This window comes from Amnibacterium soli (assembly GCF_039544415.1).
In the GTDB taxonomy this organism is placed as follows: domain Bacteria; phylum Actinomycetota; class Actinomycetes; order Actinomycetales; family Microbacteriaceae; genus Amnibacterium; species Amnibacterium soli.
Genome location: NZ_BAABLP010000009.1, coordinates 55,020 through 152,343, shown reverse-complemented (window position 1 = coordinate 152,343; position 97,324 = coordinate 55,020). Strand labels below are relative to the sequence as shown.

Genomic DNA, 97,324 nt, shown 5'->3' with positions numbered 1-97,324 from the left:
CGTCAACGGCGCCGTCAACTCCACCGCCTTCGGCAACACGGCGGCGAAGTCCTGATCAGCTGCTGCTGAAAGGGAAGGGCCCCGGTCGACGACCGGGGCCCTTCCTCGTTCCCGGGCGATGCGCCCGGCGCGCTCAGCGGTCCTCGTCGGAGCCGCGGGTCGTGCGATTGCGCGGCAGCGGCTCCGTGCGGTCGGACTCGAGCAGGGGCGCGAAGAGCCGGTCGATCGCCGAGTCCCGGTCGGTGCCCTGCTCGGGCGCGGCGGGCGCGGCGGGCGCGGTGGCCGGCTCGGCCGGCGTCGCAGCGGCAGGAGGCTGCGAGGCGGCCGCGGGACCGCGCAGCGCGGGCTTCGTCGTGCGCGGCGCCCTCGTGCGCGGCGTCGTGGCGCGCGGGGTGGTCCGAGCGGTCGCGCCCGAGGCCTTCGCGGGAGCCGCGGCCTTCGCAGGGGCGGGGGCCTTCGCCGGGATCACCTCGGTGACCGCCTCGGCGGGAGTCGACGCGGCCGCCGGTGCGGAGGTCGGCTCCACGGCCGCCGCGGGCTGCTTCGCGGGCTCGGTGATCGGCTGCACCGCGGTCGCTGCGGCGGGCTCGGCGACCGCCGCGGCGGCCGGCTCGGCAGGCTTCGCGGCCGCAGCCGGTCGACCGGGGCGCCGCGCCGAGAACGGGACCCTCTGCGCGGGCGCGGTCCCGCCGTCGGCGGGCTCACGCCCGGCGCGCTGCGGTCCGCGGAGGCGGGACCACGCCCGAGCGGTCGCCGCCCGGGGGTCGACGCCGTTGCGGCGCAGCAGGTGGTCGAGCACGAGCAGCGCCAGCAGGACCAGCAGGACGGTGGCCACGACGAGCGCGAGCAGGACGAGCCCGCTGAACGCCGCGAGGACGAGGCCGACGGCGGTGGAGAGGAGCGGGGTCACGACGATCCACTATGCCGCGCCCCGCTCCTCCCGTGTCGCCCGGCGGGCGACCGGTCCCTACTTGAGCAGGTGGAAGAACTGGATCTTCAGGGTGGAGCCCTTGATCCTCTGCTTCCCGTAGTACGCGGCGAGGCCCGTGGTGCCGCCGCCGAACTGCCGGTTCAGCGTGTGCGCGACGTAGTAGACGTCCTTCGTGCCGTTCGGCAGCACCACGACCTTGGACACGATCCCCGTGTGGTCCCACGAGGAGTACTTCTTGGCGTGCCCGGGCCAGCGGAACTGCACGACGTCGCCGACGGTCACCTGGCTGCGCTGCGAGTAGGTGAGGCGCGTCGCCAGGTCGGGGCGCTGCTTCAGCCAGGTGCTGAGAGCGGTCGAGGAGACCCAGCTGCCGCTCCAGCGACCGGCGCCGTAGTTGAACCACTGGCTCGACCGCGGCCAGCCGCGCGCGAGCAGCGTCTGGCTCGTGAAGTTCGCGCAGTCGCTGCCGCTGAGGTACCCGAAGGTCCGGTTGGAGTAGTTGTTCCAGTTCTGGAACGCGTAGGCCATCTGGCGGTCGAGCTTCGTGTCGACGATGTAGCGGTAGGTCAGCCCGGTCGGGCGCGGCATGGGGTCGGACTTCGCCGTGAGGGTCACGCTCGCGACCCGCCCCTGGTAGTCGGCGGAGTTCTGCAGCACGAACCGGGCGCGGGAGTCGGAGAGGACGACGAGGTCCGCGACCGGCGTGCCGGCGAACTGCACGCCGGCCAGGTTGGTGAACCGCGAACCGGTGATCGTCAGGGTGCGCGAGCCGGCGGACCGCCCCGAGCGCTTGCTGATCCGGGTCGCAGCGGGCAGCGGCACGGCCGGGGTCGCGGTGGGCGTCGGCGTCGCGGTCGGCGTCGTCGTGGGCGTGGTGCGCAGGGTCGGCGGTGCCACCGGCGGGGCGGTCACGACCGGCGCCGCGGGCGTGGCGGTCGGCGACGCCGGAACGGGCGCGGTCGGCGAGGCGACAGCGCGCGTCGGCGTGGCGGAGGGCGTCGGCGACGCGACGGCGCTACCGTTCGGAGCGGCGGCAGCGCTGCTCGTCATCGAAGGCGTCGGCGTCGGCGTGGGCGTGACGGCCCCCGCGGGCCCGGCCGCACCGAGTGCGGCGAGCGTCGTCACCACGGCCGCCGCGAGGGCGGCCGTGCAGGTCGAATAGCGTGCAGTCATCGGTGTGCGTCAGTCCCCAGTCGGCGTTTTCCGAGCAGATCGTTAAGGACCGACCCCTGTCCAGGGGAAACGCGGTCAGTAGGATCCGTCTCGACGTGCGCGATCGACGGTAACCGCCGGGCTTCGCCACCTCGTCCCCCAGTGCGGGGCGCGCCCGGTGAGGAGGGACGAATGGCTGATCCGCGCCGGAGTCCGCTCGCCCGCCACGGGCGCCTGGCCTCCCCGGGCCTCGCGATCGCGGTGGTGCGCGTCATCGCGATCGGCCTCTGCGTCGTCGTGGTGGCCGGGCTCAGCCTCGCCGCGATCGCCTTCAACCGGCTCGACGGGAACGTGCAGGCGCGCGCCACGGCGCTGCCCGGCGACCAGCCCACGGACATCCCCGAGATCGGCGCCTACTCGGGCACGGTCAACATGCTGCTCGTCGGCAGCGACACCCGGAACGGCCAGAAGGGGCACTACGGGGCGAACCCGGGCAGCACTCTGAACGACGTCAACATCCTGATCCACATCAGCGAGGACCACACCAAGGCGACGGTCATCAGCTTCCCGCGCGACATGTACGTGAGCCGGCCGAGCTGCGCGAACCCGGAGGACACGAAGCAGCAGCTGCCGGGTGCCACGGGCGTGAAGATCAACAGCGTCCTGGAGTACGGCGGCCTCGGCTGCGTGCGCGACACGGTCGCCGACCTCACCGGCATGAAGATCCCCTTCGCCGCGCTCATCACCTTCGACGGCGTCGTCGAGATGTCGAACGCGGTCGGCGGCGTGCCGGTCTGCGTGGCGAAGCGCATCGACGACGACTACACCGGGCTGCACCTCAGCGCGGGCGAGCACACCCTCGAGGGCGTCACCGCGCTGAAGTTCCTCCGCACCCGCCACGGGGTCGGCGACGGCAGCGACCTCACGCGCATCAGCTCGCAGCAGGTGTTCCTGTCGTCGCTGGTGCGCAAGATGAAGAGCTCGTCCACGCTGACGGACGTGACGAAGCTCTACGGGCTCGCCAGCGCCGCCACGGAGAGCATGAGCCTCTCCTCCGGGCTCGCGAACATCGACACCATGGTGTCGATCGGGCGCGGGGTCGCCTCCATCCCGCTCGCCCAGTTCGTGCTCGTGCAGTACCCGACGCAGCTCTACGCCGACGGCGTCGTGCCGAACGAGAAGCCGGCGGCGACGCTGATGGCCGCCGTGAAGGCGGACAAGACCCTGAAGCTCGCGAAGAAGCAGACGGGCGCCACCGACGGCGCCGGCTCCGTGACGAGGGGCGACGCCACCTCGAGCCCGTCGCCGAGCGGCACGAGCAGCCCGTCGCCGAGCGCCACCTCCTCCGGCGACGCCGTCGACCTGCCGAGCACGGTGGTCGGGCAGACGGTGGAGCAGGAGACCTGCTCGGTCGGCAACGACCTGGGGCGCCGGTGACGCTGGCCCTGCCCGGCGCGGTCGGCCGGCAGGAGGAGGGCGGCCTGCTGGCCGTCGCAGCCGACGTGCTGCTCGCGGTCGGCGACGTCGGCGTCGGCGCGCTCGTGCTGCTCGAGACGGTCGTGCCGCCCGTGCCGAGCGAGGTGATCCTGCCGTACGCGGGGTACCTGAGCCGCGAGGGGCGGCTCTCGCTCGGCGGGCTGATCCTGTGGAGCACCGTCGGCTCGACCGTCGGCGCGCTGCTGCTCTACTGGCTCGGCGCCGCGCTCGGGCTCGAGCGCGCCTCCCGGCTGCTGGCGAGGACGCGCCTGGTCGACGAGGACGACCTGGACCGCGGCTCGGCCTGGTTCCACCGGCACGGCGTCGTCGCGGTCGTGGTCGGGCGGCTGGTGCCCGGCGTCCGCAGCCTCATCTCGATCCCCGCGGGCGCGGACCGCATGCACCTCGGGCTCTTCGTGCTCTGCACCGCGATCGGCAGCGGCGTCTGGAACGCGGCCCTGATCGGGCTCGGCGCGGCGCTCGGCACGCAGCGGCACGTGATCGACCCGTACCTCGACGTGCTCGACGTCGTCGTGTACTCGGCGCTCGCGGTGGGCGTCGTCGTGCTCGTCGTCCGCCGGCTCCGTCGGCGCAGGGCCCGCACGGCCGCAGAGGGCGACTGAGGCGATCCCGTGCGGGTCGTGATCGCCCCGGACTCCTTCAAGGGCACGCTGTCGGCACCGGGGGCGGCGGCAGCGCTCTCGGCCGGCTGGCGCGCCGTGCGACCCGACGACGACGTGGTCGCGGTGCCGATGGCGGACGGGGGCGAGGGCACCCTGGAGGCGCTCGCGGCCGCGGTGTCCGCGTCGACCGCGGTCCCCGTCCGCGTCCCGGGTCCGGTCGGCGACCCGGTCGACGCGGTCCTCCTCCGGCTGCCCGACGGCCGCGCGGTGGTCGAGCTGGCCGCCACGAGCGGGATCACCCTGCTGCCCGCCCTGCAGCCGCGCACCGCGCACACGCGCGGTTTCGGCGCAGCGATCCGCCGGGCGCTCGACGACGGCGCCACCGGCCTGCTGCTCGCCATCGGCGGCAGCGCCTCCACCGACGGGGGCGTCGGCGTGCTGCGCGCCCTCGGTGCGCACTTCCTCGACGCGGAGGGGGCGGACGTGCCGGACGGGGCGGCCGGGCTGCTCCGGCTCGCGCAGGTCGACCTCGCCGGCCTGGTGCCGACGCCTCCGAGCGGCGTCCTGGTGCTCACCGACGTGGTGAACCCGCTGCTCGGTCCCGACGGGGCCGCCGCGGTCTACGGGCCGCAGAAGGGCGCGTCGACCGAGGACGTGCCCGTGCTCGAGGCGGGCCTCGCGCGGCTCGCCGCCCTCCTGCCGGCCGATCCCGCCGCGCCCGGTGCGGGCGCCGCGGGCGGCACCGGCTTCGGGCTGCTCGCGTGGGGCGCCGTGCTCGTGCCGGGCGCGCCCGCGGTCGCCGCCGCGGCCGGCCTGCCCGACGCGCTGGCCGGCGCCGACCTCGTCGTCACCGGTGAGGGCCGCTTCGACTGCCAGTCGCGCTCCGGCAAGGTGCCGGAGGCGGTGCGCGGGCTGGCCGAGGCGGCAGGCGTCGCCGCGGCGCTCGTCGCGGGCTCCATCGACGCGTCCCCGGACGGGTACCGGTACGCGGTCTCGCTCACCGAGCTCGTCGGCCGGGAGGCCTCCTTCGCCGATCCCGCCGCCGCGCTGCGCCGCGCGGGCGCCCACCTCGCGGCCGTGCTGCCCTGACCGCGATCTGCTCCGGATCCCTGCCGCTCCATCGCTCCTGCAGCGGCACGGAACCGGAGCACCATCCCGATCGGCCCCCGGTCACGACGGCACTGCGAGCCGTCAGCGGGTGGCGGCGATCGCCTCCGCCTGACGCCGTCCCTCGGCGCCGGAGGAGATGGCGGCGCGCAGGTGGCCCTGCTCGTAGCCGAACGCCTCGACGAGGTCGAGCGCGTGCGGCCGCATGCGGCGCACGAGCGAGTCGAGCAGCCGTGTCACGGCCTTCGCCCGCGAGACGCTGAGGCGGCGGCGCACGAGGTACCAGCCGAGCTCCCGCTCGATCGTCTGCAGCGCGAACACGTCGCGCACGAGGGCGAGCACCGCCTTCGTCGGGGCGTGCGTCTCGCGCTCCACCGCGCGGGTGAACGCCTTCCACTGCCGGAGGCGCGCCTCGGCGCGGGCCGCCTCGATCAGCGCGTGCTGGTGCTCGCCGAACCGCGCGGCGAGCTCCGCCGCGGAGGCGCCCGGCCTGCTGCGGAGCGCCGGGGCGATCTCGGCGACGGCGACCGCCACGCGCTCGGTGAGGATCGCCTCCTGCACCGCGGGGTCGCGGAGGGAGCGCGACGCACCGGCCGCGGTGCCGCCGTCGGCCACGCGCTGCGCGAGCGCGGTGAGCCCGGCGGACGCAGCGGCCGAGCCGACGAGCTGCCCCGCGACGATGCGCGCCGAGCCGGCCCGCCCCGCCGACTTCAGCCGCTTCCCGTACTGCGTGAGCAGGCGCTTGCCGACGAGCTGCAGCAGCACCGTGTTGTCGCCCTCGAAGGTCGCATAGACGTCGAGGTCGGCGTGCAGCTGGCCGAACCGGTTCTCCGCGAGGAAGCCGGCGCCGCCGCACGCCTCGCGGCACTCCTGGATCGTGTCGAGCGCGTGCCACGTCGACTCCGCCTTGTGCGCGGCCGCGAAGTTCTCGAGCTCCTGGCGCGACTCGTCCGTGTCGTGCTCGCCGGTGAAGACGCGGTGGAAGTCGAGCAGCAGCTCGTCCTGCGCGTAGGTCGCCGCGTAGACGCCGGCGAGCCGCGTGAGCAGGCGGCGCTGGTGGCGCGGGTAGTCGAGCAGCACCTCCTCCCGGCCGTCCGCGCCCGCGAACTGGCGGCGCTGCTCGGCGTAGGTGAGCGCGATCTGCAGCGCCACCTTCGCGCCCGTGTTCGCGGCGCCCGCGAGCGAGACGCGCCCCTGCACGAGCGTGCCGAGCATCGTGAAGAAGCGGCGGCCCTGGCTGGCGATGGGGGAGGAGTAGGTGCCGTCCGGCGCCACGTCGCCGTAGCGGTTCAGCAGGTTGGTGCGCGGCACCCGCACCGCGCTGAAGTGCAGGCGGCCGTTGTCCACGCCGTTCAGGCCGCTCTTCGGCCCGTCGTCCTCGCCGCCGACGCCGGGCAGGAACGCGCCCGCCTCGTCGCGGATCGGCACGAAGAAGGCGTGCACGCCCTGGCGCTCGCCCTGCGTGATCAGCTGCGCGAACACCACGGCGGCTCGGGCGTCGACGGCCGCGTTGCCGATGTAGTCCTTCCACGCGGCGCGGAAGGGGGTGTCGATCACGAACTCCTGTGCGGCCGGGTCGTAGGTCGCGGTGGTGGCGATGGAGGCGACGTCCGAGCCGTGCCCCGTCTCGGTCATCGCGAAGCCGCCGAACGTCTGCAGCTCGATCGCGTCCGCGAGGAAGTGATCGTGGTGGTACCGGGTGCCGAGGTGCAGGATCGCGGCCGCGAAGAGCCCCCACTGGACGCCCGCCTTGATCTGCAGCGACGGGTCGGCGGTCACGAGCTCCTCGAAGGCGACGAGGTTGCCGCCCGCGTCGCCGGTGCCGCCGAACGCCTCGGGGAACGGCAGGCGCACGGCGCCGCTGTCGAGCAGCACCTGCAGCTGCGCCGTCACGCGCGCCCGGTGGTCGGCGACCAGCAGGTCGTCGCGGCGGTGCAGAGCCGGGTCGAGCGTGCGGGCGCGCGCCGCGAGCCGGATGTCCCGCCAGCTGCCGAGCAGTCCCGTGCGGATCCGTTCGAAGTCCGGTCCGTCCGCGCCTCCGGTGGGCGTGCGCGCCTCCGTCGTCGTCGTGCCGGTCATCGAATCCACCGCCATGTCGGCCTCCTGTCCGTTCGGTCAGGGACGCTAACCGCTGATCGGCCGGGGCCTGGAATCCGCTGGCGGAAGCGTGCGCGCCTCCCGGCTCGGGGCCGGTCGCCGCTGTGGACGACCTACAACCAGGGTCCCTGCGCGCTGTGGGGTCCCGCGGATCCCGAGCCTCCGGAGACGGCAGCGCGGGCTCCGGCAGCACGCCGTCGCTCGCCGCAGTCCGCTCGCCGCGCACGCCGTGCCGGGGCCGACGCGCGCTGCCGGAACGGCCGGGCCGACGCCGCGGGCGCGGGCTAGTCGGCGACGACCCGCGTCACCAGCACGCCGTCACCGAGACGGCGGCGCATCACGTCGATCGCGTCCGGGTTCTCGTCGACCAGCACGAAGCGGCGCCCGAGGGCGCGGGCGGCCTCGCCGGTGGTGCCGCTGCCCGCGAAGGGGTCGAGCACCCAGTCGCCGGGCGCGCTGCTCGCAGCCACGATGCGCCGCAGCACGCCCAGCGGCTTCTGCGTGGCGTACCCCGCCTTCTCCCGGCCCGTGGGCGAGACGATCGTGTGCCACCAGACGTCGGTCGGCAGCTTGCCGAGCGCGGCCTTCTCCGCGGGCACGAGCCCCGGTGCCATGTAGGGCTCGCGGTCGACCTCGGCGGCGTCGAAGAGGTACCGCTCGGGGTCCTTCACGTACACGAGGATCGTGTCGTGCTTGGCCGGCCAGCGCCGGGTGGTGCGGGCGCCGTAGTCGTAGGCCCAGACGATCTCGTTCAGGAAGCACTCCCTGCCGAACAGCGCGTCGAGCAGCACCTTCGCGTAGTGCACCTCGCGCTGGTCGAGGTGCAGGTAGAGGGTGCCGTCCTCCGCGAGCAGCCGCCACGCCTCCTCCAGCCGCGGCTCGAGGAAGCCCCAGTAGTCGGTGAACGCGTCGTCGTAGCGGGTGACCGAGCTCTTCACGACCTCGTACGGGCGCCCGTGGAAGCCCATCCGGGTGCCGCCGATCGGGGCGTGCCGCGTGACTGTCGTGCTGCGGCGCTGCTCGCGCCCGGAGTTGAACGGCGGGTCGAGGTAGACGAGCCGGAACGCGCCGTCCGGCAGGCTCCGGAGGAAGGGCAGGTTGTCGCCGTGGGCGACGAGGTCGGGGCCGAACGGCGCCCAGGAGACGGAGGCGGCGTCGGGCACGTCCAGCGTCACGACCCCACGGTAGGCGGTGGCACCGACGACGAAGCGCCCGGCTCCAGGAGGAGCCGGGCGCTTCGCGAGGTCACCGGATCAGCGACGGCCTGCGGGGACGGAGCCGCTGTCGGCCGGCGCGACGGTGCCGACCTCGGCCGCGGCCGAGCCCTGCGCCACGTCGAGCTTCTGATCCGACGCCGCCCTGTCCGCCTGCTCCTGCAGGGCCGAGCGCTGACGCAGCGGCGGCACCTTGAAGAACAGCGAGATGACGAAGGCGATGAGCAGGACGATCAGGCCGACCCAGTAGATGTTGACCGCCGACACGTTGAACCCGTTCAGGAACGGCCGCGACAGCCGCGGGTCCGCGCCCTTCAGGAAGGACGTGTCGCTCGTCGAGCTGTTCGCGGACGAGGCGCTCGAGGACGAGCCCTTCTTGATCTGCGTGATGATCGACGGCACGACCTTGTCGACGACCGCGCGGCGCTGGGTCGCGTCGGCGTAGTCGACGGTCAGCTTGCCGTCCACCACGGTCGCGTCGGCCTTCGCCGCCGCCTGCTGCAGCGCGGTGGCCTCGGCCGTGCGCTTGGCGGCGGGCAGCGCGGCCGCCACCTGCTGGTCGATCACCGTCGGCGCTGCGGCGGCGGGCACGGCGCCCGCGGCCACCTGCTGGTCCACGGCGGCCGTGACCTGCTTCGTCACCGCGGTGGTGGCGGCGGCGTCGGCCGCCTTCTGCACCGTCGTCGTCGCGCTGTCGAGGCTGGTCTGCAGGTTCGACTTGATCGGGTCGACGATCGGGTTCCACAGCTGCTTCATGATCGCCCGGTTCTCGGGCGCCGTGGCCACGGCCGGGTTCAGGCCGGCGTCGAGCGCGGAGGTCAGCGTCGCCTTGTCCTGCGTCGCCGTCAGGATGTTGCCCGGCAGCGAGGAGAACAGCACCGACAGCAGGATCGCGGTGCCGAGCGTGCCGCCGATCTGGCGGAAGAACGTCGACGCGCTCGTCGCGACGCCCATGTCCCTCGGCTCGACCGAGTTCTGGCTGGCCATCGTCAGCGTCTGCATCAGCTGGCCGAGGCCCAGGCCGATCAGGAACATGCCGATCATGAGGTACCAGAGCGGCTTGTCGACCGTGATGGTCGTCATGAAGAGGAAGCCCGCGGAGGTGAACGCCGTGCCCGTGATCGGGAAGATCCGGTACTTGCCGGTGCGCGAGATGATCTGGCCGGAGCCGATGGAGGCGATCATCAGGCCGAGCACCATCGGCAGCGTGGCGAAGCCCGACTCCGTCGCGGACAGCCCGGTCACGACCTGCAGGTAGAGCGGCAGCGTGAGCAGCGCGCCGAACATGCCGAAGCCGACGAGCACGCCGAGGACGGTCGCGGTCGAGAAGACCCGCGAGCGGAACAGCTTGAGCGGGATGATCGCGTCGTCGCCCATCAGCGTCTCCGCGATGAGGAACCCGATCAGGCCGAGCGCGCCCACCACGTAGCAGGTGATGGAGCCCCAGGAGCTCCAGCCCCAGGTGCGGCCCTGCTCGGCGACGAGCAGCAGCGGCACCAGGGTCGCGACGACCGCGGTGGCGCCCCACCAGTCGATGCGCGGCGAGCGGTGCTCGCCGAACCGCGGCAGGTGCAGGAACGTCAGCACCATCACGAGCGCGATCGCGCCGATCGGCACGTTGATCAGGAAGACCCAGCGCCACCCGGTGATGAACAGGATCTGGCTGGCGCCCGAGAAGAGCCCGCCGACCAGCGGGCCGATCAGCGAGGAGACGCCGAAGACGGCCAGGAAGTAGCCCTGGTACTTCGCCCGCTGCCGCGGCGCGAGCATGTCGCCCATGATCGCGAGGGGGAGTGACATCAGACCGCCGGCGCCGATGCCCTGGATGGCCCGGAAGCCCGCGAGCATCAGCATGGAGGTGGAGAAGGACGCCGCGAGCGAACCGATCACGAAGATGCTGATCGCGAAGACGTAGAGCGGCCGCCGGCCGAAGATGTCGCTGAGCTTGCCGTAGATCGGCGTCGCGATCGTCGAGGTGATGAGGTACGCGGTGGTGACCCACGCCTGCTGGTCGAGGCCGTGCAGGTCGTCGCCGATGGTGCGGATCGCGGTGCCGACGACGGTCTGGTCGAGCGCCGACAGGAACATGCCGGCCATGAGGCCGTAGATCACCAGCAGGATCTGCCGGTGCGACATCACCGCGCCCGTTCCGGCGCTCTGATGCGTGTCAGTGGAGGTCAAGAAGGTCCTTCAGGAGGTGGACGCGCACCGACGGCTGCGACGACGGGCGCCACAGCCCGACATCGATGCTTGCAGTGAGTGCAAGATTACACCTCGTGCAACGCTGCGCGAGAAGGCTTCCTGAGAAATCCGCGCGCGTCCCTCCGCTCAGGACGAGGGCGTGCGCTCCCGCAGGCCGATGACCGCCAGCAGGCGCTCGTGCACCTCGTCCGGCGTGCCCGTGCCGTCGACGCGCAGCACGAGGTCGGCCGCGTCGTAGAGCGCCACCAGCGGCGCCGTCTCGCGGTGGTACAGGGCGAGGCGGTGGCGGATGACCTCGGGGGTGTCGTCGGATCGGCCCTGGTCGGCGGCGCGCTTGAGCAGCCGCTCCTCCAGCACCTCGTCGGGCGCGGCGAGCAGCACGACCGCGTCGAGGGAGGTGCCGGCCAGCGCGAGCAGGCGGTCCAGCTCGGCCACCTGGTCGGCCGTGCGCGGGTAGCCGTCCAGCAGGAAGCCGCGGGCGACGTCCGGCTCCGCCAGCCGCTCGGCCAGCATGGTGTTCGTGACGGAGTCGGGCACGTAGTCGCCGGACGCGATCAGCGCGCTGAGGCGGTTGCCCAGCTCGGTCTTGTCGCGGACGTGGGCCCGGAAGAGGTCGCCGGTCGAGATGGCCGGCACGCCGAGGGCTGCGGCGAGCCGCCCGCCCTGGGTGCCCTTGCCGACGCCGGGGGGACCGAAGAGGACGACTCGCTCCATGTCTCTGCTCCTTCGATGAGACGCGTGGGGACTGACGGAGGTCAACGCTCGGTGGGGCGGGAACTTCCCTCCAGCCGACGATCCGGGTGCACCGCGCTCGGTCGTGTGTACCAGACGATGCCGGTGCGACCAACAGACCGCCCTCCGGAGGAGGGGCCGCGGCGCCCTGTCGACGGGCGTCGACGGGGCGCCGCCGGCGCGATCCTCCCGAGGCGCCGAATGCCCCTTCCCGCGCCCGCCCGCTCGCATCGGGCCGGACCCGCCGCCTCCGCCGTCGATAGCCTTCGACGTCCACACGAGGAGGTCGGGATGGCTGCAGGCATGCGGGACGAGCCCCCGCGCGGCAGGACGCCGGTGCTGCCGCGGGCCACGATCGTGCTGCTCGGCGCAGCCGGGGTCGCGGTCACGGCGGCCGGTCTGCGCGCGGTCTCGGGGATCGTCGGACCGCTGCTGCTCGCACTCGTGCTCGTCATCACGGTCTCGCCGCTCGAGCGGGCGCTGCGCCGCCGGGTGCCCGCTTGGCTCTCGCTGACGGTGATGCTGGTCGTCGTCTACGGCGTGCTGCTCGTCTTCGCGGTGGCGCTCACGGTCTCCGCCGCGCGCCTCGCGGGCCTGCTGGTCGGCTACGGTCCCGAGTTCCAGCGCCTCGCGGCCGACGGCGCCGACTGGCTCACGGGCCTCGGCGTCACCCAGGACCAGATCGACTCCGTCACCGGGCAGCTCGACCTCGCCCGCCTCGCGGGGCTGGCGCGCAGCGTGCTGGACGGCGCAGGAGGCGCGCTGTCCGCGCTCGTCCTGCTCCTCTCCGTCCTGTTCTTCCTCGTCCTGGACGCCGCGGCCTTCCCGCGACTGCTGCGGGCGGCCGAGCCGCAGCGGCCCCACCTCGTGGAGGCGCTGCGCGACTTCGCGGAGAACACCCGGCGCTGGCTGCTCGTCTCCGCGGGGTTCGGGGTCGTGCTGGCCGTGCTCGACGCGGTCGTGCTGCTCGTGGTGGGCGTGCCCCTGCCCTGGCTGTGGGCGCTGCTCGCGTTCCTCGCGAACTTCATCCCGAGCATCGGCTTCGTCGTCGCGCTCGTGCCACCCGCGCTGCTGGCCCTGCTCACGGGCGGCCCCGTGCAGGCGCTCTGGGTCGTCGTGCTGTTCGCCCTCATCAGCACCGTCGTGCAGACCTTCATCGCGCCGCGGGTGGTCGGCGGCGCCGTCGGGCTCTCGGGCACGCTCACGTTCCTGTCCGTCCTGCTCTGGGGCGTGGTGCTGGGGCCGCTCGGCGCGCTGCTCGCCGTGCCGCTGAGCCTGCTGGCGAAGGCGCTGCTCGTCGACGCCGACCCGGGGCTGCACTGGCTGCGCCCCGTGCTGAGCGGCACGCCGCAGGAGGAGGACGAGTGAAGGCGTTCGTCATCACCGGGCCGCACCGGGCCGGGGTGGAGGAGGTGGCGCCTCCCGTCCCCGCCGCCGGGGAGGTCGTCGTCGACGTGCACCGCGCCGGCGTCTGCGGCACGGACGTCGAGTTCTTCACCGGCGAGATGCAGTACCTGCACGACGGGAACGCGACCTTCCCCGTCCGGATCGGGCACGAGTGGGCGGGCGCCGTGGCCTCGGTCGGCGAGGGCGTCGACCGCTCCTGGCTCGGGCGGCGGGTCACCGGCGACACGATGCTCGGGTGCGGCGTCTGCGACCGCTGCCGCGACGGGCGGCAGCACGTCTGCGCGCACCGCACGGAGCTCGGCATCCGCGGTGGCCGCCCCGGTGCGCTCGCGGAGCAGGTGGCGTTCCCGGCGCGCCTCCTCCACACCCTGCCCGACGAGGTCGACGACGTGCTCGGTGCGCTCGTGGAGCCCGGCGGCAACGCGCTCCGCGCGGTCCGCGGCGCCGCCCTGCGGCCCGGGGACGCGGTGCTGGTGCTCGGTCCGGGCACGATCGGGGTGCTCGTGGCGATGTTCGCGCGCGCGGCCGGCGCCCGGGTGCACCTGATGGGCCGGGACGACCGGCCCGCCGCGTTCGCCCGCACGCTCGGCTTCGAAGGCGTGTGGACGGAGGAGCAGCTGCCCGACCTGCCGTGGGACGCCGTGATCGACGCCTCGAACGCCGCGACCCTGCCGGCGAAGGCGGTCGAGCTCGTGGAGCCGGGCAAGCGCGTGGTGCTCATCGGCCTGGCGGGCAGCCCGAGCCTCGTCGACACCCGCCTGCTCGCGCTCAAGGACGTGACGGCGGTCGGCGTCCTCAGCGCCTCCGGCGGACTCGAGGGCGCGATCGCGGCATACGCCTCCGGCGAGGTGGATCCGCGGCCGCTCCTCGCGGCCACCATCGGCCTCGAGGGGCTCGCGGCCGTGCTCGACGGGGACCGACCGGACGACGCCGGACCCGGTCCGAAGGTCCAGGTCGACCTGCGGCGCGGATCGCAGGGCTGAGACGGGAGGAGCCCCGGGCCGAAGGATTCCTTCGACCCGGGGCTCCCCGTGTCCGCGCGCCCGGAGGGACTCGAACCCCCAACCTTCTGATCCGTAGTCAGATGCTCTATCCGTTGAGCTACGGGCGCATGCCGCAGAAGCGACCGGTCGATGTTAGCAGGGCTCGGAGGCGCCTCGATCCGCCTCGGCCCTCAGCGGCGCCGGTGCGACCACTCGAGCAGGTCGTCGACGGGCCATGTCGTGACGATCCGCTCGACCGGGACGCCCGCCGCGGCGGCCCGCTCGGCGCCGAGGCCGAGGAAGTCGAGGTGACCCGGCGCGTGCGCGTCCGTGTCGATGCTGAACAGGCAGCCGGCGGCGATCGCCTCCGCCAGCAGGTCCTCGGGCGGGTCCTGGCGCTCGGGCCGCGAGTTGATCTCGATCGCGACGCCCGCCTCCGCCGCTGCGGCGAACACCCGCGCCGAGTCGAAGTCCGACTGCGGCCGGGTGCCGCGGCGGCCCTCGACGAGCCGACCGGTGATGTGGCCGATGACGGAGGTGTGCGGGTCGGCGATCGCCCCGAGCAGTCGGGCGGTGATCTCGGACCGGTCCGCGCGGAGGCGGGAGTGCAGGCTGGCGACGACGACGTCGAGCCGGTCGAGCAGCGCGGGCTCCTGGTCGAGCGTGCCGTCCTCGAGCACGTCGACCTCGATGCCGGGCAGCAGCCGCAGGCCGGGCTCGTCGATGCCCGCCACGACGTCGAGCTGCTCCGCGAGGCGCTCCGGCGTCAGCCCGTTCGCGACCTTCAGGTTGGGCGAGTGGTCCGTCAGCGCGATGTACTCGCGCCCGAGCAGCCGGGCGGCCTCGACCATCGCCTCGATGGGGGTGGTGCCGTCCGACCACTCGCTGTGCGTGTGCAGGTCGCCGCGCAGCGCCCCGAGCAGCGCGCGACCCTCGGCGGAGGACGGCGTGTCCGCCTCGTCGCGGAGGCGCTGCAGGTAGTCGGGCACGGCGCCCGCCAGCGCCTGCGTGACGACCTCGAGGCTGCGCCCGCCGATGCCCTTCGTGCGGGCGAGGCGCCCGTCCGCGGCCCGCGCCCGGAGGTCGTCCGCGGCGACGTCGGCGATGGCGGCTGCCGCTCTGCGGAAGGCCTGGATGCGGAAGGGCTCGGCGCGATCCCGCTCGAGACGGAACGCGATCTCGGCCAGCGCGTCGTGCGGACTCATCCGTCGAGTGTGGCGCGCGCCTCCTGGAGAGGCGGCGGTCGACGTCGTCGACGCCCCGCGCCGGATCGAGGACCAGCGGCACGAGCGGACTGATGATCCACGGAAGCACGCGGATCGGACCTCGGAGGAGGAACTGCGGAGACGGTGGGATTTGAACCCACGGAGCCCTGAACGGGCTCTCCACCTTAGCAGGGTGGTGCACTCGACCGGACTATGCGACGTCTCCCGGCGCCAGCAGCATAGCCGGAGAACGCGGCTCCGGGCCGCCGCCCAACGGGGTACGCGCACGGCGCAAACGGGGGACGCCGCGTTGCAGGGGTTTCCAGGGCACCGTTACATTGAGCGCGCCGGCCACACCCGCTCCCCCCGGGCCGGCGAGCACGCCTCGCTCGTGCACCTCGACTCCGGACGTCGTCCCCGCGCCGTCCGGCTCCGAAGTCTCATCATCCGACCGTTCGGGCCGTCGCTGGTGAGACGAGGAGGGCCGCCGGACTGCAAATGGGTATGCAGCGCCGGCGGTCCTCCGCCTTGCTCATGGCCTTCGATCCGCGGGCGGATCGAAGGCGGTACTGCTTCGCAGGGCCCTGCACGGGACCTGCGCTACGCAGCCGTTGGTGGGGCAGGTCGAGCGGGGAGCGCTTCCCACCCGCTCGCATCGCGGTCGATGCGGCGAGGCGCGGTTCGCATGCGTACCGCGCGACGCCACGGGTACCGCGTGACGCGGGTGGGACTCCGGGTCAGTCGGTGTCGCCGACGGCCAGGCCGCCCGCGACCGGGTCGCGGTCCTCGACGCGGTCGAGCTCCGACCGCTCCGGGTGCACGACCTCGCCGCGGTCCGCCGCGGCGAGCGACTTCCGGACCGTGCTCAGGACCACAGCGGCGACGGCGACCGTGACCGCCGCGATCAGGAACGGCAGGTGCGCCTGCGGGTCCCACGCCTCGACGATCAGGCCTGCGACGAACGGGGCGAGACCGCCGCCGATGAAGCGCACGAAGCCGTAGGTGGCGGAGGCGACGGGGCGCTCGACCGGCGCGATGCTCATGACCGCGGTGGTGACGAGGGTGTTGTTGATGCCGATGAACGCGCCCGCGACGATCACGCCGGCGATCACCGCGGCCGGCGTCGTCGAGAAGATGCCGATCAGTGCGAGGTCGACCGCCATCAGGGCGAAGTTCACGTACAGGGTCTTCGCGGTGCCGAAGCGGCGCTGGAGGCGCGGCGCGATCGCGACCGAGAAGACGGCGACCAGCACGCCCCAGGCGGCGAAGACCCCGCCGAGCTGGATCGGGTTCTCGATGCCCATGAGGAACGGGGAGTAGCCGAGCAGCGTGAAGAAGCTCCAGTTGTAGAGCAGCCCGACGACGCTCGTGGTGGCCAGCGCGCGGTGCTTCAGCGCGGCGAGCGGCTCCGAGAGGCGCTGCTTGCGCGCGGGCGCGGGCGTCTTCGGCAGCAGGAACAGGGTGGCCAGCAGCGCGATCGCCATCAGGACGCTCACGCCGAAGAACGGGCCGCGCCAGCTGATGCTGCCGAGCACGCCGCCGACCACGGGGCCGAGCGCGATGCCGACGCCGAGCGCGGCCTCGTAGAGGATGATCGCGCCCGCGAACCCGCCCGAGGCGGACGCCACGATCGTGGCCAGGCTCGTCGCGATGAAGAGCGCGTTGCCGAGGCCCCAACCGGCGCGGAAGCCGACGATGCCGCCGATGGAGTCGGACATCCCCGCGAGGGCGGCGAACACCACGATGATGACGAGGCCGCAGATCAGGGTGCGCTTGGCGCCGAGGCGGCTGGAGACCCAACCGGTCACGAGCATCGCGATCGCGGTGATCACGAGGTAGCTCGTGAACAGCAGCTCGACCTGGGTCGGCGTCGCGTGGAGCTGCCCGGCGAGGCTCTTGAGGATCGGGTCGACCAGGCCGATGCCCATGAAGGACACGACGCACGCGAATGCGACGGCCCAGACGGCTCGGGGTTGGCGGAACGGGGAGGTGGTCGGTGCGTCGTGCACGGCGTCCTTCAGGGGTTCGGCCGCGCGACCGGCGCGGCGGGCAGGTGACGGAGCGCGGGCAGCGCGGCGCGCAGCGCGGCCTGGTCGGCCGCGTCGAGCAGCGCGAGCCGGTCCGCGATGCGCCGGGAGCGCTCGTCGCGGTGCTGCCGCAGGCGCTGCCGCCCGGCGTCCGTGATCGACACCAGGCTCGCGCGCCCGTCCGACGGGTCGGCGGCGCGGCCCACCCAGCCCTGGTCGGCGAGTCGGTTCACCAGCGCGGTCGCGGCGGGCTGCGTCACGCCCTCGAGGGTCGCCAGGTCGGTCACGCGCAGCGCACCGCCGGCGTCGAGGCGGTCGAGCAGGCTCAGTCCGGTCGCCGACACCTCGGAGGTCGACCGCGATCGGCGCAGCCAGGCGGTGATCTCCTCGAAGGCGCGACCGAGGTCGGCCAGGTCGGCTGAGGGGGCGTCCGTCACCCCAGAAGCATAGCGCGCTTATATAAGCGCGCTATGCAACCGGGTGTCCGTCAGGCGGCCGGCTCGGGGTGCGCGGAGAACTCGCTCCACGCGCGGGCGTACACGGACTGCTGCGCGGGCAGCGCGGTCTCGAAGTAGCCGTCGTAGATCGCCTTGCCGCCGGACTCCGGGAAGTCCGTGAGGGAGGCGACCTCCTTGGCGAACTCGGCGACCTCGTCGCCGCGGTCGCGCTGCTGGGCGAGCCATTCGGGGAAGGTGAGCGTCGTAGCCATGCCGTCAGTGTCGTGGACCCGGTTTGCGCGCGGGCTGTGCGGTGCCGATGATCGGGGGCATGCCGTTGACGGGTGAGTACGCGCCGAGCACGTCCCAGTGGGCCCGCGAGCAGGCGGAGCGCTACGAGGCGACCGGCGGCGCGGAGGCGAACACGCTGCGCGGCGTGCCGATCATCGTGCTCACCTCGGTGGGCGCGAGGAGCGGGAAGCTGCGCAAGACCGCGCTGATGCGCGTCGAGCACGAGGGCCGCTACGCCGTGGTCGCGTCGAAGGGCGGGGCACCGGAGCACCCCGTCTGGTACTTCAACCTCGTCGGGCACCCGCACGTCGAGCTGCAGGACGGCGCCGACCGCCGCGACTACGACGCGCGCGTGCTCGAGGGCGCGGAGCGCGCCGAGTGGTGGGAGCGGGCGGTCGCGGTGTGGCCCGACTACGCGGGCTACCAGACGAAGACGGACCGGGAGATCCCCGTGTTCGTGCTCGAGCCGCGCTGACCCTCCCCGCCGACGTCGAGCGAGCCCGCATTACCGTGCGGGCATGCGACGCGGGCCGACGGTGAGCGCGAGCCGCGGCCCCGCCTCCGAGCGCCCGCGCCGCGTGCTGCTCGTGGTCGGCCGGCTCGATCCCGAGCGCGACGGCGTCGGCGACTACGTCGTGCGGCTCGCGGCGGCGCTGCGAGCGCGCGGCGCGGCGACGGCGATCCTGCACGTCGGTGCGCCCGCCGAGGTGCTCGGCGCCCGCTCCGTCGGCGCCTCCTGGGGGCCCGTCGCGCTCCTCCGCGCCGCGCGCGCGGCCCGTGCGGCGGACGTCGTGCACGTGCAGTTCGCGCCGTCGATGTACCGCTACCGGATCGGGATCGGCCTGCTGCCGCTGGTACTGCGCCGCCCCCTCGTGACGACGCTGCACGAGTACGGCTGGTGGCGCTTCGAGCGGCTGCTGCCCGAAGCGCTGTGGGGACGTCTCGAGGCGCGGCGGCTCGCGGATCGGGAGAGCGCGCTGCTCGTGCCGCGCAGCCGGCGCGTGATCGCGACGAACGCCGCGCACGCCGGCACGGTGCGCCGTCGCGTGCCGGACCTCGTCGTGGACGTCGTGCCCATCGGTGCGAACGTGACCGTGGCGCCGGGTGTCGACCGGGAGCGCGCCCGCCGGGACGTCCGCGCCGAGCTCGGGATCGGTGCCGACGCCCTGCTGCTCGCCTTCTTCGGCTTCGTCCATCCGGTGAAGGGCGTCCGGTACCTCGCGGAGGCGGTCGCGGCGCTGGCGGCGGAGGGGCGCGACGTGCACGCGGTCGTCGTGGGCGGGTTCGAGTCGCTGGCGCTGCCCGGCCGCGAGGCCGAGGACTTCGAGCGGGACCTCCGTGCCGACGTGACGGCGGCGGGCGCGACGGCCCGGCTGCACATCACCGGCTTCCGTGGTCCGCAGGAGGTCTCTCGGCTGCTCGCCGCGGCCGACGTCGGCGTGCTGCCCTTCACGCACGGCGTGACGGCGAAGAGCGGCTCGCTGCTCACCCTGCTCGCGCACCGGCTGCCGACGGTGGTCACGGCGGGCGACGAGCCGGAGCCCGAGCTCGTCGACGGCCGCCGCGTCGCGATCGTGCCCGAGGTGCGGAGCGGTCCCGCGCTCGCCGACGGGCTGCGCCGGGTGCTCGACGACGCAGGGCTCGCGCGGCGGCTGGCGGACGAGGGCGCGCAGTGGGCCGCGACGCGCGACTGGGGCGCGATCGCCGACCGGCACCTCGCCGTCTACGGGGACGCCCGCTGATGCGCGTCGTCGTCGTGGACACGATGGGCGGTCTCGGCGACCTCCTGCTCGCCCTCCCGATCGTGGAGGCGGTGTGCCGCACGCATCCGGAGGTGGAGGTCACGGTCGTCACGACGGCGCCCTGGCACGTGCTGCTCGAGCGCGATCGCCGGATCCACGAGGTCGTGCCGGTGCCCGGTCGCGACGGCGACGCGGTGATGGCCGCCGCGCGGCCCGTGCTCGAGCGGCTGCGCCCGGAGCTCGCGATCACCACGAACCGGCAGCACGGCCTGCCCGAGCTGCTCGAGCGCACGGCCGGCCGCGCCGTCACGAACCTGTGGCGGAACCCGCCGGCCGACGAGCGCGTCGACCTGCGCATGCTGCGGCTGCTCGCCGAGGACGGCGTCATCGATCCCGCGCTCGCCGGGCTGCCTCCCCGCATCGTGCTGGGGGAGGACGAGCGGGACGAGGGCCGCCGCGTCCTCGCCCCGCTCGCGCCGTCGCGCCCGGCGCTGCTGTTCCCCGACTCCGGCATGGCCGTGAAGCACTGGCCGCTCGCGGCGTGGGCGGAGACGGTGCGGGACCTGCTCGCGCGGGGCTGGTCCCCGGTCGTCGTCTCCCAGGTCGAGGAGCAGTGCGCGGTGCTGGGCGCTGCCGGCGCCGCGGTGGCGCCGCCGCTGCCCCTCCGCGCCCTCGCGGGGCTCGCCGCCGCGGCGGCGGAGCAGGGCGGTCGCGCGGTCGGCGGGGACACGGGGCCGGTCCGGCTCGCCTCGGCGACCGGCCTGCCCGTGGTCGGGCTGTTCGGGCCGACGGTCGCCGGCCGGTACGGCTACCGCGGGGCGGGCGCGGTCAACCTGCAGGGCTTCCCGGAGTGCCCGGTCCGCACGCCCACCGCCATCACGGACCAGGAGTGCTGGTGGACCGCCCGCTGCCCGTTCACCCCGGACCACGCGCCCCGCTGCATGGCGGACATCGCACCGGCCGCGGTCCTCGCCGCGCTCGGCGCCTGAGCACCGGGCGCGGCGACGGTCACCTGGCGGCGATCGAGCAGGTGCGCTGCGCCGCGGTCTGCCCGCGCAGCCCCGAGATCACGTCGGAATCCTCTGCGGACGCCGACTTCGAGGGCGACGGCGACTTCGTCGAGGCGGTCTCGCCGTCGCTGCCGCTCGAGGACTTCTTGTCCTTCGCGAGCTTGGTGCTGAGGCCGAGCGCGTCCTTGCCGAGCCCGACCGCCTTGTCCTGCTGCACGCGCTGCATGAGCGTCGACGCGAGCTCGGCGGACGGCACGACCTTGTTCGGGTTCAGCGGGTCCTCGGCGGTGGGGTACTGCACGAACACCATGCGGTCGAGGTCGATCGACTTCAGCGCGAGGGCCATCTGCACGATGGTGTCGACGCTCGCGAGCGACTCCGACAGCTTCACGTTGTCCGCGGTCGCGTTGGCCAGGCCGTAGAGCTTCGTCGGGTTCGAGAAGGTGCTCGCCGAGGTCATGGTGCGCAGCAGCGACGACATGTAGGCCTGCTGCGAGGCGATGCGCGACAGGTCGCTGCCGTCGCCGACGCCGTGGCGGCTGCGGAGGTAGGCGAGGGCGGTGCGGCCCTTGACGACCGAGACGCCCTTCTTCAGCTTGAGGCCCGAGTCCGGGTCGTCGATGGCCTTCGTGACGCAGACCGGGACGCCGCCGACCGCGTCCGCCATCTTGACGGTGCCCTCGAAGGAGAACAGCGCCGCGTAGGGGATGTTCAACCCGGTGAGCGACTCGACGGTGCCGACGACGCAGCTGAGGCCGCCGCGGGCGTAGGCCGTGTTCAGCGGCTGCGCGGACATCGCGGGGAAGACCTGCCCGGTCTTCGTGTCCGTGCACTGCGGGTGCGGGATGACCAGGTCGCGGGGGAGGCTGACGACGGTGCCGCGCTTATGGTCCGCGGAGACGTGGACCAGGATGTTGACGTCGTTCAGCGTGCCGTCCCGGGCCGCGCCCCACGACTTCTGGCCGGGCGCGTTGTCCGCGCCGACGAGCAGCACGTTGAACGCGCCGTTCAGCGCCTCGATGTTCGGCACCGGCTCGGTGCCGAGGGAGATCGCGCCGCCGCGGACCTTCTCGCTGAGGTGCCACGCGCCGTAGGCGGCGACCGACACGGAGCTGACGGCGAGGACCGTGAGCATCACGAGCACGGTCCGGCCGAGACCGCCCCAGATCGTCCGGGGGCGTCCGACGGCGTGCCGGGCGGCTGCTCGGGTGTCGTCGTGCAACAGGGCGTCCCCTCTCCGGGAGCGGTGGTCCGTGCCCGGTGCGGAATCGCGACCGGATCGGGGGAACCCTAGGCACCCGTTCGCGTGCCACCGAGGAGGCGCACCGGCGAGCCACCGCGCTCGCAGACTCGCTGCACGCTAGCGCGCAGGCGCCTGCACGCCCTTCAGCCCCGCATGCGCTGGTAGGCGTCGAGCGCCTCCTGGCGCGACGCCTTCAGGTCGACGATCGGCGCCGGATAGGCGGGCGCGTCCGCGTCCAGCGTGCTGGGAACGGTCCAGGGCTCGTGGCGCCCCTTCGCGTCGAGGTGGCGCAGCTCGGGCACCCAGGTCGCGATGTACTCGCCCTTCGGGTCGAACTTCTGCCCCTGCAGCACCGGGTTGAAGACGCGGAAGAAGGGCGCGGCGTCGGCGCCGGAACCGGCGACCCACTGCCACTGCGCGGCGTTGTTCGCGGGGTCGGCGTCGACGAGCGTGTCCCAGAACCACCGCTCGCCCACCCGCCAGTCGTACCGGAGGTTCTTGATGAGGAAGGAGGCGGTCACCATGCGCACGCGGTTGTGCATCCAGCCCGTGTGCCACAGCTGCCGCATGCCCGCGTCGACGAGCGGGACGCCCGTGCGGCCCTGCTGCCAGGCCGCGAGCACCTCGTCGTCCACGTCCGCCCAGGGGAAGGCGTCGAAGCCGCGGTGCACGTTCACCGTGTCGAGGTCCGGGTGGGCGTCGAGCAGGTCGTAGTCGAACTCGCGCCAGCCCAGCTCCGTCAGGAACTTCGTGCGCACCTCCGCCGGCACGTCCGCCTGCTGCACGCGGTGCCACAGCTGGTAGGGGCTGATCTCGCCGAACTTCAGGGAGGGGGAGAGCCGGGAGGTCACCTCGGCGGCCGGCAGGTCGCGGCCGTCGGCGTAGTGCGCGAGCCGGTGGGCGAGGAACTCCTCGAGCCGGTGGTGGGCGCCCTTCTCGCCGGGCGTCCACGTCTCCCCGAGGCCGGCCGACCAGTCGGGCTCCGTCGGCAGCAGCCCGAGGTCCGCGAGCTCCTCCGTCTCGATCGGCCCCGGCCAGCCGCGCAGCGCGGCGGGCGCCGGCAGCGGCTCCCGCGGGGCGCCCTTCGCCGTCAGCGCGCGGAAGAAGGGGGAGAAGACGGAGAAGCGCTCGCCGTCGCCGTTCAGCACCTCGCCCGGCTCGTGCAGCAGAGCGGCGGTGTGCAGCGACACCTCGGCCCCGGCCTGCTCCGCAGCGCGCACCGCGCGGTCGTCCTGCTCGCGCTCGCCGCGGTTGTAGCGCCGGCTCATGGTCAGCAGCCCCGCCCCGGACCGGCGGACGACGTCCGCCACCTCCTCCGCCGCGTCCCCGTGCCGCAGCAGCAGGCTCGCGCCCCGCTTGACGAGGGAGGCGTGGAGGGCGGCGAGGCTGTGGTGCAGCCACCAGCGGCTCGCGCCGCCGAGGGGGCGCCCGGTGTCGCCGGAGTCGTCGAGGACGTAGACGGCGATCACAGGGCGGCCGCTGTCCGCGGCCTCGCGCAGCGCCGGGTTGTCCGACACCCGCAGGTCGTCGCGGAACCAGACGACGGCGGGGGCGTCCTGCTCAGCCATGCGGGGACGCTATCGACGGTCGCTGCGAGGGCTGCTCAGGACGAGGGGGCGCCGCGCTCGCGGCGTCCCGGCGAGTGCTGCGGAGCATGTCCGGGGACGGGAAAGGGCCGGTCGCAGAGGCGGCGACCGGCCCTCATCCCTTGCACCAAGAGTGTCCTGCAATCACACACGCCGTCCGCCACAGCAAACGTTCGACGCGGGAAGAACGTATAACGGTGAGGTAACGGTCCGCTACGGGGGACGGCGTGTCGAAACCTGCAGTTCGCTGAGAGAACCGCGAGATGCGGTCCGAGCATCGTCGGGGTCGCGGCGCCGAGCGATCCCGACGGCGCTCCGCTCTCCCGGTCGCGGACCCGGACGGCGGTTCAGCCCGCCGGTGGCGAGTCGAGCCGCCCTCGGCGAGCGGGCGCAGCCGCGCCGCAGCAGCGGCGGCCGACTCCTTCGCGAGTCGAGCCGCCCTCGGCGAGCGAGCGCAGACGCGCCGCAGCAGCGGCGGCGCGGCGATGAACTCAGAAGCGGTCGGGGCTGGGGCCCTCGCCGTAGCGGATGACGACGTCGGCGTGCCGGTCGAAGCGGTAGCCGCCGCCGCGCACGGTGCGCACGACCTCGCCGTAGTCGCCGAGCTTGGCGCGCAGGCGGCGCACGTGCACGTCGATCGTGCGCTCGTTCGGCACCTCGTGGTCGGCGTCGGACCAGAGGGCCTCGATGATCTCGGCGCGGGTGACGGTGCGCCCCTCGCGGAGCACGAGGAACTGCAGCAGCTCGAACTCGCGGTAGGTGAGGGCGGCGGTCTCGCCGTCGATCCGCAGCTTCTTGCGGCCGAGGTCGAGCGTGAGGCCGGTGCGTCGGCGGGGCGCGGCGGTCGGCTGCGCGGCGGCCGGCGTGCGGTCGGCGAGGGCGCGGCGGACGATGTCGACGTCGCGGCCGCCGAGGCCGGCGGGCGCGAGGGCGACGGCGGCATAGGTCTCGGCCGTCGGCACGAGGTCGCCGGCCAGGGTGCGCAGCGCCTCGACGAGGGCCGGCAGGTCGATGCCCGCGGCGCGGGCCTTCTCCTCGTCGACGCCGACGTACAGGGCGAAGCCGCGGACCTCGCTGCCGTCGGGGACGACGCGGAGGGGCGGGCGGTCGGCGGTGCGGTCGGCGGTGGTGGGGAGCGTGGAGACGGTCGCGAGCGACATGGAGGGGTCCTTGGGATGTGCGGCCCCGGGATGCGACACGGGGCGAGGAGCGTGAACTGCGGGAGGAGCGCGCAGTGAGGCGCGCGGGGCCCGGAGCCCTGGTGAGGGCGCTTCGGGCGGACGTCTACCGGAGGTTCAGCGACACATTCGGCGGCTGGAGGCGCCGCACAGCATCATCGACTGCGGAGCCTGACGGGCCGGAACGGCGGTCGTGCAGCGCGAAGCGGATGACATGGCAGGCATTGTGTCCGGCTCCGCTGGACGTGTCAACCGGACTCGTCCGCGGTCAGCGCGTCGCCGAGCCGCAGCTCCTCGCCGGCACGCCGCTGGGGACCCGGCTCCGCACGGCGCGTCGCCCGCGTCCTGCGGATGCGCGGAGGAGGTGCGGATCCGCGGGACGTCAGTCGGCGACGGTGCCGTAGAGGCGGTCGCCGGCGTCGCCGAGGCCCGGGACGATGTACCCCTTCTCGTCGAGCCGCTCGTCGAGCGCGCCGAGCACGATCGTGACGTCGCGGCCCTCCGTCGCCCGCTCGACGGCGGCCAGCCCCTCGGGAGCGGCGATGAGGCAGATGGCGGTCACGTCGCGCGCGCCGCGGTCGAAGAGGTACTCGATCGCGGCGAGCAGGCTGCCGCCGGTCGCGAGCATGGGATCGAGCACGAAGCACTGCCGCTCGGCGAGGTCGGCGGGCAGGCGCTCCGCGTAGACGGTCGGCTCGAGGGTCTCCTCGTTCCGGACCATCCCGAGGAAGCCGACCTCGGCGGTCGGCACGAGCTTGACCATGCCCTCGAGCATCCCGAGCCCGGCGCGCAGGATCGGCACGACGAGCGGCAGCGGCGTCGCGAGCGCGAGGCCCTCGGTCGACTCGACCGGCGTCTCGACCTGCACGGTCGTCGTGCGCACGGTGCGGGTCGCCTCGTAGGCGAGCAGCGTCACCAGCTCCTCCGCCAGCGCGCGGAAGGTGGGGGAGGGGGTGGTGCGATCCCGCAGCACGGTCAGCTTGTGCGTGACGAGAGGATGGTCGGCCACGTGCACGCGCATGCGGCAAGGGTATCCAGGGGAGAGGGGCGGCGGGATGGACGCGGATCGCGCAGCGATGGGGGAGGCCCTCGCGGAGGCCGCCCTCGCGCCCGTCGCAGGCGACGTGCCGGTGGGTGCGGTGGTGCTCGACCCCGAGGGCCGCGTGGTCGGGCGCGGTCACAACCTGCGGGAGGCGGAGGGGGACCCGCTCGCGCACGCCGAGGTCGTGGCCCTGCGCGACGCCGCTGCGGCGCTCGGGGGCTGGCGGCTGGAGGGCTGCACCCTCGTCGTCACGCTCGAGCCCTGCACGATGTGCGCGGGCGCGGTGCTGTCCTCGCGGATCGGCCGGCTCGTCTTCGGCGCCTGGGACGAGAAGGCCGGCGCGGTCGGCTCGGTGCTCGACGTGATCCGCGACCGGCGGCCGGCGACGGGGGTCGAGGTCGTCGCAGGCGTGCGCGCGGAGGAGAGCGTCGCGCTGCTGCGTGACTTCTTCGCGGACCGGCGGCCGTCGCGGCCCCCGGAGGTCACTCCATCGCGCGGATGACGATCGCCTCGGTCGGCGTGGCCTGATCCGCGGCGACGGACGGCTCGACGTGCACGGCGGTGCCCTGCGGCACGAGTCGCGCGACGGTCAGCTGCACGTGGGCGATGACGGTGACGACGTCGGTGACCGGCAGCAGGGGCGGCAGGCCGACCCGCACGACCACCACGGCCCGCTCGGTCCCGTCCTCGTGCGCCAGCCGCACCAGCGGCACGCTGCGCACGTTCACGACCCGGCCGACCGCGTCCGCGATCCGCTGCTGCGCCTCCGACCCGCCCATGGTCCGCACCTCCCGAGTGGGGGACGAGTGTAGGCGTCCGACGTCCGCGTCGCCGGGGTCCGTCGCATGCGCCGAGAGGCATGGTGCTGCGCGTCGGGAGCGCATACGCTCGAACCCGTGGCGGACCTCTTCGACGTCATCGCCGATCCCACCAGGCGCGAGCTGCTGCGCGCGCTGCTCGCCCGGACCGAGGCGCCCGACGGCGCCGGCGAGGCGAGCGTCGGTCAGCTGGTCGCCGAGCTCGGCCTGAGCCAGCCGACCGTGTCGAAGCACCTGAAGACGCTGCGCGAGTTCCACGTCGTCAGCGTGCGCGAGCAGGGCCAGCACCGGTACTACCGGCTGGAGCCCACGAGCCTCGAGCCGGTCGCGGAGTGGCTCGGCGCGTTCCTGAAGCCCGCCGTCGTCGCGGACGAGCCCCTCTCCGACGACGCCGCGCAGGTGTCCCGGCTCGCACCCGACCATCCGCTGACGCCGCGAGCCCGCGGCGCCGCCGTGCGCCTCGGCTCGACGGCTGCCTCGATCGTCACCCGCCTGCGCCGCTGATCGGGTCTGGACCCGCGAACGGGGGGCACGTATCGTGGGTCCCCGCGGTCGTGCGCCGGCTGCGGGACAGGAGGACCGTCGTGCCCGGTCTCGCCGATGCCCGCTTCCTCACGGTGGCCGAGGTCGCCGACGTCATGCGGGTCTCCCGCATGACGGTCTACCGGCTGGTGCACTCCGGCGACCTGCCGGCGATCCGGTTCGGCCGGTCGTTCCGGGTGCCGGAGTCGGCCGTGCAGGGGGCGATGTCGAACCGCGTCGCCGACGTCTCCCGCTCGGCCTGAGCGGGACCGTCGAAGCCCGCCGCCGCGTCGTTCTAGACTGTCGGGGCTCTTCCGCGCCTCTCGAGGGCGCGGTTCCGGCTCCGCGGGGCGTTCGTCACCGCGGGGCGCCGCAGATCGGCCCGCGTCAGCGGGGGCCGGACACCGGCGGCATCATCACGTCAAGGAGAACTCATGGGTTCGGTCATCAAGAAGCGCCGCAAGCGGATGGCGAAGAAGAAGCACCGCAAGCTGCTGCGCAAGACGCGTCACCAGCGCCGCAACAAGAAGTGACCCGGTGCGGCGCACTGCGCCGCACCACCCGGTCGTCCATGTCGCCCGCTGATCCGGTGGGGCGCCGCTAGGCGGACCGGGAGGCCGCCCGGACGCGCCTGCGCTCCGCGCGGATGCTCGCGGGTTCGAGGGTGAGCACGCGCCATCCCTCGGATCGCGCGTGCCGCTCGAGCGCCGCGTCCGGGTTCACCGCGACGGGCGTGCCGACGGCGGAGAGCAGCGGCAGGTCGTTGCTCGAGTCGCTGTACGCGTAGCAGTCGGTCGCGTCGAAGCCGCGGTCGCGCATCAGCGCCGCCGCGGCGCGCGCCTTCTCCGGCCCGTGCATCGTGCCGGACGTGAAGCGTCCGGTGAAGACCCCGTCGACGATCTCGAGGCCGCTCCCGATGCCCGCGGTGGCGCCGAGCGACCGCGCGAGCTCCTGCGCCAGGAAGTCCGGCGTCGCCGAGATCAGGTAGACCTCGTGGCCGGCGTCGAGATGGGCCTGCAGCAGGGCGCGCGTCTCCGGCCAGATCCGCGGCTGCATCGTGCCGACGACCGTCTCGGCGACGGCGTGCAGCCGCTCCGCGGGGTGCCCGGCGAGCAGCTGCATCCCGCGGTCGCGCACCTCGTCGAGCGTCGACAGCCGCTCGCCGTGGCGGCGGAACGACATCGCCTTCAGCCCGAACCGGACCAGGTCCCGCAGCGACACGATGCCGAGCGATCGGGCCGCGCGGGCGAGGAACAGCAGGCTCGCGCCGTTCACCAGCGTCTTGTCGATGTCGAAGAACGCGGCCACCGGCAGCGGTCTGCTGAGCATCGCGGCGTCGTCGGTCATCGCCGGATCAGTCTACGGGCCGCCCTCCCGGGCTCCGCGGACGCGGCTTCTCGAGGTGGACGACGGCGGCGTCCTCGCCCGTCCGCCGGTAGCCGGCGCGCTCGTACAGCGCGAGGTTCCGCGTGCTGCGCAGGCCCGTGAACAGCGCGAAGCGGTCGACCCCCTCCGGGGCCGCCGCCTCGGCGTGCGCCAGCAGACGACGGCCGAGGCCATCGCCCTGGCGGTCGGGCGCGACCATGAGCCGGCCGATGCGCCAGACACCGCCGTCCGCCGTCGCGCGGACGCCGCCGATCAGTCGCGGGCCGTCGCGCAGCAGCCAGGCGGAGCGCACCCACCCCCGCACGCCGTCGAGGTCCTCGTGCAGCGGCGGGATGTCGAGCGCGTCGTTCGCGATCGCCTCCGCGACCCAGCAGCACCGCTGCAGCACGAGCACCTCGGGGGCGTCGTCGAGGGTGCCGGGCATCGTCGTCGGGTCGGGCACGGGCCGAGCGTACGCGTCGGCCTCGATAGCCTCGGGGGCGTGCTGACCCCCTCCCTCACCTTCATCGGCAAGCCGGCGTGCCACCTCTGCGAGGAGGCCCGCACGGTCGTCGCCGAGGTCGTGGACGGCCTGGCCGCGGACGGCGTCGCCGTCACCGTGGAGGACCGCTCGATCCTCGACGAGCCCGACCTCGACGTGCGCTGGCACGACGACATCCCGGTCGTGCTCATCGGCACGGCGCTGCACGACCGCTGGCACGTCGACGCCGCGCGCCTGCGGGCCGACCTCCTGGCCGCGGCGGACGTCGAGCGCCCCGCCGGCTAGGCGGGTTCCGCCTCCCGCCGCTCGGACCGCTTCCGCCCCGAGCCGCCCTCGTCGAAGTCCTGGCCGCGCCAGGCCTTGGCTGCGCTCCACAGCACGCTGGCCGTGGGGGTTGACAGGATCGCGCCGACGATGCCGCCGAGCAGCGAGCCGGCGGTCAGGGCCAGCAGGATCACCAGCGGGTGCAGCGACAGCGTCCTGCCCATGATGATCGGCTGCAGCACGTTGCCCTCGACCTGCTGCGTGACGATGACCGCGATGGCGACCGCGATCGCCGGGCCCACGCCGCCGAGCGCCAGGGCGACCAGCACCGCGACGATGCCGGACAGGACCGCGCCGACCACCGGGATGAAGGCGGTCACGAAGACCAGCACGGCGATCGCCGGCCAGAGCGAGATGCCCGCGACCAGCGAGGTGCCCGCGATGAAGACCGCGTCGATCGCAGCGACGAAGGCCGTGCCGCGGACGTAGCCGCCGAGCACCCGGATGCTGTTGCGCCCGATCCGCTCGGCGCGCGCCCGGCGCTCGCCCTCGAACGGCCGGATCAGGAAGTTCCAGATCATCGGGCCGTCCTTCAGGAAGAAGAACAGCACGAAGATCAGCAGGATCAGCCCGGTCAGCAGGTTGCCGACGGCGGAGAGCCCGGACAGCGCCGTGCTGCCGAACGCGCCGCTGGTCAGGTAGCCGGTCGCCGCCTGCTCGGCCTTCTGGATCTGCTTCGTGTCGATCGGCAGGGAGCCGTTCGAGAGGAAGGTCTGCACCTGCGCGAAGCCCTTGCTCGCGCTGCTGACGAGGGTGTCGAGCTGCGAGGCGATCGCCACGCCCACGATCGCGAGCAGGCCCACCAGCAGGCCGACGCCGAGCAGCAGGGAGACGAGGGCGGCGATGGGCGCGGGCACCCGCCGGCGCTTCAGCGCTCCGGTCAGCGGGGCGAACGCCGCCGCGAGGATCAGCGCGATGATGACGGGCAGCACGACGAGCTTGAGCGTGATCCCGGCGAAGACGACGCCCGCCGCGAGCACGACGACGATGATGATCTGCAGGCTGCGCAGCGCGACGCGTCCGAACGTGTCCGCCCAGATCGGCGCGAGTCCTCGCGTCTGCGGCCCGTGGTCCAGCGGGCGCGACCGGTCCTCCTGCGCCTGGGCGTCTCGAGACGGGTCGGCTGCGCCCTCCGAGTCGGCGGGGTCGACCCGCTCCCGCCCGTCGTCGCGGGGCTCGGGCACGGAGGTGGCGCTCATGCGCGCCATCATCCTGGACGCAGCCTGGGCGGGCGATGCCCAGAAGTGGCGTCTTGGCTGAGCGCCTAGGGCAGGAGGCGGTTCGGTCCCCGGAACAGGTAGGTCGTCTCGCGGATGCTCGCGCGCTCCAGCATGAGCATCAGCACGCGCGCGAGGCCCATGCCGAAGCCGCCGTGCGGCGGGACGCCGTAGCGGAAGAACTCGAGGTACGACTCGAGCTCCTTCGGGTCGAGGCCCTTGTCCGCGACCTGCTCGAGCAGCACGTCGATGCGGTGCTCGCGCTGAGCCCCCGTCGAGATCTCCGTGCCCCGGTAGACGAGGTCGTAGCTGTTCGTGAGCGCCGGGTCGTCGGCGTGACGCATGTGGTAGAAGGGCCGGATCCCGGTCGCGTAGTCCGTGACGAACACGAAGTCGTGACCGAACTCCTCCTTCACGTAGGCGGAGATGCGGCGCTCGCCCTCGGGGTCGAGGTCGCCGTCGGCGCGGGGCACCACGTAGCCGCGCTCGGCGACGATGCGCAGGGCGTCGGCCAGCGGGATGCGGGGGAACGGCACGGTCGGCACCTCGACGCGGAAGCCGAGGAGCCGCTCGATCTCGTCGCCGTGCTTGTCCGCGACCGCCTGGAAGCCGGCGACGAGCACGGACTCGTGCATCGCCATGACGTCCTCGTGGGAGTCGATCCAGCTGATCTCGGCGTCGACGCTCGTGAACTCGGTCGCGTGCCGCGCGGTGAAGGAGGGGTCGGCTCGGAAGGCGTCGGCGATCTCGAAGATCTTGCCGAAGCCGGCGGCCTGCGCCATCTGCTTGAAGTGCTGCGGGCTCTGCGCCAGGTAGGCGGTCGTCTCGAAGTACGGCACCTGGAACAGCTCGGCCCGTGACTCCGACGGGCTGTTCATCAGCTTCGGCGTGTGGATCTCGATGTAGCCGTGCTCGACCCACCAGGTGCGCAGCGCGTGCTCGAACGTCGTCTGGATCTTGAAGATCAGCGCGTTCGCGGGGTTGCGCAGGTCGAGGAAGCGGTGGTCGAGCCGCTTGTCGATGGAGGAGTCGGCCGCGATCGGCTGCTCGGGGTCGCTCGCCGCGACGACGTCGAACGCCTCGACGCGGACCTCGATGCCGCCGAGCTTCACGCGCTCGTCGTGCTTCAGCTGCCCCTCGACGCGCACGAAGCTGCCGAGCGAGACGCCGGAGATCGCGAGCGAGATCTCGTCGTCGCCCTCGGGGCGCGGACGCACCAGCTGCACCGCGCCGGTCTCGTCGCGCAGGACGAGGAACTGCACCTTCTTCTGATCGCGGACCGTCTCGACCCAGCCGGCGACGGCGACGGGGCCGTCCTCGCGGGCGGCGAGCTCGGAGATGAGGAGGCGCTCTGTCACGGTCGGAGAGCCTAACCGGCCCCGTTCCCCCGCGGATCCGGGCTTCCGCGCGCTTTTTCTACGGCGTGTGGCACTTGGGTGCCGCTGCGCTCTCTACACTGCGTGGGTGGTCGCCCGAGCCCTGCATCTCGTCCGCCACGGCGAGGTGCACAACCCCGCCGCGGTGGTCTACGAGCGACTCCCCGACTTCCGCCTCTCGGAGCGCGGGCGGGCGATGGCGGCGGCGACCGCCGACTGGCTGGCCGACAAGCCGGTGCACCGGCTGATCGCGTCGCCCCTGCTGCGCACTCAGCAGTCGGCCCAGCCGATCGCCGACACCTTCGGTCTCCCGATCGAGCCCGACGAGCGCGTGATCGAGGCGGGCAACCGCTTCGCCGGCCGGAACGTGCGCGAGAGCGTGCGCAGGGACCCGCGCGAGCTCGCGCTGTTCCGCAACCCCCTCCGGCCCTCCTGGGGCGAGGCGTTCGTCGACGTGCGCGACCGGATGCGGCTCGCGGTCCTGGAGGCGCTCCGCGCCGGGGACCCGGCCCACGACGTCGTGATCGTCAGCCACCAGCTGCCGATCTGGATGGTGCACCGCAGCGTCATCGGCGCTCCGCTCGCGCACGACCCGCGTCGTCGCCGCTGCGCCCTCTCCTCCGTCACCACCTTCGCGATCCGCCAGGGGCGCGTCGTCGAGACCGGTTACGAGGACCCCGCGGGCGCGCTGCGCATCGGGGCCGTCGACCAGGGAGCCACCTGATGCGCAGCGTCCGCCTGCTCGCCCCCGCGCTCGCCGCCCTGCTGCTGCTCACGGGCTGCACCGAGACCGGCGCGCAGGACACGACCGCCGACCAGGGCTTCGTGAACGGCGACGGCGCCGTGGCCCAGTGGGACCGGCCGACCACGCAGCCGGTGACCTTCTCGGGGAAGACCATCTCGGGCACCGACTTCTCGTCGAAGCGGTACCTGGGCAAGGTCGTCGTCGTGAACTTCTGGTACGCGGGCTGCCCGCCGTGCCGGGCGGAGGCGCCGACCCTCAACTCCCTCGCCACGAAGTACGCGGGCGACGTGCAGTTCGTCGGGGTGAACGTCACCGACGACCGCGCCACGGCGGCGGGCTTCGAGCGCACCTACAGGAGCACGTACCCGAGCATCGTCGACCAGGAGGGCAACGCCTCCGTGCAGCTCGCCTTCGCGTCGAGCAAACCTCCGAAGGCGGTGCCGTCGACGCTCGTGCTCGACCGGAAGGGCCGCGTCACCGCCCGCATCGTGGGGCTGGCGAACAAGTCGATCCTCGACACCCTGATCCAGGACGCCGTGGACGGGAACGCCGCGTGACCCTCTCCGGCGGGCTGCTGCTCGGCGCACCCGTCGCCCTCGCGGCGGGCGCCCTGTCCTTCGCGTCGCCGTGCGTGCTGCCGCTCGTGCCCGGGTACCTCGGGTTCGTCGGCGGCGTCGACCGCACCGGGGAGCGGGCGCGCAGCCGCGTCGTGCTCGGCGCCGCGCTGTTCGTGCTCGGCTTCTCGCTCGTCTTCGTGCTGACGTTCGTCGTCTTCGGCGCGGCCGGGTACTTCCTGATCCGCTGGCAGGACCTCATCACCCGGATCGCCGGCGTGCTCGTCGTGCTGCTCGGCGTCGTCTTCATCGGCGGCCTCGGGCCGCTGCAGCGGCGGCTGGCACCCGAGTGGCGGCCTCGAGCCGGGCTGGTGGGCGCCCCGCTGCTCGGCGCGGTCTTCGCGGTCGGCTGGACCCCCTGCCTCGGCCCGATGCTCGGCGTCATCCAGACGCTCGCGCTCTCCACCGGCTCGGTGGGCACCGCGGCGGCGCTCGCCGTCTGCTACTCCGTCGGCCTCGGGCTGCCGTTCGTCCTGCTCGCCATCGGCTTCGGCTGGGCGACCGGCGCGGTCGCGGTGCTGCGGCGCCACGTGCGCGGCATCAACCTCGCGGGCGGCGCGCTGCTCGTCGTCGTCGGTCTGCTGATGATCACCGGCGTGTGGGGCCTCGCGATCGGCGCCCTCCAGTCCTCGTTGGGCGGCTATGTCTCGCCCCTCTGACGCCCAGAACAGCTTCGCCGACGACGCGCCCGTCGTGAACCCGCGCCTCGGCGCCCTCGAGTGGGTGCGCTGGGGCTGGCGGACGCTCACGAGCATGCGCACCGCGCTGCTGCTGCTGCTCGCCCTCGCCGTGGCCGCGGTGCCCGGCTCGCTGATCCCGCAGCACTCGAGCGACCCGAACGGCGTCATCCAGTACCAGCAGGCGAACCCGGGGCTGTCGAAGGTCGTCGACGCGCTGCAGGGCTTCGACGTCTACACGTCGTTCTGGTTCTCCGCGATCTACCTGCTGCTGTTCATCTCACTGATCGGCTGCGTCGTCCCGCGGCTGAAGCACCACTGGAAGGCGCTGCGCAAGGCGCCGCCGCGCACCCCGTCGCGGTTCACGCAGCTGCCCGCCTCCTCATCCGCCGTGCTGCCCGGCGTGACGGTCGCGCAGGCGATGGACGCGGCCGAGCGGGTGCTGCGGTCCGCCCGGTACCGCACGGCGCGGTACGGCGATAGCGTCTCGGCCGAGCGCGGCTACCTGCGCGAGAGCGGCAACCTGCTGTTCCACAGCGCCCTGGTCGGCGTGCTGCTCGCCGTCTTCGTCGGCGGCGGCTTCACCTACACGGGCCAGAAGATCCTGCCCGCCGGCCAGACGTTCGTGAACCTGCAGACCTCGTACGACTCCCTCAACCCCGGCCGCTTCTTCAGCGACGACTCGCTCGCGCCGTACTCGCTGCGGCTCGACCGGCTCGACGTGAAGTACGAGCAGCAGAACGTCGCGGCGCTCGGGCAGCCCCTCGACTACACCGCCCACGTCACGACGCTGCTGCCGAACGGGAAGCCCGAGCAGCACGTCATCAAGGTCAACGACCCGCTCGAGATCGCGGGCACGAGCGTGTACCTGCTCGGCAACGGCTACGCCCCCGACATCACGGTGCGCAACACGGACGGCTCGATCGCGTTCCAGGGCGCGGTGCCGTTCCGGCCGACCGAGGGCACGACGATGACCTCGCTCGGCGTCGTGAAGGCCCCCGACACGGGGAACCCGAAGAAGCAGATCGGCATGGTCGGGTTCCTCTACCCGACCGCCGCCGAGCGCACCGACGGCTCGTTCACCTCCATCTTCCCGAGCGTCGGGAGGAGCCAGACGCTGCTGTCGATGCAGGTGTTCGAGGGCGACGTCGGCCTCGACGCCGGCACCCCGAAGAACGTCTACGAGCTCGACACCACCGGCATGAAGCAGGTGATGGGCATCAAGAACCCGTTGCAGCTGAAGATCGGCGAGACGAGGACGCTGCCCGACGGCCTCGGGTCGGTCACGCTCAACGGCGTCGACCGGTACGCCGCGTTCGACATCCACCACGACCCCTCGCAGGGCCTCGTCGCCCTGTTCGTCGGGCTCGCGGTGCTCGGGCTCATCACCTCGCTCCTCGTGCCGCGCCGGCGCATGTGGATCAAGGTGCGGCAGGAGGGGGACGACGTGCTCGTCGAGTACGCGGGCCTCGCCCGCGGCGACGACCCGAACCTGGTGCGCGCGGTCAGCGAGCTGGAGCGGAACCACCACGCGCAGCTGCCCGCGGCCGCTCGCGAACCGGCGGCCGTCCGATGACGACGCCTCCGTCGGGTGGACGCCACCTGACCGACCCCGCTGCGCCGCAGCGGGGTCCCCTTCCCCGATTTAGGCTGGTGTCGTGGTGAATCCGCTCGATCAGATCTCCGAGCTCCTCCTGATCTCGGCGATCGTCGTGTACGCGATCGCCTTCATCGCGTTCGCGCTCGACCTCGCCCGCCGGTCCGCCGAGTCGCAGGCCCAGGTCGACCTCGTCCGTCGGCAGGACGCCGTCGTCGGGTCGTCCCGCGGCGGCACGGCCCTGCTCGAGGCGCCGCCCGCGCCCCCGGCGGCCCCGACCCGCTCGCGCCGCCCGGCCGCCCGCACGGGCATCGCGCTGACGCTGATCGGCGCCGCCCTGCACGCGAGCGCCGCGGTGCTCCGCGGCACCGCCGCCGGCCGCGTCCCGTGGGCGAACATGTACGAGTTCGCGATGACCGGCACGCTCATCATGGTCGTCGTCTTCCTCGTCGCGCAGACCCGGCTCGACCTCCGGTTCCTCGGCGCCCCGATCACCGGCCTCGTCGTGCTGCTGCTCGGCATCTCGACCGTGAGCTTCCACGTCGCGGTCTCGCCGCTGCCGCCCGCGCTGCAGTCGTACTGGCTCGTGCTGCACGTGCTCGTGGCGATGCTCGGCACCGGCTTCTTCACCCTCGCCGGCGCGCTGTCCGCCGTGCAGCTGCTGCAGGTGCGCCGCAGCCGCCGCGCGGAGTCCGGCCGGCCCGAGCGGATGAAGCTGCTGGCGACGATCCCCGACGCCGAGCGGCTCGAGAACCTCGCCTACCGGATCAGCGTCGTCGGGTTCATCCTCTGGACCTTCACGCTCATCGCCGGCGCGATCTGGGCGAACCACGCCTGGGGTCGCTACTGGGGCTGGGACACCAAGGAGGTGTGGACGTTCATCATCTGGGTCGTCTACGCCGGCTACCTCCACGCCCGGGCGACGCTCGGCTGGCGCGGCACCGGTTCGGCCTGGCTGAACCTGATCGGCTACGCCTGCATCCTGTTCAACTTCGGCGTCGTGAACGTCTTCTTCCACGGCCTCCACTCCTACAGCGGCCTCCCCACGGGCCAGTAGCCGCTCGAGCGCTCACCGATCGCTGATCGGTGCACGCGACCTGACGCCCGGTGCGGCGGGCGGATCCGGCCCGCCGCGGGCCGGAGCGGACGTCCGGATCGAGCCGGGCGCGCCCGCCCGCGCGTCAGTGCAGGAGGGCGTGGCAGCGGCGGACCCGGTCCGTCCACCAGGCCGTGCGGTCGGCGTCGGCCGCCCATCGATCGAGCAGCGCCGCGGACGGCGCGACCCGGCGCACCGGGATCGCGCCGTCGACCGGGCGCAGCGGCTCGTCGACCACGTCCGCCGCCAGCAGCGCGGCGGTGCCGAGGCCGCAGTCGTAGGGCAGCTCGGGCAGCGCGGCCGCGAGGTGGGCGCCCATGGCGAGCCCGACGGAGGTGTCGAGCGCGGAGGAGACGACGGCGGGCCGGCCGAGCCGCCGCACCAGCTCGGTCGCCGCACCGATGCCGCCGAGCGGCGCCGCCTTCACGATCACGACATCGACGACGGCCGCCGCGGCGTCCGGATCGGTGGCGCGGCGGATCGACTCGTCGGCCGCGATCGGGATCCCGAGGTCCTCGATGCGCGCCCGCAGCTCCGCCAGCTCCTCGACGCTCGCGCAGGGCTGCTCGACGTACTCCAGGTCCATCGGCGACAGCGCTCGCAGCGCGTGCTCGGCCTCGTCGACGTTCCAGGCGGCGTTCGCGTCGATGCGGACGCGTCCCTCCGGGCCCAGCGCCTCCCGCACCGCCCGCACCCGCGCGACGTCGTCCGCGAGCGTCGAGCCCGGCTCGGCGACCTTCACCTTCGCGGTGCGGCAGCCGGGGAAGCGGGCCAGCACGCCCGGCACCTCCGCGGCGGGCAGCGCCGGCACGGTGGCGTTCACCCGCACGGAGGTGCGGTGCAGGACGGGCGTCGGGCTCCAGCCGAACGCGATCCCCGCGGCGAGCCAGCGGGCCGCCTCGGCGTCGTCGTACTCCGCGAACGGCGCGAACTCCGTCCACCCCTCCGGCCCCTCGAACAGCGCCGCCTCCCGCACGGTGATGCCGCGGAAGCGGGTGACGAGCGGGAGCGCGACGACCCGGAGCGAGCCGAGCACGTCGTCGAGGTCGGGCAGCACCGGCACATTCTGCCGCCGTACTGTTCGAGCATGCCCGTCTCGGAACTGTTCGACCCCGAGGCGTGGGTCGTCTCGGACGTCGCCCGCGAGTTCACCGACGTCACGGCCCACCGCAGCGTGGACGGCCGCATCGCGCGGATCGCGTTCGACCGGCCGGAGGTGCGCAACGCGTTCCGCCCGAAGACGGTCGACGAGCTGTACCGGGCGCTCGAGGACGCGCGGACCGACCCGCGGATCGGCGTCGTGCTGCTCACGGGCAACGGCCCGAGCGCGAAGGACGGCGGCTGGGCGTTCTGCTCCGGCGGCGATCAGCGCATCCGCGGTCGCGACGGATACCGCTACGAGGGCGACGAGCAGGCGCCGACCGGCGGCCGCCTGCACATCCTCGAGGTGCAGCGCCTCATCCGCTTCATGCCCAAGGTGGTCATCGCCCTGGTCCCGGGTTGGGCGGCCGGCGGCGGGCACTCCCTCCACGTCGTCTGCGACCTCACCATCGCCTCGGCGGAGCACGGCAGGTTCAAGCAGACCGACGCGGACGTCGGCTCGTTCGACGGCGGCTACGGCAGCGCCTACTTCGCCCGCCAGATCGGGCAGAAGGCCGCCCGCGAGGTGTTCTTCCTCGCCCGCGAGTACTCCGCGCAGCGCGCCTACGAGCTGGGCGCCGTGAACGCCGTGGTGCCGCACGCCGAGCTCGAGTCCACGGGCGTCGAGTGGGCCCGCGAGATCCTCGGCAAGAGCCCGACCGCGATCCGGATGCTGAAGTTCGCGTTCAACGCGGTCGACGACGGCATGGTCGGTCAGCAGGTGTTCGCCGGCGAGGCGACCCGGCTCGCCTACGGCACCGACGAGGCGCAGGAGGGGCGGGACGCGTTCCTCGAGAAGCGCGAGCCCGACTGGAGCCCGCACCCCTACAGCTACTGAGAGCCGGATCCTTCCGATGCGTGAGCTCGCCGTCGTCCCCGACGATCCCGCGACGCTGATCCCCGCGCTGCGGGCGGCGCTCGACGGCACCGGACCGGCGGTGCTGCCGGTCGCCGAAGGCGGCCCGGTGCCCGACGTGCCCGCGCAGGTGCCGCTGCCGGTCGCGGTCGTGGTCGCCACCTCCGGCACGAGCGGGGCGCCGAAGGCCGTGGCGGTGTCCTCCCGTGCGCTGCTCTCCTCCGCCGCCGCGACGGAGAACGCGCTCGGCGGCCCGGGCGAATGGGTGCTGGCGCTGCCCGGGCACTACATCGCCGGGGTGCAGGTCGTGGTGCGGGCCCTCGCCGCGGGCGCGGAGCCGCTGCCGATCGCTCCGGGCCCCTTCACCGCCGCCGCGCTCGCGGAGGCGGTGCTCGCGCTGCGGCCGGACCGACGGCGCTACACGGCGCTCGTGCCCACCCAGCTCCACCGCGTGGTCGACGCCGTCGAGGCGGGCGACGCGGCGATGCGCGAGGCCGTCCGGTCCCTCGACGCGGTGCTGATCGGCGGCGGTCGACTGGCGGAGGGGCTGGCCGAGCGCGCCCGGGCCGCGGGCGTCGCCGTGCGGCGCACCTACGGCGCGTCCGAGACCGCGGGCGGCTGCGTCTACGACGGCGTCCCGCTCGCCGGAGTGGGCGTGCGCGTCGTGGACGGGGAGGTGCAGCTCGGCGGTCCGACGCTGGCGGAGGGGTACCTCGGGCAGCCCGAGCGGACCGCGGCCGCCTTCCTCGAGGAGCCCGGGCGCCGCTGGTACCGAACGGGCGACGCGGGCGAGTGGGACGGCGAGCGGCTGTCGATCACCGGCCGCCTCGACGACGTGGTGATCACCGGCGGCGAGAAGGTGTCGCTGGGCCTCGTGGAGCGCGCGGTGCAGGCGCTGCCAGGGCTCGAGGAGGCCCTCGTGGTGCGTGCACCCGACCCCGAGTGGGGCGACGTGCCGGTCGTCGTCACGACCGCGGCGGAGGCGGACCTCGCGGCGGTGCGGGAGGCCGTGGGCGCCGCGCTCGGCCGGGCGGCCGCGCCGCGGCGGCTCGTCGTCGTGCGCGAGGTCCCCCTCCTCCCCTCCGGGAAGCCCGACCGCAGGGCCCTGGCCGCCCTCGCCGCGGGCTGACCGGGTCCGAGGCCCAGAACGGGGCGCACGGACGACCTCCCGCGGCTGCCTAGGATCGTGCGCCGTGGCGAAGGCGAGCACGACCAAGCGGCCCCCGGTCCGGAGGCGCCCCGGCGGTCCGACGAAGGCGGCGGCGGTACCCGGACGAGCGGGCGTCGGCGGCTGGATCGGGGCGTCCCGCCCGCGCACCCTCCCGCTCGCGATCGCGCCCGTCGCGCTGGGCACCGGCGCGGTCTGGGGCCAGCGGATCCCGGGCACGTACTGGCTCGCGATCCTCGCGCTCGCCGTCGCGCTGCTGCTGCAGATCGGCGTGAACTTCGCGAACGACTACTCCGACGGCGTCCGCGGCACCGACCGGTTCCGCGTCGGCCCCGCACGGCTGACCGCCTCCGGCGCCGCGAAGCCCCGCACGGTGCTCACGGCCGCGATCGTCTGCTTCGCGCTCGCGGCCGTCGCCGGCCTCGTGATCGTGCTCGTCACGCAGCAGTGGTGGCTGCTCGCGGTCGGCGCCGCCGCCATCGCGGCGGCCTGGTTCTACACGGGCGGCACGCGCCCCTACGGCTACGCGGGCTTCGGCGAGATCGCCGTCTTCCTGTTCTTCGGCGTCGCGGCGACGGTCGGCACGAGCTTCGTGATCACCGGGGTCGCCACGGCGGAGAGCTGGTTCTGCGCCCTCGCGATCGGCTGCATCGCCTCCGCGGTGCTCGTGGTCAACAACCTGCGGGACATCGAGCAGGACGCCGTGGCCGGCAAGCGCACGCTCAGCGTGCGGATCGGCGCCCGCGGCAGCCGCATCCTGTTCGGCGCGCTGATGACGGTGCCGTTCCTGGTCGTCGTCTACCTGGCGTTCGTCTACCCGCTCGCCTGGCTGGTGCTGCTCGTGCTGCTGCTGGCGGTGCCCGCGGTGGTCATCACCGCGACCGCCCGCACGGCGCGCGAGCTGATCCTCGCGCTGAGTCTCACGGGCATCACCGCGCTGGTCTACGGCCTGGGGCTCGCGGCGGCGCTGTCGTTCTGACCGCCGACCTCGTCGGCGACCTCGTCCTCCGCCGTCTCGTCGGAGACGACGCGGCGGTTCTCGGCGCGGGTGCGCAGCAGCAGCGCCACCGCGCCGCGCTGACGGTCGAGCAGGATCCACGAGAGCGCGAAGCCGATGACCGCCGCGAGCACCCCCGAGACGAGGATGTTCCCGCTGAGCGCGAAGATGACGCCGAGCGGCACCAGGAACAGGAGCAGGCGCAGCGCCGTGTACGCGACGAACGCGAGGGCGAAGGAGGGACGCGGACCGGCCATGACCCATCGAGTGTAGGCACCGCGGCCGCGTCCGCCCGGCGCTGCGCGGACACGGGTGCTCAGCGGATTCCTATGTCGGCACATCGATCCGGGCGCAGCGGCCCCGCGGCGCGCACGTACAGTTGCGACATGGCGAGGGTGCTCGTGTTCGCGGGGATCGCGGCGGTGGTGCTGGCCGTGTTCGCGGTCGTCGACTGCCTGCTCACGGAGCGGCCCCGCGTGCGCGTCCTGCCCAAGTGGGCGTGGATCCTCATCGCGGTCGTGCTGCCGGTCGTCGGCCCGCTGCTCTGGCTGCTCGTCGGCCGCGCGTCCGCCCGCTCGCAGCCCGTCCGACGCGTGATCGGGCCCGACGACGACCCGACCTTCCTCAAGTCGCGCAACCCGGTCCGGCCGGAGCAGCGCGCTCCGGCGGCCGACGACGCGCGCTGGCAGCAGCTGGAGCAGGAGCTCGCGAACCTCGACTCCGATGCGGACGACGAGGGCGACGCCCCGAGGCGCTGAGCGCCTACGCTCGAGCCCGGCATGACGAACCCCTCACCCGCCGGGGCCGCCGCAGCGCGGCTGCTCGCGCGCCTCACCGCCCTCGGCCTGCGCCACGTCGTCGTCTCCCCCGGGTCGCGCTCGCAGGCGCTCGCGCTCGCCGCCGCCGCCCTCGAGCGGCAGGGGGCGCTGCAGCTGCACGTGCGCATCGACGAGCGGGTCGGCGGCTTCACCGCGCTCGGGCTCGCGGCGGAGTCGGGCCTGCCGGTCGCGGTCGTCGTGACCTCCGGCACCGCTGTCGCCGAGCTGCACCCCGCGGTCCTCGAGGCGCACCACGCGGGGGTCCCCCTCCTGCTGCTGACGGCCGACCGGCCGGAGGAGCTGCGCGGCACCGGCTCGAACCAGACGACCGTGCAGCCCGGGCTCTTCGGGATCGCCGTCGCGGAGGTGCTCGACGTCGCCGCGCCGGAGGACGACGAGGACCTCGACGTGGCCGGCGCGGTCGCCGAGCACGCCTGGACCGTCGCGGTGCGGGAGCGGCAGCCCGTGCAGGTGAACCTCGCGTACCGCGAGCCGCTGTCGAGCGCCCTCGACGAGCTGCCGCCGTTCGGGGAGCCGATGCCGGTCGCTGCGCCGGACGCCGCGGCCCTGCCGGTCGAGCCCGGTCCGCGCACCGTCGTCATCGGCGGGGACCGCGCCGGGGAGGAGGCGGAGGCGTTCGCCCGCGCGCTCGACGCCCCGCTGCTCGCCGAGGTGTCGAGCGGTGCCCGCTTCGGACCGCAGCTCGTCGGCGCGTACCGGCAGCTGCTCGACCACGTCGACTTCGGCGGCCGGGTCGAGCGCGCCGTCGTGTTCGGCCACCCCACCCTCTCGCGCCAGGTGCCGCGCCTCCTCGCCTCCGCCGACGTCGACGTCGTGCTCGTCGGACCCGCCGGAGGGGAGTGGTTCGACCCCACCCGCGGACGGGCCGCGCGGACCGGCGCCGTGCGGGCGACCGGTGCCGATCCCGACCGGTCCTGGGCCGGGCGCTGGGTCGCCGCCTCCCGCGCGCTGCTCGACGAGACCGAGGACCTGCCGTACGCCGGGCGCCCCGACGAGCCCGGCGCGAAGGAGCGGCGCGAGCACCAGCGCTCGGAGCTCGCCGCGCTGCGGGCCCCGATCACGCGACGCGTCCTCGTCGACGCGGTGTGGCGGGCGACCTGGCCCCACGACCGCCTGGTCGTCGCCGCGAGCCGGCTGATCCGCGAGATGGACGCGGTCGTGCCGGGCAAGCGGATCAGCGTGCTCGCCAACCGGGGGCTGGCCGGCATCGACGGCACCGTCTCGACGGCGACGGGCGTCGCGCTCGCGCACCTCGGGTCCGGTCGGCCGGGCACCACCCGCGTGCTGCTCGGGGACCTCGCGATGCTGCACGACACCGGCGCGCTGCTGAAGGCGCCCGGCGAGCCCGAGCCGCGGCTGCAGGTGATCGTCGGCGACGACGGCGGGGGCACGATCTTCGACTCCCTCGAGGTCGCCGGCTCCGCCCCCGCCGACGACTTCGAGCGGGTGCTCCGCACGCCCCGCTCCGTCGACTACGCGGCCCTCGCCGCCGCCTACGGGTGGGAGCACCGCCGCATCGAGAACCGCGGCGACCTCGACCGCGTGCTCACCGCCCCCGCCGCGGGCCGCAGCCTCATCGAGGTCCCCCTCCGCTGACCCCGAGCACAGTTGCGCCCCGTGGTCCCAGTTGCGCGCGAGCGAACCAGCGCATCTGGGACCGGTCCGCGCAGTCACGGACCGAGGGACACGAGGCGCGACGCTGCGGATCAGTGCGGGGCGGTGACCGCCGCAAGGGCTTCCTGGATCGGCTGGAACTTCCAGCGCGTCTCCTCGAGCTCCTGATGCGCGTCGGACGCGGCCACGACGCCGGCGCCGGCGTAGGCGCGGACGCGGTCCGGGCCCTCCACCTCCGCGGACCGGAGGCCGATGGCCCACTCGCCGTCGCCGGTGCCGTCGATCCAGCCCACGGGCCCGGCGTAGCGGCGGCGGTCGAAGGGCTCGAGCGCGCGGATGGTGGCGAGCGCGTCCTCGCGGGGCGCGCCGGCGACCGCGGCGGTGGGGTGGAGGAGCGCGACGAGGTCCAGTGCCCCGACGTCGTGCCCGATCCGCGCCGTCGCGTCCGTCGCGAGGTGCCACACGTTCGGCAGGCCGAGCGCGAAGGGGCGGCCGAGGGTCAGGTCCTCCGTCGCGCCGCCGAGTGTCAGCAGCAGGCTGTCGACGGCCAGGGCGTGCTCGAAGCGGTTCTTCGGGGAGTCGAGCAGGCGGTCCCGGTTCGCGGCGTCGGCGACCGGGTCGTCGGACCGCGGCGCCGTGCCGGCGAGCACGCGGGAGGTGGCGAGGCCGCCGGTGACGGTCGCGAGCGTCTCCGGGCTGGCGCCGAAGAGCCCGTCGACGGCGAAGATCCACCCGCCGCGGTACCGGTCGGCGAGGGCGTCGAGCGCGGCCTCCAGGTCGAAGCGCGGCGCCTCGATCACCAGGTCGCGCGCGAGCACCACCTTCTCGAGCGCGCCGGCGCGGATCCGGCGCACGGCCTCGGCCACGGCCCGCTCGTAGTCCTCCGGGGCGAACGCGGCCGCATGCGGAGGGGAGGCGGGCGCGGTGCCGGACCCAAGGTCGGGCAGCTCCACGAGGTGCGCGGACCCCTCGCGCACGACGACGACCTCGCGGGGGAGCAGCAGCACGCTCTCCGCCGCGCTGTCCTCGGCGAACGCGAAGGCGCCGAACGCGACCGGCGCGGCGTCCGCGACCTCGGAGTCGACGGCGGCCGCGGCGATCAGCGCGCGCCAGCGAGCGGCCGCGTCGCGGATGCGATCGGGGCCCGAGAACACGAGCCGGGCGGCGACGCCGTAGCCGATGCGGGCCGTGTCGCCGTGGCGCCAGACGGCCGTCGGAGCGCCGAAGCGGGCCCGCGCCTCGTCCATGTGCGCGCCAGGATCGACGATCCTCCTGATGGTGACGGGAAACGGGGGCTCCTCGTTCGCCATCACGCGCTTAGGGTACGCGGGTGGCTCGGCTAGCATCTGACACCGTGTCCGCGGCCGATCTGAGCAAGACCCCGGCGGACGTCGCAGCGATGTTCGACCAGGCGTCGCGCCGCTACGACGTCATGAACACGCTGCTGTCCGGCGGCAACGCGCAGCTGTGGCGCGCCGCGACGGTGCGCGCCGTCGCCCCGAAGCCCGGGGAGCGCATCCTCGACCTCGCGGCCGGCACCGGCACGTCGAGCGAGGCGCTCGCCCGCACCGGCTCCCGCGTGGTGGCCGCCGACTTCTCGAAGGGCATGCTCGCCGTCGGCCGCGCCCGGCACGCGGACGACCAGCGCATCGAGTTCGTGTTCGCCGACGCGCAGGCGCTGCCCTTCGGCGACGACGAGTTCGACGCCGTCACGATCTCGTTCGGCCTGCGCAACGTCGCGGAGCCGCACCGCGCGCTCGCCGAGATGTTCCGCGTCGCGAAGCCGGGCGCCCGCATCGTGATCTGCGAGTTCTCGAAGCCGCCGCTGGCGCCGGTCCGCGCCGCCTACTTCGCCTACCTCGACCACGTGATGCCGACGGTGTCGCGCATCGCGTCGTCGAACGCGCCCGCCTACGGCTACCTCGGCGACTCCATCAAGGAGTGGGCCGACCAGACCACGCTCGCCGCCTGGCTGCGCGAGGCGGGCTTCCGCCAGGTGCGCTACCGCAACCTGACGGGCGGCATCGTCGCGCTGCACCGCGGCGTCAAGCCCTTCGCGGGCGTCTGGGCCAGCGAGTGACCGCCCCCGAGGCGGTCTCGAGGCGGAGTGCGGCGCTCACGGCCCAGCTGCGGCTGACCGAGCGGCTGTTCGCCTCCCGCGAGGACAAGGCGATGGCGCGCACCATCGACGAGGGCCTCGAGCGGGTCGAGGCGGGCATCCTCGAGCAGGTCGCGTTCCACGACCGCGTCGCGGACGTGCGCTCGCGCTACCTCCTCGCCGCCGGCGGCAAGCGGGTGCGCCCGGTGCTCACGCTGCTCACCGCGCAGCTCGGCGACGGCGTGACCGACGACGTCGTCACCGCGGCGCAGGCCGTCGAGATCCTGCACGTCGGCTCGCTGTACCACGACGACGTCATGGACGAGGCGTCCGAGCGGCGCGGGGTCCCGTCCGCGCAGGAGGTGTGGGGCAACTCCGTCGCGATCCTCACCGGCGACCTGCTCTTCGCCCGCGCGAGCAAGCTCATCGCGGGCATCCAGGGCTCGACCGGGATCCTCGGGCAGGCGGAGGTGTTCGAGCGCCTCGTGCTCGGCCAGCTGCACGAGACCGTCGGGCCCGAGCCCGATCAGGACCCCGTCGACCACTACCTGCAGGTGCTCGAGGACAAGACGGGCGCGCTCATCGCGGCCGCCGCCGAGTGGGGATCGTCCTTCTCGCACGCCCCCGAGTACACGCGCGCCCCGCTGGCCACCTTCGGGCGACGCATCGGCGTCGCGTTCCAGCTGATCGACGACGTCATCGACCTGGCGCCGGAGGAGGCGCAGACCGGCAAGCACGCGGGCACCGACCTGCGCGCGGGCGTCCCGACGCTGCCGCTGCTGCTCCTCCGCCGTCGCGCCGCCACCGACGAGGGCGCCCGGGCGCTGCTGCAGCGCATCGACGGGCTCTCGGCGCACGACTCCGACGAGTCGGTCGCCGCGACCGTCGCCGAGCTGCGCGCCCACCCCGTCACCGCCGAGACGCGGACGGAGGCGATGCGCTGGGCCGACTCCGCGAAGGCCGCGCTCGACCCGCTGCCCGTCGGCACGGTGCGCCGCGCGCTGATCCGCTTCGCGGACCTGCTCGTCGACCGCTCCGCCTGACCCACCCCCTCGCCGCAGCGCGCCTGGAGCGCACGGCCGAAAGGACACGACGAATGACGACCCTCCGCCTCGCGATCGTGGGCGCGGGTCCCGCCGGGATCTACGCCGCCGACCTCGCGAAAAAGTCCGACCGCGGCGTCGACGTCTCGATCGACCTGTTCGAGCGCCTCCCCGCCCCCTACGGGCTCGTCCGGTACGGCGTCGCCCCCGACCACCCCCGCATCAAGGGCATCATCGGCGCGCTGCGCGAGGTGCTCGACGGCGGCGCGGTGCGCCTGTTCGGCAACGTGGAGTTCGGCACGGACATCACGCTCGAGGACCTGCAGCAGCACTACCACGCGGTGATCTTCGCGACGGGAGCGACCCGCGACGCCTCCCTCGACATCCCCGGCATCGACCTGTCCGGCTCCTTCGGCGCGGCCGACGTCGTGTCCTGGTACGACGGCCACCCCGACGTGCCGCGGGAGTGGCCGCTCGACGCCCGCGAGATCGCCGTGATCGGCAACGGCAACGTCGCGCTCGACGTCGCTCGGGTGCTGATCAAGCACACCGACGACCTCATGCCGACGGAGATCCCCGCGAACGTGGAGGCGGGCCTGCGGTCCTCCCCGGCGACCGACGTGCACGTGTTCGGGCGCCGCGGCCCCGCCAACGTGAAGTTCACGCCGCTCGAGCTGCGCGAGCTCGGCGAGCTGCGCGACGTCGACATGGTCGTCCACGACGAGGACTTCGCGTACGACGAGGCCGCCCGCACCGCGATCGCGTCGAACAAGCAGGTCATGGTCATGGACCGCATCCTGCAGGGCTGGCGGAAGCGCGAGGTCGGCGCCGCGAGCCGCCGCCTCGAGTTCCACTGGTGGGCCCGGCCGGTCGAGATCCTCGGCGAGGGCCGGGTCGAGGCGATCCGCTGGGAGCGCACCGAGCCCGACGGCATCGGTGGCGCCCGCGGCACCGGCGAGTTCCGGGAGCAGGCCGTGCAGGCGGTCTACCGGGCCGTCGGCTACTTCGGCTCCCCGCTGCCCGGGCTGCCGTTCGACGAGCGCCAGGGCGTCATCCCGAACCACGAGGGCCAGGTGCTCGACGACGAGGGCGCCCTGGTCCCCGGTGTCTACGCGACCGGCTGGATCAAGCGCGGGCCCGTCGGCCTGATCGGCCACACGAAGTCCGACGCGATGGAGACGGTCGACCACGTGCTGACCGACCAGGGCATGTGGTGGACGCCGCAGCACCCCGACGAGCGGTCGGTGGACGAGCTGCTGGCGTCGCGCGGCGTGCGCTTCACCACGGTCGAGGGGTGGCACCTGCTCGACGCGCACGAGCAGGCGCTCGGCGCGCCCGCCGGCCGCGCGCGCGTCAAGGTGGTGCCTCGCGACGAGATGCTCGCCGCCTCCCTGGGCGAGCCCGTCCGCTGACCTCGCCGATCGTGGATCCGCAGTTCTGAGGCGACACGCCGTACCGGGAGGTCCCGGAGGCGGTGTGTCGGCCGAGGACTGCGGATCTGCGAACGGGGTCAGCCGGCGAGCGTGTCGTTCGAGTCGGCCACGCGCTCGACCCGCTGGTAGCGGTGCGCGCCGCCGACGCCTTCGCCGACGAGGCGCCAGGTGCCGGGGAAGTCGACGTGCGGGTTCTCCAGCACCTCCGGGACCCCGTCGACGGCGTCGGGGAGGGAGACGTCGTGCACCTGCGCCTCCGTGCGGACGCCGTCGACGGCGTCGGTGGGCAGGAACTCGACCGTGAGCGATTGTGCAGCCATGGCCGGACGCTAGGGCCCCTGCGCTGCGGACCGGCTCGGAGTCGGTGCAGGGTTCACCAGGCCTCCGCGAGGACCTCGCCGAACAGCGCCTCCGCGTCGCACTCGAGCCCGCGGCCGGTGAACCAGCCGCACACGTTGACCACGTCGCGATGCAGGAAGTCCACGCCCAGCGGGTTCGCGACCAGGTCGACGATCTGCGGCAGGTCGATCACGACGACCCGCCCCTCATGCAGCAGCAGGTTGTAGGCCGACAGGTCGCCGTGCGCGAAGCCCGCTCGGGCGAAGGCGCGCAGCACCTCGACGACCTGCCCGAAGGCGTCGTCGAGCTCCCCGCCCCGCAGCCGCGACTGCGCCAGCCGGGGCGCGGCGGTGCGACCGTCGCCGATGAACTCCATGACCACCTCCGTGCCGCTGACCTGCACGGGGTACGGCACGGGCACGCCGCTGACGAAGGCGCGGCTCAGCGCGGCGAACTCGCTGACCGCCCAGTGGCCGGAGGCGACCTGCCGGCCGTGCTGCGTGCCCCGGGCGACGGCGCGGGCGTCGCGGGTGTTCCGCATGCGCCGCCCCTCCTCGTAGGCGGCGGACCGGTGGAACCCGCGGTGGTCGCCGTCGCGGTAGCGCTTCGCCGCGAGCAGGCAGCCCGGTGAGCCGGGCACGGCCCGCTCGATCAGGAAGACGTCGGCCTCCTTCCCCGTCTTCACGACCCCGAGCTCGGTGTCGAGGGCGGCGGAGGAGGTCTCGAGCCAGTCCGGCCAGGGGCGCGGACCGCGTTCGGTGGGGGTGGCGGCGGCCCAGGTGGACCAGCGCTGGTCCTCGCCGGGCTCCCAGGTGGGCAGCACGCCGGTGAGGCGGAAGGCGTCGTCGAACGACATGGGGGTGAGCTCCAGGAACAGGAGGTCGCCACGGATCAGGTCAGGCGGCGACCTCGGGGAAGAGGTGGGCGTTCGGGCGCGCGACGACGACAGCCATGGTGCTCGCCTCCTCCCGGTCCGTGGATCGCCGTCACCCTAGCGCCGCGGCCCGCCCGAGCGCGAGACTCTCGGTCGTGGAGTTCGCGGGGTACCTGGCCGAGGACGCCCCCGATCCGCGCGGCGCGCAGCGCGCCCGAGTCGCCCGCCTCGGGGTCGCCTCGGCCGGGCTCGTGCCGCAGCGGCACCTCGAGGACCTGGGCGTGGAGGGCATCGCGGCGTCCCGCAGCTCCGTCGGCACCGAGGAGCGGGTCGAGGAGGTGTCGCTGTCGCGCTCCTACACGCTGTGGCGGAACCCCGACGACCACGCGGACCCCGTGAACCTCCGGAAGCTCGACGATGCGACGGCTCGGGCGCTGGAGGAGCAGCCGCTGTTCCCCGTTCCCGCCTGGCTCGACGAGGCCCGCGATCGGCTGCGGCACCCCTCGCTGTGGGAGGCGGTGCAGACACACTGGATCCGTCCGGGCGGCGAGCCTCGCAGCGTCGCCGACCGGCTGATCGCCCATGCGGAGCACGTGCTGACGAACGTGTACCGGGAGGAGCTCGGGCTGCACGGCGACGCGTACTGGGCGCCCCCGGTGCCCCCGGCAGCGCTGCAGCGGTCGCGGGTGATCGTGGACGGGGCGGCGCGTGACGCGCTCCTGCTCGACACCGACCCGTTCGTGCTCGCCCTCGGCACCGAGCTCGACGATGGCCGGGTGCTGACTGCGGTGATCCCGCGGGAAGAGCTGCCCTTCGTCGTCCGCGAGTTCCTGTCGGACATCCCCGAGCCGCGGTGAGCACGACAGCAGGACGGAGGAGCATCAGCAGGACAGGATCGGCGATCGTGTCCTGCTGACGTCGTCCTGTCCTGCTGTCGTGCTCCGCGGAGGGCGCTCAGGAGGCGAGGGCGTCGGCGACGAGGTCGGCGAGGCGCTCGGGGAACACCGTCTCCCGCGTGCTGCGCAGCTCGTCGACGGTCCACCAGCGGAAGCCGTGCAGCGCGCGCTGCTCCAGCTCGGTCCAGCCCGTCCGGGTCGGCTCGAACGCGGGGACGCGGGCGACGAAGTACTGCTCGCGCTGCTCGATCAGCCGTCCGTCGAACGGGAACACCGAGGAGCGCCGGGCGACCGGACCGACCAGCGAGTCGACGCGGTGCCCGGTCTCCTCGAACGCCTCGCGCAGCGCCGCGGCGCGCGCGTCCTCGCCCGCCTCCACCCCGCCGCCCGGCGTGATCCACCAGGTGCCGGCCTTGGGCTGCGCGGGGTCGCCGCCGAGCACGAGCAGCACCCGGTCCTGCGGATCGAGCAGCAGCACGCGGGCGGCCAGGCGGACCACGGGCCGGGGCGGGGTCTTCACGCGCCCACGGTAGGCCGGGCGGCCGCTACTGCAGCGCGGCGGTCAGGCGGGCGACGTTGTCGAGCACGGCGATGCGGAGGGGGCGGGCCTCCCACTCGTCGAGCGTCAGCCGCCGGCTGGCGCGCCGGTAGCCCTCCTCGATCTGGCGGAGGTCGTTCACGAACTCGCGGCCGCGCACCATCATCGAGACCTCGAGGTTCAGGGTGAACGACCGCATGTCGAGGTTGCTCGAGCCCACCACCGCGACGTCGTCGTCGATCGTGAAGTGCTTCGCGTGCAGGATCGTCGGCTTCCGGTACAGCCAGATCGTGACGCCGGCCTTCAGCAGCGTCTCGTAGTAGCTGCGCTGCGCGTGGAACACGACGGCCTGGTCGCCGATCTCGCTGACGAACAGCTCGACCTGCACGCCGCGCTGCGCCGCCGTGGTCACCGCGTAGAGCATCGAGTCGTCGGGCACGAAGTACGGGCTGACGAGCACGATCCGCCGCTGCGCGGCGTAGATCAGCCCGTTGAAGAGGCGCAGGTTGTTCTCGCCCTCGAAACCGGGGCCGCTCGGCACGAGCTGGCAGTCGAGGTCCTCGTCGCCCACCGGCTCGACGGAGCGGCCGACCTCCCGGTCGAGCAGCACGCCGGTCTCCGAGAACCAGTCGGAGAGGAAGACGGTGTTCAGCTCCGCGACGATCGGGCCCTCGAGACGGACCATGAGGTCCTTCCACTTCAGCCCCCGCCGGCGGTTGGTCCAGCGGTCGTAGGTCCGGTCGATCATGTTCTGGGAGCCCATGAAGCCGACGCGGCCGTCGACGACGAGCACCTTGCGATGGTTCCGCAGGTCCGGTCGCTGGTACCGCCCGCGCCAGGGCTGCACGGGCAGCAGCAGGTGCCAGTCCGCGCCCATCCGGGTCAGGCGGCGCAGCGTGCGGCGGTAGCCGCGGACGCGCAGCGAGGCGATGTGGTCGAGCAGCACCCGCACGGTGACGCCGCGGCGCACCGCGTCCTCCAGCGCGTCGAAGAACGGCGCCGTCGTCGAGTCGAGGGACAGGATGTAGAACTCGACGTGCACGAACGTCTCGGCGGACCGCACGGCCGCGGTCATCTCGTGGATCGAGCGCTCGTAGTCGCCGAACAGCCGTGCCGTGTTGCCGCCCAGCAGCGGCATCGCGCCGAGCGTGCGGTTCAGCGCGACGAGCGACGCGAACCACTGCGGCCAGGTCGGCGTCTCCGAGGCCTGGTCGATGCCCTCGGTGGCGCTCATGATGTAGCGGTTGATCTGCTGCTGCTTCTTCCGGCGGCGGCGCGGCAGCTTCGTGCTGCCGAACAGCAGGAACGCGATCACGCCCGCGTACGGGATGAAGAAGATCGCGAGCAGCCACGCCGTCGCCGTCGCCGGGCGCCGGTTCTTCGGCACGAAGACCACGGCGAGCACCCGGATGACCACGTCGAGCACGATGGCCGCGATGGGCAGCGCCGGGGAGATGCCGGCGATCATGCCGAAGAGCCTACGGGCGACGCCGCCCCCTCATCCCCGCCGACTCCGGGTGGCACCCGGGCGGGGCGGCCGCGGGTCAGCGGAAGTTGAGGAACTGCAGGTCCAGGTCGAGGTCGGCGCCCTTCAGCAGCGCGATCGTCGCCTGCAGGTCGTCGCGGCTCTTGGAGGAGACCCGCACCTCGTCGCCCTGGATCTGCGCCTTCACGCCCTTGGGGCCTTCGTCGCGGATCAGCTTGGTGACCTTCTTGGCGTTGTCGCTGTCGATGCCGTTCTTCAGCTTCGCCTCGATCCGGTACTCCTTGCCGGAGGGGAACGGGTCGCCCGCGTCGAGCGCCTTCAGCGAGATGCCGCGCTTGATCAGCTTCGACTCGAGCACGTCGAGCACCGCGCGCACCCGCTCCTCGCTGGCGGCCTTGAGCAGGAACTCCTCGCCCTTCAGCTCGAGGGACGCGCCCACGCCCTTGAAGTCGTAGCGCTGCTCGAGCTCCTTGCGGGCCTGGTTGGCGGCGTTGTCCGCCTCCATCTGGTCCACCTTGCTGACGACGTCGAACGAGCTATCGGCCATGGGACCGAGAGTGTAGGAGGCTTCGGTCGTGGACGAGTGGGTGCGGCTCAACCGGGCGAACTGGGACGAGCGGGCGGCGCCGCACGCGGCGTCCCCGGACTACGCCGTCGAACGGTTCGTCGCGGACCCCGAGCACCTGTCCGACGTCGTCCGCTTCGACCTGCCGCGACTGCCGGAGGTGCGGGGGAGGCGCGGACTGCACCTGCAGTGCCACATCGGCACGGACACCCTGTCGCTCGCGCGGCTCGGCGCGACGATGACGGGCCTCGACTTCTCGCCGGCGGCGCTGACGGAGGCGCGGGCGCTCGCCGCGCGCACCGGGACCGCGATCGACTGGGTCGAGGCCCCTGTCGACGACGCGACGACGGTGCTCGAGCCCGGATCGTTCGACTTCGTGTTCACCGGCATCGGCGCGCTGTGCTGGCTGCCGGACATCCGCGCGTGGGCGGCCACCGTCGCCGCGCTCCTGCGGCCGGGCGGGGAGCTGTTCCTGCGCGACGGCCATCCCATGCTGTCCACGCTCGACGAGACGAAGGGCGAGGACCTCGTCGTCGCGCATCCGTACTTCGAGACGGCGGAGCCGAACCTGTTCGACGTGCCCGGCACCTACGTCGCCTCGGACCACGAGTTCCGGCACACCCGCACCGCGGAGTGGAGCCACGGGCTGGGCGAGATCGTCACCGCCCTGCTCGACGCGGGCATGCGCCTGACGATGCTCGAGGAGCACCGCAGCGTGCCGTGGGAGGCGTTGTGGGGGCGCATGGTGCGCGGCGAGGACGGCGAGTGGCGTCTTGCGGAGCACGACGAGCAGGTGCCGCTGAGCTTCACGCTGCGGGCCGTCAAGGAGGGCTGACCGACGCCTCCGCACGGGGGCCGGGTGCACGATCCGCGTGCCCCGACGGCGTGGTTTCGACCAGGCGCCCGCGCCGGGTATCGTGGACCTGCGCCTCGGGCCAGCCTGCACAGGGCTGGCCCGAGCAGCCAGGCGGGTTACCCAAGCGGCCAAAGGGATCTGACTGTAAATCAGCCGGCGTAGCCTCCGGGGGTTCGAATCCCTCACCCGCCACAGCGGCCCCGCACCCCGTCAGGGGAGCGGGGCCGCTGAGTCGTTCCGGGGCCTCCAGGGCCTACTTCCGCGGGCGTCCGAGCAGGTAGGACAGGCCCATCGTCACGGTGAACAGCATCGACGTCACGCCGATGCGGTTGCGCCAGATGCTGGCGTTGGTCTCCCGGTAGGAGTACGAGATCGGGTCGACGCTGAAGCCGGGCCGGCGGCCGTCCTCGCTCATCAGAGCGTCCCCACCACGGACATGACCGTCGTCGAGTAGCGCACGATCGGTTCGACGTCGTCGTCGGGGTCGAGCACCATCGCCACCTTCGTGCCGATCTCGGGCGGCAGCGGCGTCAGCAGGTTCACCCGGTACCAGCGGTCCGGCGCCATCGGCTTGTTGGTCTCGGGGGGATCGTCGGGCCCGCCGTGGCGGAGCACGGACAGCTGCTTGCCAGCGCCCGGAAGGCCCCGGTACTCGATGGAGTACGCCGCTCCGCCAGCGGTCCTCACCGTCATCACAGCCAGCATCCTGATGCCCCCGGGCTGGGGAGCGGCTTGCACCCGGTCCTGGTCGCACGGGGTTCGCGGTCGAGGAGGGCGTCAGCCGGCACGGACCTCGACCACGATCCCGTCGTCGTCGGTCAGCAACGTGACGCGGTCGGTGCGGAACTCGAGGGTGAGCATGACGCCCGGCTCGGCGACGCGTGCGCGCAGCCCGGCCTCCTCGACCTCCTGCTCCGCCGCCGCCGCCGGCAGCCCGACGAGGGCGGCGGAGTGCTCCGCCGCCCACGCCGCGGTGTCGATCGCCATCAGTCGGCCGGTCCCTCCAGCAGCGTCACCGTCGCGGTCCGGCTCGTGCCGTCCGCGTCGGTGTAGCCGATGGCGACGCGGTCGCCCGGCTGATGGGTCGCGATCGCCTTCGACAGCCCGGCGGCCGAGGAGATCGACGTGCCGCCGACCGAGGTGATGGTGTCGCCCGCGGCGAGGTCCGTCTTCGCGGCCGCGGTGCCCGGCAGCACCTGCGCGATCTCGGCGTCGGTCGCGGTCTGCGACAGCGAGACGCCGAGGAACGCGGGCAGCCCGATGGTGATCTCCGCGGTGTCGTCGCCCGCGACGATCTGCTTCGCGATGCTCACGGCCTGGGCGATCGGGATCGCGTAGCCGGTCACGTCCGCTGTGCCGGAGGAGGCGGCGGTGGTCACGCCGACCACGTCGCCGTCGGCGTCCTCGACCGCGCCGCCGGAGTCGCCGGAGACCACGTCCGCCGAGATCTCGATGAGGCCGTGCAGCGTCTCGCCGGCGGTCGCGCCCTCGCTCGACGTCGTGATCGTGCGGCCCAGCGCGCTGACGGTGCCCTCAGCGGCGCTGAGCGTGCCGGTGCCGTTCGCGTTGCCCACGGCGGTCACGTCGTCGCCGACGGAGGGGGTGCCGGAGGCGAGGGTCGCGGGCGTCAGGCCCGAGGCGTCCTGCAGCTGCAGCACCGCGACGTCCTTCGTGGCGTTGGTGCCGACCACGTCCGCCGTGTAGCTCCTGCCCGTCGACTCGACGGTGACCTTGATCGAGGTCGCGCCGTCGATCACGTGGTTGTTCGTGAGGACGCGGCCGCCGGAGGTCAGCACGATGCCGCTGCCCGCGGCCTCCCCGTTCTCGTACCCGAGCTCGGACACGATCGTGACGATCCCGGTGATCTGGTCGGCCGTCGCGGCGGTGCTCGTCGAGGTGCCCGTGGAGCCGCTGCCCGACGACCCGCTGCCCGATCCGCCGCTGCCGGAGCCGCCGAACCGACCGAAGCCGCCCTGCCCGCCGCCGAACCCGTTCCGGGAGCCGAACCCGTTCTGGGCGCCCTGCCCGCTCTGCCCGCCCTGGGCGGAGCCGCCCCCGTCGATGCTCGTCGTGGTGGTGCTGCGCGCGAGGGCCAGCGAGGCGACCGCTCCGCCGCCGGCACCGGCGGTGAAGAGCACCGCCGCGGCGACGCTGAAGGCGGCGATCCGCCGGTGCTTGCGGCGGGCTGCGTGCGCCTCCGCCTCGGTCGCCTCCGCGGCCGGGTCCTCGGCGGTCCGCTCGAGGGCGTCCCGCTGGTCGGGGTCCGTCCGGTCGGGGTCCGGCACCGCGGCGTCGGCCGCAGGGCGGCGGTCGTCGTCGGGCTCGACGTCGAAGGGGTGCTGATCGTTCACGAGGACCATGGAACGCCTTCCAGCGATGTGCGCGGTCTGTGCCCGTCATGCGGTTCGCAGGAGTCCGCTGGGAGCCGCCTATGAACGGTGCTCCCCGGTGTGGGCGCCGGTCGCCCCGCTCCGGCGGGTCGTCGGGCAGGCTGGAGGCATGGCCGCCCAGGAACTGCTCGACATCGCCCGCTCCGTCGCGGAGGAGGCCGGCGAGCTCGCCTCGCGGCTGCGGCGGGAGGGGGTGGAGGTCGCGGCGACCAAGTCCTCCCCGATCGACATCGTCACGGCGGCCGACCGCGCCGCCGAGGACCTCATCCGCGGTCGGCTCGCGGCGCTGCGGCCCGACGACGGCTTCCTCGGCGAGGAGTCCGGGGGTGCGAGCGGCACGAGCGGCCTCACCTGGGTCGTCGACCCCATCGACGGCACGGTCAACTACCTCTACGGCCTGCCGAACTGGTCCGTCTCGATCGCCGTGGTGGAGGGGGACCCCGACCCCGGCACGTGGACGGCGCTCGCCGGGGCGGTGGCGGCGCCGATGCTCGGCGAGCTCTACTCCGCGTCCGCGGGCGGCGGCGCCTTCGTGGGGGACCGGCGCCTGCAGGTGCGGCAGGCGGTGCCGCTCGACCGCGCGCTCGTGGCGACCGGCTTCCACTACACGCAGGACATCCGCACGAACCAGGCGCGCGTGGCGCAGCCGCTGCTCGCGCGGGTGCGGGACCTGCGCCGCGCGGGCGGCGCCGCGATCGACCTCGCCTACGTGGCCGCCGGCCGCATCGACGCGTACTTCGAGCAGGGGCTCAACCCGTGGGACCAGGCGGCGGGGGCCCTGCTCGTGCGCGAGGCCGGCGGCGTGGTCCGCGGCATCGACGACGGCGGCCCGACGTACCGGATGGTCCTGGCGGGGCAGGCGGACGTCGTCGCCGAGCTGCACGCGACGCTCGTCGAGCTGGGCGCCTGACGGGCGGAGCCCGGTCCAAGGCGGCGTCCGTACCCTCGGGCCGGTGAGCACGAACACGCACGGCACCCACGGCGAGGACCCGATCATCCGCGACCCCGAGGTCGACCCGTCGGAGGAGCTCGACACCGACTACAGCCCCTCCAGCGAGCGCGAGACGGAGGTGCTGCAGGACGACCAGGACAGCCCCGTGTTCGACGACCCGGACATCGACCGCAGCGCGATCAAGCTGCTGCCCGGCACCGGCGACTACACGGACGACGGGGACGTCGACGTCGACCCGGGCGAGATCCACATGCCGCACCTGCCGGCCGGCCGCACCGACGATCGGCCGCCCGCCGACTGAATCTGTGAGCGCTCACCGCGCGGGATGGCGCATGATGTCCCGTCTGCGCGCGGAAGGAGGGCCGGTGTCGATGTCGGACCTCACCGCTGCGCGCCTGCAGCGCCCGGGTCCGGGTCGCAGCAGGATCCTGCTGGTCGCCGGTCGTACCTGGCTCGAGTCGACGGGATCGCCCGACGAGCACCGGGCGCCCGTCCGGCTGCTCGACCGGCTCTGGCTGTCGAGCCGGCGCGGCATCGAGCTCGACGTCGTCTGCGACGTGGGCCGCGTGCTGCGCCTCCTCGAGTCCGTCAGCGGCGCCTGGGACGTCGGCGTCTACGACGCGATCGTGCTGCTGCCGGACCTCGGTCGCCCGGCCCTGTCGCCGCGCCTCCAGCGCGTGATCGACCGGCTCGCCGGTCTCACCCGGGTGATCGGGGTGACCGACACCGCGCTGCACGACCCGGTGCGTCCCGCCGGCTCGCGGGACGTCACCGGGTGGAGCGAGCTGCGGATCGTCCCCGAGCCAGGCGAGTGCCCCGCTGCGATGGTGGCCGAGGCCGTCGGGACGGCGATGCTCGGCGTGCTCGAGGTCGCGCAGGCGCCTGCGACCGAGCCACGGCCCACCGCGCTCGTCGAGCACCTGCAGCGCATCGCCGTGATCGCCTCCACGGCCTTCGAGGTCGGGTCCGCGGCCATCGCCGTGCTCACCGCCGGCCACGCGCGGACGCTGGCCGCCGTCGGTCCGGGGCTCGGCGACCAGGCCTGCGTGCGGGCCGCCGCGATGCGGCCGATGGTGGTGCTCGACACCTGGCGCGACACCCGGCTGGCGCGCGACGTGGTCCCCCGCGGGGAGGTGCGGTTCTTCGCCGCGCACCCGCTCGAGCTCGCCGACGGGTCCGCTATGGGAGCGCTCGCCATCTCGGACGTCGAGCCGCGGTCCGCGGACGAGTTCGACCCCGAGGTGCTGCACGACCTCGCCGTGCTGGCGAGCGCCGAGCTGCAGTACGCAGGCGCGAGCGCCTGAGGGGCTGCGCGAGGAGGCCTGTCCTCGCCGTGTGTGACGATGCTGGGACCCGCCCGGCCGTCCCGTCCGCACGAGGAGCACCGTCCCGATGCCCCAGCCAGTCCCGCCGGCCGTCGCGGGCCGCTACCGCATCGGCGAGGTGATCGGCCGCGGCGGACGGGCCACCGTGTACGAGGCGCACGACCCCCTGCTCGGCCGCAAGGTGGCGCTGAAGCTGTCCACGGCCACCGCGACGTCGCCGGAGGAGGTGCGGCTGCAGCAGGCGGAGGCCCGCCTCATCGCCGGGCTGGACCACTTCGCGCTGACCACGCTGTACGACGCCGGCGTCGACGTCGGCGACCCGGAGCAGCCGCGGATCTACCTCGTGATGGAGCGCGTGCCCGGGTCCGACCTCCGGCAGCGCCTGCGCGAGGGCGTCCTGACGCCCGCGCAGGCAGCGACGCTCGGCTCGGACCTGGCGCAGGGCCTCGAGGCGGTGCACGAGGCGGGGTTCCTGCACCGCGACGTCAAGCCGGCGAACGTGCTGCTCGTGCGCCGCGGGCCCTCCTCCCGCATCCGCGGGAAGCTGACCGACTTCGGCATCTCGACCATCATCGGCGCCGCGGGGGACTCGGAGTTCACGACCGGCACGGTCGCCTACCTCGCCCCCGAGCAGGTGCTCGGGCAGGACCCGACCCCGGCCTGGGACGTCTACGCGCTCGGGCTCGTGCTGCTCGAGGCCGTGACCGGCGTCGTCGCGTTCCCCGGGGACGTGGAGGAGTCCGCGCTCGCGCGGCTCGACCGCGACCCCGAGATCCCGGACTCGGTGCCCGAGGTGCTCGCCCGGGTCCTGCGGTCGATGACGGCGCGCGACCCGGCGGACCGCCCGACCGCGGCCGAGGCCTCCGTCGCGCTGCAGGACGCCTTCGTCGCCGGGCTGGTCGAGGCGCGACGGGTCGATCCGGACGTGCTGGCGGACGCCGAGCCCGAGCGGCTCGCCGCCGTGCGCCGCGTCAGCGTGCTGGACACCCGCACCGACGAGGCGGTGGAGCGCATCGTGCGGCTCGCGCGCCGGCTGCTGGGGGTGCCCCTGGTGCTGGTCTCGATCGTGGACGGCGACCGCGAGTGGTTCCTGTCGCACGGCGGGCTCGACGTCGCGCAGGTGCCGCGGAACGCCTCCTTCGCTGCCGAGACCGTGTCGACGGGGAAGGGGTGGACCTCGACCGACCTGACCGAGGACCCCCGCGCGGACGGGCACCCGGTGCTGCTCGCCGACCCGGCGCTGCGCGCGTACGCGGCCGCGCCCCTGACCACGTTCGACGGCTTCACCATCGGTGCGATCGCGGCGCTCGACCGCGAGGTGCGCGCCTTCGGCGGGGAGGAGGTCGCGGACCTCGCGGACCTCGCCGCGCTCACGATGCGCGAGCTCGACCTGCGCCTCCTCGGCCGGCGGGTGCTGTTCGACCGCTGACCGGCGCCGGTCACGCCGCCGAAACATGCCCGTGCGAGGGTTGCGCGGTCGCGGGGCCGCCCGCGCAGGGAGGGGTCGTCCGCATGTCCGAGGAGACGTCGTTCCAAGTGCCCGTCGTCGACGTCTCGGCCTACGGCGACCCGGCCTCCACCGAGCAGGAGCGCCTGGCGGTGGTGCGGCGGCTCGACGAGGCCGCGCGCTCGGTCGGCTTCCTCCAGGTCGTCGGGCACGGCATCCCCGACGCGACCTGGACCGGCCTCGGCGACGCGATCGACGGGTTCTTCGGCCTGCCGATGGAGGTGAAGCGGCGGTACGTCGCGCCGAAGGGCGTGAACCGCGGCTACACGGCGCCGAAGTCGGAGCGGCTCAGCCTGAGCCTCGGCGTCGAGAAGGCGGAGCGGATGAACGACTTCTTCGAGGCGTTCAACGTCGGCGTCGACGCCGAGCGGTACCCGGCGCTCGACCTCGACCGCACCGCCTACGCGCCGAACCCCTGGCCCGAGGAGGTCGACGGCTTCGAGCAGCGCGTCAGCGCCTGGACGGCGGCGGCGGACGCGGTCGGGCACCGGCTGCTCGCCGTCTTCGCGGATGCCCTCGGGCTGCCCGCCGGATGGTTCGAGCGCTACACGGACCACTCGCTGAACGTGCTGCGCATGAACAACTACGCGCTGCCGGAGGGGGAGCGGGTCGAGCTCGACGGCGACCTGATCGGCATGGGCGAGCACACCGACTTCGGCATCGTGACCCTGCTCTGGGCCGACGACGTGCGAGGTCTGCAGGTGCTCGGCGCGGACGGCGGGTGGCACGACGTGTCGCCGCTGCCGGGCGCGCTGCTGATCAACTTCGGCGACCTGATGTCCCGGTGGACCAACGAGCGCTGGCGCTCGACGCTGCACCGCGTCAAGCCGCCCGTCGTGGACGGCACCATCCGGCGCCGCCGCTCCGCCGCGTTCTTCCTCGACGGCAACCACGACGCCGTGATCGCGGCGCTGCCGGGCTCGGTCGCGGAGGGGGAGGCGCCGCTGTACCCGCCCATCACCGTGGCGGAGCACATCGACGCGAAGCTGCGCGGCTCGCGCGGGCTCGAGGTGAACACCTCCGGGACCGAGCGGGAGGCGGAGCGGGTGGCCGCCGCTCGCAGCTGATCCGGCAGCGTGACGCACGCGGTCGCGGAGTCGCCCGCCTTCAGGCTGACCGCGGCAGGATGCGTTCCGTGTACACGGATCTCCCGCTCGCCGAGCTGCAGTCGCTCCGCTCCTCCGCCGTCGCCCCCGCCGACCTCGAGGACTTCTGGCGCACCACGATCGAGGAGTCCCGCGCTCTCGGCTCCGCGCCCGTCGTGCGGCGGGTCGACAGCGGTCTGACCGCGATCGACGTGTTCGACGTCACCTTCTCCGGGTTCGGGGGGCAGCCGATCCGGGCCTGGCTGCGGGTGCCGGCGGGTGTCGAGGGCCCGCTGCCGACCGTCGTGCAGTACGTCGGGTACGGCGGCGGCCGCGGCGCGGCGGCCGACGAGCTGCAGCTGGCCGCGGCCGGCTTCGCGCACCTGCACATGGACACCCGCGGGCAGGGCTCGGGCTGGAGCGCGGGGGAGACCCCCGACGTCGCGCCCGACACCGGCGCGCAGGCGCCGGGCGTGATGACGCGGGGCATCGAGTCCCCGCAGACCTACTACTACCGCCGTCTCATGACCGACGCGGTGCTCGCGGTCGACGCGGCGCAGCAGCTCGAGCAGGTCGACGGCGACCGCATCGCGGTGAAGGGCGGCAGCCAGGGCGGCGCGCTGGCGATCGCCGCCAGCGCCTTCGCGCCGGCCGTCAAGGCCGCGCTCGTGCGCGTGCCGTTCCTCGCGGACTTCCCCCGGGCGATCACCATCACGGACGCCTACCCGTTCCGCGAGATCACCGACTGGCTGCGCATCCACCGCGACCGCGCTGATGCGGCCCTCGCGACGCTCGCCTACTTCGACTCGTCCAGCCTCGCCCTGCACGCGCACGTGCCGGGCGACTTCACGGTCGGCCTGATGGACGTCATCACCCCGCCGTCGACGGTCTACGCCGCGTACAACGCCTGGGCGGGCGAGAAGGACATCACCGTCTGGTCCTACAACGGGCACGAGGGCGGCGGCCTCGACGACCTGCCTCGCGAGCTCGCCTTCCTCCGGAACCACCTCGCCTGACGCCTCGCGGGGACAGGGCCGTCCGTCCTGAGCATGTCGCCGCGGCGTCGCCGCCGGCGGGCAGTACGGTCGCACCGCTGCCGAGCCGTCCGCGCTCGGGCGGGGACGGAGGCCGCGGTGTCCGTTCGTCCGACCGCGCCGCGACCCGCCTCGCGGGGACGTCGATCGGCTGCGGTGCGCACCCGCCGGCGCTCGGTGCTGAGCCTGCTCGCCGTGCTCGTCTGCGCGGCCATCGCGCTCGTCAGCGTCACCGATCCCTACGCGGGCGCGACCGCGGCGTCGTTCTACCGGCAGCCCGTGCTCGCGAAGCAGCGGGCGGTGCAGCGGTTCGCGATCGACGGCGGGTACGTGCTCGTCGCCGTGAAGCGCGACCGGTTCACCACCGAGGTCGTGACCGACGGATCCGCGACGCCGAGCGGGCCCGTCGCCCCCGCCTCCACGGCGCAGGCGTACGCGGCGGGGCTCGTCGCGTCGCACGGCTGGGCGGGCAGCGAGTTCGGCTGCCTCGTGAACCTGTGGAACCGGGAGTCGGGGTGGAACGCGCACGCCGCGAACCCGAGCGGCGCCTACGGCATCCCGCAGGCGCTGCCCGGCAGCAAGATGGGAGCCGCGGGCGGCGACTGGCAGAACGACTACAAGGTGCAGATCCGCTGGGGCGTCGGCTACATCGCCGGCCGCTACGGCAGCCCGTGCGGCGCGTGGGCGCACTCCGAGGCGGTCGGCTCCTACTGATCGGCGGCTCGGTCGTCGAAGACGTGCCAGCAGATCGCGCTGCGGCGGCGCTGGTCGTCGAGCACCAGCTCGCGGACCTCCTCCGGCAGCCGTTCGCGCTGCCACGACCGCTCCGCCTCCCGTGCTCGAGGGGCGTCCGCGAGGGGAGCCGCGGCGCCGGCCGCCCGGATCGCGTAGGCGGCAGCACCCAGGTCGTGCGCGGCGACGTGCGCCACGGCGGTCGCCTGGCCGGCCGCGAGCACCGCGAAGCGCGGCGCCTCCGGCAGCCCGCGGGCGACCGTGTTCGCGGGCAGGGCGAGCCGCGACTCGTGCATCCGCGCCTCCCCGCGCGCCACGCCCGCCCGAGCGCGATCGCGTGCCGCGGCCGGACGTCGTCGGGCCGGTGCGCCTCGAACAGCGGCAGCACGTGCTCGGCGCAGTCCAGCGCCCAGTCGGCGAGCAGCCGGTGGTGCAGGTCGGTGAGCGTGCCGCCGCGGCGGATGGTCACCAGCCGGAGGTCCCGCGGCGTCGGCAGGATCGGCACCGCCTCAGCGTGCCACCCGTCCCAAGACCTTGCTCACGCTTCTTGCCGCCCGCCGCGTGCGGGGGCGGCAAGAAGCGTGAGCACCTCGATCAGTTCGCGACGCCGTTCGAGTACGTCGTCACGGTGTGCGGGATGCTGCTGTGCTCGGCTTCCGCGGCCGAGCCCTTCCCGTTGATGACCGAGTCGATCGTGCCCGCACTGTTCAGCGACACCGTGGTCAGGTCGTGCAGCACGACGCCCGGCCGGTCCGGCACCTCGAACGACTGCGTCGCGTGGAGCGACGGGTTCACGTTCGTGTAGATGTAGCTGCCCAGCCCCCAGGCCTCGTGCGTCCTCACGGTGTCCGCCACCTTGTACGCGGCCCAGCCCTTGATGCCGCCGTGCTGCCACGCCGCCTGGTCCGGAGCGTCGTAGGGCAGCTCGTTCTGGAAGAACACGGTGCGCCCGCGCTCGCCGTTCCAGATGACGTTGTACTGCTGGTAGTGCTCGACGAACAGGCCGATGGCCGTGACGTCGTCGCCGTTCACGATCACGCCGTTCTTCGCGGTGTTCACCGTCCAGCCGACCGATCCCGCGACGCCGTGGTCGGCGCGCCAGGCCCAGATGTCGTCGAGCAGCACGTGGTCGCTGTCGACCACGAGGCTCGTCGTCGCCTTGCCGACGTGGGGGCCGCCGATGCGGAAGAACACGTCCTGTAGCGCGGTGGGGTTCGCTGCGGTACCCGCGTGCTTGCCGCCCTTGTCGTGCCCGGTGCCCACCTGGAGCAGCGTCGGCGAGTTCACGGGGCCGGCGTCGAACGTCAGCCCCGCGATGTCCACGCCCTGCACGTCGGCGACCGTCATCGGGACCGAGCCGTTCGTCGCGGTGAGGGTCGCGAGGCCCAGACCGAGGACGACCGTGTCCGCGCGCTTCACGGCGATGCTCTTCGCGACGTCGTACACGCCGGGCGTGACGAGTAGGTGCTTGCCCTGCGCCAGCGCGGAGTTGATCTTCGCGATCGAGTCGGAGGGGTGCGCGACGAAGAAGTCGCTCAGCGGCAGGGAGCGCCCGGGGGTGTGCCCCTTCGCCCAGGTCGTGCCGACCGAGCTCGTCCTCGCGCTCGGCACGAACACGCGGTAGGCGCCCTTCGCGTCGACGTAGAGGTACGGCTTCTCCTTCGACACCGGCGTCGTCGCCAGCGTCGTGTACGGGCCGGGGTCGGTGCTCGGGAACGACTGCGGCGGGGCGCCGACGGTCCCGGAGAACACCTGGTTCCACACGCCGTTGGACCAGCCCTGACCGCCGATCTCGCTGTTGCGCACGTAGAACTGCTGCTGCGAGCCGTTCAGCGCGCCGCCCTCGAGGTTCGAGTCGGCGACGAAGCCGCCGCTCGCGTAGTTCGGGTTCTCGCAGTACGGCATGAAGGTCGTGTAGTCCTTCACGTCCACGCGGCGCATCGGCGCGGCCTGCGAGACGGCCCACATCTCGCTGCTGGTGTGGCACTCGTCGCCGGGGGCGGCGACCGCGTGGATGGTGAGGTTCGACACCGAGCGCCAGAACGTGTCGAGCGACCCGCTGCCGTTGCGGCCGACGGCGGTCACGCCGCCGTTGATCGTGACCGCGCCCGGGTCCTGACCGAGCCCGTCCACCTCCGTGTAGTAGCCGACCTTGACGTCGAGCGGCGTGGTGGCCGACCCGTAGGTGCCCGGCTTGAAGAGCAGCGCGTACCGCTGCGTCCCCATCTCGCTGTCGACCTGCTGCGCGTAGATCGCGTCGACCTTCGACTGGATCTGCGCGACCGGCATGTCCGGCGAGAACACGATCACGTTCGGTCCGAGGTCTGGCGCGGCCGGTGCGGGCGCGGCCATCGCGCCCTGCGTGGAGGCGAGCACGCCGAGCACGGCGGCGCCGACTGCGGCGGCGACCCCGATCGGGTGTCGCCGGGATCGGAGGGATCCCTGCGGAGGGGTGGAGAAGAGGGGCGCCATCGAGACCTGCTTCCGTGCGGGGCGGCGGCCGTGCCGTCCAGCCGGGAGGACGCGCTGGCCCTCGGGGCGGGCACCGTCGGCCGCCTGAGTGTGGAACGCGCGGAGCATAGCCCGCACATAGGAGAAGTGACTCGGAATCCGAAGCGCCGCCCATAGGCCGAGCCGATGCCCTCCCTCGCCGATGGCCCCTAGGCCGCCGTGCGCCCGCGCCCTAGCGTGAGCCGGCACCCCGACCCGGACGGAAGGACGCGGATGGCAGAGGCAGGGCCCGTCGAGGGAGACGGCAGGAACGGCCGAGCGCGCGTCGTGGTGCACGATCCGTCGAGCGCGAACCGCTTCATGCCCCCCGACCACGCGATCGCGCTCGACCTCGGCCGCGGCGCGACGATCGAGACGCCCGACCGCGGCCCGCGGAAGCACTCGATGCGCGGCTTCGAGGACGAGTACGTCGACATCGTCGACTACATCGTGCGGATCACCCACCGGATCTGGGAGGACCAGGACGTGGGCTACATCTACGACACCTACGCGCCGGGCTGCCGGGTGCACGACGACGCCGGCCTGCAGATCGGGGTCGAGCGGATGGTGAGCGGCACGATCGACTCCATCGAGGCGTTCGCCGACGCGCGGCACTACGCGGACGACGTGATCTGGGCCGGCGACGACGAGCGCGGCTTCGTCACCTCCCACCGCGCCTTCAACGTCGGGCACCACACCGGCACCTGGCGGTGGGGGCCGGCGACGCACCGGCCGCTGAAGCTGTGGGTGATCGCGAACTGCCTGGTCGTCGACAACCTCATCGTCGAGGAGTGGGTGCTCTACAACACCGTCGCCCGTCTGCTGCAGGTGGGCGTCGACCCCGTCGCGGCCGCCCGGCTCGCGGGCCGCGCCCTCCCGGCGCTCGCCGGACCGCAGTCGACGGAGGTGGACCGCCTCATCGGCGGGCGGGTGCCCGTGCTGGCGCCGGAGGTGGACCTGACCGCCTCCGACGACGTCGAGGGCTTCGTCCGCGGCCTGTTCCACAACCTGTACAACCGGCGGGACCTGTCGGCCGTCGACCGGCACTACGCCTCGAACGTGCAGTGGCACGGGACGTCGAACCGGGAGGGGCACGGGCGCGGCGACGTGCGCTCGATGGCGCGCAAGCTGCTCGCCACCTTCCCCGACTTCGGGCTCGAGGTCGACGAGGTCTACTGGATGGGCAACGCCGACGAGGGCTGGAGCGTCTCGGTCCGCTGGACCGGCGCCGGCACCCACGACGGCCACGTGCTCTACGGGGAGCCGACCGGCCGCCGCGTGCGGATCTGGGGCCTGACGCAGCTGTACGTGCGGCGGGGCGTCGTCGTCGAGGACTGGTCGCTGTTCAACGAGTTCGACGTGATGGTGCACCTGTTCCGCGACGAGGCGCTCCCGGGCTAGCGCCGCCCGTTCACTGCCGGGAGCGGTTGAAGGCCGAGCAGCCGGGGCAGCGGAACACCCGGCCCGAGATCTCGACCACGGTGCGCAGCCCCTCGCAGATGGTGAAGCCGCACCGCCAGCAGGTGCAGTCCACCTCGCCGTCGCCCACGAGGATCGGCACCGAGGAGCCGTTCGACCGGAGGACGGGGACGTCGCGGCGCGGGCGGGAGATCAGGGGCAGGAGCGAGACGCGCATCCCGGCAGCGTGCGCGGCAGGGTGCAAGACACGGCCAAGAATCCACAGCGGTCCGGCGTCAGCCGTCGTGCTGCAGATCGGGGTGCCCGAAGAGGCCCGGCAGGCCGCCGGTGTGGAGGAAGACGACGCGACCGCCCGGCAGGTCGCCGGCAGAGGCGGCTGCGATGAGGCCCGCCATCGCCCGGCCCGTGTAGGTCGGGTCGACGACGAGGCCCTCGGTGCGGGCGGCGATGGACATCGCGCGGCGGACCTCCGGCGTCAGGTGCTCGTACCCGCGGCCGATGCGCGAGTCGTCGATGCGCAGCGCCTCCGTCGGCCCGCGCATCTCGGCGAGCAGCCCTGCGACCACGGCGCGCGCGTCGGCGACCGCGCCGGTGGCGACGCCCAGCACCCGCTCGGCGCCGAGCGCCGCGACCAGGCCCGCCATGGTGCCGCCCGAGCCGACCGCGACGACGACCGTGCCGACGTCGGGGACCTGCTCGAGCAGCTCCTCACCGGCCCAGCGGTACGCGACGGCGCTCGTCGCGCTGGTGCCGCCGAACGGGATCAGGTGCGCGTTCCGCGTCGCGGCCTCCTCCACGGCGACCGCTGCTGCGCCGCGCTCGCCGGCGAACACGAGCTCGGCCCCGAACAGGTCGTCGAGCAGCAGGTTCCCGAGCCGGCGCGACGGCGCCTCCCCCTCCAGCACGAGCACGCTGCGCAGCCCCGCTCGAGCCGCGGCGGCCGCGGTGAGGCGGGCGTGGTTGCTCTGGGGCGCGCCCGTCGTGACGACCGTGTCCGCCCCGGACCCGAGCGCCGCGGCGATCGTGATCTCGAGCTTGCGCACCTTGTTGCCGCCGCCACCAAGCCCGATGAGGTCGTCGCGCTTGATCAGCAGGCGATCGGCGGCTAGCCCGAGAGCCTCCGCGAGCCGAGGAGCGGGCTCGACCGGCGTCGGCCGGGAGAAGAGCGGCAGCGCGGACGTCACGCGACGAGTCTTCCGGATCTGCGCCCGGTCGTCCCGGCCCTGCGTGCACGGGCGACGGCCCGCCGGACGGGTCCGGTGGGCCGTCCGGGCTCGCCGCGTGCCGGGTCAGGGCAGGACGATCACCTTGCCCGCGATGCGGCCGGCCGCGCCCTCGGCGTGGAGGGCCTGCAGCTCCGTCAGCGGTATGCGGCGGGTCACCTCGACCGTCAGCTCGCCCGCGTCGACGAGCGAGACGAGCTCCGCGAGGCGCTCGCGGTTCGGCAGGACGAAGACCGTCGCCGCTCGGACGTTGCGGGCCTCGTCGCCCGGCGTCGCCATGAAGGCAGTGGTGCTGACGACCGCGCCGCCGTCGCGGACCGCGGCGACGTACGCCTGGAACTGCTCCGGATCGATCGGCGCGAGGTTCAGCAGCACGTCCACCTGTCCGTCGAGGGCGCCGAGCAGGTCGGTCGTCGTGTGGTCGACGACCTGGTCCGCACCCGCGGCCCGCACGGCCTCCCCGCTGCGGGGGCTGGCGGTGGCCACCACGTGCACGCCGGCGCGCTTCGCCAGCTGGATCGCGTACTTGCCGACGACGCCTCCGGCGCCGACGATCAGCAGACGCCGACCCGCGGTGAGCCGGCCGTCGTCGAACAGGGCCTGCCGAGCGGTGAGCGCGACCGAGGGCAGCGCCGCGGCATCGGCCAGCGGGATGCTCGTCGGTGCCGCGACGACCGCCTCGGCCGGGGCGACGACGTACTCCGCCGCGCCGCCGTCGCGGTCCATCGGCAGGAACGCGATCACCGAGTCGCCCACGGCGAGCCCCTCGACGCCGTCGCCGAGGGCGTCGACCGTGCCGGACACGTCGTACCCGGGCACGTGGGGCAGCTGGACCGGGATCGGGAGGAACCCGCCGCGCATGCCGTTGTCGGCCGCGTTGTAGGCGGAGGCCGCGACGCGCAGCCGCACCTGACCCGCGCCGGGCGTCGGCTGCTCGACCTCGCCGTACTGGAGGACCTCGGGGCCGCCGACCTCGTCGAACCGCACTGCCTTCATGATGATGCTCCCTCGTTTGGTGCTTCGAATTCGAAGCGGTGAGGCGAAGGTAGCATTGCTTTGAAGTCGAAGCAACAAGGCGCTGCCCTTCGTCGGCATCCGGTGACGAGCCGCTCCGAGCGGCGTCACGATCGCCCGTGCACCAGCTCCTCGGAGACCGTCCAGAGCCGCCGGGCGAGGCCGGGGTCGAGCGCCCACTGCTTCACGCCGTGCGGGTGCCGGACCAGATCCGCGTCGTTCGGCACCGTGCACGCCTCCCGCCCGTCGTCGAGGTAGTGCCCGCCGGTGCGGGCGAACTCGGGGCGCACCGCGGCGACGATCGTCGTCGCAGCGCCCTGCGCCGGGGTCTTGTAGGCGAAGGCGCCGGCTGCCTCCGCGGCGTCGAGGGACGCGCGCTGCCGTTCGGTGAAGTGGCGCTGCAGACCGGTCCTGATGCCGCCCGGGTTGACGGCGTTAGTGAAGACGCCGTCGGAGGACCAGCGTCGGGTCGCCTCGACGGCGAACAGCGCGTTCGCGGTCTTCGACTGCGCGTACGCGATCTGCGGGTCGTACTCCCGGCGGTCGAAGTGGAGGTCGTCGAAGTCGACGCCGGCGCGCATGTGCGCGGTCGAGCTGAGTGCGACCACCCGTGCCTCGCCGCGCTCGGCGGCGCCGCGGCGCAGCGCGTCGACCAGGCCGGTCGCGAGCGCGAAGTGGCCGAGGTGGTTCGTCGCGAGCTGCAGCTCCCAGCCCTCGCGGGTGCGCTCGAGCCCGCCCGTCACGATCCCGGCGTTGTTGATCAGCAGGTGGAGGGGGTCGTCCCAGCGATCGGTGAAGCGGGCGACGGACGCCCGGTCCGCCAGGTCGAGGTCGCGCACCTCCGGGGCCCGACGACCCGTCGCGGTCGCGATCCCCGCCGCCGCGGCCTCGCCGGCCCTCCGGTTCCGCACGGCGAGGACGACCTCGGCGCCCGCCGAGACGAGGGCCCGGGCCGTCTCGACCCCGAGGCCGGAGGAGGCGCCGGTGACGACGGCGCGCACGCCGTCGAGCGACGCGCCGGCCAGGACGTCGGCGGTCGTCGACGCGTGGGAGAAGGGCGTGGTGATGAGCTCGGATGCAGGCATCGTCGAACTATACGGAAAGCGCGAAACCTGTCTAGTCGTTACAGTGCTGCCATGGGTGACGGGCTGAGCGCAGCGCTCCGACCCGCGCCCGAGGGGCGGCGGGAGGCGGTGCTGGACGCGGCGCTGGAGACGTTCGCCCGCTTCGGCTACCGCAAGACGTCGATGGACGACGTGGCGGCCGACGCGCGCATCTCCCGGCCGGGGCTCTACTTCCTGTTCTCCTCCAAGGGGGCGCTCTTCCGGGCGGCGATCGAGCGCGCGATCGAGCTGGACCTCGCCATGGCCCAGCGGGCCCTCGCCGCGCCCGACCGGCCGCTCGTCGACCGGGTGGTCGAGGCGTTCGATCACTGGGCGGGCCGGTACGTCGGACCGATGGGCGACGTGCAGGCGCTCGTCTCGGACAACCCCGGTCTGCTCGGCCCCGTCGCCGCTGCGGGGCCGGACCGCTTCCAGCGCATGCTCGACGACGCGCTGCGCGCCGAGGTGCGCGACCCCGAGGCCGTCGTCCGGACCCTCATCAGCGTCTCCGTCGGAGTGAAGCACCAGGTCGCCGACCGCGTCGAGTACCTCGAGCGGCTGCGGACGGCCGCCGCGCTGCTGCTCGATCCCCTCGGGTGCCGCGCCTCGCGGGACTGAGAGCGGTCCGCCGCCCGACCCGGGCTGCGGGCCACCTGGTCGGACGCCGGCCTGCTGCGCGGCGGGCGGGCGCTCGGGGTGAGACTGGCGGTGATGAAGCCGTTCGCCTCCAGCATCCCCAGCCCGCCGGCCGCATGGGCGCAGTTCCACATCGGACCGCTGACCGTGCACACCTACGCGCTGTGCATCCTCGCCGGCATCGTCGCCGCGGTGCTCATCACCGGCGTGCGGCTGCGCCACCGCGGCGCACCGGAAGGCCTGGCCCTCGATGCGGCGATCTGGGCCGTGCCGCTCGGGATCGTCGTCGCGCGGATCTACCACGTGGTCACCCACCCGGGCGACTACTTCGCCGCGGGCGACGACCTCTGGAACGTGTTCGCGATCTGGGACGGCGGCAACGCGATCTACGGCGCCGAGATCGGCGGCGCCGTCGGGCTGTGGATCGCGTGCCGGCGCGCCGGGATCCGGTTCCTGTCCTTCGCCGACGCGCTCGCGCCCGCGCTGCTGGTCGCCCAGGCCACCGGTCGACTGGGGAACTGGTTCAACCACGAGCTGTTCGGGGTGCCGACGACGCTGCCGTGGGGCCTGCAGATCGAGGCCTCGAACCCGAAGTTCCCGCCCGGCCTGCCCGCCGGGACCCTATTCAGCCCGCTGTTCCTCTACGAGATCGTCTGGGACCTGCTCGGCGCGCTCGTCATCGTCCTGCTCGAACGGCGGGTCGCCCTGCGCTGGGGTCGCGCGATCGCCGTCTACTTCGTCTGGTACGGCATCGGCCGCGCCTACCTCGAGTCGATCCGCATCGACCCGACCAGCGGCGGTCTCCTCGGCGTGCCGGACAACGAGTGGACCTCGTTCCTCCTCGTCGCGCTGGGGGTCGTGCTGTTCGTGGTCCAGCTGCGACGGCACCCGGGGCCGGAGCCGGACGTCCGGCTGCCCCGGCTCGTCGATGCGCCGGCGGAGGATCAGGCGGTGCTGGACGTCCCGCGGCCGATGGCGTCGCAGCCGGTCGGGGCGCGGGACCCGGGTCCCGGCCTCGACGACGCGCGCTGAGCCGGGGCCGCCGGGCACGAGCGGACGGCCTCGCGGATCCGCGTGGCGGGCTCCGGCTGCACGAGCGCGTCCTGACGCTCGCCGATCGTCACCCGCGCCGACGGTCGTGCTCCTCCTCATCGCCGAGCGAGGGTCCCGAAGCCCGGCTCGTCCAGCGCGCGGTGCGCGTGTGCGACCCGTTCCGAGGGCCCGCCCGTGCGAGGGTTCCGGCGACCAGTCCCGTCGAGCGGATCGGACCTCACATGATCGACGATCTCGGAATCCGAGCAGCAGCGCGTCTCTGGTACGCCAAGACGCTCGCGGCTGCGGGCTCGGTCCCCTACGCCCGTGACGCGCCGTCGGCCCGTTCGGGCGAGGGCCCTGCGGACCACGTCCTGCTGCTGGGGAACGGACCGGCGCACGGGTGGGGCGTCGTGTCCCATCAGCTCGGGCTCTGCGGTCAGCTCGCGCAGGCGATCGCGAAGGCCACCGGCCGTGCCGCGGAGGTCGACTTCGTCGGTGCGGAGCTGATGAACGCCGAGTCGGCGGTGACCTGGCTCGGTGCCCGCGACCTCACCGGCTACGACGCGGTGGTCGTCGTCATGGGGCTGAACGACGCGGTGCGGCTCACGCCGGTGAAGGCGTGGGAGCGGGACGTCACCGCGCTGCTCGCGCACCTGCGGGCGGGCCTGCGGCACGACGCGCCGGTGGTGGTCTGCGGCGTCCAGGCGGTGACGTCCTTCCTGCAGATCACCCCGCTGATCGCACGCCTCGGGCAGCGGCGGGCGGACGCGATGAACGCGGTGACCGATCGGATCGCCGCCTCGACACCGAACACGACCTTCCTCCCGCTGGACCCGGCCGAGCTCGAAGCCGGCCGCTCGTGGGGATCCGCGATGAGCTACCGGAGTCGGGCGGACGGCATCGCGGCGGGCGTCGCTCCGCTGCTGGACGAGCACCGCGGCCGCGGCGCGGACCGTCGGCGGGCGAAGGTGGACGTGCAGCACTGGGCGTGGTCGGGGGCGCCGGACCTGCTCGCCGCAGCGGCTGAGCGGGGGACGCCGGAGCTGCGCCGCCTGGTGAACGCCGCCAAGCTCGAGTTCGCGGTGACCCTCGCCGTGGTGACCTATCTCGAGGGCGACCGGATGTGGTTCGCGGCGGCCTCCGCCGACACCCCGGTGTCGATCCCGCTGACGCTGTCGTACGACGCGCACGTGCCGGCCGACGGGTCGCTCGTCGTCCCGGATGCGGCGGGGGATCCCCGCTTCCGCACCAACCCCTTCATCCTGCAGTCGCACCTGCCGTTCTACGCGGGCCATCCGCTGCACGACCTGGGCGGGCGGATGATCGGCACCTTCTGCCTGCTCTCGGCACGGCCGCGCGCCGCGACGTCGATCCGCCCCGAGATGCTGCAGACCTACGCCGCGCAGGCCGAGGCCGAGCTGCACCGGATCGAGCGGGCGGCGCTCGGCCGGGTCACCGCGTAGCCGGGCCGCGCTCCGCGTCCGCGCGCTCCCGCAGGGCGGGCAACCGGACCTTGCCGGTGGCGCCGCGCTCGATGGTGCCGATGGAGATGTGCCGCGGCTTCTTGTAGCCGGCGAGGCGCGCGCCGACGTGCGCCTGCAGCTCCTCCACGGTGACGGTCGCGCCGAGCCGCAGCTCCACCGCCGCGGCGACCGCCTGCCCCCAGCGCTCGTCGGGCAGCCCGAACACCACGCAGTCGGCGACGCCCGGGTGCTCGGCGAGCGCGGCCTCGACCTCGGCGGGGTAGACGTTCTCCCCGCCGGTGTTCACGACGGCGTCGCCGCGCCCGAGCATCGTCACCGTCCGCCTCGAAGCGGGCCCAGTCGCCGGGCACGAGGTAGCGCGTGCCGCGCACCCGTCGGTAGACCGTCGCGGTGCGGACGGGGTCCTCGAAGTACCCCTCGGGCGTCGCACCCCTGTAGGCGAGCAGGCCGACCGCGCCGGGGACGGGTTCGAGCTCGTCGTCCTGCCCGTCGAGGAGGACGGCACCCGGCAGCAGCCGCAGTCGGCTGGGCAGCTCGTCGACGCCGCCGGTGCGGGACATCGCGAACGGACCGCCCTCGCTGGCGCCCACGATGTCGATCAGCTCCGCGTCCGTCCGCTCGAGCAGCGTGCGCTTGGTGCGGTCGCTCCACGCCATCCCCGAGCTCATCACGGTGCGGAGGGAGTCGAACCGCGCGTCCGGCCGCCGCCCCAGCTCCTCCGCCAGCGGCACCGCGACGGCGTCACCGGCGATGATCAGCCGCGTCACGCCGTGGGCCGCGACGGTCTCGAGCGCCGCCGCGGGATCGAACCGCCTCGACGGCAGGAAGACCAGCGTGCCCCCGGTCAGCAGGGTGTTCATCGCGTTGAAGAAGGCCATCGCGTGCATCAGCGGGGTGATCGGCAGCGTGACCGGGTGCTCGAGGGCCGGGTCGACGGCGAGGCCGACCGCCTCCTCGAGGTCGTGCGGGAAGTCGACGCCGAGCGTGCTGTACGCGGAGGTGAGCTGCGTGTCGAGCACGACGTCGTGCCGGTAGACCACGGCCCGCGGCATCCCGGTGGTGCCGCCGGTGAGCAGGAAGATCCGGTCCGCGCCCGACCGGTCGCACCCGGGCGCCCGCGCTCCGGCGATCGCTTCAGCGAACGGCACGCCGGTCGCGGGCGCCGACCCGTCCTCGACGGCCACCAGCACGGGCGGCTCCGCCGTGCCGGCCGAGGCCGCGACCAGGCGGTCGACGAGCGAGGCCGCGACGACGACGACGCGCGGCCGGGTCATCTCGACGACGTGCCGCAGCTCCGCCTCGGCGTACCGGAAGTTGAGGTTGACGGGGACCGCGCCCAGCTTCATCGCCGCGTACATCGACACGACGTACTCCGGCCGGTTGTTCAGCAGGCAGGCGACGCGATCGTCCCGCTGCACGCCCTGGTGCTGCAGCCATCCGGCGAGCCGCGCTGCGCGGTCCTCCAGGTCGCCGAAGGACGTGCGCTCGTCCCGCCAGACGAGCGCGGCGCGGTCGGGATCCGCCTGCGCGATGCGGTCCCAGATCGTCGACCAGTTGACCGACAGCGCAGGTCTCCGAAGCGGCGGGAACGACATGACCGAACTCTCCGTCATCGGCGGGGCTGCGCGGGCTCGACGCGCAGGCGGACCGGCCGCGCATCCGTCGGGGTCAGCCCGCGGGCTCCGTCGGCCGATCGCCGCGGGTCCGTCCCGGTCCGACCCGCGGGTCCCCCTCCGTCGTGATGCGGAGGAAGGGCGTCGCTCCCGCGGGGAACGGCGAAGGCCCGGAGATCCGCAGAAATCCGGGCCTGTTGTAGCGGGGGCGGGACTTGAACCCGCGACACCACGATTATGAGCCGTGTGCTCTAACCACCTGAGCTACCCCGCCGCGAGGACGTGCGGCCGCGGGGTGCGCGGTCGGCCTGTCCGAGCCCCGAAAGAGGATTGAACTCTTGACCTTCTCCTTACCATGGAGATGCTCTACCACTGAGCTATCGGGGCCTGCATCGAGCCCGTCACCGGGCCGGAAGCGACGACGACTCTAGCATCCCGCTCCCGCTCTCCTCCTCGCCGTGACGTGCCGTGTCGGTGCGGCGTGCGATCGTGCTCCCGCGACGTCGACACGCCGCGACACGCGGGCCCGCGAGGCTCCGATCCGCGTCGTTCCGGGCCTGCTGCCTGAATCGTTACCGACACAACATGTAGGGGGTCGACTCCCCAGGTGCCCCGGTATATGGTGGTTCCACTCGCTCAGGGAGCGGGGGCATCGAACACCCGCCGCCGACTGGGGAAGGTCGACGGCAGCGAGCGGAAGGAGCGTCATGAACTTCGACACGGAGAGCATCGACGGCTACGCGATTCCGGTCGACCCGATGGATCTGCTGCAGTGCGACAGCTGCCAGTGACACGGTCGACCACCGATCGCTGACCACGGTCACGAAGGGCCCCTGCGAATCCCGATCGCAGGGGCCCTTCGCCGTTCCCGGCTCCTTCGCGCGGTGGCCGTGGCGTCGCGCGGCGGGCATGCGCGCCGCGCGACGCCGCAGGGAACGCGCGACGTGGAGGCGGCTACTCGGCGAGCGTCGCCAGCTCCTCCTCCGTCAGGTGCAGCTCGGCCGCTGCGGCCGAGTCGCGGATCGTCTCGGGGCGGGAGGCGCCCGGGATCGGGATGACCACCGGCGCGAGCGACAGCTCCCACGCCAGCGCGACCTGCTGCGGGCTCACGCCGCGGTCGTCGGCGATGCGCTGGAACGCCGCGTTCGTCCTGCCGAGACCCCCGGCGTTGCCGATGCCGCCGAGCGGGCTGTAGGGGAGGAAGGCGAGCCCGAGGTCCGCGCAGAGGCGCAGCTCGTCGAGGGACGAGCGGAACGACGGCGAGAACTGGTTCTGCACGGACACGATGCGGCCCTGCGTCAGCTCCATCGCCTGCTCGATCTGGTCCGTGCTCACGTTGGAGAGGCCGGCCATGCGGATGACGCCCTCGTTCAGCAGGTGGTTCAGCGCGCCCACCGACTCGGCGAACGGCACGCGGGGGTCCGGGCGGTGGAATTGGTAGAGGTCGATCACCTCGACGTCGAGGGCGACGCGCGACGCCTCCGCGGCCTCGATGATGTGCTGCGCGGTGCCGTCCTGGGTCCAGGAGCCGTCGCCGGGGCGCAGGTGGCCGCCCTTCGTGGCCACGAGCACGTCGGCCGCGTCGCCCTCGTAGGTGTCGAGCGCACGCGCGATCAGCCGCTCGTTGTGGCCCGTCTCGCCCGCGAGCAGGTGGTAGCTGTCGGCCGTGTCGATCAGCGTGACGCCGGCGTCGAGCGCCGCGTGGATCGTGGCGATGGAGCGCGCGTCGTCGGGGCGGCCCTCGATCGACATGGGCATGGCGCCGAGCCCGACGGCGGACACGGCGCGGGAGCCGATCAGGCGGGAGGGGAGGGAGGTCGTGGTCATCCTCCGAGTCTCGACGAGCACGTTCGAACGCCGCCTGGGCGGCGCCCCCCTGACCTACGATGCCTGCCATGAGCGTGGCCGTGGATCTCAAGGGCAGGTCGTACCCCGACACCGCCCCCTACCTCGTGGGGCGGGAGAAGGTCCGCGAGTTCGCCCGCGCCGTCGGCTCCTCCGACCCGCTCAGCCTCGATCCGTCCGCCGCGGTCGCGGCGGGCTACCCGGACGTGGTGGCGCCGCCGACCTTCGCCGTGGTGGTGCAGGACCTCACCCTCGCCCAGCTGCTCGCCGACGAGAGCGCGGGCGTCGACTTCTCCCGCGTCGTCCACGGCGACCAGCGGTTCTCCTTCTCCCGGCCGATCGTCGCCGGCGACCTGCTGACGGCCGCGATGACGGTCACCGAGGTGAAGACGCTCGGCGGCAACGCGATGGTCACCGCCGAGTCCGTGATGCGCGACGGCGACGGCGCGCACGTCGTCACCGCCACCTCCACCCTCGTGGTCCGGGGCGACGCATGAGCGGCGAGCAGCTGACCGTCGGCGAGGTCGTCGCCACCGGCGCCGTCGACGTCGACCGCGACGACCTGGTGCGCTACGCGGGCGCCTCCGGCGACTTCAACCCGATCCACTACCGCGACGACGTCGCGACCTCCGTCGGCCTGCCCGGCGTGCTCGCGCACGGCATGCTGACGATGGGCCTCGCGGTCCAGCCGGTGGTCGAGCGCTTCGGCGGCGACCGGATCCGCGACTACCAGGTGCGGTTCACCCGCCCGGTGCCCGTGCCCCCCGAGGGCTCGGTGCGGCTCGAGCTGGAGGCGAAGGTCGGGCTCGTCGAGGCGGACGAGGCCCGCATCGACGTCGTCGCCAAGGTCGGCGGCCAGACCGTGCTCGGACGCGCCCAGGTGCGCGTCGCCCTCCGATGAGCGCCGAGTCCGCCGCCGGCACCGACCTGCGGCTCGCCGACCTCACCACGATGCGCGTCGGCGGCGCCGCGCGCCGCGTGGTCGTCGCCCGCACGGACGAGGAGGTCGTGTCGACCGCCCTCGAGGCGTGGGGGCAGGACGAGCCGCTGCTCGTGCTCGGCGGCGGATCGAACGTGGTCGTCGGCGACGACGGCTTCGACGGCACGGTGCTCGTGGTCGCCACGCAGGGCATCGAGCGCCTGCCGGCTCCCGCGCCCGCCCCCTCCGGCCCGCCCTCGCGCCCGGAGGACCGGCTGCTGTCGCTGGAGCGCTCGCTGCGCCCCGCCCAGCACCGCGAGGCGGTGCGCGTCCGCGTGCAGGCGGGGGAGTCGTGGGACGGCCTGTGCGCCGTCGCGGTCGAGCAGGGCCTGAGCGGCATCGAGGCGCTGTCCGGCGTGCCGGGCTCCTGCGGCGCCGCGCCGATCCAGAACATCGGCGCCTACGGCCAGGAGCTCGCCGCGACCCTGTCGGCGGTCGAGTTCCTCGACCGGGAGACCGGCACCGTCCGGCGCCTGCCGGCCTCCGAGCTGCGGCTCGGCTACCGCACCAGCGTCTTCAAGCAGGGGCTGACCGGGGTGGTGCTCGCGATCGAGCTCGTGCTGCACCGGGACCTCGGCGACGGCCCGGCCCTCAGCTCCCCGATCGCGTACGCGCAGCTCGCCGACGCGCTCGGCGTGCCGCTCGGCGCGCGGGTGCCGATCGCGGCCCTGCGCTCGACCGTGCTCGCGCTGCGCAGCTCGAAGGGCATGGTGCTCGACGACCACGACCCGGAGTCGGTGAGCGTCGGCTCGTTCTTCACCAACCCGATCGTCAGCGAGCGCTTCGCGCGCACCCTGCCCCACGACGCGCCGCGCTGGCCGACCGCCGGCGACGAGCCCGACGTGGTCGTGCCGCTCGGCGCCGCCCTGCCGGACCGGCCCCAGCGCGCCGGGGAGCCGCGGGTGAAGCTGTCGGCGGCATGGCTCATCGAGCACTCCGGCATCCGGCGCGGGTTTCGCCTCCCCGGTTCCGACGCGCACCTGTCGCGCAAGCACACGCTCGCGATCGTGAACGGCGGCTCCGCGAGCGCGGCCCAGGTGCTCGAGCTGGCGCGCTACATCCAGCACCGGGTGGAGGGCGAGTTCGGCGTCGCCCTGCAGCCGGAGCCGACGATGGTGGGCACCTCGATCTGACCGCGGGCCATCGGCATGTGAAGGCGTGAGGCGTGCGGTCGTCGGCGCGCCGTCCATGTCCCGGTCAGGTTCCGACCTAGCGTCCTCCTGCGTACCCCCCGAAGGGTGGGCACTGAGGGGAGACCGACCGATGCCACGAATCCTGCTCCGGGCGCACAAGGATCCGTTCCGCGTCGCATCGCCGCGCGCGGTGTACAAGAAGAACCTCATCGGCGAGAACGTCGGCAACCTGCTCTTCAGCAGCGCGAGCTACAAGCTGCTGCAGACCTCGGGCACCGAGATCGAGGTCGGCTCGCTGAAGGGCGGCAAGGCGGAGGCGGACCGCATCAACGCGACCGTCGACCACGTCGTCATCCCCCTCGCGAACGCCTTCCGGCCGAGCTACGCCGCGACCCTCGACCGCATGAGCGAGACGATCGAGGCGCTGAACGTGCCGGTCACCGTGCTCGGCGTCGGCGCGCAGATGCGCATGGACGGCAAGGTCGACCGCCTCGACGTCGTCAGGGACTCCGTCGTCCGCTTCGTGAAGGCCGTGCTCGACAAGTCCCCGTCGATCGGCGTGCGCGGCGAGTTCACCGACTCGTACCTGCGCGGCCTCGGCTTCACGGACGTCGACGTGATCGGCTGCCCCTCCGTCTTCCTGCACGGCCCCGGCCTGCGCATCGACAAGAAGGTGCCGGCGCTCACCACCGAGTCGCGCATCAGCCTGAACCTGTCGCCGTACGTGCCGGGCCTCGGCCCCGTGGTCGAGCGGCACACCGCCCGCTACCCGAAGCTGCGGTACGCCGCGCAGCACCGCGACGCCCTCGGCATGCTGCTCGACCCGTACCACCGCAGCAAGGAGTTCAAGACGGACCAGCTGGTCCTGCCGACGCACCACGAGCACCCGCTCGTGCGCGACAACCGCACCAGCTTCTTCGTCGACCCCGAGCCGTGGATGCGCTACCTCGCCGGCTTCGACTACAGCTTCGGCACCCGGATCCACGGCAACATCGCGGCGCTGCTGGCCGGCACGCCCGCGACGGTGCTCGCGCACGACAGCCGCACGCTCGAGCTCGTGCGCTTCTACGACATCCCGCACCGCACGATGAAGCAGGTGACGCCGGAGACCGACGCGGCGGAGCTGTACGCGGAGGCGGACTTCACCGCCTTCAACGAGCGGCACGCCGAGCGGTTCGACCTGTTCGCCGACTTCCTCGGCGCGCACGGCCTGCGGCACGTCTACGAGCCGGGGGAGGACCCCACGCGGTTCGACCGCCGCGTCGACGCGATCCGCTGGCCGGGCGACGCCGGCGCCGGCCCGCGCGCCGTGAAGGTCGCGACGCGCCTCGCCGGTGCGCTCGCGCCGCGGTTCCGCCGCGCGCGCGTCGTCGCCGCCTGACCCTCCTCGAGGCCCCGGAGGGACGGATCAGCCGTCCCTCCGGACCCAGCGGAAGGTGAGGCGGGCGGCGACCAGTCCCACGACGGTCCACGCCACCAGCACGAGCGCCGCGGTGCCCAGGTCCCAGGTGCCGTGCTGCTCCGCGGCGGCGAACCGTTCGGGCAGGAACGCGGACCGCATCCCCTGCGCCACCCACTTCACGGGGAAGAAGCCCGCGACGGTCTGCAGCCAGTCCGGCAGGTCCGAGAAGGTGAAGTAGACGCCGGAGACGAACTGCAGCACGAGCAGGATCGGCACGATGACCGCGCTCGCCGACCGCCCGGTGCGGGGGATGCCGGAGATGCCGATGCCCAGCACGGCGGCCATCAGGATCGACAGCAGGAAGACCCAGGCGAACCGGAACCAGTGCGTCGCGTCGCCCGGCAGGGCCACGCCGAACAGCAGGTGCGCCACGGCCAGCAGCAGGACGAGTTGGATCGCCGCGGTGACGAGCACCGACCCGGCCTTGCCGATGAAGTACGACACGACCGGCAGCGGGGAGCCGCCGAGCCGCTTCAGGGTGCCGTCGCTGCGCTCCTGCGCGATCGCGATGCCCAGGTTCTGGATGCCCGACAGCACGACGCCCGCCGCGACGAGCCCTGGCAGGTAGTAGGCGGCCACGCTGATGCCGCCCGTGCCGTCCGGTCGGACGCCGATCGGGTCCCGGCTGCTGAACGCGGCGGCGAAGACCAGGAAGATCACGGTCGGGAACAGGAACGTGAAGAACACGGTGTCGCGCTCGCGGAAGTACTGGCGCACCTCCCAGACGACGCGGCCCGCGCCGAGCCGCAGCGTCCGCCCGGGCCGCAGGGCGCGGCGCTCGGCGACGGTCACGCGCCGCCCCCGTCCTCGATCAGCCGCAGGTAGACCTCCTCCAGCGAGGGCCGCCGGATCTCCACGTCCCTCGGCTCGCGTCCGGCCGACTCGACCAGCCGGGCGACGAGGGTCGCGGGCTCGCCGGTGCGCACCTCGTGCAGGCCGTCGCCGTCGCGCCACCGCACGATCGGGATGCGCGCCTCCGGCGACCCGATGCCGTCGACGGGACCGATGTCGAGCAGGCGGCCGGAGGCGATCACCGCGACCCGGTCGGACAGCTCGGCCGCCTCGTCGAGGTAGTGGGTCGTCAGCAGGATCGTCGTCCCCTCGTGCTTCAGCCGGGTCACGAGGTCCCAGAACCGGCGCCGCGCCTCCGGGTCGAACCCGGTGGTGGGCTCGTCCAGGAACAGCAGCTCGGGGCGGCCGACGATGCCGAGCGCCACGTCGAGCCGGCGCCGCCGACCGCCCGAGAGCGCGCGGATGCGGGTCCTCGCGTCGTCCGTGAGGCCGACGGCCTCGAGGGTCTCGTCCACCGGTCGCGGGGAGGGGAAGAAGGAGGCGACGTGCGCGAGCATCTCCCGCACCGTCGCCGTGCCCGCCTCCGTGCTCGACTGCAGCACGATGCCGATCCGCGCCTTCCAGTCGACGCCGGCGGTGCCGGGGTCGACGCCGAGGACCCGGGCGGTGCCGCCGGACCGGCGGCGGTAGCCCTCGAGGATCTCGATGGTCGTCGACTTGCCGGCGCCGTTCGGGCCGAGCAGGGCGAAGGTCTCGCCGCGCTCGATCGTGAAGGACACCCCGTCGAGCGCGGTGCGGTCGCCGTAGCGCTTGGCGAGGTCCTCGACCTCGACGACCGACGTCATGCGGTCCTGCGTCCGAGGGGGAGGCGGAGCAGCGCGGCGGCGCCCGCGAACGCGCCGGCCACGAGCAGCACCCATGCGGCGACGACGCCGTAGCCCTGCGAGGGGGAGAGGAAGGGGTAGGGGACCCAGCCGTCGGTCGCGCCGCGCACGAGCACGACCGCGGTCCAGACGAGCGGGTACACGAGCACGAGCGGCAGCAGCCGCACCGCGGGCCGGCGGCGGTCGGGCGCCAGCAGGAGGTCGACGAGCGCGGCGACGGGCGTGAGCGCGTGCAGCACGAGGTTCGCCCAGGGCAGCGGGACCCCGCCGGCCGCGGCGAGCGGCGCGAGCAGCGCCCAGTACACGACGCCCACGATGACGAGGTAGGTCGCCGCGCACCACCGCACCACCGACCACGCGGTCGTGACCGGCGTGCGGCGGAGCAGGCGCACCGCGCCGATCACCGCGACCACCGCGCCGATCACGTTCGACTGGATCGTGAAGAACCCGAAGAAGTCGAAGGGGCGCACCGGCCCCACGGCGAGGAGCGTGGCGACCACCGCCGCGACGACGAGCGCCGCGACCACCAGGCGGAGCGCGGCGGTCACCACGGCGGACGGCATGCTCAGAACCTAGGGCCGGGCGCGCCGCTCGCGATCCCGATCAGGCGAAGAAGTCCGCCAGACGGGCGACGCCCTCGGCGAGCTGGTCGTCGCCGAGCGCGTAGCTGAGTCGCAGGTAGCCGGAGGGGCCGAACGCCTCGCCGGGCACGGTCGCGACCTCGAGCCGCTCGAGCAGCAGGTCCGCCAGCTCGAGCGTGGTGGTCGGCGTCGTGCCGCCCCACTCTCGGCCGAGCAGCGCCGACACGTCGGGGTAGACGTAGAAGGCGCCCTGCGGCGTCGGGGTGCGGAAGCCGGGGATCGCGTTCAGGCCGCCGACGATCGCCTGCCGACGGCGGTCGAACGCCTGCCGCATCGCCTCGATCGGCTCGGACGGCCCCGTCAGGGCAGCGATCGCCGCCCGCTGCGCGACGTTGTTCACGTTCGACGACAGGTGCGACTGCAGGTCGTTCGCGCCCTTGATCGCAGCGGCCGGGCCGATCATCCAGCCCACGCGCCAGCCGGTCATCGCGTAGGTCTTCGCGACGCCGTTCACGAGCACGGTCTGGTCCGCGAGCTCCGGGACCGCCTCGACGATCGAGATCGCGCGGATCCCGTCGTAGACGAGGTTCTGGTAGATCTCGTCGGTCATCACCCACACGCCGTGCTCGAGCGCCCACTCGCCGATCGCGCGGGTCTCCTCCTCCGTGTAGACCGCGCCGGTCGGGTTGGAGGGGGACACGAACACGAGCAGCTTCGTGCGGGGCGTGCGGGCGGCCTCGAGCTGCTCGACGGTGACCTTGTACTCCTGGTCGGCGCCGGCGAAGACCTCGACGGGCACGCCGCCGGCGAGCTTGACCACCTCCGGGTAGGTGACCCAGAACGGCGCGGGGATGATGACCTCGTCGCCCTCGCCGACGAGGGTCTGCACGGTCTGGAACACGGCGTGCTTGCCGCCGTTCGTGACAATGACCTGAGCGGGGGAGACCTCGAGCCCGCTGTCGCGCAGCGTCTTCGCGGCGATCGCCTCGCGGAGGTCCGGCAGGCCGGCCGCCGCCGTGTAGTGGTGGTTGCGGGGGTCGCGGGCGGCGCGCTCGGCGGCCTCGACGACGTGCTGCGGGGTGTCGAAGTCGGGCTCGCCGGCGGCGTAGCTGACGACCGGGCGACCGGCGGCCTTCATCGCCTTCGCCTTCGAGTCGACCTTCAGCGTCGCGGACTCGGCGATGCCGGCGATGCGGGGCGAGATGGGTGCGGGAGCGGTGCGCGACACGCTGCCCGAGCCTACCGAGCGGGGCTGCGGCGTCCAGGGCGTGCGGACCGGATTCAGGTGCGGGGGTGCACCCTGCCGATGGGCCGGCGTCGGTCCGCGGAGAAGGGAGTGCCCCGTGCTGCTCGAAGGCAGGTCGGTCGTCGTCACCGGAGGGAACTCCGGCATCGGGAAGGCCATCGTCCTGGCCATGGCCGCGGAGGGGGCGCAGGTGGTCGTCGACTACGTGGCGCACGAGGACGCCACGGACCGGCTGATCGCGCAGGTGGAGCAGGCCGGCGGCAAGGCGGTCGGCGTGGAGGCGGACATCTCGAAGCCCGACGACCTGCACCGCATGATGCAGACCGCCGTCGACTCGTTCGGACGGCTCGACGTGCTCGTGAACAACGCCGGCGTCGAGACCCGGCAGTCGCTCCTCGACACCACCGAGGAGGACTACGAGAAGGTCATGGGCATCAACATGAAGAGCGCGTTCTTCGCCTCCCAGGCGGCCGCGAAGCGGTTCATCGACCAGGGCGACGGCGGCCTCATCCTCAACATCTCGTCGGTGCACGAGGACTGGCCGATGCCCGGCAACATCGCGTACTGCGTCTCCAAGGGCGGCATGCGCATGCTGACGCGCACGGCAGGCGTGGAGCTCGGCCCGCACGGCATCCGGATGGTCAACATCGCCCCCGGCGCCGTCGACACCCCGATCAACGCGTCGACGACGAGCAACAAGGAGCTGCTGGGCAAGCTGCAGGACGCCATCCCGCTGCACCGGCTGGCGGAGTCGAGCGACATCGCGGACGTCGCCGTGTTCCTCGCCTCCGGCAAGGCGTCGTACATGACGGCGACCACCGTCGTGGTCGACGGCGGCATCATGCAGGGCAGCGTCGGGCTCTGACCGCGGCGCGCCCCCGGACTCCGCGGGAGCCGCTGCTACACTTGCGGCGCCCATGCGGTGGCGGCGCGTCCGCGCGCACCTCGCAGGGGCAGCCCTAGGGCGGTGGCTCAATTGGTAGAGCAGCGGTCTCCAAAACCGCAGGTTGCAGGTTCGAGTCCTGTCCGCCCTGCGAGGTAGGTCCGACTTGGACGACGGCGAGAGGAGGACGCAGGTGGCACGCAGAGTGCTCGACGAGCCCGGCGAGGACGTCGTGGCGGTCGCGAAGCTCGAGCGACAGGCTCGGCGCGGGCCCTTCGCCCGAATCGCGCTGTTCCTCCGGCAGGTCGTCGCGGAGCTGCGCAAGGTGGTCACCCCCACCTGGCGCGAGCTCGTGACCTACACCGCGGTGGTGCTCGGCTTCGTCGTCGTGATGATGGCGGTCGTGTACGTGCTGGACCTCGGGTTCGGCGCGCTCGTGGTGTGGGTGTTCGCCGGCACCAGCTGACCTGCGGCGTTCCCGACAGCGGAACGCCCTCCGCCCGCGCACCCTCGCGGGCGACGACAGACGTAGACGATCCAGAAGGAATGCGAAGAACCGTGCCTAGGGACCCCCGCGACGACCTCGACCTCGAGCCGGAGTACGAGCAGGAGGCCGGTCCGGAAGAGGCCGACCCCTCGCTCGCCTTCACGGACGACTCCCACCTCCCGAGCCGCGCCGAGCAGCTCGAGACGGCGACCGAGGCCGAGCGCCTGAACGTCGTCCGCCAGGACGAGGAGGCGGACTTCGAGGAGGAGCTCGAGGCGATCGAGGAGGCCGCCGACCCGGCCGCCGACCGCGCGGTCGACGAGGCCCTCGAGGTGCACGACCCCTCCGACTACGACGCCGCGGCCGCCGCGAGCGACGACGAGATCGACGAGGCGTTCCAGGAGGCCGCCGCCGACGGCGACGGCTCCGGGGTGTCCGAGGGCATCGCCGCCGACGTGGCCGAGGACCAGCTCGACGCGGAGGCCGAGGACGAGGCCGACGTCGACCCGTACGAGGCGTTCCGCATGGAGCTCCGCGGCAAGCTCGGCAAGTGGTACGTCATCCACTCCTACGCCGGCTTCGAGAAGCGCGTGAAGCAGAACATCGAGCAGCGCAAGACGACGCTCGCGCAGGAGGACTCGATCTACGAGGTCCAGGTCCCGATGGAGGACGTGGTCGAGATCAAGAACGGCCAGCGCAAGCTCGTGAACCGCGTGCGCATCCCGGGCTACGTGCTGGTCCGCATGGACCTGAACGAGGAGTCGTGGTCGCTCGTGCGCCACACCCCCGGCGTCACCGGCTTCGTCGGCAACGCGCACAACCCGACGCCGCTGCGCTTCAACGAGGCGTTCGAGATGCTGAAGAGCATGGTCCAGGTCGCCGAGGCGCCTGTGAAGGCCGGTGCCGGCGCGACCAAGGGCGCCCGCGGCGCGACCGCCCGCACCCCCATCCCCGCCGAGGTCGATTTCGAGACCGGCGAGACGATCACGATCAAGGAGGGCTCGTTCGCGGGCCTTCCCGGCACGATCAGCGAGATCAAGCCGGAGAGCGGCAAGCTCACCGTCCTCGTGTCGCTCTTCGAGCGCGAGACCCCGGTCGAGCTGTCGTTCGACCAGGTCACCAAGCTCTGAGCCCATGGCCTCGGATCCGCGAGCGGTTCCAAGGCTGTGGCGTACCGAAGCGCGCTGCGCTCATCAGCACAGTGCGCTTCGGCTGACGCCCGAGGGTCGGCTTCTCGCCGATCGGGCGTAAGATCTTCCGTCGGCCTGCGGGCCGGTGGGACCACGCCGTGCACAGGCACGGAGGTGGGAGCAGACGCGGGCAGCCGCCCGCGTCTTCGAGAGAGAAGGAAACATGGCTCGCCAGAAGAAGGTGACCGGCCTGATCAAGCTCCAGATCAAGGCGGGCGCCGCCAACCCGGCGCCCCCGATCGGGCCCGCGCTCGGTCAGCACGGCGTCAACATCATGGAGTTCTGCAAGGCGTACAACGCCGCGACCGAGTCGCAGCGCGGCAACGTCGTCCCCGTGGAGATCACGGTCTACGAGGACCGCACCTTCACGTTCGTGCTGAAGACCCCGCCCGCCGCCGAGCTGATCAAGAAGGCCGCCGGCGTCGCCAAGGGTTCGGCCACGCCCCAGTCCGCGAAGGTCGGTCGCCTCACCCGCGACCAGGTGCGCGAGATCGCCCAGACCAAGCAGCCCGACCTGAACGCCAACGACCTCGAGGCCGCCGCGAAGATCATCGCCGGCACCGCACGGTCCATGGGCATCACGGTCGAGTAGGGAAGGCGGACACTCATGGCACAGAAGAGCAAGGCGTACCGCGCTGCGGCCGCCAAGATCGAAGAGGGCAAGTTCTACACCGCTGACGAGGCGCTGAACCTCGCCAAGGAGACCGGCTCCGCGAAGTTCGACTCCACGGTCGAGGTCGCGCTGAAGCTCGGCGTCGACGTGCGCAAGGCGGACCAGATCGTGCGCGGCACGGTCTCCCTCCCGCACGGCACCGGCAAGACGCAGCGAGTCATCGTGTTCGCGATCGGTCCGGCCGCCGAGGCCGCGATCGCCGCGGGCGCCGACGAGGTCGGCGGCGACGAGCTGATCGCCCGCGTCGCGGACGGCTGGACCGACTTCGACGCCGCGGTCGCGACGCCGGACATGATGGGCAAGGTCGGCCGCCTCGGGCGCGTGCTCGGCCCCCGCGGCCTCATGCCCAACCCGCGCACCGGCACCGTGACCCCGAACGCGGCCCAAGCCGTGACCGAGATCAAGGGCGGCCGCATCGAGTTCCGCACCGACAAGCACTCCAACGTCCACCTCGTGGTCGGCAAGGCGGGCTTCACGGAGGAGGCGCTGGCGGAGAACTTCAAGGCCGCGCTCGACGAGATCAACCGGCTCAAGCCGTCGGCTTCCAAGGGTCGCTACATCCAGAAGGCCTCGGTCTCCACGACCTTCGGCCCCGGCATCCCCCTGGACGTCGCCGCCCTCGTCTGAGTCGACGGTCTTCGATCCGCGAGCGGATCGAAGCCTGTGTCGCTTCGCGGCCCTGAACGGGCCGCGGTACGCGACGGTACGGATCACGAGAAGGGGCGGACCATCAGGTCCGCCCCTCCTTCGCGTCCGTGCGGGGTCAGTAGTCGCTGATCTGCACCACGACCTTGCCGCGCACGTGCCCCGCCTCGACGAGGCGCTGGGCGTCCGCGATGCGGTCGAGCGGGAACACCTCCTGCACCGACACGCGCACGTCGCCGGAGGTGATCAGGCGGCCGATCACGGTCAGCGTCGCGGCGTCCGGGACCATCCGGTAGGTGGTCGCCCGCACGCCGGCGGCCGCGGCGTCCGCCATCAGCGTCGGCCAGGTGCTCGGCACGTTCACGAGCAGGCCGCCGGGGCGCAGCACGGGGAGCGAGCGGGGCCCGGTGTGGTCCTGCTGGTCGCCGACCAGGTCGATGACGACGTCCACCGGGGCGACGACGTCCTCGAACCGCGTCTCGCAGTGGTCCACGGTCTCGCTCGCCCCCAGCTCGCGCAGCCAGCCGGTGTTGCGGCCGGAGGCGGTCGCGATGACATGGGCGCCGAAGTGGGCCGCGAACTGCACCGCGAGGTGCCCCACGCCGCCGGAGGCCGCGTGGATCAGGATCCGCTGGCCCTCGTGCGCCTTCGCGATCTCCACGACGGCGCCCCACGCCGCGAGCGCGGCGAGCGGCACCCCGGCGGCCTCGGCGTGGGACAGCACCGCGGGCTTCGGCGCCACCTGCTGCGCGGGCACGGCGAGGTACTCGGCGAAGCTGCCGGTCGAGCGGGGCGCGGCGCTGATGCCGAACACCTCGTCGCCCGGCTGCAGGCGGAACGCCTCGTAGGGCGCGGAGACGACGACGCCGCTGAAGTCGTGCCCGAGCACCGCCGGGAAGCGGGCCACGCCCGCCGCCTCCCCGGACCCGGCCCGCGTCTTCACGTCGATCGGGTTCAGCCCGGCCGCGACGACCCGGATCAGCAGCTCGCCCACCACCGGCACGGGCCGCTCCACCTCGGCGAGGTGGAGCGCTCCTGCGTCGCCGAAGTGGTCGAGGACCACCGCCCGCATGGTCGCGCGGACTGCGGCCGGCGCTGCGGCGATCTCGTCGTGCAGCGTCATGGCGTCTCCGGTCCGTGTCGAGCGGCTCGTACCGCTCCAGTGAACCGGGCCAGTGATTCGACGCTGTTACGGGCGCATCACCGCTGTGCGACGGATCAGACGGTCGCGGCGGTCCGCTCGGCGAGTCGGCCCTCCCGCAGGAGGAGGCGGCGATCGGCCCGCCGGGCGACCTCGGGGTCGTCGGTGGCGATGAGCAGGGTCAGGCCTCGGGCGAGCCGCACGGTGTCGAGCAGCTCGACGATCCCGTCCCGGGTCACCGCGTCGAGGGCGCCCGTCGGCTCGTCCGCGAGCAGCACCGCCGGCTCCCTGACGAGCGCCCGGGCGAGCGCGACGCGCTGCTGCTGCCCGTCGGTCAGCTCGCTCGGCAGGTGCGCGGCGAGCTCGCCGAGGCCGACCTCCTCGAGGACCGTCGCCACGCGGTTCCTGCGGTCGCGGGGGTCGACGTGGGTGGACTCGAGCGCCGCCTCGACGTGCTCCTGCGCGGTGAGCGTCGCGATGAGGTTGGGGCTGCGCGAGAGGGAGCCGATCCGGTTGGCTCGCACGCGGCTCAGCTCCGGAGCGCCCATGCGCCCCAGGTCCGCGCCGTCGAGCAGGATCGTGCCGGAGGAGGGCCGGTCCAGTGCGCCGAGCAGGCGCAGCAGCGTCGACCGGCCGGCGCCGAGCGGGCCCTCCACCGCAACCGACTCGCCGGCCGCGACCACGAGATCCACGCCGATCAAGGCCTGCGCGGAGGCGTCGCCCCGGCGGTAGGTCTTGCAGACCTGCTGCAGCTCGTACGTCGGTCGTGCTCCAGCCGGAGCGGTCGGTGGGTGCGAGGGGGACATGCTGCAGACGGTATGGGTGCAGCTCATCGGGAACCGGCGGACCGCCTCTGCGCCGGCTATGAGTCGAGCAGGTGCCGGCCGTGGTCGGGGAGCATTCCTGCTTCCCAAGAACTGCATCACCCGTCCTCAAGCGGCTCATAGGAAGCTGGGTTTCCCTGGAGGGGTGTCCATGACCCGACCCGCCGCCTCCGATGCCGCCCCGCAGAGCCGCCCCCGCCTCAAGCACCCCGACGGCAGCCCCATCCGCGTGCTCGTCGTGGACGACGAGCCGACCCTGACCGACCTGCTCCAGATGGCCCTGCGCTACGAGGGCTGGGAGGTCAAGACCGCCGCCGACGGGCGCCACGCCCTGACGCTGGCCCGCGAGTTCCGCCCCGACGCCATCGTGCTCGACATGATGCTGCCCGACATCGACGGCATGCAGGTCCTGTCCCGCGTGCGCCAGGACGGCCAGCAGACGGCCGTGCTGTTCCTCACCGCGAAGGACTCGCTCGAGGACCGGATCAACGGCCTCACCGCCGGTGGCGACGACTACGTCACCAAGCCGTTCAGCCTGGAGGAGCTCGTCGCGCGCCTCCGCGGCCTGATCCGCCGCTCGATGCTCACCGCCGCGGAGGAGGAGGACCCCCGCCTCGTCGTCGGCGACCTCGTGCTCGACGAGGACAGCCACGAGGTCTCCCGCAACGGCGAGCAGATCGACCTGACCGCCACGGAGTTCGAGCTGCTGCGCTACCTGATGCGCAACCCGCGCCGGGTGCTCTCGAAGACGCAGATCCTCGACCGGGTCTGGAACTACGACTTCGGCGGCAAGTCCAGCGTCGTCGAGATCTACATCTCGTACCTGCGCCGCAAGATCGACGCCGGTCGCAAGCCCATGATCCACACGGTGCGCGGCGCCGGGTACATGCTGAAGGCGGCGGAGTAGCCCTCCGCCGCACGCGGAGGGGAACGATGCACTTCTCGAGCTGGACGCTGCGCAGCCGGCTGATCGCGCTGACCACGACGCTCGTCGCGGCGACCAGCATCGTCATCGGCGGCGTGGTGTCGCTGGTGGTGTCCAACACCCTGACAGCCCAGTTCAACGACCAGGTGCACGGTGCGGTCCGGAACGCCCAGATGATGGGCCAGAGCGACCAGACGAATCGGTTCCTGGACGACGGTGACGTCATCGTCGCGGTGTACGCACCGGCGCTGGGGTACGCGGTGGGCGAGCACCAGGGCACCGGCGAACCGGAGCAGCTTCCTCGCACGGCGTACTCCGCGATCCGCTCAGGCGTGCCGGTGCAGGACGCGGGGCCAGGAGGCGGGCTGACGACGATCGACGTCCCCGGCTACGGGGAGTACCGCTTCGCGGTCGCGATCGGCGACGCGACGAACGCCGTCGTCTACGTGGGCCGGCCGACGTCGATCCTGACGAACAGCCTCCTCAAGTACCTCGTGCCGATCTTCACCGTCGTCGTCCTCGCCGTGCTGCTGTCCGGGGTCATCGGTGCGCTCGTGATCGGCCGCGCGCTCCGGCCGCTGCGGCGCGTCTCCGCCGTCGCGTCCAACGTGGCGTCGCTCCCGCTCGAGCGGGACGACGTCGAGCTGCCCGAACGCGTGCCGACGGAGGACACGAACCCCAACACCGAGGTCGGCCAGGTGGGGGCGGCGCTGAACAACCTGCTCGACTCGGTGCAGACCGCACTCGCGGTGCGGCAGGCGAGCGAGGAGAAGGTGCGGCACTTCGTCGCCGACGCGAGCCACGAGCTGCGCACGCCCCTCGCCTCCATCCGCGGCTACGCGGAGCTCACCCGGCGGTTCGGCGGGCCGCTGACCGAGGACGTGCAGCACAACATCGGGCGCATCGAGTCCGAGGCGATGCGCATGACGAGCCTGGTCGAGGACCTGCTGCTGCTCGCCCGCCTCGACGCGGAGCGGGAGATCGAGACGCGCGACGTCGACCTCTCCCGGATGCTCGTCGACGTGCTGAGCGACGCGAACGCGGCCGGGCCGGACCACGAATGGGAGCTCGACCTGCCCGACGAACCCGTGATGGTGCGCGGCGACGAGGCGAAGCTGCAGCAGGTGTTCACGAACCTGCTGGCGAACGCCCGCGTACACACGCCTGCCGGCACGCGGGTCGTGCTCGAGCTGGCTGCGCCGCGGGACGGGCACGTGCTCGCCCGGGTGCGGGACGACGGGCCCGGGATCCCCGAGCAGCTGCGGCCCCAGCTCTTCGGCCGGTTCGTGCGCGGCGACTCCTCCCGTGCCCGCACGACGGGCAGCACGGGACTCGGGCTCGCGATCGTCAACGCGGTCGTGCAGGCGCACCACGGCACGGTCTCCGTCGCCTCCGAGCCCGGCGCCACGGTGTTCACCGTGCAGCTGCCGGTCGAGCAGCCCGCCGTCGCGCAGGAGTCGGCGCAGCAGCCCCAGCCCGCCTGATCCTCCGTTCGCAGGACGTGTGCGCCTGCGGAACGCAGCGCGCTACTTCTTCGTGAGGTGGGTCGTCTCGAGCAGGACGCGCTCCGGGTCGGGGGCGCCGACGGCCGGGACCGGGGCGTCGTCCAGGCTGGTGATCAGCGTCGTCGGCACGGACACGGCCAGCGCGCCCCAGGAGACCGCGGTGGAGAGGGCGCGCTCGAGGTCCAGCTCCGGTGCGCCGCCGAGGCCGCGCGTCTCGTCGCGGATCGAGTTGCCGAGGAAGCCCGCGAGCGTCGCGTCGCCGGCGCCCGTGGTGTTCACGAGCTGCGGTGCCACCGCGGCGCCCCAGACCGACGACCGCTCGGTGATCGCGAGCGCGCCGTCCGCACCCAGGGAGACGAGCGCCACCTCCACGCCGCCGCGGTTCAGCTCCCGGCCGGCGTCGAGCGCCTCGCCGATCGTCGTGAGGTTGCGGCCGACGAGGTTCGCCAGCTCGTCCGCGTTCGGCTTGATCAGGTTCACGAGCCCGCTCGTCACGAGCCGGTCGAGCGGCACCCCGCTGGTGTCGAGCGCCACGCGGGCGCCCGCCGCCCGGACGCGCTCGAACAGCTCCGTCATGTCGACGTAGTCGCCCGTGTCGCTGTTGAACGGGTGGGTGCCGGAGGCGCAGAGCCAGTCCGCGTCCATCTCCTCCACCTGCTCGACCGTGAGGTCGACCACCCGCTGCCAGTCCGTCGTGGACATCGGGATCGCGGACTGATTGACGTTCGTCGTGCGACCGCCGTCCTCGACGACGGCGGTGTTGACGCGGATGCGGCCCTGGATCGGCATGATCCGCAGGATGTGCGGGTACGGCGTGCGGAACAGCAGGTGCTCGTCGTCCCGGCCGATGGGCATCACCGCGGCCGTGGGGTGCCGGGCGACGTGGAGCGTGCGCGAGACGTTGAGGCCCTTGCCGCTCATGTACTCGTGGACCTCGATCGCCCGGTTCACCTTGCCGGGCGCCATCGACGCGACGAGGTAGGTGCGGTCCAGCACCGGGGCGGGGGTCAGGGTGACGACACCGCTCACGAATCGTCCTTCCGAAGAGCATCCGCCGCACGGGCCCGGGCGGTCGGGTGCAGCCTACTGAGCGAGCCGATCGGCCCCCTTCGCGGCGCTGCGGCTGCCGAGCGCGCCGAGCACGGCGACGACGACCAGCAGCAGGGCGGCGAGCGCGAGCCCGAGCCAGAACGCGACGAGCAGCAGCGCGGCGCCCGCGAGCGCACCGAGCGCCAGCAGGGTCACCGCAGCGAGGCGCCGGAACCACGTCTGCCCTGTGCGGCGGCCGAAGCGCGAGTCGAAGGCGAGCGCGGCGAGGGTGGAGGTGATGACGACGGTGGTCACGTCGGTCACCGCGATGTGCCGCGCGGCCCCGGCCTGCATCCCCATCGCCACGGCGAGCAGCGCGGTCACCGGCAGCCCGAGCGCGGGATCCGCGGGGGTGGAGGTGATGAACGCGGTCGGGATCAGGGCGACCAGCAGCAGTGCTGCGACGACGGCCAGCACCCAGGTGTCCCGCACGTGCCAGCCCTTCGGGATGCCGCGCAGGAAGCGACCGGCGATCACCGCGCCGACCACGAAGCCCGCGAGCGCGACGATCGGGCCGACGATCGGCAGCCCCTCCTGGCCCGTCAGGCCCATGGCGAGGATCACGACGTTGCCCGTCATGTTCGCCGTGAAGACCTTGTCGAGCCCGAGGTAGCCGATCGCGTCGACGACCCCCGTGGAGAACGTGAGGACGAGCATGAGTGCGAGGTGGAGCCTCGCCTGGTCGCGCAGCATGCGGTGCCGTCCCTCCTGAGCCGGGGTCCCATCCAACCGGCACGGCGCGCCCGCCGGATACCGTGAGCGCACGCGAGAGCGGATGAGCAGGAGGTGGGATGCGCTTCGACCCGTCCCGGTGGACCGCGGTCCAGCCCGGATCCGATGCGGCGGTCTACCTGCCGTCGACCCCCGACACCGTGCTCTGGGGCCGCCTCCCGTGCGGCGCCGACGAGCCGGTCCTGACCGTGGACTCCGGCGACGTCGTCACCGTCGACGCCCTGTCGCACGAGGGCCTGCTGCCCGACCAGGGCCAGGACCCGCTCGCGTTCTTCGCCCGGGAGGGGGTGCCCGCCGAGCTGGTGCTCGAGGACGCCGTGCGCATCGCCGCGGAGTGCACCCGGGACGAGGCCGACGGCCCGCACGTGGTCACCGGCCCGATCGCGGTGCGCGGCGCGCAGCCGGGCGACCTGCTGCGCATCGACGTGCTCGGGCTGGAGCCCCGGGTGCCGTACGGCGTCGTGTCGAACCGGCACGGTCGCGGCGCGCTGCCGGGGGAGTACCCGGAGGGGGCGGAGCCGGTGAGCGTGTTCGCCGCGGTCGATGAGCGGGACGGGGCCCTGGTCGGCGTGCTGCCGCGCGCCGCCGGCTCCGACGCGGTCGTCCGGTTCCCGCTCGCACCGTTCCTCGGGATCATGGGCGTCGCGGCGGCCGGGGACGAGCGCCCGCACTCGGTGCCGCCCGGGGCGCACGGCGGCAACATCGACGTCAACCTGCTCGTCACCGGCACCGCGCTGCTGCTGCCCGTGCAGGTGCCGGACGCGCTGGCCTACGTCGGCGACCCGCACTTCGCGCAGGGCGACGGCGAGGTCGCGCTCACCGCGATGGAGGCGTCGCTGCGGGCGACCCTCCGGTTCTCGGTGGTCCCGAGGTCGGCGGCGCTCGAGGAGTACGGCGTCGTGACCGGGCCGCTGGTCGTCACGCCGGAGTACCTGGTGCCCACCGGGCTGAGCGAGGACCTCGACGAGGCGGTGCAGCACTGCGTGCGCGCCGCCATCGAGCTGCTGCATGCCCGCTTCGGCATGGACCGGGCGAACGCGCTCGCTTACCTGTCGGCCGCGACGGACTTCGACATCTCGCAGGTCGTCGACCTGGTCAAGGGCGTGCACGCCAGGATCCGGATCGCGGACTTCGATGCCTGAGCAGGAGGTCGACGCGGGCGCGCCCGTCCACGCCGACGGGGCGGTGCCCGCGGGGCTGCTCGACGCGTTCTGGCGCTACGAGCGGGCGCTGATGGCGGACGACGTGCCCGAGCTCGACGCGTTGTTCACCGACGGCCCGTCGACGCTGCGGGGGGACGCGGGCGGGCTGCTCGTGGGCCACGACGCGATCGCGGCCTTCCGGCGCGGTCGCGGCGGTGCGCCGAAGCGCCGGATCGCCGCGGTCCACGTGCGCGTGCTCGGCGACGACGCGGCCGTGGTGGTGGCGGAGCTCGCGCCGCGGACCGGCGGACGCGGGCAGCAGACGCAGGTGTGGCGGCGCGGGGCGGTCGGCTGGCAGGTGCTCGTCGCCCACGTCGCGAACCCGGCGCCCGCGGTGGACGCCCGCATCTGGCGGACGGTCGGCACCCCGCTGGTGCGCGGTGCCGCCGAGGGGCCGCTGGTCGGGAAGCGCCTCGCGGTGAAGGACCTGTTCGCCGTGGCCGGCCACCGCATCGGCGCCGGGGTGCCCGAGTACCTGGCGCACGCGGTGGTCCAGCAGCACACGGCGCCGAGCGTCCGGGCGCTGCTGGAGGCGGGCGCGGACCTGACCGGCATCGCGCACACCGACGAGTTCGCGTACTCGATCGCCGGCGCGAACCCGCACCACGGCACGCCCCCGAACGCCCGCGTGCCCGGCGCGCTGCCGGGCGGCTCGTCGAGCGGGCCCGCCTCCGCGGTCGCGCTCGGGCAGGCGGACATCGGGCTCGCGACCGACACCGGCGGCTCGATCCGCGTCCCCGCCTCCTACCAGGGGCTCTGGGGACTGCGCACGACGCACGGCCGCATCGCGCGCAAGGGGCTGCTGCCCCTCGCGCCGAGCTTCGACACGATCGGCTGGCTCACCCGCGACCGCGCGGTGCTGGCGGCGTGCTCCCGCGTCTCGGCGGTCGGCGCACCGGCCGTGCCCGCGCCCGATCGCTTCGTCACGGCGCCGGGCCTGCTGGCCGGGCTCGACGGCACGGTCCGCAGGGCGTTCGAGGCGTGGACGCACCGCCTGGGCGACGTGGGGCAGGTCGACCTCGGCGACGTGGCCGCCGCGCAGGAGGCGTTCCGCGTCGTGCAGGCCCACGAGGCGTGGCAGGCGGACGGCGCGTGGCTCACCGCGCACCCCGGCGCGGTCTCCGGTGCCGTCGCGGCACGGTTCGAGGCCGCCGCCGACGTGCTGGACGAGGAGGCGGACCTCGCCCGCTTCGAGCTCGAGGACCACCGGCGGCGGTTCACCCGCGCGCTGCAGGGCGCGGTGCTGCTGCTGCCGTCGGCGGCGTCCGTCGCACCGCAGGCCACCGCCGACGCGGCCGCGGTCGATGCGGTGCGAACGCAGACCCTCCGCCTCACCTGCGTCGCCGGGATCCTCGGCGCGCCCGCGCTGTCGGCCCCGCTGCTCGAGATCGGCGGGGCGCCGCTCGGGGTCTGCCTGGTCGGCCCGCGCCACAGCGACGACGCCCTGATCCACCTCGCCGCGTCGCTGCGCTGATCGGAGCGCCGCCGCCGTGACGCTCCGCGGCCATGAACGGTCCGCGGTGCGCGTCGTACTGAGACCGGCCCCCGCGGCGTCATCCGCGTGAAACATCCGTTGCAGTAGCTTGACTTGCAGGAACAGTCGTTGCAGTCGAGGAGCAGGATGCCCGCCGGACCGATCGATCCCCCCGCCCGCCTCCTCATGGGGCCCGGCCCGATCACGGCCTACCCGCGGGTGCTGCAGGCGATGTCGGCGCAGCTCGTCGGCCAGTACGACCCCTTCATGACCGCGACGATGGCGGAGACGCAGGCCCTCTACCGCCAGGTGTTCGACACCGCGAACGACGCCACGCTGCTCGTGGACGGCACCTCCCGCGCCGGCATCGAGGCGGCGCTCGTGTCGTTGATCACGCCCGGCGACCGGGTGCTCGTGCCCCGCTTCGGCCGCTTCGGACACCTGCTCGTCGAGATCGCCGAGCGCTGCGGCGCCGAGGTGCACGCGATCGACGTGCCGTGGGGGCAGGTGTTCGCTCCCGAGGCGATCGAGGCCGCGATCCGCGAGGTCCGGCCGAAGCTCCTCGCGATCGTGCACGGGGACACCTCCACCACGGTCGCGCAGCCGCTCGAGGAGCTCGGTGCGATCTGCCGCGAGCACGACGTGCTGCTCTACTGCGACACCACCGCCTCCCTCGGCGGCAACGCGTTCCGCACCGACGCCTGGGGCCTCGACGCCGTGACGGCCGGCCTGCAGAAGTGTCTCGGCGGCCCCTCCGGCTCGGCGCCCATCACCCTGTCGCCGCGCGCGGTCGCCGTGATCGAGTCGCGGAAGAGCATCGAAGCGGGCATCCGCACCGAGGGCGACCCGGTGCGGCAGGACCGCATCCGCTCGAACTACTTCGACCTCGCCCAGATCCTCGACTACTGGGGGCCGAAGCGGCTCAACCACCACACCGAGGCGACGACGATGCTCTACGGCGCCCGCGAGTGCGCCCGCATCCTGCTCGAGGAGGGCCTGGACGCCTCCGTCGCCCGCCACCGCCTGCACGGCGAGGCGATGCTCGCCGGCGTGCAGGGGCTCGGCCTGGTGCCGTTCGGCGACCTCGCGCACCGCATGACGAACGTGCTCGGCGTCGAGATCCCGGAGGGGGTCGCGGGTGACGCCGTGCGCGCCGAGCTGCTCGAGGACTACGGCATCGAGATCGGCACGTCGTTCGGGCCGCTGCACGGCCGCGTCTGGCGGATCGGGACGATGGGCTACAACGCCCGCCGCGACGCGGTGCTCGGCACCCTCGCCGCGCTCGAGGCGGTGCTGCGCCGGCACGGCGT

At 73.6% G+C, this 97,324-nt stretch carries 100 protein-coding genes, 6 tRNA genes and 2 pseudogenes (1 of these 108 running past the window's edge); 56 read left to right on the top strand and 52 right to left on the bottom strand.

The genetic code is table 11. The annotated features are described in order from the left end of the window. Window positions 1-133: 133 nt before the first annotated feature. Together ABEA53_RS16365 and ABEA53_RS16360 are read right to left on the bottom strand one after the other, a co-directional pair. On the bottom strand, window positions 134-910 hold the full coding sequence (locus ABEA53_RS16365) for a hypothetical protein (RefSeq protein ID WP_345482380.1): 777 nt from the start codon (window positions 908-910) through the stop codon (window positions 134-136). A 57-nt stretch (window positions 911-967) separates the two neighbouring features. After that, complete coding sequence (locus ABEA53_RS16360) at window positions 968-1,753, bottom strand: amidase domain-containing protein (protein ID WP_345482386.1); 786 nt, start codon at window positions 1,751-1,753, stop codon at window positions 968-970. On the opposite strand from ABEA53_RS16360, the gene ABEA53_RS16355 reads away from it, so the two are divergent. The 4 genes from ABEA53_RS16355 (at window position 1,680) to ABEA53_RS16340 (ending at window position 5,271) form a co-directional block, all read left to right on the top strand. Beyond that, window positions 1,680-2,093 carry a hypothetical protein gene (locus ABEA53_RS16355; protein ID WP_345482387.1) on the top strand — a complete coding sequence of 138 codons (414 nt, stop codon included), beginning with the start codon at window positions 1,680-1,682 and terminating at the stop codon, window positions 2,091-2,093. The genes ABEA53_RS16360 and ABEA53_RS16355 overlap by 74 nt on opposite strands. 182 nt (window positions 2,094-2,275) lie before the next feature. Then, window positions 2,276-3,520, top strand: coding sequence for an LCP family protein (locus ABEA53_RS16350; RefSeq protein WP_345482379.1), 1,245 nt, complete (start codon window positions 2,276-2,278; stop codon window positions 3,518-3,520). Next, window positions 3,517-4,182: a DedA family protein gene (locus tag ABEA53_RS16345; RefSeq protein WP_345482378.1), complete on the top strand. Its 666-nt coding sequence runs from the start codon at window positions 3,517-3,519 to the stop codon at window positions 4,180-4,182. Before ABEA53_RS16350 ends, ABEA53_RS16345 begins: the two co-directional genes overlap by 4 nt. Before the next feature lie 9 nt (window positions 4,183-4,191). After that, the gene (locus tag ABEA53_RS16340) at window positions 4,192-5,271 is read left to right on the top strand and encodes a glycerate kinase (protein ID WP_345482377.1); all 1,080 of its coding nucleotides are present in this window, start codon (window positions 4,192-4,194) and stop codon (window positions 5,269-5,271) included. 102 nt (window positions 5,272-5,373) lie between these two features. Here the strand turns inward: ABEA53_RS16340 and ABEA53_RS16335 are convergent, their stop codons facing one another. From ABEA53_RS16335 to ABEA53_RS16320, 4 genes are all read right to left on the bottom strand, one after another. Beyond that, window positions 5,374-7,383 (bottom strand): acyl-CoA dehydrogenase family protein, encoded by a 2,010-nt coding sequence (locus ABEA53_RS16335; RefSeq protein ID WP_345482376.1) that lies wholly within the window; start codon window positions 7,381-7,383, stop codon window positions 5,374-5,376. A gap of 287 nt (window positions 7,384-7,670) precedes the next feature. Continuing rightward, window positions 7,671-8,561: a DNA-methyltransferase gene (locus tag ABEA53_RS16330; RefSeq protein WP_345482375.1), complete on the bottom strand. Its 891-nt coding sequence runs from the start codon at window positions 8,559-8,561 to the stop codon at window positions 7,671-7,673. 78 nt (window positions 8,562-8,639) lie between these two features. Then, the gene (locus tag ABEA53_RS16325) at window positions 8,640-10,736 is read right to left on the bottom strand and encodes an MDR family MFS transporter (RefSeq protein WP_345482385.1); all 2,097 of its coding nucleotides are present in this window, start codon (window positions 10,734-10,736) and stop codon (window positions 8,640-8,642) included. A 192-nt stretch (window positions 10,737-10,928) separates the two neighbouring features. Then, window positions 10,929-11,516 carry an adenylate kinase gene (locus tag ABEA53_RS16320; protein WP_345482374.1) on the bottom strand — a complete coding sequence of 196 codons (588 nt, stop codon included), beginning with the start codon at window positions 11,514-11,516 and terminating at the stop codon, window positions 10,929-10,931. 309 nt (window positions 11,517-11,825) lie between these two features. On the opposite strand from ABEA53_RS16320, the gene ABEA53_RS16315 reads away from it, so the two are divergent. Beyond that, complete coding sequence (locus ABEA53_RS16315) at window positions 11,826-12,902, top strand: AI-2E family transporter (protein ID WP_345482373.1); 1,077 nt, start codon at window positions 11,826-11,828, stop codon at window positions 12,900-12,902. After that, on the top strand, window positions 12,899-13,924 hold the full coding sequence (locus tag ABEA53_RS16310; RefSeq protein WP_345482372.1) for a zinc-dependent alcohol dehydrogenase: 1,026 nt from the start codon (window positions 12,899-12,901) through the stop codon (window positions 13,922-13,924). The genes ABEA53_RS16315 and ABEA53_RS16310 overlap by 4 nt, the downstream gene beginning before the upstream one ends. 55 nt (window positions 13,925-13,979) lie before the next feature. On the opposite strand, the gene ABEA53_RS16305 is transcribed toward ABEA53_RS16310, so the two are convergent. From ABEA53_RS16305 to ABEA53_RS16280, 6 genes are all read right to left on the bottom strand, one after another. Further along, window positions 13,980-14,052: transfer RNA gene (locus ABEA53_RS16305), tRNA-Arg, on the bottom strand. 63 nt (window positions 14,053-14,115) lie between these two features. Next, window positions 14,116-15,129 (bottom strand): PHP domain-containing protein, encoded by a 1,014-nt coding sequence (locus ABEA53_RS16300; RefSeq protein WP_345482371.1) that lies wholly within the window; start codon window positions 15,127-15,129, stop codon window positions 14,116-14,118. Between the two features lie 136 nt (window positions 15,130-15,265). Then, window positions 15,266-15,355: transfer RNA gene (locus ABEA53_RS16295), tRNA-Ser, on the bottom strand. 511 nt (window positions 15,356-15,866) lie between these two features. Continuing rightward, window positions 15,867-17,138 carry an MFS transporter gene (locus ABEA53_RS16290; RefSeq protein ID WP_345482370.1) on the bottom strand — a complete coding sequence of 424 codons (1,272 nt, stop codon included), beginning with the start codon at window positions 17,136-17,138 and terminating at the stop codon, window positions 15,867-15,869. Window positions 17,139-17,146: 8 nt separating this feature from the next. Continuing rightward, on the bottom strand, window positions 17,147-17,593 hold the full coding sequence (locus tag ABEA53_RS16285; protein ID WP_345482369.1) for a MarR family winged helix-turn-helix transcriptional regulator: 447 nt from the start codon (window positions 17,591-17,593) through the stop codon (window positions 17,147-17,149). A gap of 50 nt (window positions 17,594-17,643) precedes the next feature. Beyond that, on the bottom strand, window positions 17,644-17,865 hold the full coding sequence (locus ABEA53_RS16280; RefSeq protein WP_345482368.1) for a hypothetical protein: 222 nt from the start codon (window positions 17,863-17,865) through the stop codon (window positions 17,644-17,646). A gap of 59 nt (window positions 17,866-17,924) precedes the next feature. On the opposite strand from ABEA53_RS16280, the gene ABEA53_RS16275 reads away from it, so the two are divergent. The 3 genes from ABEA53_RS16275 to ABEA53_RS16265 are packed head-to-tail and all read left to right on the top strand — an operon-like array spanning window position 17,925 to window position 20,615. Continuing rightward, a complete protein-coding gene (locus ABEA53_RS16275; protein WP_345482367.1) occupies window positions 17,925-18,359 on the top strand; it encodes a nitroreductase family deazaflavin-dependent oxidoreductase in 435 nt (144 codons plus the stop codon). Between the two features lie 43 nt (window positions 18,360-18,402). Continuing rightward, window positions 18,403-19,626, top strand: a complete 1,224-nt coding sequence (locus tag ABEA53_RS16270) for a glycosyltransferase family 4 protein (RefSeq protein ID WP_345482366.1) — start codon at window positions 18,403-18,405, stop codon at window positions 19,624-19,626. Then, a complete protein-coding gene (locus tag ABEA53_RS16265) occupies window positions 19,626-20,615 on the top strand; it encodes a glycosyltransferase family 9 protein (RefSeq protein ID WP_345482365.1) in 990 nt (329 codons plus the stop codon). Before ABEA53_RS16270 ends, ABEA53_RS16265 begins: the two co-directional genes overlap by 1 nt. A gap of 19 nt (window positions 20,616-20,634) precedes the next feature. Here the strand turns inward: ABEA53_RS16265 and ABEA53_RS16260 are convergent, their stop codons facing one another. From ABEA53_RS16260 to upp, 4 genes are all read right to left on the bottom strand, one after another. Beyond that, window positions 20,635-21,858 (bottom strand): LCP family protein, encoded by a 1,224-nt coding sequence (locus ABEA53_RS16260; RefSeq protein ID WP_345482364.1) that lies wholly within the window; start codon window positions 21,856-21,858, stop codon window positions 20,635-20,637. Between the two features lie 164 nt (window positions 21,859-22,022). Beyond that, window positions 22,023-23,447, bottom strand: a complete 1,425-nt coding sequence (locus ABEA53_RS16255; protein WP_345482363.1) for a cryptochrome/photolyase family protein — start codon at window positions 23,445-23,447, stop codon at window positions 22,023-22,025. Window positions 23,448-23,956: 509 nt separating this feature from the next. Then, on the bottom strand, window positions 23,957-24,625 hold the full coding sequence (locus tag ABEA53_RS16250) for a winged helix-turn-helix domain-containing protein (RefSeq protein WP_345482362.1): 669 nt from the start codon (window positions 24,623-24,625) through the stop codon (window positions 23,957-23,959). Window positions 24,626-25,025: 400 nt separating this feature from the next. Beyond that, entirely contained in the window at window positions 25,026-25,664 is a 639-nt protein-coding gene (upp, locus tag ABEA53_RS16245) for a uracil phosphoribosyltransferase (RefSeq protein WP_345482361.1), read from the bottom strand. Between the two features lie 34 nt (window positions 25,665-25,698). Between upp and ABEA53_RS16240 the strand changes: the two genes are divergently transcribed. Further along, window positions 25,699-26,187 (top strand): nucleoside deaminase, encoded by a 489-nt coding sequence (locus ABEA53_RS16240; RefSeq protein WP_345482360.1) that lies wholly within the window; start codon window positions 25,699-25,701, stop codon window positions 26,185-26,187. Here ABEA53_RS16240 and ABEA53_RS16235 read toward each other — a convergent pair. Beyond that, the gene (locus ABEA53_RS16235; RefSeq protein ID WP_345482359.1) at window positions 26,168-26,464 is read right to left on the bottom strand and encodes a hypothetical protein; all 297 of its coding nucleotides are present in this window, start codon (window positions 26,462-26,464) and stop codon (window positions 26,168-26,170) included. The two genes, ABEA53_RS16240 and ABEA53_RS16235, sit on opposite strands and share 20 nt — an antisense overlap. A 117-nt stretch (window positions 26,465-26,581) precedes the next feature. Here ABEA53_RS16235 and ABEA53_RS16230 point away from each other — a divergent pair, with 117 nt between their 5' ends. The 3 genes from ABEA53_RS16230 to ABEA53_RS16220 all read left to right on the top strand — a co-directional run bounded on the left by ABEA53_RS16230 (window position 26,582) and on the right by ABEA53_RS16220 (window position 27,558). Then, window positions 26,582-27,007 carry an ArsR/SmtB family transcription factor gene (locus ABEA53_RS16230; protein ID WP_345482358.1) on the top strand — a complete coding sequence of 142 codons (426 nt, stop codon included), beginning with the start codon at window positions 26,582-26,584 and terminating at the stop codon, window positions 27,005-27,007. A gap of 80 nt (window positions 27,008-27,087) precedes the next feature. Beyond that, the gene (locus ABEA53_RS16225; RefSeq protein WP_345482357.1) at window positions 27,088-27,288 is read left to right on the top strand and encodes a helix-turn-helix domain-containing protein; all 201 of its coding nucleotides are present in this window, start codon (window positions 27,088-27,090) and stop codon (window positions 27,286-27,288) included. A gap of 171 nt (window positions 27,289-27,459) precedes the next feature. Beyond that, a complete protein-coding gene (locus tag ABEA53_RS16220) occupies window positions 27,460-27,558 on the top strand; it encodes a 30S ribosomal protein bS22 (RefSeq protein ID WP_003792170.1) in 99 nt (32 codons plus the stop codon). A 67-nt stretch (window positions 27,559-27,625) separates the two neighbouring features. Here ABEA53_RS16220 and ABEA53_RS16215 read toward each other — a convergent pair whose 3' ends face one another. Further along, window positions 27,626-28,372: an HAD family hydrolase gene (locus tag ABEA53_RS16215; protein ID WP_345482356.1), complete on the bottom strand. Its 747-nt coding sequence runs from the start codon at window positions 28,370-28,372 to the stop codon at window positions 27,626-27,628. A 7-nt stretch (window positions 28,373-28,379) separates the two neighbouring features. Next, window positions 28,380-28,853: a GNAT family N-acetyltransferase gene (locus tag ABEA53_RS16210; protein WP_345482355.1), complete on the bottom strand. Its 474-nt coding sequence runs from the start codon at window positions 28,851-28,853 to the stop codon at window positions 28,380-28,382. A 39-nt stretch (window positions 28,854-28,892) separates the two neighbouring features. Between ABEA53_RS16210 and ABEA53_RS16205 the strand changes: the two genes are divergently transcribed. Then, window positions 28,893-29,177, top strand: coding sequence for a glutaredoxin family protein (locus tag ABEA53_RS16205; RefSeq protein WP_345482354.1), 285 nt, complete (start codon window positions 28,893-28,895; stop codon window positions 29,175-29,177). On the opposite strand, the gene ABEA53_RS16200 is transcribed toward ABEA53_RS16205, so the two are convergent. Continuing rightward, entirely contained in the window at window positions 29,174-30,415 is a 1,242-nt protein-coding gene (locus ABEA53_RS16200; protein ID WP_345482353.1) for an AI-2E family transporter, read from the bottom strand. The genes ABEA53_RS16205 and ABEA53_RS16200 overlap by 4 nt on opposite strands. Before the next feature lie 65 nt (window positions 30,416-30,480). Beyond that, the gene (gene aspS / locus ABEA53_RS16195; protein ID WP_345482352.1) at window positions 30,481-31,791 is read right to left on the bottom strand and encodes an aspartate--tRNA(Asn) ligase; all 1,311 of its coding nucleotides are present in this window, start codon (window positions 31,789-31,791) and stop codon (window positions 30,481-30,483) included. A gap of 106 nt (window positions 31,792-31,897) precedes the next feature. Between aspS and ABEA53_RS16190 the strand changes: the two genes are divergently transcribed. From ABEA53_RS16190 to ccsB, 5 genes are all read left to right on the top strand, one after another. Beyond that, window positions 31,898-32,533 carry a histidine phosphatase family protein gene (locus tag ABEA53_RS16190; protein WP_345482351.1) on the top strand — a complete coding sequence of 212 codons (636 nt, stop codon included), beginning with the start codon at window positions 31,898-31,900 and terminating at the stop codon, window positions 32,531-32,533. Continuing rightward, on the top strand, window positions 32,533-33,111 hold the full coding sequence (locus tag ABEA53_RS16185) for a TlpA family protein disulfide reductase (RefSeq protein WP_345482350.1): 579 nt from the start codon (window positions 32,533-32,535) through the stop codon (window positions 33,109-33,111). The genes ABEA53_RS16190 and ABEA53_RS16185 overlap by 1 nt, the downstream gene beginning before the upstream one ends. Next, window positions 33,108-33,827, top strand: coding sequence for a cytochrome c biogenesis CcdA family protein (locus ABEA53_RS16180; protein ID WP_345482349.1), 720 nt, complete (start codon window positions 33,108-33,110; stop codon window positions 33,825-33,827). Before ABEA53_RS16185 ends, ABEA53_RS16180 begins: the two co-directional genes overlap by 4 nt. After that, window positions 33,811-35,421, top strand: coding sequence for a cytochrome c biogenesis protein ResB (gene resB / locus ABEA53_RS16175; RefSeq protein WP_345482348.1), 1,611 nt, complete (start codon window positions 33,811-33,813; stop codon window positions 35,419-35,421). The genes ABEA53_RS16180 and resB overlap by 17 nt, the downstream gene beginning before the upstream one ends. A gap of 82 nt (window positions 35,422-35,503) precedes the next feature. After that, window positions 35,504-36,499: a c-type cytochrome biogenesis protein CcsB gene (gene ccsB / locus ABEA53_RS16170; RefSeq protein WP_345482347.1), complete on the top strand. Its 996-nt coding sequence runs from the start codon at window positions 35,504-35,506 to the stop codon at window positions 36,497-36,499. Window positions 36,500-36,623: 124 nt separating this feature from the next. Here the strand turns inward: ccsB and ABEA53_RS16165 are convergent, their stop codons facing one another. Next, the gene (locus ABEA53_RS16165; RefSeq protein WP_345482346.1) at window positions 36,624-37,595 is read right to left on the bottom strand and encodes an o-succinylbenzoate synthase; all 972 of its coding nucleotides are present in this window, start codon (window positions 37,593-37,595) and stop codon (window positions 36,624-36,626) included. Between the two features lie 30 nt (window positions 37,596-37,625). Here ABEA53_RS16165 and ABEA53_RS16160 point away from each other — a divergent pair, with 30 nt between their 5' ends. The 3 genes from ABEA53_RS16160 (at window position 37,626) to ABEA53_RS16150 (ending at window position 40,681) form a co-directional block, all read left to right on the top strand. After that, window positions 37,626-38,516: a 1,4-dihydroxy-2-naphthoyl-CoA synthase gene (locus ABEA53_RS16160; protein ID WP_345482345.1), complete on the top strand. Its 891-nt coding sequence runs from the start codon at window positions 37,626-37,628 to the stop codon at window positions 38,514-38,516. A gap of 16 nt (window positions 38,517-38,532) precedes the next feature. Next, window positions 38,533-39,663: an AMP-binding protein gene (locus ABEA53_RS16155; protein WP_345482344.1), complete on the top strand. Its 1,131-nt coding sequence runs from the start codon at window positions 38,533-38,535 to the stop codon at window positions 39,661-39,663. A gap of 64 nt (window positions 39,664-39,727) precedes the next feature. Continuing rightward, entirely contained in the window at window positions 39,728-40,681 is a 954-nt protein-coding gene (locus tag ABEA53_RS16150) for a 1,4-dihydroxy-2-naphthoate polyprenyltransferase (RefSeq protein ID WP_345482343.1), read from the top strand. Here ABEA53_RS16150 and ABEA53_RS16145 read toward each other — a convergent pair. Further along, complete coding sequence (locus ABEA53_RS16145) at window positions 40,645-40,956, bottom strand: DUF4229 domain-containing protein (protein ID WP_345482342.1); 312 nt, start codon at window positions 40,954-40,956, stop codon at window positions 40,645-40,647. The genes ABEA53_RS16150 and ABEA53_RS16145 overlap by 37 nt on opposite strands. A 129-nt stretch (window positions 40,957-41,085) precedes the next feature. On the opposite strand from ABEA53_RS16145, the gene ABEA53_RS16140 reads away from it, so the two are divergent. Next, window positions 41,086-41,457, top strand: coding sequence for a PLD nuclease N-terminal domain-containing protein (locus tag ABEA53_RS16140; protein ID WP_345482341.1), 372 nt, complete (start codon window positions 41,086-41,088; stop codon window positions 41,455-41,457). Between the two features lie 21 nt (window positions 41,458-41,478). After that, the gene (gene menD, locus ABEA53_RS16135) at window positions 41,479-43,134 is read left to right on the top strand and encodes a 2-succinyl-5-enolpyruvyl-6-hydroxy-3-cyclohexene-1-carboxylic-acid synthase (RefSeq protein ID WP_345482340.1); all 1,656 of its coding nucleotides are present in this window, start codon (window positions 41,479-41,481) and stop codon (window positions 43,132-43,134) included. A gap of 110 nt (window positions 43,135-43,244) precedes the next feature. Here the strand turns inward: menD and ABEA53_RS16130 are convergent, their stop codons facing one another. Continuing rightward, window positions 43,245-44,399 carry an isochorismate synthase gene (locus ABEA53_RS16130; RefSeq protein ID WP_345482339.1) on the bottom strand — a complete coding sequence of 385 codons (1,155 nt, stop codon included), beginning with the start codon at window positions 44,397-44,399 and terminating at the stop codon, window positions 43,245-43,247. 107 nt (window positions 44,400-44,506) lie between these two features. Between ABEA53_RS16130 and ABEA53_RS16125 the strand changes: the two genes are divergently transcribed. Genes ABEA53_RS16125 through ABEA53_RS16115 form a run of 3 tightly spaced genes read left to right on the top strand, consistent with a single transcriptional unit; the run spans window position 44,507 to window position 47,705 of the window. Next, window positions 44,507-45,232 (top strand): class I SAM-dependent methyltransferase, encoded by a 726-nt coding sequence (locus ABEA53_RS16125; protein ID WP_345482338.1) that lies wholly within the window; start codon window positions 44,507-44,509, stop codon window positions 45,230-45,232. Continuing rightward, a complete protein-coding gene (locus tag ABEA53_RS16120) occupies window positions 45,229-46,293 on the top strand; it encodes a polyprenyl synthetase family protein (protein WP_425550645.1) in 1,065 nt (354 codons plus the stop codon). The genes ABEA53_RS16125 and ABEA53_RS16120 overlap by 4 nt, the downstream gene beginning before the upstream one ends. A gap of 53 nt (window positions 46,294-46,346) precedes the next feature. Next, complete coding sequence (locus tag ABEA53_RS16115) at window positions 46,347-47,705, top strand: FAD-dependent oxidoreductase (protein ID WP_345482337.1); 1,359 nt, start codon at window positions 46,347-46,349, stop codon at window positions 47,703-47,705. A gap of 98 nt (window positions 47,706-47,803) precedes the next feature. On the opposite strand, the gene ABEA53_RS16110 is transcribed toward ABEA53_RS16115, so the two are convergent. Both ABEA53_RS16110 and ABEA53_RS16105 read right to left on the bottom strand, forming a co-directional pair. After that, complete coding sequence (locus ABEA53_RS16110) at window positions 47,804-48,046, bottom strand: hypothetical protein (protein WP_345482336.1); 243 nt, start codon at window positions 48,044-48,046, stop codon at window positions 47,804-47,806. A gap of 53 nt (window positions 48,047-48,099) precedes the next feature. Further along, window positions 48,100-48,921, bottom strand: a complete 822-nt coding sequence (locus ABEA53_RS16105) for a serine protein kinase RIO (protein ID WP_345482335.1) — start codon at window positions 48,919-48,921, stop codon at window positions 48,100-48,102. A 173-nt stretch (window positions 48,922-49,094) separates the two neighbouring features. On the opposite strand from ABEA53_RS16105, the gene ABEA53_RS16100 reads away from it, so the two are divergent. Next, window positions 49,095-49,796, top strand: coding sequence for a hypothetical protein (locus ABEA53_RS16100; RefSeq protein ID WP_345482334.1), 702 nt, complete (start codon window positions 49,095-49,097; stop codon window positions 49,794-49,796). A gap of 97 nt (window positions 49,797-49,893) precedes the next feature. On the opposite strand, the gene ABEA53_RS16095 is transcribed toward ABEA53_RS16100, so the two are convergent. The 3 genes from ABEA53_RS16095 to ABEA53_RS16085 all read right to left on the bottom strand — a co-directional run bounded on the left by ABEA53_RS16095 (window position 49,894) and on the right by ABEA53_RS16085 (window position 52,406). After that, on the bottom strand, window positions 49,894-50,355 hold the full coding sequence (locus ABEA53_RS16095; protein ID WP_345482333.1) for an NUDIX hydrolase: 462 nt from the start codon (window positions 50,353-50,355) through the stop codon (window positions 49,894-49,896). 25 nt (window positions 50,356-50,380) lie between these two features. Beyond that, window positions 50,381-51,841, bottom strand: a complete 1,461-nt coding sequence (cls, locus tag ABEA53_RS16090) for a cardiolipin synthase (RefSeq protein WP_345482332.1) — start codon at window positions 51,839-51,841, stop codon at window positions 50,381-50,383. A 76-nt stretch (window positions 51,842-51,917) separates the two neighbouring features. Continuing rightward, entirely contained in the window at window positions 51,918-52,406 is a 489-nt protein-coding gene (locus ABEA53_RS16085; RefSeq protein WP_345482331.1) for a YajQ family cyclic di-GMP-binding protein, read from the bottom strand. 28 nt (window positions 52,407-52,434) lie between these two features. Here ABEA53_RS16085 and ABEA53_RS16080 point away from each other — a divergent pair, with 28 nt between their 5' ends. After that, window positions 52,435-53,259 carry a class I SAM-dependent methyltransferase gene (locus tag ABEA53_RS16080; protein WP_345482330.1) on the top strand — a complete coding sequence of 275 codons (825 nt, stop codon included), beginning with the start codon at window positions 52,435-52,437 and terminating at the stop codon, window positions 53,257-53,259. Window positions 53,260-53,390: 131 nt separating this feature from the next. Continuing rightward, window positions 53,391-53,472: transfer RNA gene (locus tag ABEA53_RS16075), tRNA-Tyr, on the top strand. A gap of 61 nt (window positions 53,473-53,533) precedes the next feature. Here ABEA53_RS16075 and ABEA53_RS16070 read toward each other — a convergent pair. The 4 genes from ABEA53_RS16070 to ABEA53_RS16055 all read right to left on the bottom strand — a co-directional run bounded on the left by ABEA53_RS16070 (window position 53,534) and on the right by ABEA53_RS16055 (window position 55,640). Continuing rightward, window positions 53,534-53,695 (bottom strand): hypothetical protein, encoded by a 162-nt coding sequence (locus ABEA53_RS16070; RefSeq protein WP_345482329.1) that lies wholly within the window; start codon window positions 53,693-53,695, stop codon window positions 53,534-53,536. After that, window positions 53,695-53,973, bottom strand: coding sequence for a hypothetical protein (locus ABEA53_RS16065; RefSeq protein WP_345482328.1), 279 nt, complete (start codon window positions 53,971-53,973; stop codon window positions 53,695-53,697). Before ABEA53_RS16065 ends, ABEA53_RS16070 begins: the two co-directional genes overlap by 1 nt. An 84-nt stretch (window positions 53,974-54,057) precedes the next feature. Continuing rightward, window positions 54,058-54,267, bottom strand: coding sequence for an I78 family peptidase inhibitor (locus ABEA53_RS16060; RefSeq protein ID WP_345482327.1), 210 nt, complete (start codon window positions 54,265-54,267; stop codon window positions 54,058-54,060). Beyond that, complete coding sequence (locus ABEA53_RS16055) at window positions 54,267-55,640, bottom strand: S1C family serine protease (RefSeq protein ID WP_345482326.1); 1,374 nt, start codon at window positions 55,638-55,640, stop codon at window positions 54,267-54,269. Before ABEA53_RS16055 ends, ABEA53_RS16060 begins: the two co-directional genes overlap by 1 nt. A gap of 139 nt (window positions 55,641-55,779) precedes the next feature. On the opposite strand from ABEA53_RS16055, the gene ABEA53_RS16050 reads away from it, so the two are divergent. From ABEA53_RS16050 to ABEA53_RS16020, 7 genes are all read left to right on the top strand, one after another. Next, window positions 55,780-56,580, top strand: a complete 801-nt coding sequence (locus ABEA53_RS16050; RefSeq protein WP_345482325.1) for an inositol monophosphatase family protein — start codon at window positions 55,780-55,782, stop codon at window positions 56,578-56,580. A gap of 43 nt (window positions 56,581-56,623) precedes the next feature. Then, complete coding sequence (locus ABEA53_RS16045) at window positions 56,624-56,923, top strand: hypothetical protein (RefSeq protein ID WP_345482324.1); 300 nt, start codon at window positions 56,624-56,626, stop codon at window positions 56,921-56,923. A 64-nt stretch (window positions 56,924-56,987) separates the two neighbouring features. After that, the gene (locus ABEA53_RS16040; RefSeq protein WP_345482323.1) at window positions 56,988-57,926 is read left to right on the top strand and encodes a hypothetical protein; all 939 of its coding nucleotides are present in this window, start codon (window positions 56,988-56,990) and stop codon (window positions 57,924-57,926) included. A gap of 88 nt (window positions 57,927-58,014) precedes the next feature. Further along, a complete protein-coding gene (locus tag ABEA53_RS16035; protein ID WP_345482322.1) occupies window positions 58,015-59,376 on the top strand; it encodes a protein kinase domain-containing protein in 1,362 nt (453 codons plus the stop codon). 83 nt (window positions 59,377-59,459) lie between these two features. Beyond that, on the top strand, window positions 59,460-60,521 hold the full coding sequence (locus ABEA53_RS16030) for an isopenicillin N synthase family dioxygenase (protein WP_345482321.1): 1,062 nt from the start codon (window positions 59,460-59,462) through the stop codon (window positions 60,519-60,521). A 59-nt stretch (window positions 60,522-60,580) separates the two neighbouring features. Beyond that, window positions 60,581-61,555, top strand: coding sequence for an acetylxylan esterase (locus ABEA53_RS16025; protein ID WP_425550644.1), 975 nt, complete (start codon window positions 60,581-60,583; stop codon window positions 61,553-61,555). A 174-nt stretch (window positions 61,556-61,729) separates the two neighbouring features. Further along, on the top strand, window positions 61,730-62,287 hold the full coding sequence (locus tag ABEA53_RS16020; protein ID WP_345482319.1) for an aggregation-promoting factor C-terminal-like domain-containing protein: 558 nt from the start codon (window positions 61,730-61,732) through the stop codon (window positions 62,285-62,287). Here the strand turns inward: ABEA53_RS16020 and ABEA53_RS16015 are convergent. Next, a pseudogene (locus tag ABEA53_RS16015) lies at window positions 62,281-62,693 on the bottom strand (putative immunity protein). The gene ABEA53_RS16020 and the pseudogene ABEA53_RS16015 overlap by 7 nt on opposite strands. 206 nt (window positions 62,694-62,899) lie before the next feature. Then, window positions 62,900-64,777 carry an adenylyl cyclase gene (locus tag ABEA53_RS16010; protein ID WP_345482318.1) on the bottom strand — a complete coding sequence of 626 codons (1,878 nt, stop codon included), beginning with the start codon at window positions 64,775-64,777 and terminating at the stop codon, window positions 62,900-62,902. Window positions 64,778-65,116: 339 nt separating this feature from the next. Between ABEA53_RS16010 and ABEA53_RS16005 the strand changes: the two genes are divergently transcribed. Then, the gene (locus ABEA53_RS16005) at window positions 65,117-66,196 is read left to right on the top strand and encodes an ester cyclase (RefSeq protein ID WP_345482317.1); all 1,080 of its coding nucleotides are present in this window, start codon (window positions 65,117-65,119) and stop codon (window positions 66,194-66,196) included. Between the two features lie 10 nt (window positions 66,197-66,206). On the opposite strand, the gene ABEA53_RS16000 is transcribed toward ABEA53_RS16005, so the two are convergent. The 4 genes from ABEA53_RS16000 to ABEA53_RS15985 all read right to left on the bottom strand — a co-directional run bounded on the left by ABEA53_RS16000 (window position 66,207) and on the right by ABEA53_RS15985 (window position 69,536). Further along, a complete protein-coding gene (locus tag ABEA53_RS16000; protein ID WP_345482316.1) occupies window positions 66,207-66,431 on the bottom strand; it encodes a hypothetical protein in 225 nt (74 codons plus the stop codon). A gap of 58 nt (window positions 66,432-66,489) precedes the next feature. After that, window positions 66,490-67,398 carry a pyridoxal-phosphate dependent enzyme gene (locus ABEA53_RS15995; RefSeq protein WP_345482315.1) on the bottom strand — a complete coding sequence of 303 codons (909 nt, stop codon included), beginning with the start codon at window positions 67,396-67,398 and terminating at the stop codon, window positions 66,490-66,492. Between the two features lie 105 nt (window positions 67,399-67,503). Beyond that, window positions 67,504-68,433: an NADP-dependent oxidoreductase gene (locus ABEA53_RS15990; protein WP_345482314.1), complete on the bottom strand. Its 930-nt coding sequence runs from the start codon at window positions 68,431-68,433 to the stop codon at window positions 67,504-67,506. A 125-nt stretch (window positions 68,434-68,558) separates the two neighbouring features. After that, on the bottom strand, window positions 68,559-69,536 hold the full coding sequence (locus ABEA53_RS15985; RefSeq protein WP_345482313.1) for an SDR family NAD(P)-dependent oxidoreductase: 978 nt from the start codon (window positions 69,534-69,536) through the stop codon (window positions 68,559-68,561). 51 nt (window positions 69,537-69,587) lie between these two features. On the opposite strand from ABEA53_RS15985, the gene ABEA53_RS15980 reads away from it, so the two are divergent. The 3 genes from ABEA53_RS15980 to ABEA53_RS15970 all read left to right on the top strand — a co-directional run bounded on the left by ABEA53_RS15980 (window position 69,588) and on the right by ABEA53_RS15970 (window position 72,688). Next, entirely contained in the window at window positions 69,588-70,172 is a 585-nt protein-coding gene (locus ABEA53_RS15980) for a TetR/AcrR family transcriptional regulator (protein ID WP_345482312.1), read from the top strand. A 93-nt stretch (window positions 70,173-70,265) separates the two neighbouring features. Continuing rightward, the gene (gene lgt, locus ABEA53_RS15975; protein WP_345482311.1) at window positions 70,266-71,222 is read left to right on the top strand and encodes a prolipoprotein diacylglyceryl transferase; all 957 of its coding nucleotides are present in this window, start codon (window positions 70,266-70,268) and stop codon (window positions 71,220-71,222) included. Window positions 71,223-71,464: 242 nt separating this feature from the next. Beyond that, a complete protein-coding gene (locus ABEA53_RS15970) occupies window positions 71,465-72,688 on the top strand; it encodes a GAF domain-containing protein (protein ID WP_345482310.1) in 1,224 nt (407 codons plus the stop codon). Here the strand turns inward: ABEA53_RS15970 and ABEA53_RS16960 are convergent. From ABEA53_RS16960 to ABEA53_RS15950, 5 genes and pseudogenes are all read right to left on the bottom strand, one after another. Further along, window positions 72,678-73,019 (bottom strand): AMP-binding enzyme, encoded by a 342-nt coding sequence (locus tag ABEA53_RS16960; protein ID WP_425550646.1) that lies wholly within the window; start codon window positions 73,017-73,019, stop codon window positions 72,678-72,680. The genes ABEA53_RS15970 and ABEA53_RS16960 overlap by 11 nt on opposite strands. Window positions 73,020-73,146: 127 nt before the next feature. Next, window positions 73,147-74,304, bottom strand: a pseudogene (locus tag ABEA53_RS15965) (AMP-binding protein); the annotation flags it as partial. A gap of 218 nt (window positions 74,305-74,522) precedes the next feature. After that, window positions 74,523-74,596: transfer RNA gene (locus tag ABEA53_RS15960), tRNA-Met, on the bottom strand. Window positions 74,597-74,637: 41 nt separating this feature from the next. Continuing rightward, window positions 74,638-74,709: transfer RNA gene (locus ABEA53_RS15955), tRNA-Thr, on the bottom strand. A 567-nt stretch (window positions 74,710-75,276) separates the two neighbouring features. Next, a complete protein-coding gene (locus ABEA53_RS15950) occupies window positions 75,277-76,149 on the bottom strand; it encodes an aldo/keto reductase (RefSeq protein WP_345482308.1) in 873 nt (290 codons plus the stop codon). A gap of 68 nt (window positions 76,150-76,217) precedes the next feature. Between ABEA53_RS15950 and ABEA53_RS15945 the strand changes: the two genes are divergently transcribed. From ABEA53_RS15945 to ABEA53_RS15930, 4 genes are all read left to right on the top strand, one after another. Further along, the gene (locus ABEA53_RS15945) at window positions 76,218-76,664 is read left to right on the top strand and encodes an FAS1-like dehydratase domain-containing protein (protein WP_345482307.1); all 447 of its coding nucleotides are present in this window, start codon (window positions 76,218-76,220) and stop codon (window positions 76,662-76,664) included. Continuing rightward, on the top strand, window positions 76,661-77,068 hold the full coding sequence (locus ABEA53_RS15940; RefSeq protein ID WP_345482306.1) for a MaoC/PaaZ C-terminal domain-containing protein: 408 nt from the start codon (window positions 76,661-76,663) through the stop codon (window positions 77,066-77,068). The genes ABEA53_RS15945 and ABEA53_RS15940 overlap by 4 nt, the downstream gene beginning before the upstream one ends. Beyond that, window positions 77,065-78,279 (top strand): UDP-N-acetylmuramate dehydrogenase, encoded by a 1,215-nt coding sequence (locus tag ABEA53_RS15935; protein ID WP_345482305.1) that lies wholly within the window; start codon window positions 77,065-77,067, stop codon window positions 78,277-78,279. The genes ABEA53_RS15940 and ABEA53_RS15935 overlap by 4 nt, the downstream gene beginning before the upstream one ends. A 130-nt stretch (window positions 78,280-78,409) precedes the next feature. Continuing rightward, the gene (locus ABEA53_RS15930; protein WP_345482304.1) at window positions 78,410-79,660 is read left to right on the top strand and encodes a polysaccharide pyruvyl transferase family protein; all 1,251 of its coding nucleotides are present in this window, start codon (window positions 78,410-78,412) and stop codon (window positions 79,658-79,660) included. Between the two features lie 27 nt (window positions 79,661-79,687). On the opposite strand, the gene ABEA53_RS15925 is transcribed toward ABEA53_RS15930, so the two are convergent. The 4 genes from ABEA53_RS15925 to ABEA53_RS15910 are packed head-to-tail and all read right to left on the bottom strand — an operon-like array spanning window position 79,688 to window position 83,226. Beyond that, window positions 79,688-80,533, bottom strand: a complete 846-nt coding sequence (locus ABEA53_RS15925; RefSeq protein WP_345482303.1) for an ABC transporter permease — start codon at window positions 80,531-80,533, stop codon at window positions 79,688-79,690. Continuing rightward, on the bottom strand, window positions 80,530-81,378 hold the full coding sequence (locus ABEA53_RS15920; protein WP_345482302.1) for an ABC transporter ATP-binding protein: 849 nt from the start codon (window positions 81,376-81,378) through the stop codon (window positions 80,530-80,532). The genes ABEA53_RS15925 and ABEA53_RS15920 overlap by 4 nt, the downstream gene beginning before the upstream one ends. Further along, window positions 81,375-81,980: a Pr6Pr family membrane protein gene (locus tag ABEA53_RS15915; RefSeq protein ID WP_345482301.1), complete on the bottom strand. Its 606-nt coding sequence runs from the start codon at window positions 81,978-81,980 to the stop codon at window positions 81,375-81,377. The genes ABEA53_RS15920 and ABEA53_RS15915 overlap by 4 nt, the downstream gene beginning before the upstream one ends. A 40-nt stretch (window positions 81,981-82,020) precedes the next feature. After that, on the bottom strand, window positions 82,021-83,226 hold the full coding sequence (locus ABEA53_RS15910) for a pyridoxal phosphate-dependent aminotransferase (protein ID WP_345482300.1): 1,206 nt from the start codon (window positions 83,224-83,226) through the stop codon (window positions 82,021-82,023). A 115-nt stretch (window positions 83,227-83,341) separates the two neighbouring features. Between ABEA53_RS15910 and ABEA53_RS15905 the strand changes: the two genes are divergently transcribed. The 6 genes from ABEA53_RS15905 (at window position 83,342) to rplA (ending at window position 87,104) form a co-directional block, all read left to right on the top strand. Continuing rightward, window positions 83,342-84,109 (top strand): glucose 1-dehydrogenase, encoded by a 768-nt coding sequence (locus ABEA53_RS15905; protein ID WP_345482299.1) that lies wholly within the window; start codon window positions 83,342-83,344, stop codon window positions 84,107-84,109. A gap of 96 nt (window positions 84,110-84,205) precedes the next feature. Beyond that, a tRNA-Trp gene (locus ABEA53_RS15900) sits at window positions 84,206-84,278 on the top strand. A gap of 42 nt (window positions 84,279-84,320) precedes the next feature. Continuing rightward, window positions 84,321-84,593: a preprotein translocase subunit SecE gene (gene secE / locus ABEA53_RS15895; RefSeq protein ID WP_345482298.1), complete on the top strand. Its 273-nt coding sequence runs from the start codon at window positions 84,321-84,323 to the stop codon at window positions 84,591-84,593. A 92-nt stretch (window positions 84,594-84,685) separates the two neighbouring features. Next, the gene (nusG, locus tag ABEA53_RS15890; protein ID WP_345482297.1) at window positions 84,686-85,744 is read left to right on the top strand and encodes a transcription termination/antitermination protein NusG; all 1,059 of its coding nucleotides are present in this window, start codon (window positions 84,686-84,688) and stop codon (window positions 85,742-85,744) included. Between the two features lie 223 nt (window positions 85,745-85,967). Beyond that, entirely contained in the window at window positions 85,968-86,396 is a 429-nt protein-coding gene (rplK, locus tag ABEA53_RS15885) for a 50S ribosomal protein L11 (protein ID WP_345482296.1), read from the top strand. A 15-nt stretch (window positions 86,397-86,411) separates the two neighbouring features. Continuing rightward, window positions 86,412-87,104: a 50S ribosomal protein L1 gene (gene rplA / locus ABEA53_RS15880; protein WP_345482295.1), complete on the top strand. Its 693-nt coding sequence runs from the start codon at window positions 86,412-86,414 to the stop codon at window positions 87,102-87,104. 136 nt (window positions 87,105-87,240) lie between these two features. Here rplA and ABEA53_RS15875 read toward each other — a convergent pair whose 3' ends face one another. Together ABEA53_RS15875 and ABEA53_RS15870 are read right to left on the bottom strand one after the other, a co-directional pair. Continuing rightward, a complete protein-coding gene (locus ABEA53_RS15875; protein ID WP_345482294.1) occupies window positions 87,241-88,245 on the bottom strand; it encodes an NADP-dependent oxidoreductase in 1,005 nt (334 codons plus the stop codon). Window positions 88,246-88,340: 95 nt separating this feature from the next. After that, entirely contained in the window at window positions 88,341-89,069 is a 729-nt protein-coding gene (locus ABEA53_RS15870; protein ID WP_345482293.1) for an ABC transporter ATP-binding protein, read from the bottom strand. Between the two features lie 169 nt (window positions 89,070-89,238). Between ABEA53_RS15870 and ABEA53_RS15865 the strand changes: the two genes are divergently transcribed. Together ABEA53_RS15865 and ABEA53_RS15860 are read left to right on the top strand one after the other, a co-directional pair. Continuing rightward, complete coding sequence (locus ABEA53_RS15865; RefSeq protein WP_345482292.1) at window positions 89,239-89,994, top strand: response regulator transcription factor; 756 nt, start codon at window positions 89,239-89,241, stop codon at window positions 89,992-89,994. Window positions 89,995-90,020: 26 nt separating this feature from the next. After that, window positions 90,021-91,496 carry a sensor histidine kinase gene (locus ABEA53_RS15860; protein ID WP_345482291.1) on the top strand — a complete coding sequence of 492 codons (1,476 nt, stop codon included), beginning with the start codon at window positions 90,021-90,023 and terminating at the stop codon, window positions 91,494-91,496. A 42-nt stretch (window positions 91,497-91,538) separates the two neighbouring features. On the opposite strand, the gene ABEA53_RS15855 is transcribed toward ABEA53_RS15860, so the two are convergent. Together ABEA53_RS15855 and ABEA53_RS15850 are read right to left on the bottom strand one after the other, a co-directional pair. Continuing rightward, window positions 91,539-92,546, bottom strand: a complete 1,008-nt coding sequence (locus tag ABEA53_RS15855) for a 1-phosphofructokinase family hexose kinase (protein WP_345482290.1) — start codon at window positions 92,544-92,546, stop codon at window positions 91,539-91,541. A 54-nt stretch (window positions 92,547-92,600) separates the two neighbouring features. Beyond that, window positions 92,601-93,299: a YoaK family protein gene (locus ABEA53_RS15850; protein WP_345482289.1), complete on the bottom strand. Its 699-nt coding sequence runs from the start codon at window positions 93,297-93,299 to the stop codon at window positions 92,601-92,603. 98 nt (window positions 93,300-93,397) lie between these two features. Between ABEA53_RS15850 and ABEA53_RS15845 the strand changes: the two genes are divergently transcribed. The 3 genes from ABEA53_RS15845 to ABEA53_RS15835 all read left to right on the top strand — a co-directional run. After that, window positions 93,398-94,480, top strand: coding sequence for an acetamidase/formamidase family protein (locus tag ABEA53_RS15845; RefSeq protein ID WP_345482288.1), 1,083 nt, complete (start codon window positions 93,398-93,400; stop codon window positions 94,478-94,480). Next, entirely contained in the window at window positions 94,473-96,014 is a 1,542-nt protein-coding gene (locus ABEA53_RS15840; RefSeq protein ID WP_345482287.1) for an AtzH-like domain-containing protein, read from the top strand. Before ABEA53_RS15845 ends, ABEA53_RS15840 begins: the two co-directional genes overlap by 8 nt. A 147-nt stretch (window positions 96,015-96,161) precedes the next feature. Next, window positions 96,162-97,324: the 5' portion of a pyridoxal-phosphate-dependent aminotransferase family protein gene (locus ABEA53_RS15835; RefSeq protein WP_345482286.1), read on the top strand. 61 nt of this gene lie beyond the right edge of the window; only the first 1,163 of its 1,224 coding nucleotides appear in the window; it begins with the start codon at window positions 96,162-96,164; its stop codon lies beyond the right edge, outside the window.

Bases quoted from the DNA above. Each gene is read 5' to 3' on its own strand.
- ABEA53_RS16270 (WP_345482366.1), top strand. From the start codon at position 18,403: ATGCGACGCGGGCCGACGGTGAGCGCGAGCCGCGGCCCCGCCTCCGAG.
- ABEA53_RS15875 (WP_345482294.1), bottom strand. From the start codon at position 88,245: ATGACGCTGCACGACGAGATCGCCGCAGCGCCGGCCGCAGTCCGCGCG.
- ABEA53_RS16240 (WP_345482360.1), top strand. From the start codon at position 25,699: ATGGACGCGGATCGCGCAGCGATGGGGGAGGCCCTCGCGGAGGCCGCC.
- ABEA53_RS16005 (WP_345482317.1), top strand. From the start codon at position 65,117: ATGCCCCCCGACCACGCGATCGCGCTCGACCTCGGCCGCGGCGCGACG.
- ABEA53_RS15950 (WP_345482308.1), bottom strand. From the start codon at position 76,149: ATGACCACGACCTCCCTCCCCTCCCGCCTGATCGGCTCCCGCGCCGTG.
- ABEA53_RS16140 (WP_345482341.1), top strand. From the start codon at position 41,086: ATGGCGAGGGTGCTCGTGTTCGCGGGGATCGCGGCGGTGGTGCTGGCC.
- ABEA53_RS16060 (WP_345482327.1), bottom strand. From the start codon at position 54,267: ATGGCGATCGACACCGCGGCGTGGGCGGCGGAGCACTCCGCCGCCCTC.
- ABEA53_RS16155 (WP_345482344.1), top strand. From the start codon at position 38,533: ATGCGTGAGCTCGCCGTCGTCCCCGACGATCCCGCGACGCTGATCCCC.
- ABEA53_RS16255 (WP_345482363.1), bottom strand. From the start codon at position 23,447: ATGGCTGAGCAGGACGCCCCCGCCGTCGTCTGGTTCCGCGACGACCTG.
- ABEA53_RS15985 (WP_345482313.1), bottom strand. From the start codon at position 69,536: ATGCCTGCATCCGAGCTCATCACCACGCCCTTCTCCCACGCGTCGACG.
- ABEA53_RS16200 (WP_345482353.1), bottom strand. From the start codon at position 30,415: ATGAGCGCCACCTCCGTGCCCGAGCCCCGCGACGACGGGCGGGAGCGG.
- ABEA53_RS16335 (WP_345482376.1), bottom strand. From the start codon at position 7,383: ATGGCGGTGGATTCGATGACCGGCACGACGACGACGGAGGCGCGCACG.
- ABEA53_RS15865 (WP_345482292.1), top strand. From the start codon at position 89,239: ATGACCCGACCCGCCGCCTCCGATGCCGCCCCGCAGAGCCGCCCCCGC.
- lgt (WP_345482311.1), top strand. From the start codon at position 70,266: ATGAAGCCGTTCGCCTCCAGCATCCCCAGCCCGCCGGCCGCATGGGCG.
- resB (WP_345482348.1), top strand. From the start codon at position 33,811: ATGTCTCGCCCCTCTGACGCCCAGAACAGCTTCGCCGACGACGCGCCC.
- ABEA53_RS16030 (WP_345482321.1), top strand. From the start codon at position 59,460: ATGTCCGAGGAGACGTCGTTCCAAGTGCCCGTCGTCGACGTCTCGGCC.
- ABEA53_RS15935 (WP_345482305.1), top strand. From the start codon at position 77,065: ATGAGCGCCGAGTCCGCCGCCGGCACCGACCTGCGGCTCGCCGACCTC.
- ABEA53_RS16315 (WP_345482373.1), top strand. From the start codon at position 11,826: ATGGCTGCAGGCATGCGGGACGAGCCCCCGCGCGGCAGGACGCCGGTG.
- ABEA53_RS15945 (WP_345482307.1), top strand. From the start codon at position 76,218: ATGAGCGTGGCCGTGGATCTCAAGGGCAGGTCGTACCCCGACACCGCC.
- ABEA53_RS15915 (WP_345482301.1), bottom strand. From the start codon at position 81,980: ATGCCGTCCGCCGTGGTGACCGCCGCGCTCCGCCTGGTGGTCGCGGCG.
- ABEA53_RS16250 (WP_345482362.1), bottom strand. From the start codon at position 24,625: ATGTCGCTCGCGACCGTCTCCACGCTCCCCACCACCGCCGACCGCACC.
- menD (WP_345482340.1), top strand. From the start codon at position 41,479: ATGACGAACCCCTCACCCGCCGGGGCCGCCGCAGCGCGGCTGCTCGCG.
- ABEA53_RS16275 (WP_345482367.1), top strand. From the start codon at position 17,925: ATGCCGTTGACGGGTGAGTACGCGCCGAGCACGTCCCAGTGGGCCCGC.
- ABEA53_RS16130 (WP_345482339.1), bottom strand. From the start codon at position 44,399: ATGGACGAGGCGCGGGCCCGCTTCGGCGCTCCGACGGCCGTCTGGCGC.
- upp (WP_345482361.1), bottom strand. From the start codon at position 25,664: ATGCGCGTGCACGTGGCCGACCATCCTCTCGTCACGCACAAGCTGACC.
- ABEA53_RS16235 (WP_345482359.1), bottom strand. From the start codon at position 26,464: ATGGGCGGGTCGGAGGCGCAGCAGCGGATCGCGGACGCGGTCGGCCGG.
- ABEA53_RS16145 (WP_345482342.1), bottom strand. From the start codon at position 40,956: ATGGCCGGTCCGCGTCCCTCCTTCGCCCTCGCGTTCGTCGCGTACACG.
- ABEA53_RS15850 (WP_345482289.1), bottom strand. From the start codon at position 93,299: ATGCTGCGCGACCAGGCGAGGCTCCACCTCGCACTCATGCTCGTCCTC.
- ABEA53_RS16350 (WP_345482379.1), top strand. From the start codon at position 2,276: ATGGCTGATCCGCGCCGGAGTCCGCTCGCCCGCCACGGGCGCCTGGCC.
- ABEA53_RS16220 (WP_003792170.1), top strand. From the start codon at position 27,460: ATGGGTTCGGTCATCAAGAAGCGCCGCAAGCGGATGGCGAAGAAGAAG.
- ABEA53_RS15970 (WP_345482310.1), top strand. From the start codon at position 71,465: ATGATCGACGATCTCGGAATCCGAGCAGCAGCGCGTCTCTGGTACGCC.
- ABEA53_RS16105 (WP_345482335.1), bottom strand. From the start codon at position 48,921: ATGTCGTTCGACGACGCCTTCCGCCTCACCGGCGTGCTGCCCACCTGG.
- ABEA53_RS15845 (WP_345482288.1), top strand. From the start codon at position 93,398: ATGCGCTTCGACCCGTCCCGGTGGACCGCGGTCCAGCCCGGATCCGAT.
- ABEA53_RS16215 (WP_345482356.1), bottom strand. From the start codon at position 28,372: ATGACCGACGACGCCGCGATGCTCAGCAGACCGCTGCCGGTGGCCGCG.
- ABEA53_RS16160 (WP_345482345.1), top strand. From the start codon at position 37,626: ATGCCCGTCTCGGAACTGTTCGACCCCGAGGCGTGGGTCGTCTCGGAC.
- ABEA53_RS15940 (WP_345482306.1), top strand. From the start codon at position 76,661: ATGAGCGGCGAGCAGCTGACCGTCGGCGAGGTCGTCGCCACCGGCGCC.
- ABEA53_RS16325 (WP_345482385.1), bottom strand. From the start codon at position 10,736: ATGTCGCACCGGCAGATCCTGCTGGTGATCTACGGCCTCATGGCCGGC.
- ABEA53_RS15860 (WP_345482291.1), top strand. From the start codon at position 90,021: ATGCACTTCTCGAGCTGGACGCTGCGCAGCCGGCTGATCGCGCTGACC.
- ABEA53_RS16185 (WP_345482350.1), top strand. From the start codon at position 32,533: ATGCGCAGCGTCCGCCTGCTCGCCCCCGCGCTCGCCGCCCTGCTGCTG.
- rplK (WP_345482296.1), top strand. From the start codon at position 85,968: ATGGCTCGCCAGAAGAAGGTGACCGGCCTGATCAAGCTCCAGATCAAG.
- ABEA53_RS15990 (WP_345482314.1), bottom strand. From the start codon at position 68,433: ATGAAGGCAGTGCGGTTCGACGAGGTCGGCGGCCCCGAGGTCCTCCAG.
- ABEA53_RS15930 (WP_345482304.1), top strand. From the start codon at position 78,410: ATGCCACGAATCCTGCTCCGGGCGCACAAGGATCCGTTCCGCGTCGCA.
- ABEA53_RS16000 (WP_345482316.1), bottom strand. From the start codon at position 66,431: ATGCGCGTCTCGCTCCTGCCCCTGATCTCCCGCCCGCGCCGCGACGTC.
- ABEA53_RS16055 (WP_345482326.1), bottom strand. From the start codon at position 55,640: ATGGTCCTCGTGAACGATCAGCACCCCTTCGACGTCGAGCCCGACGAC.
- ABEA53_RS15920 (WP_345482302.1), bottom strand. From the start codon at position 81,378: ATGACGTCGGTCGTCGAGGTCGAGGACCTCGCCAAGCGCTACGGCGAC.
- ABEA53_RS16065 (WP_345482328.1), bottom strand. From the start codon at position 53,973: ATGACGGTGAGGACCGCTGGCGGAGCGGCGTACTCCATCGAGTACCGG.
- ABEA53_RS16320 (WP_345482374.1), bottom strand. From the start codon at position 11,516: ATGGAGCGAGTCGTCCTCTTCGGTCCCCCCGGCGTCGGCAAGGGCACC.
- cls (WP_345482332.1), bottom strand. From the start codon at position 51,841: ATGATCGCCGGCATCTCCCCGGCGCTGCCCATCGCGGCCATCGTGCTC.
- ABEA53_RS16110 (WP_345482336.1), bottom strand. From the start codon at position 48,046: ATGGCTGCACAATCGCTCACGGTCGAGTTCCTGCCCACCGACGCCGTC.
- ABEA53_RS16115 (WP_345482337.1), top strand. From the start codon at position 46,347: ATGACGACCCTCCGCCTCGCGATCGTGGGCGCGGGTCCCGCCGGGATC.
- ABEA53_RS16025 (WP_425550644.1), top strand. From the start codon at position 60,581: ATGCGTTCCGTGTACACGGATCTCCCGCTCGCCGAGCTGCAGTCGCTC.
- ABEA53_RS16010 (WP_345482318.1), bottom strand. From the start codon at position 64,777: ATGGCGCCCCTCTTCTCCACCCCTCCGCAGGGATCCCTCCGATCCCGG.
- rplA (WP_345482295.1), top strand. From the start codon at position 86,412: ATGGCACAGAAGAGCAAGGCGTACCGCGCTGCGGCCGCCAAGATCGAA.
- ABEA53_RS15980 (WP_345482312.1), top strand. From the start codon at position 69,588: ATGGGTGACGGGCTGAGCGCAGCGCTCCGACCCGCGCCCGAGGGGCGG.
- ABEA53_RS15870 (WP_345482293.1), bottom strand. From the start codon at position 89,069: ATGTCCCCCTCGCACCCACCGACCGCTCCGGCTGGAGCACGACCGACG.
- ABEA53_RS16265 (WP_345482365.1), top strand. From the start codon at position 19,626: ATGCGCGTCGTCGTCGTGGACACGATGGGCGGTCTCGGCGACCTCCTG.
- ABEA53_RS16960 (WP_425550646.1), bottom strand. From the start codon at position 73,019: ATGCTCGGGCGCGGCGACGCCGTCGTGAACACCGGCGGGGAGAACGTC.
- ABEA53_RS15840 (WP_345482287.1), top strand. From the start codon at position 94,473: ATGCCTGAGCAGGAGGTCGACGCGGGCGCGCCCGTCCACGCCGACGGG.
- ABEA53_RS16085 (WP_345482331.1), bottom strand. From the start codon at position 52,406: ATGGCCGATAGCTCGTTCGACGTCGTCAGCAAGGTGGACCAGATGGAG.
- ABEA53_RS16070 (WP_345482329.1), bottom strand. From the start codon at position 53,695: ATGAGCGAGGACGGCCGCCGGCCCGGCTTCAGCGTCGACCCGATCTCG.
- ABEA53_RS16280 (WP_345482368.1), bottom strand. From the start codon at position 17,865: ATGGCTACGACGCTCACCTTCCCCGAATGGCTCGCCCAGCAGCGCGAC.
- ABEA53_RS16300 (WP_345482371.1), bottom strand. From the start codon at position 15,129: ATGAGTCCGCACGACGCGCTGGCCGAGATCGCGTTCCGTCTCGAGCGG.
- ABEA53_RS16050 (WP_345482325.1), top strand. From the start codon at position 55,780: ATGGCCGCCCAGGAACTGCTCGACATCGCCCGCTCCGTCGCGGAGGAG.
- ABEA53_RS16035 (WP_345482322.1), top strand. From the start codon at position 58,015: ATGCCCCAGCCAGTCCCGCCGGCCGTCGCGGGCCGCTACCGCATCGGC.